91 protein-coding genes, 1 tRNA gene, 2 pseudogenes and 1 riboswitch (1 of these 95 running past the window's edge) are annotated in these 115,343 nt (G+C 69.9%); of the genes and pseudogenes, 12 read left to right on the top strand and 82 right to left on the bottom strand.

What is annotated here, in order from left to right:
• The 3 genes in view from AC1RS9_RS00470 to AC1RS9_RS00460 are tightly spaced (each overlapping or abutting the next) and all read right to left on the bottom strand, a layout consistent with a single transcriptional unit that may run on beyond the window.
• Nucleotides 1-3,103: the 5' portion of an alpha-(1->3)-arabinofuranosyltransferase domain-containing protein gene (locus AC1RS9_RS00470; RefSeq protein WP_492920146.1), read on the bottom strand. 443 nt of this gene lie to the left of the window's left edge; only the first 3,103 of its 3,546 coding nucleotides appear in the window; its start codon is at nt 3,101-3,103; its stop codon lies beyond the left edge, outside the window.
• Complete coding sequence (locus tag AC1RS9_RS00465; RefSeq protein WP_006943303.1) at nt 3,100-3,837, bottom strand: class I SAM-dependent methyltransferase; 738 nt, start codon at nt 3,835-3,837, stop codon at nt 3,100-3,102. Before AC1RS9_RS00465 ends, AC1RS9_RS00470 begins: the two co-directional genes overlap by 4 nt.
• On the bottom strand, nt 3,834-4,676 hold the full coding sequence (locus tag AC1RS9_RS00460) for a class I SAM-dependent methyltransferase (protein ID WP_074039408.1): 843 nt from the start codon (nt 4,674-4,676) through the stop codon (nt 3,834-3,836). Before AC1RS9_RS00460 ends, AC1RS9_RS00465 begins: the two co-directional genes overlap by 4 nt.
• An 86-nt stretch (nt 4,677-4,762) precedes the next feature.
• On the opposite strand from AC1RS9_RS00460, the gene AC1RS9_RS00455 reads away from it, so the two are divergent.
• On the top strand, nt 4,763-5,998 hold the full coding sequence (locus AC1RS9_RS00455; protein WP_062258209.1) for a glycosyltransferase family 4 protein: 1,236 nt from the start codon (nt 4,763-4,765) through the stop codon (nt 5,996-5,998).
• Between the two features lie 114 nt (nt 5,999-6,112).
• Here AC1RS9_RS00455 and AC1RS9_RS00450 read toward each other — a convergent pair whose 3' ends face one another.
• The 5 genes from AC1RS9_RS00450 to AC1RS9_RS00430 form a co-directional block, all read right to left on the bottom strand.
• Entirely contained in the window at nt 6,113-6,262 is a 150-nt protein-coding gene (locus AC1RS9_RS00450; RefSeq protein WP_156444985.1) for a hypothetical protein, read from the bottom strand.
• Between the two features lie 87 nt (nt 6,263-6,349).
• Entirely contained in the window at nt 6,350-8,284 is a 1,935-nt protein-coding gene (locus AC1RS9_RS00445) for a hypothetical protein (protein WP_492920143.1), read from the bottom strand.
• Between the two features lie 4 nt (nt 8,285-8,288).
• Nucleotides 8,289-9,362, bottom strand: coding sequence for a glycosyltransferase (locus AC1RS9_RS00440; RefSeq protein ID WP_074045270.1), 1,074 nt, complete (start codon nt 9,360-9,362; stop codon nt 8,289-8,291).
• Nucleotides 9,359-10,201: a glycosyltransferase family 2 protein gene (locus AC1RS9_RS00435; protein ID WP_492920140.1), complete on the bottom strand. Its 843-nt coding sequence runs from the start codon at nt 10,199-10,201 to the stop codon at nt 9,359-9,361. The genes AC1RS9_RS00440 and AC1RS9_RS00435 overlap by 4 nt, the downstream gene beginning before the upstream one ends.
• Before the next feature lie 2 nt (nt 10,202-10,203).
• Nucleotides 10,204-14,454 (bottom strand): alpha-(1->3)-arabinofuranosyltransferase domain-containing protein, encoded by a 4,251-nt coding sequence (locus AC1RS9_RS00430; protein WP_492920138.1) that lies wholly within the window; start codon nt 14,452-14,454, stop codon nt 10,204-10,206.
• Between the two features lie 114 nt (nt 14,455-14,568).
• Between AC1RS9_RS00430 and AC1RS9_RS00425 the strand changes: the two genes are divergently transcribed.
• Nucleotides 14,569-15,930, top strand: coding sequence for a lipopolysaccharide biosynthesis protein (locus tag AC1RS9_RS00425; protein ID WP_115296172.1), 1,362 nt, complete (start codon nt 14,569-14,571; stop codon nt 15,928-15,930).
• A gap of 128 nt (nt 15,931-16,058) precedes the next feature.
• On the opposite strand, the gene AC1RS9_RS00420 is transcribed toward AC1RS9_RS00425, so the two are convergent.
• The 4 genes from AC1RS9_RS00420 to AC1RS9_RS00405 all read right to left on the bottom strand — a co-directional run bounded on the left by AC1RS9_RS00420 (nt 16,059) and on the right by AC1RS9_RS00405 (nt 21,688).
• A complete protein-coding gene (locus tag AC1RS9_RS00420) occupies nt 16,059-16,931 on the bottom strand; it encodes a class I SAM-dependent methyltransferase (protein ID WP_115296171.1) in 873 nt (290 codons plus the stop codon).
• Nucleotides 16,932-17,065: 134 nt separating this feature from the next.
• Nucleotides 17,066-19,024 (bottom strand): acyltransferase family protein, encoded by a 1,959-nt coding sequence (locus tag AC1RS9_RS00415; protein WP_313490063.1) that lies wholly within the window; start codon nt 19,022-19,024, stop codon nt 17,066-17,068.
• Nucleotides 19,025-19,057: 33 nt separating this feature from the next.
• On the bottom strand, nt 19,058-21,052 hold the full coding sequence (locus tag AC1RS9_RS00410; protein WP_492920135.1) for an acyltransferase family protein: 1,995 nt from the start codon (nt 21,050-21,052) through the stop codon (nt 19,058-19,060).
• A 45-nt stretch (nt 21,053-21,097) separates the two neighbouring features.
• A complete protein-coding gene (locus tag AC1RS9_RS00405) occupies nt 21,098-21,688 on the bottom strand; it encodes a hypothetical protein (RefSeq protein WP_006943805.1) in 591 nt (196 codons plus the stop codon).
• A 94-nt stretch (nt 21,689-21,782) separates the two neighbouring features.
• Between AC1RS9_RS00405 and AC1RS9_RS00400 the strand changes: the two genes are divergently transcribed.
• Together AC1RS9_RS00400 and AC1RS9_RS00395 are read left to right on the top strand one after the other, a co-directional pair.
• Nucleotides 21,783-23,768, top strand: a complete 1,986-nt coding sequence (locus AC1RS9_RS00400; RefSeq protein WP_172462926.1) for an acyltransferase family protein — start codon at nt 21,783-21,785, stop codon at nt 23,766-23,768.
• On the top strand, nt 23,765-24,853 hold the full coding sequence (locus AC1RS9_RS00395; RefSeq protein WP_062258188.1) for a nucleotidyltransferase family protein: 1,089 nt from the start codon (nt 23,765-23,767) through the stop codon (nt 24,851-24,853). The genes AC1RS9_RS00400 and AC1RS9_RS00395 overlap by 4 nt, the downstream gene beginning before the upstream one ends.
• A 123-nt stretch (nt 24,854-24,976) precedes the next feature.
• Here AC1RS9_RS00395 and polA read toward each other — a convergent pair whose 3' ends face one another.
• A complete protein-coding gene (polA, locus tag AC1RS9_RS00390) occupies nt 24,977-27,646 on the bottom strand; it encodes a DNA polymerase I (protein ID WP_492920132.1) in 2,670 nt (889 codons plus the stop codon).
• Between the two features lie 46 nt (nt 27,647-27,692).
• Between polA and AC1RS9_RS00385 the strand changes: the two genes are divergently transcribed.
• Nucleotides 27,693-28,154, top strand: a complete 462-nt coding sequence (locus AC1RS9_RS00385; RefSeq protein ID WP_369815081.1) for a PaaI family thioesterase — start codon at nt 27,693-27,695, stop codon at nt 28,152-28,154.
• Nucleotides 28,155-28,229: 75 nt separating this feature from the next.
• Here the strand turns inward: AC1RS9_RS00385 and AC1RS9_RS00380 are convergent, their stop codons facing one another.
• From AC1RS9_RS00380 to AC1RS9_RS00295, 18 genes and pseudogenes are all read right to left on the bottom strand, one after another.
• A complete protein-coding gene (locus AC1RS9_RS00380) occupies nt 28,230-28,829 on the bottom strand; it encodes an ANTAR domain-containing response regulator (protein WP_259877955.1) in 600 nt (199 codons plus the stop codon).
• 10 nt (nt 28,830-28,839) lie between these two features.
• A complete protein-coding gene (locus AC1RS9_RS00375; RefSeq protein ID WP_259877956.1) occupies nt 28,840-29,652 on the bottom strand; it encodes a shikimate 5-dehydrogenase in 813 nt (270 codons plus the stop codon).
• Nucleotides 29,653-29,722: 70 nt separating this feature from the next.
• Nucleotides 29,723-29,803: transfer RNA gene (locus AC1RS9_RS00370), tRNA-Leu, on the bottom strand.
• Between the two features lie 86 nt (nt 29,804-29,889).
• Nucleotides 29,890-31,365, bottom strand: coding sequence for a pyruvate kinase (gene pyk / locus AC1RS9_RS00365; protein ID WP_062258185.1), 1,476 nt, complete (start codon nt 31,363-31,365; stop codon nt 29,890-29,892).
• A 170-nt stretch (nt 31,366-31,535) separates the two neighbouring features.
• Nucleotides 31,536-32,993: a glutamate synthase subunit beta gene (locus AC1RS9_RS00360; protein ID WP_062258180.1), complete on the bottom strand. Its 1,458-nt coding sequence runs from the start codon at nt 32,991-32,993 to the stop codon at nt 31,536-31,538.
• A 1-nt stretch (nt 32,994) separates the two neighbouring features.
• The gene (gltB, locus tag AC1RS9_RS00355; protein ID WP_136788422.1) at nt 32,995-37,530 is read right to left on the bottom strand and encodes a glutamate synthase large subunit; all 4,536 of its coding nucleotides are present in this window, start codon (nt 37,528-37,530) and stop codon (nt 32,995-32,997) included.
• Between the two features lie 168 nt (nt 37,531-37,698).
• On the bottom strand, nt 37,699-38,598 hold the full coding sequence (lgt, locus tag AC1RS9_RS00350) for a prolipoprotein diacylglyceryl transferase (RefSeq protein ID WP_492920128.1): 900 nt from the start codon (nt 38,596-38,598) through the stop codon (nt 37,699-37,701).
• The gene (locus AC1RS9_RS00345; protein WP_006943804.1) at nt 38,598-39,350 is read right to left on the bottom strand and encodes a DsbA family protein; all 753 of its coding nucleotides are present in this window, start codon (nt 39,348-39,350) and stop codon (nt 38,598-38,600) included. Before AC1RS9_RS00345 ends, lgt begins: the two co-directional genes overlap by 1 nt.
• 48 nt (nt 39,351-39,398) lie before the next feature.
• Nucleotides 39,399-39,902 carry a MauE/DoxX family redox-associated membrane protein gene (locus AC1RS9_RS00340; protein ID WP_231729550.1) on the bottom strand — a complete coding sequence of 168 codons (504 nt, stop codon included), beginning with the start codon at nt 39,900-39,902 and terminating at the stop codon, nt 39,399-39,401.
• Nucleotides 39,899-40,699 (bottom strand): tryptophan synthase subunit alpha, encoded by an 801-nt coding sequence (gene trpA, locus AC1RS9_RS00335; RefSeq protein ID WP_006943817.1) that lies wholly within the window; start codon nt 40,697-40,699, stop codon nt 39,899-39,901. Before trpA ends, AC1RS9_RS00340 begins: the two co-directional genes overlap by 4 nt.
• The gene (gene trpB / locus AC1RS9_RS00330; protein ID WP_062258175.1) at nt 40,696-41,973 is read right to left on the bottom strand and encodes a tryptophan synthase subunit beta; all 1,278 of its coding nucleotides are present in this window, start codon (nt 41,971-41,973) and stop codon (nt 40,696-40,698) included. Before trpB ends, trpA begins: the two co-directional genes overlap by 4 nt.
• The gene (gene trpC / locus AC1RS9_RS00325; protein ID WP_492920124.1) at nt 41,970-42,806 is read right to left on the bottom strand and encodes an indole-3-glycerol phosphate synthase TrpC; all 837 of its coding nucleotides are present in this window, start codon (nt 42,804-42,806) and stop codon (nt 41,970-41,972) included. The genes trpB and trpC overlap by 4 nt, the downstream gene beginning before the upstream one ends.
• Nucleotides 42,807-42,897: 91 nt before the next feature.
• A complete protein-coding gene (locus AC1RS9_RS00320; protein ID WP_136788427.1) occupies nt 42,898-43,140 on the bottom strand; it encodes an HGxxPAAW family protein in 243 nt (80 codons plus the stop codon).
• Nucleotides 43,141-43,142: 2 nt separating this feature from the next.
• Nucleotides 43,143-43,823 (bottom strand): Trp biosynthesis-associated membrane protein, encoded by a 681-nt coding sequence (locus tag AC1RS9_RS00315; protein ID WP_062258168.1) that lies wholly within the window; start codon nt 43,821-43,823, stop codon nt 43,143-43,145.
• Nucleotides 43,820-45,379: an anthranilate synthase component I gene (locus AC1RS9_RS00310; RefSeq protein WP_131941104.1), complete on the bottom strand. Its 1,560-nt coding sequence runs from the start codon at nt 45,377-45,379 to the stop codon at nt 43,820-43,822. The genes AC1RS9_RS00315 and AC1RS9_RS00310 overlap by 4 nt, the downstream gene beginning before the upstream one ends.
• Nucleotides 45,380-45,540: 161 nt before the next feature.
• Nucleotides 45,541-45,903 (bottom strand): annotated as a pseudogene (hisI, locus tag AC1RS9_RS00305) (phosphoribosyl-AMP cyclohydrolase); the annotation flags it as partial.
• A 574-nt stretch (nt 45,904-46,477) separates the two neighbouring features.
• Nucleotides 46,478-48,058 carry an HNH endonuclease signature motif containing protein gene (locus AC1RS9_RS00300; RefSeq protein WP_082740820.1) on the bottom strand — a complete coding sequence of 527 codons (1,581 nt, stop codon included), beginning with the start codon at nt 48,056-48,058 and terminating at the stop codon, nt 46,478-46,480.
• Between the two features lie 320 nt (nt 48,059-48,378).
• On the bottom strand, nt 48,379-49,077 hold the full coding sequence (locus AC1RS9_RS00295) for an SDR family oxidoreductase (RefSeq protein ID WP_006943784.1): 699 nt from the start codon (nt 49,075-49,077) through the stop codon (nt 48,379-48,381).
• Nucleotides 49,078-49,711: 634 nt separating this feature from the next.
• Here AC1RS9_RS00295 and AC1RS9_RS00290 point away from each other — a divergent pair.
• Nucleotides 49,712-49,999 carry a WYL domain-containing protein gene (locus AC1RS9_RS00290; RefSeq protein WP_050786432.1) on the top strand — a complete coding sequence of 96 codons (288 nt, stop codon included), beginning with the start codon at nt 49,712-49,714 and terminating at the stop codon, nt 49,997-49,999.
• Between the two features lie 99 nt (nt 50,000-50,098).
• Here AC1RS9_RS00290 and AC1RS9_RS00285 read toward each other — a convergent pair whose 3' ends face one another.
• Both AC1RS9_RS00285 and AC1RS9_RS00280 read right to left on the bottom strand, forming a co-directional pair.
• A complete protein-coding gene (locus AC1RS9_RS00285; protein ID WP_259877965.1) occupies nt 50,099-51,919 on the bottom strand; it encodes an ABC transporter ATP-binding protein in 1,821 nt (606 codons plus the stop codon).
• Nucleotides 51,916-53,997, bottom strand: a complete 2,082-nt coding sequence (locus tag AC1RS9_RS00280) for an ABC transporter ATP-binding protein (RefSeq protein WP_473957594.1) — start codon at nt 53,995-53,997, stop codon at nt 51,916-51,918. The genes AC1RS9_RS00285 and AC1RS9_RS00280 overlap by 4 nt, the downstream gene beginning before the upstream one ends.
• 47 nt (nt 53,998-54,044) lie before the next feature.
• On the opposite strand from AC1RS9_RS00280, the gene AC1RS9_RS00275 reads away from it, so the two are divergent.
• Nucleotides 54,045-54,689 carry a TIGR03085 family metal-binding protein gene (locus AC1RS9_RS00275; protein WP_492920120.1) on the top strand — a complete coding sequence of 215 codons (645 nt, stop codon included), beginning with the start codon at nt 54,045-54,047 and terminating at the stop codon, nt 54,687-54,689.
• A gap of 21 nt (nt 54,690-54,710) precedes the next feature.
• On the opposite strand, the gene hisF is transcribed toward AC1RS9_RS00275, so the two are convergent.
• On the bottom strand, nt 54,711-55,463 hold the full coding sequence (gene hisF / locus AC1RS9_RS00270) for an imidazole glycerol phosphate synthase subunit HisF (RefSeq protein ID WP_006943747.1): 753 nt from the start codon (nt 55,461-55,463) through the stop codon (nt 54,711-54,713).
• 49 nt (nt 55,464-55,512) lie between these two features.
• Between hisF and AC1RS9_RS00265 the strand changes: the two genes are divergently transcribed.
• Complete coding sequence (locus AC1RS9_RS00265; protein ID WP_083607117.1) at nt 55,513-56,127, top strand: AAA family ATPase; 615 nt, start codon at nt 55,513-55,515, stop codon at nt 56,125-56,127.
• A 7-nt stretch (nt 56,128-56,134) separates the two neighbouring features.
• On the opposite strand, the gene AC1RS9_RS00260 is transcribed toward AC1RS9_RS00265, so the two are convergent.
• The 28 genes from AC1RS9_RS00260 to efp form a co-directional block, all read right to left on the bottom strand.
• Nucleotides 56,135-56,608, bottom strand: a complete 474-nt coding sequence (locus AC1RS9_RS00260) for a PH domain-containing protein (protein WP_006943810.1) — start codon at nt 56,606-56,608, stop codon at nt 56,135-56,137.
• A 21-nt stretch (nt 56,609-56,629) separates the two neighbouring features.
• Nucleotides 56,630-57,475, bottom strand: coding sequence for an ATP phosphoribosyltransferase (gene hisG, locus AC1RS9_RS00255; protein ID WP_006943808.1), 846 nt, complete (start codon nt 57,473-57,475; stop codon nt 56,630-56,632).
• Between the two features lie 14 nt (nt 57,476-57,489).
• Nucleotides 57,490-57,753 carry a phosphoribosyl-ATP diphosphatase gene (locus AC1RS9_RS00250; protein WP_354944696.1) on the bottom strand — a complete coding sequence of 88 codons (264 nt, stop codon included), beginning with the start codon at nt 57,751-57,753 and terminating at the stop codon, nt 57,490-57,492.
• A 59-nt stretch (nt 57,754-57,812) separates the two neighbouring features.
• A complete protein-coding gene (ribH, locus tag AC1RS9_RS00245; RefSeq protein WP_354944698.1) occupies nt 57,813-58,304 on the bottom strand; it encodes a 6,7-dimethyl-8-ribityllumazine synthase in 492 nt (163 codons plus the stop codon).
• Between the two features lie 84 nt (nt 58,305-58,388).
• A complete protein-coding gene (gene ribA, locus AC1RS9_RS00240) occupies nt 58,389-59,624 on the bottom strand; it encodes a GTP cyclohydrolase II (RefSeq protein WP_492920116.1) in 1,236 nt (411 codons plus the stop codon).
• A gap of 60 nt (nt 59,625-59,684) precedes the next feature.
• A complete protein-coding gene (locus AC1RS9_RS00235; protein WP_115296157.1) occupies nt 59,685-60,377 on the bottom strand; it encodes a nicotinamide mononucleotide transporter family protein in 693 nt (230 codons plus the stop codon).
• Nucleotides 60,374-61,030, bottom strand: coding sequence for a riboflavin synthase (locus AC1RS9_RS00230; protein WP_006943813.1), 657 nt, complete (start codon nt 61,028-61,030; stop codon nt 60,374-60,376). The genes AC1RS9_RS00235 and AC1RS9_RS00230 overlap by 4 nt, the downstream gene beginning before the upstream one ends.
• Nucleotides 61,030-62,052 carry a bifunctional diaminohydroxyphosphoribosylaminopyrimidine deaminase/5-amino-6-(5-phosphoribosylamino)uracil reductase RibD gene (gene ribD, locus AC1RS9_RS00225; RefSeq protein ID WP_006943835.1) on the bottom strand — a complete coding sequence of 341 codons (1,023 nt, stop codon included), beginning with the start codon at nt 62,050-62,052 and terminating at the stop codon, nt 61,030-61,032. The genes AC1RS9_RS00230 and ribD overlap by 1 nt, the downstream gene beginning before the upstream one ends.
• A gap of 189 nt (nt 62,053-62,241) precedes the next feature.
• A riboswitch (FMN riboswitch) is annotated at nt 62,242-62,372 on the bottom strand.
• An 81-nt stretch (nt 62,373-62,453) separates the two neighbouring features.
• Nucleotides 62,454-63,128 carry a ribulose-phosphate 3-epimerase gene (rpe, locus tag AC1RS9_RS00220; protein WP_038570995.1) on the bottom strand — a complete coding sequence of 225 codons (675 nt, stop codon included), beginning with the start codon at nt 63,126-63,128 and terminating at the stop codon, nt 62,454-62,456.
• A gap of 5 nt (nt 63,129-63,133) precedes the next feature.
• Nucleotides 63,134-64,603: an RsmB/NOP family class I SAM-dependent RNA methyltransferase gene (locus AC1RS9_RS00215; protein WP_062255944.1), complete on the bottom strand. Its 1,470-nt coding sequence runs from the start codon at nt 64,601-64,603 to the stop codon at nt 63,134-63,136.
• Between the two features lie 181 nt (nt 64,604-64,784).
• Nucleotides 64,785-65,720: a methionyl-tRNA formyltransferase gene (gene fmt / locus AC1RS9_RS00210; protein ID WP_074039446.1), complete on the bottom strand. Its 936-nt coding sequence runs from the start codon at nt 65,718-65,720 to the stop codon at nt 64,785-64,787.
• A 75-nt stretch (nt 65,721-65,795) separates the two neighbouring features.
• A complete protein-coding gene (locus AC1RS9_RS00205) occupies nt 65,796-66,641 on the bottom strand; it encodes an HAD-IA family hydrolase (RefSeq protein ID WP_473957013.1) in 846 nt (281 codons plus the stop codon).
• Nucleotides 66,642-66,676: 35 nt separating this feature from the next.
• Complete coding sequence (locus AC1RS9_RS00200) at nt 66,677-69,109, bottom strand: primosomal protein N' family DNA-binding protein (protein ID WP_115296154.1); 2,433 nt, start codon at nt 69,107-69,109, stop codon at nt 66,677-66,679.
• A 112-nt stretch (nt 69,110-69,221) separates the two neighbouring features.
• Nucleotides 69,222-70,439, bottom strand: coding sequence for a methionine adenosyltransferase (metK, locus tag AC1RS9_RS00195; RefSeq protein WP_038568493.1), 1,218 nt, complete (start codon nt 70,437-70,439; stop codon nt 69,222-69,224).
• A gap of 58 nt (nt 70,440-70,497) precedes the next feature.
• On the bottom strand, nt 70,498-71,811 hold the full coding sequence (locus tag AC1RS9_RS00190) for a bifunctional phosphopantothenoylcysteine decarboxylase/phosphopantothenate synthase (RefSeq protein WP_006943768.1): 1,314 nt from the start codon (nt 71,809-71,811) through the stop codon (nt 70,498-70,500).
• Between the two features lie 13 nt (nt 71,812-71,824).
• A complete protein-coding gene (rpoZ, locus tag AC1RS9_RS00185; protein WP_006943764.1) occupies nt 71,825-72,088 on the bottom strand; it encodes a DNA-directed RNA polymerase subunit omega in 264 nt (87 codons plus the stop codon).
• Nucleotides 72,089-72,164: 76 nt separating this feature from the next.
• The gene (gene gmk, locus AC1RS9_RS00180; protein WP_006943738.1) at nt 72,165-72,731 is read right to left on the bottom strand and encodes a guanylate kinase; all 567 of its coding nucleotides are present in this window, start codon (nt 72,729-72,731) and stop codon (nt 72,165-72,167) included.
• 182 nt (nt 72,732-72,913) lie between these two features.
• Entirely contained in the window at nt 72,914-73,798 is an 885-nt protein-coding gene (pyrF, locus tag AC1RS9_RS00175; RefSeq protein ID WP_492920110.1) for an orotidine-5'-phosphate decarboxylase, read from the bottom strand.
• 226 nt (nt 73,799-74,024) lie between these two features.
• Nucleotides 74,025-74,963 carry a dihydroorotate dehydrogenase gene (locus tag AC1RS9_RS00170; protein WP_115296152.1) on the bottom strand — a complete coding sequence of 313 codons (939 nt, stop codon included), beginning with the start codon at nt 74,961-74,963 and terminating at the stop codon, nt 74,025-74,027.
• Nucleotides 74,960-75,817: an iron-sulfur cluster-binding protein gene (locus AC1RS9_RS00165; RefSeq protein WP_237723732.1), complete on the bottom strand. Its 858-nt coding sequence runs from the start codon at nt 75,815-75,817 to the stop codon at nt 74,960-74,962. The genes AC1RS9_RS00170 and AC1RS9_RS00165 overlap by 4 nt, the downstream gene beginning before the upstream one ends.
• 65 nt (nt 75,818-75,882) lie before the next feature.
• Nucleotides 75,883-79,191, bottom strand: a complete 3,309-nt coding sequence (gene carB / locus AC1RS9_RS00160) for a carbamoyl-phosphate synthase large subunit (RefSeq protein ID WP_115296150.1) — start codon at nt 79,189-79,191, stop codon at nt 75,883-75,885.
• Nucleotides 79,191-80,390 (bottom strand): glutamine-hydrolyzing carbamoyl-phosphate synthase small subunit, encoded by a 1,200-nt coding sequence (carA, locus tag AC1RS9_RS00155; RefSeq protein WP_074039459.1) that lies wholly within the window; start codon nt 80,388-80,390, stop codon nt 79,191-79,193. Before carA ends, carB begins: the two co-directional genes overlap by 1 nt.
• Nucleotides 80,387-81,691, bottom strand: coding sequence for a dihydroorotase (locus AC1RS9_RS00150; RefSeq protein WP_312293463.1), 1,305 nt, complete (start codon nt 81,689-81,691; stop codon nt 80,387-80,389). The genes carA and AC1RS9_RS00150 overlap by 4 nt, the downstream gene beginning before the upstream one ends.
• On the bottom strand, nt 81,688-82,629 hold the full coding sequence (locus AC1RS9_RS00145; protein WP_006943772.1) for an aspartate carbamoyltransferase catalytic subunit: 942 nt from the start codon (nt 82,627-82,629) through the stop codon (nt 81,688-81,690). The genes AC1RS9_RS00150 and AC1RS9_RS00145 overlap by 4 nt, the downstream gene beginning before the upstream one ends.
• Nucleotides 82,626-83,252 carry a bifunctional pyr operon transcriptional regulator/uracil phosphoribosyltransferase PyrR gene (gene pyrR, locus AC1RS9_RS00140; protein ID WP_006943833.1) on the bottom strand — a complete coding sequence of 209 codons (627 nt, stop codon included), beginning with the start codon at nt 83,250-83,252 and terminating at the stop codon, nt 82,626-82,628. Before pyrR ends, AC1RS9_RS00145 begins: the two co-directional genes overlap by 4 nt.
• 173 nt (nt 83,253-83,425) lie before the next feature.
• Nucleotides 83,426-84,082: a P-loop NTPase family protein gene (locus tag AC1RS9_RS00135; RefSeq protein ID WP_006943811.1), complete on the bottom strand. Its 657-nt coding sequence runs from the start codon at nt 84,080-84,082 to the stop codon at nt 83,426-83,428.
• Nucleotides 84,083-84,182: 100 nt separating this feature from the next.
• The gene (nusB, locus tag AC1RS9_RS00130) at nt 84,183-84,599 is read right to left on the bottom strand and encodes a transcription antitermination factor NusB (RefSeq protein WP_006943739.1); all 417 of its coding nucleotides are present in this window, start codon (nt 84,597-84,599) and stop codon (nt 84,183-84,185) included.
• A 3-nt stretch (nt 84,600-84,602) separates the two neighbouring features.
• Nucleotides 84,603-85,163 carry an elongation factor P gene (gene efp / locus AC1RS9_RS00125; RefSeq protein WP_131941121.1) on the bottom strand — a complete coding sequence of 187 codons (561 nt, stop codon included), beginning with the start codon at nt 85,161-85,163 and terminating at the stop codon, nt 84,603-84,605.
• 224 nt (nt 85,164-85,387) lie between these two features.
• Here efp and AC1RS9_RS00120 point away from each other — a divergent pair, with 224 nt between their 5' ends.
• Nucleotides 85,388-86,980 (top strand): glutamate synthase-related protein, encoded by a 1,593-nt coding sequence (locus tag AC1RS9_RS00120; protein WP_474916045.1) that lies wholly within the window; start codon nt 85,388-85,390, stop codon nt 86,978-86,980.
• Between the two features lie 10 nt (nt 86,981-86,990).
• Here AC1RS9_RS00120 and aroB read toward each other — a convergent pair whose 3' ends face one another.
• The 19 genes from aroB to AC1RS9_RS00025 form a co-directional block, all read right to left on the bottom strand.
• Nucleotides 86,991-88,055, bottom strand: a complete 1,065-nt coding sequence (gene aroB, locus AC1RS9_RS00115) for a 3-dehydroquinate synthase (RefSeq protein ID WP_474916047.1) — start codon at nt 88,053-88,055, stop codon at nt 86,991-86,993.
• Entirely contained in the window at nt 88,052-88,741 is a 690-nt protein-coding gene (locus AC1RS9_RS00110) for a shikimate kinase (protein WP_492920104.1), read from the bottom strand. The genes aroB and AC1RS9_RS00110 overlap by 4 nt, the downstream gene beginning before the upstream one ends.
• Complete coding sequence (gene aroC / locus AC1RS9_RS00105) at nt 88,732-89,958, bottom strand: chorismate synthase (RefSeq protein ID WP_239304429.1); 1,227 nt, start codon at nt 89,956-89,958, stop codon at nt 88,732-88,734. The genes AC1RS9_RS00110 and aroC overlap by 10 nt, the downstream gene beginning before the upstream one ends.
• Before the next feature lie 8 nt (nt 89,959-89,966).
• Nucleotides 89,967-90,806, bottom strand: coding sequence for a shikimate dehydrogenase (locus AC1RS9_RS00100; protein ID WP_239304431.1), 840 nt, complete (start codon nt 90,804-90,806; stop codon nt 89,967-89,969).
• A complete protein-coding gene (mltG, locus tag AC1RS9_RS00095) occupies nt 90,806-92,071 on the bottom strand; it encodes an endolytic transglycosylase MltG (protein ID WP_449758763.1) in 1,266 nt (421 codons plus the stop codon). The genes AC1RS9_RS00100 and mltG overlap by 1 nt, the downstream gene beginning before the upstream one ends.
• A complete protein-coding gene (gene ruvX / locus AC1RS9_RS00090; protein ID WP_038568518.1) occupies nt 92,064-92,576 on the bottom strand; it encodes a Holliday junction resolvase RuvX in 513 nt (170 codons plus the stop codon). The genes mltG and ruvX overlap by 8 nt, the downstream gene beginning before the upstream one ends.
• 18 nt (nt 92,577-92,594) lie before the next feature.
• Nucleotides 92,595-95,309, bottom strand: coding sequence for an alanine--tRNA ligase (alaS, locus tag AC1RS9_RS00085; protein ID WP_239304437.1), 2,715 nt, complete (start codon nt 95,307-95,309; stop codon nt 92,595-92,597).
• 201 nt (nt 95,310-95,510) lie between these two features.
• Complete coding sequence (locus AC1RS9_RS00080; protein ID WP_404602774.1) at nt 95,511-97,187, bottom strand: ABC transporter family substrate-binding protein; 1,677 nt, start codon at nt 97,185-97,187, stop codon at nt 95,511-95,513.
• Nucleotides 97,184-99,313, bottom strand: a complete 2,130-nt coding sequence (locus AC1RS9_RS00075) for a dipeptide ABC transporter ATP-binding protein (protein ID WP_404602773.1) — start codon at nt 99,311-99,313, stop codon at nt 97,184-97,186. The genes AC1RS9_RS00080 and AC1RS9_RS00075 overlap by 4 nt, the downstream gene beginning before the upstream one ends.
• Entirely contained in the window at nt 99,310-100,311 is a 1,002-nt protein-coding gene (locus tag AC1RS9_RS00070) for an ABC transporter permease (protein ID WP_083607114.1), read from the bottom strand. Before AC1RS9_RS00070 ends, AC1RS9_RS00075 begins: the two co-directional genes overlap by 4 nt.
• A gap of 3 nt (nt 100,312-100,314) precedes the next feature.
• Entirely contained in the window at nt 100,315-101,298 is a 984-nt protein-coding gene (locus AC1RS9_RS00065; protein WP_074039476.1) for an ABC transporter permease, read from the bottom strand.
• A gap of 160 nt (nt 101,299-101,458) precedes the next feature.
• Complete coding sequence (locus tag AC1RS9_RS00060; protein WP_074045231.1) at nt 101,459-103,537, bottom strand: M3 family metallopeptidase; 2,079 nt, start codon at nt 103,535-103,537, stop codon at nt 101,459-101,461.
• A 24-nt stretch (nt 103,538-103,561) separates the two neighbouring features.
• On the bottom strand, nt 103,562-103,936 hold the full coding sequence (locus AC1RS9_RS00055; RefSeq protein WP_083607112.1) for a DUF948 domain-containing protein: 375 nt from the start codon (nt 103,934-103,936) through the stop codon (nt 103,562-103,564).
• Nucleotides 103,937-104,048: 112 nt separating this feature from the next.
• A complete protein-coding gene (locus AC1RS9_RS00050; RefSeq protein ID WP_006943884.1) occupies nt 104,049-105,122 on the bottom strand; it encodes an ABC transporter ATP-binding protein in 1,074 nt (357 codons plus the stop codon).
• Nucleotides 105,123-105,124: 2 nt separating this feature from the next.
• Complete coding sequence (locus tag AC1RS9_RS00045; protein WP_492920098.1) at nt 105,125-106,432, bottom strand: ABC transporter ATP-binding protein; 1,308 nt, start codon at nt 106,430-106,432, stop codon at nt 105,125-105,127.
• A gap of 11 nt (nt 106,433-106,443) precedes the next feature.
• Nucleotides 106,444-107,460: an ABC transporter permease gene (locus AC1RS9_RS00040; protein ID WP_492920096.1), complete on the bottom strand. Its 1,017-nt coding sequence runs from the start codon at nt 107,458-107,460 to the stop codon at nt 106,444-106,446.
• 127 nt (nt 107,461-107,587) lie between these two features.
• Entirely contained in the window at nt 107,588-109,306 is a 1,719-nt protein-coding gene (locus AC1RS9_RS00035; RefSeq protein ID WP_231729546.1) for an ABC transporter substrate-binding protein, read from the bottom strand.
• Nucleotides 109,307-109,418: 112 nt separating this feature from the next.
• Complete coding sequence (locus AC1RS9_RS00030; RefSeq protein WP_006943869.1) at nt 109,419-110,426, bottom strand: ABC transporter permease; 1,008 nt, start codon at nt 110,424-110,426, stop codon at nt 109,419-109,421.
• Nucleotides 110,427-110,660: 234 nt separating this feature from the next.
• Nucleotides 110,661-112,034: a replication-associated recombination protein A gene (locus AC1RS9_RS00025; protein ID WP_492920093.1), complete on the bottom strand. Its 1,374-nt coding sequence runs from the start codon at nt 112,032-112,034 to the stop codon at nt 110,661-110,663.
• Between the two features lie 90 nt (nt 112,035-112,124).
• Here AC1RS9_RS00025 and AC1RS9_RS00020 point away from each other — a divergent pair, with 90 nt between their 5' ends.
• From AC1RS9_RS00020 to AC1RS9_RS00010, 3 genes and pseudogenes are all read left to right on the top strand, one after another.
• The gene (locus tag AC1RS9_RS00020) at nt 112,125-112,709 is read left to right on the top strand and encodes a hypothetical protein (protein ID WP_006943866.1); all 585 of its coding nucleotides are present in this window, start codon (nt 112,125-112,127) and stop codon (nt 112,707-112,709) included.
• Nucleotides 112,706-113,626 (top strand): annotated as a pseudogene (locus tag AC1RS9_RS00015) (MMPL family transporter); the annotation flags it as partial. The gene AC1RS9_RS00020 and the pseudogene AC1RS9_RS00015, both read left to right, overlap by 4 nt.
• Entirely contained in the window at nt 113,538-114,989 is a 1,452-nt protein-coding gene (locus AC1RS9_RS00010; RefSeq protein WP_492920091.1) for an MMPL family transporter, read from the top strand. The pseudogene AC1RS9_RS00015 and the gene AC1RS9_RS00010, both read left to right, overlap by 89 nt.
• A 56-nt stretch (nt 114,990-115,045) precedes the next feature.
• Here the strand turns inward: AC1RS9_RS00010 and AC1RS9_RS00005 are convergent, their stop codons facing one another.
• Complete coding sequence (locus tag AC1RS9_RS00005; RefSeq protein WP_492920248.1) at nt 115,046-115,276, bottom strand: HAD-IA family hydrolase; 231 nt, start codon at nt 115,274-115,276, stop codon at nt 115,046-115,048.
• Between the last annotated feature and the right edge of the window lie 67 nt (nt 115,277-115,343).

Genomic DNA, 115,343 nt, shown 5'->3' with positions numbered 1-115,343 from the left:
CGAGGCACGCGAGTGCGCAGGCCGCACCGACGACGAGGCTGAGGCGGTGGAGGTGCTGCGGTGCGAAGACAAAGTGTTGTCCGTGGGCGGCGTGCTCGGCGCCCTGACGCCATCCGTCGAGGGTCACGAGGCGCGTGCTACCGGCGGTCATGCCAGATGCGGGGGTGGGCGATGCCGGGTCGAGAGCCCAACCGGCGTTGGCGCCCTGCGTCGAGGCGAGCGTCGGGTTGGCCGGCGTGTCCGTGCTCGAATCCGCACTGAGTCCGAGCTGGTCCCTGGCCGCCGCGGCGGCCGGAACAAGTGTCACACGTTCGACCTCAGGTGAAACCTTCAGGTTGGCCTCGCCGGCAGGCAGGGCCATCAACCTCGTTCTCCCTGCAGTATCGGCCCCTCCACCAGGTGTTCCGGCAGGCTGCCAGGCGCCGGATCCGGACCGCATCATGAGGGGCTCTCGCACCGATCCGGGCGCCACGCCAGCCTTGAACGTCAGCGTGACGATCATGGTCGCAGCACGCGAGACCGTGAATGCTCGCGTCCACGCACCGTCATTCTCCGACGCCAGCGCGTGACCGTCGAACCAGGGGTGCGTGCGCGTCACGACGACGCCGTTTCGGGTGCCATCGACGGTGCCCGGCAGGTGTACGACGCTGACGACGGGGCGGGTGGAGCGCACCTCGACCAGCCCGACGGCTGCATTCTTCGTGCCCGTCCCCGGCGCCGCGCGCGGGGTGACCGCGACCGCGCGCGTCCCGGCCGGCACGTCGATTCTCCAGGTGCTATCGGCGCCCTGCTGCGGCTTCACCGATCGCCCGTCGATGCGCACGTCGACGCTTGCCACCCGCGCGTCGCCCGTGGCCGCAGGGACGAGCGTCATCGTCTGAGCGGGGGCGCCGCCGTCCCACGTCACGCTCAGGGTGCCGGGCTGGTCGGCGCGCGTCAGCCAGCGCGTGGCGTCGGAGCCGTCGAACGCCGCGTCCGCAGACGTGCCCGGGCCGAGGTAGAGCGAGGCGAACGGGTCGGCGGTCGACGATGTCGCCTCGATGCGCGAGGCGCCGGTGACGCGGCGGACGCTGCTTCCTGCGTCACGGCCGGGGAAGTCGAGGTCGTGCGCGCCGACGCGCGTGGGCGCGGGGTCATCGGCGGTGAGGGCAGGCCCGAAGGCCCGTCCGACGACCTGGCCGTTGTTGTACGCGCGGCGTCGCACGTCGTCGGTGATCCACCCGTCGGCACGGCCCGTGACGAACGGGCGCCTCGCGCTGACGCCGACGCCGGCGAGCGTCAGCGTCGACTCCGGACCGCCGAGGACGGAGACCGCAGCGCCCGTAGTCGACGGTGTGGGGGCCAGGTCGAAGACGTCGTAGCGCGTGGCGCCGCTGCCGTGGACGCGATGGGCGCTCACTCCGTCGGCGTGTGTCAGGGCTGCGACGTACGCCTGCGGCGGTGACGTCTGCTGCGACGTGGAACTCCCCCAGCGCACGACGATGCGATGCACCCCCGCCCGTGCCGCCGCCTGCACGGCCTCGCTCGCCCGTCCCCGATCACTCGCCGAACCCGGCGCGAGGGCCGTGTCGACGGCATCGACGAGCCGCTGCGCACCCGGGTGGTAGAGCGGAGCCGAGGCGCGCACGACGATGGGCGACGCGGCGAACGCGGTGAGCGGTTCGTCGGTGGCGTTCCCCCAGTCCGCCTGGGCCGATCGCGTCGACGGCAGGACGAGACTTGATCCGCCGTCGCGGGCTGCCGCGTCGTCCACGTCTCGGGCGGTGGCGACGAGCGAGGCGGGCCACGCGCGCACGCCGTTCGCGTCACCGAGACGCCCGACGAGCAACGGTGCCAACGTGCCGACGAGGACGACGAGGATGCCGGCCCGCGCCACCCACGCGGTGCGTGCGGCGCGAGGGTGATCCGCACGAGTTTTCCTGAGCGCCAGCGCATCCCACGCCGCACCAACGCCGATGGCCAGGGGCAGTCTGGCGAGCGGGTCGAGCTTGTGAACGTTGCGCGCCGCAGCGAGCGGGCCGTCGAGCAGATCGCGCATCGGACCGGAGAACGGGCCACTCGGCGTGCCGGCGTACGGCAGGGCCATGCCCACGATGCCGCCCGCGAGCAGGATGACGCAGGCGACGCGGACGCGGCGCGCGGCGCGGATGACGTCATCCTGCGCGCCCCGCGAGGCACCACCGCGCGTCGTCATGAGCCCTGCGAGCGCGATGCCGGCGAGCGTCGAACCCGCGACGATGCTGAGGGTGCCCTGCGCGACGACCCACCCCGACTGCCAGATGGGGTGACCGTCGGCGTCGACGATGTAGGCGACCCAGTCGGACGCACCGCGCAGGATGGCGGGCAGCGTCGTCACGGCCGTCGTGATGCGCGCGGTCTCGATGAAGTCGAGGAACGGGTAGGCGTATCCGCCGAGGACGACGAGGGGCCCGAGCCACCAGGCGCTGCCGAGCGCGGCACCGATCACGTACGCGCCGACGAGGCGCCACTCGCGCGTCACGACGAGCGCGAACAATCCGGCGCCGAGGACGGCGACGAGCGACGCCGTCGCGTTGACGCCGCCGAGGCACGCGACGAGCACACCGGTGGACGCGAGCAACCTGATGTGGCGGCTGCTGCGCCATCCCCACCACACGGCGAGGACGAGCCACGGCAGCAGCATGCCCGGCCACGTCTCGACGCTGAGTTCCGACAGCAGCGTCAGCACGCGTGCGCTCAGCGCGTACGCGACACCGGTGACGCAGGCCGCCCCCGCGCTCAGCCCGGCGATGCGGCGCGCGACGAGGGCCGCGCCGAGAAAGCCGACGACGAGGATGAACGACCACCACGCGCGCTGCGCCGCCCAGCCGGGCACGCCGAGCGAGTGCAGGACGCCGAAGAACGGGCCCATCGGGAACAGGTAGCCGTAGGCCTGGTTCTGCAGTTCGCCGAAACCCGAGTGCGTCGACCACGCGTCGAGCGAGCGCGCGAGGTAACGCCACGGCGAGACGACGAGGTCGACCTTGGTGTCCGGCTGGATGACGCCCGGCTGCACGAGCCACGGCACGAACGCGAGGACCAATGCGACGCGCAGCGCGAGCAGCCGTGCGCGCGTCGCGTTCATCCGCGGCGCACGAGGACGAGCAGGTTCCACGTGACGATCTCGCGCAGCCCCGGCACCCGCAGGACGGCGCGGGCGGCATCCGGCCAGTAGCGGGGACGGGCGTCGATCAGCTCACCGCCGCGCTGCTCGACCGAGCGCGCCCAGGCGAGCCCCTGCGCGACGCTCACCCGGAAAAGGCTCTCGTCGACGAGGTTCTTCGGCGGGTGGCCGTGCCGACGCTCGTAGCGTCGCGCCGCCCGTTCGCCGCCGAGCCAGTGCCACGGCGACGTCTCGTGCCCACCCCACGGGCTCAACCAGTTCGTGTACGCGAGGAAAAGCACGCCCCCCGGCGCGAGCGCGTCGAGCAACGAATCGGCGACCGCTTCGGGGCGTCTCACGTGCTCCCACAGGTTCGAGCTGAACACGACGTCGAAGGTTCGTGGTGCGAACGGCAGGTGCTCCGCGTCCGCGACGACGCCGCCGTCACGCACCGAGGGGACGCTCGCGTCGGCGTCCAACGGCACATAGTGGGCGCCGGCCGCGAGGAAGGCGTCCGCGAACTCGGACGGGCCCGCGCCGACGTCGAGCACGCGCGCACCGTCGAGGTCGACGTGCTCGGCGAGGATCGCGATCGAGTCGTCGGCGAGAGCCGAGTAGAAGCGGTGCGGGTCGCTCTGCTCGACGAGGAACGCACGGAACAACCGGACGCTACGCCCGAGGCCCCGTCGCGTCGCGGCACCTGGGCGAGACGTCACTCCGGCCTCCGCGCGACGAGGTGCAGCGTCGGGCGCAGCCGGGGCACGAGCGCGCGTGCAGCGAGAGTCAGCGGCAGCGTCGCAGCGGTGAGAGCGAGCGTCGAGCGCTGCGCGAGAACCCCCTGCGGCCGCGGCGCAGGCCTTACGCGGCGGACGGCGCTCGCGGCGTCGTGGACGAGCGAATCGAGCGGCGGGCGACGGATCTCGACGTCGTCAAAGCCTGCCTCACACGCGGCGCGGATGAGGGAATCGGCGGTGAAGAAGCGCACGTGCGTCGGGTCCTCGAGCATCCACCAGCCGTCGCTCGCGAGGCGCAGGCCGGCCCAGTCGCCGGCCGGGGTGAAGAAGTGGGCGCTACCGCCGGGGCGCAGCAGTGTGTGCGTGCGGCGCAGCGTCTCGATCGGGTCGACGACGTGCTCGAGGACGTGGATGCCGTAGACGAGGTCGACGGGCGGCTCCCCCGCCGGCACCTCCTCGATACCGCAGGCGTGCAGGCGACCGTGCGCGACGACGACGGGGTCGACGTCCCGGTCGAGCTGATCCGGGTCGGCGCCCGCGACGCGCGCCCCCGCGTCATGGAAGGCGCGCAGCAATCCCCCGGCGCCGTATCCGATCTCGAAGACCGACGCGGGCGCGCCGTCGGCGACGAGGGCACGGTGGGTCAGGCGCAGGCGGGCCGCGTCGAGGGTCGGGTCACCGCCGTAGGCATGATCGCGGTGGCGCGCGGGCGCGCGATCGAGGTCGCGACGCAGGTGCCCGCAACGGGTGCAGGCGTCGAGGACGGAGCCTCCCAGGGGCAGATCCGTGCACGGACCACCGCACACTTCGCACGCGCTCATGGAAACGGGCCACCTGCCTTCCTCGACCCCGATACTCTAACGGGCGACCCGGAAGCAGGCAGCCGAACGGCGAGGAGAGCCACAGGATGCACGACGAGCGCGACGCCGAGCTTCTGCGCGTCCTCTATCTGTCGTGGCGCGACCGCGAGAACCCCGAGTCGGGCGGCTCGGAGGTGTTCGTCGAACGCACGAGCGAGGTGATGAGCGAGCTTGGCGCCGACGTCACGATCCACACGGCTCGTTTCCCCGGCGCCGCACGCCGCACGATGCATGGGGACGTCACCGTGATTCGCGCCGGCAACCGGTTCACCTGCTACGCCGCGGGGCTGTGGCACCTCGTGCGGCACCAGCGTGACTACGACGTCGTCATCGACGTGCAGAACGGCGTGCCGTTCTGGTCGCCGCTCGTCGCGCGCATCCCCGTCGTCGCCGTCGTCCACCACGTCCACCGCGACCAGTGGGCGAGCATCTTCAGCCCGCGCCTCGCAAGGTTCGGCTGGTTGCTCGAGTCACGCGTCGCGCCGTGGGTGTACCGGCGCTGCCGCTACATCACCGTCTCGAAGGCGAGCCGCAGCGAACTCGCGAGCCTCGGCGTCGACGCCGAGCGCATCGACCTCGTCTACTCCGGCAACGACCACCCGCGCGATCTCGAATCCTACGCCGACGTGCCCCGCAGCGCCGCGCCATCGCTCACCGTCCTCGGCCGGCTCGTGCCGCACAAGCAGGTCGAGATCGCCGTCGACACCCTCGCCGAACTGCGTGAGGAGTTCCCGGGCCTGCACCTCAATGTCGTCGGCTCGGGTTATTGGCAGCCGAACATCGAGCGCCATGCCCGTGAACGCGGCGTCGAGGACGCCGTCCACTTCCACGGGTTCGTCGACGAGGCGACGAAGCACACGCTGCTCGCTTCGTCCTGGGTCGTCATGATGCCTTCCTACAAGGAGGGGTGGGGCCTGACGATCGTCGAGGCCGGCCTGCACGGCACCCCGGCCGTCGCGTTCGCGCAAGCCGGAGGGCCGAGCGAGTCGATCCAGCACGGCTCGACGGGCGCGCTCGCCTCGACGACGGCGGAGATGATCGACGACGTGCGCGTGCTGCTGTCGCGCAACGACGTGCGTGAGGCCTATGGACGCAACGCTGTGACGTACGCGCGCTCGTTCAGCTGGGAATCGGCCGGCCGCAACGTGCACCACACGCTGCTCGACGTCCTCGGCCGCGCCGAGCGCGCACCCCAGCCGCCCGACACGCCCCTGCACGTGCGACGCCTGCGCGAGCTCGTCGCCGAACGCGATGCCCGCCGCGGCGCTGCCGAGCTGAGCTGACGGGCTGGCGCCGCCCGGCGCGGGCTGCCGCTGAGCCGAGTCAGGGCATGCGTGAGCGGGGAACGACCGTCGAGGTCGTTCCCCGCTCTCGTCTGAGATGAGGGAGCCGGAGGCTCAGCCGTCGTAGCTGATCTTCGACTGGTACTGCTGCGGCTGGCTCGAGTTCTGCGACTGGACGAGACCCCAGATCGCGAACAGAGCGAGCAGGAAGCCGACGACGGCTCCGATGATGTTGTACATCGTCTTGTTCGTGGATGCGCCCATGGGGTTGACCGCCTTCACCTTCGCTCGTGGTCAGCCGCCGCGCCACCGGGTGGCACGACGGAGCATCGCCGAGGCGACGCGTTTGGTTCAGCTTAGCCGCTCCGGCGCGCGGGTGCATCGCTTTCGACGCAAAACCCCGCCTCGGCTCGTACCCGCGACGACCACACCGGCGGTGATGATGCTCGTCACGAGGCCGATCGCGCGCCACCACGGCGTCGCCGGGCGAGGCGTCGCACCGGGGACGGACCACGTCGTGAGGTGCGAGACCGGCGGCGCGGCGGCGAGCGGCGTCGCCCCCGCGCGGCGGACGAGATCCGCGACGGCGGCGGCGTCCGGCTGGTCGGTCTGGACGATGACGCGGCTGACGCCGGCCCGAGCCATCGCGTCACGCAATTCGTCGGCCGAGCGGTGAACGAGAGCGCGACCGACGGCGGCGGCGTGCGGGTCCTCCCCCGCGACGACCCGCACGCCAGAGCCCTGACGCACGGCCAGCGCGTCGTCGGCGATGACGCGGCCGGTGAGCAAACGGTTCCAGGGGTCGAGGACGGTGCGCTCGCCGTTCCAGGCGTAGCGACGGTAGGTCGACCAGGGCAGGACGAGCGTCGCACCGTTGGTCCCGGCGTCGAGGTCGCGCGCGACCTGCGTCCACGGCGCGGGATAATCGACGCCGCGCCACTGTCCGCCGCGTGCCCACGCGAGGCCCGGCAGGAGCACGAGCGGGGCGACGATGCCGCCGATGAGGGCGACGGGCGCGAGGATGCTGCCGCGAGCGCGGCGCACCTCGGCGTCGATGAGCAGCCCCCAGCCGAGGGCCGCCGGGACGACCCAGAGGGCGACGAACTTCTGCCCGTCGCGCAGCAGCCCGCCGCCGGGCACGTGCAGGACGATCGCCGTCATGACGTCACGCAGCCCCGGCACGGTGCTCGCGCCCGCGAGGAACAGCCCCGTGACGGCGAGCGCCGTGATCGGCCCGCGACCGAGGCGCCGGGCGGCGATGACGCCGGCGACGCACACGAGGGCGGAGGCGAGCACGATGGGCGCTGAGCTGCGTTCGGCGAACCATGACGGCGCGTGCCAGATGCCGCCACCGCCGAGCAGGGACGTCCACACGGGCCCCGCGCCGTCGCTGCGGGCCGCGAACGCCTCGACGCCGGCCGCGTCGGCGGCGTCGCTCGGCGCGGCCGTGAGGAACGGCCACCACCACGAGGCGTTGAGGCCGACCCAGGCGAGCACCGTCAGCAACGTCGGGCGCCACCCGGCGCGCCATGCCAGCCGTCCCGCGCCGGGTGCGAACGTCACAGCGGCGAGGGCCAAGGCCACGAGGACGGCCCCCGTCGAACCGGACGCCGCCGACATGACGAGCGCGACGGCGACGCTGCGGCGGGCGTGCGTCGCATCGGCGTCGCGGTGAGCGACGCTCTCTCTGGCGCGGTACGTGTCGATCCAGGCGTCGACTTCTCCCGCCGAATCAGCGCGGCGAGCAGTCTCGGCCTCCGCGCGGCCGGCCGCGACGCCGTCCGACGAACGTGTGCGAGCGCGGCGCGCCTCGAGCGCCCCGACGATCGCCCACACGCACGCCGCGTAGCCCCAGAGGTACCCCCAGTGGCCGATCGCGAGACGCTCGGCGACCCACGGGTTCCAGGCGAGCAGGACGCTCGCGCACACGCGCGCGAGCACCGGCGCGCGCCATCGATCGACGCCTGCGCCGAGGGCGAGGAACGCCCCGAGCAGGATGATCTTCTGCGTGATGTCCCCGGGCAGGACGAGGTCGAGCAGTGCGACGATCGCGTCGTTCGGCACCGCGCGCGGCACCTGCCCGGCCGTACCGAGCGTCGTGTCCGACAACGGCAGGTGCGGGACGAACACCATGTCGTAGTGCAGCCAGAACCCGCGCGTCAGCAGCATCGGGCCGAGGATGACGGCGGCGCACACCGCGCTCGCGAGCATCCCGGCGTGACGGCCCGCCCAGCGCGTCGCGCCCCACGCAGCCCCGTGCGTCGCTCGCCGGCCGGACGTCGTCACGGCGTCACTCGAACTCGGCAAAGGCCTCGCCCATCTTCGCGCTCTGACGGCGGATGTCGTGCTCGGCGAGCATCCGCGCGCGGTTCGCCGCCGACGCCGCACGCGCGGCCGAGTCGTCGGTGAGGAAGTGCACGAGACCCTCGGCGAGCGCGTACGCGCCCGACTCCGTCAGCAGGTTGGGTGCGCGCACGGCTTCGTCATTGGTGCCGCACGCGGTCGTGACGACGGGCAACCCGCACGCCTGCGCCTCGAGGTAGGCGAGGCCGAGCTGTTCGGTCCACTTCCACGTCGGGCGCGGCGCCGTCGTGAAGACGCGCGCGGAGCGCAGCAGCTCGGCGACGCCGGGCGCGTCGAGTGATCCGGCGCGCACGACGGCGCCCGGTTCGGCCTGCTCGGCCTCCTCGACGAGCCCCGCGAGCGGCCCGTTACCGGCGACGACGAGTTGCGCGTCGGGCACGCGCCGGCGCACGAGGCGCATCGCGTCGAGGACGGTGTCGATGCCCTTGTTCGTCGAGAGCGGCGAGGTGAACACGACCCGCGGTCGGTCGGCGAGTTCGGCTGCGGGGCAAAACATTTCGACGTCGATGCCCGGCTTGACGACGCGAACACGCGACAGGTCGAATCCGTTGAGTGCGAGGTGGTCGCGCGCCGCGTCGACCATGCAGAGGATGAGGTCGGCGTCGCGGGTGCTCTCGAACGCCTGACGGTACGGCGGCAGCGCGTACAACGGTTGGCGCGGCAGGTTCTCCCACGTGATGACGGCCTGCCGCAGCCCGGGGCGGCGTCGGCGCCGCGCGCTGAGCTGGCCGGTGACGAGCGAGCACAGCTCGAGGCTCGCGACCCAGTCGGGGCGCGTCCGCTCGAGCTGTTCGTCGAGCCCCTGCGCCCACGCGAACGCGCCGGCCTCGATGAAGCGCGTCACGGGGCGACGGTACGTCGTCGGCATCCAGGTGAGGTCGCCGAACGGCTCCTCGCGCGCCATCGCCGTGACGTGTGTGCCCGGCATCCGCGACATCCAGTACAGCTCACGGCGCGGCCGCTGATCGGGCAGCGACAGCCACAGCAGCTCGCGGGTCATCGCGCGTGATCGCGCCGTGCGCTCGCCGCGCCGAGGGCGTAGCCGACGGCCTCCATCGCGCGCATGCCGACCATGCCGACCGCGTGCAGCGGGCGACGCGCGAGGTCGTCGCGGTGCGCCCAGTACGCCGTCAGCACGTCCCGGCCCTGCTGCCCGACGGCACCGTCGTGCTCGGCCGCGAACGCAAGGATGCTGCGCCCGTAGTAATAGCGCTTGGAGAAGACGTCGCGCAGCGTGAGGCGGCCCTCGTCGTGGTCGATGATGATGGGGGCGAGCTCGATCCGCTGACCCGCGCGGCGCATCTTGAGCCGCAGATCCGCGTCCTCCGGCCCCGACATCGCGAGGTGGAACTCGCCGTCGGTGCGCATGAAGTCACGCCGCAGCAGCCGCGGGTTGTGCAGCCACGGCTGGTCGAGGTAGCACTCGCGCTCCAGGGCCCGGCACGCCGTCCAGAAACCGTCGCCGATCGTGCGCTCGGGCAGCGCGACGCCGTCGGCGCCGGTGCGCTGCGCCGTGTCGAGGGCGACCTCGATCGCCCGCGGCGGAAGGATCATGTCGCTGTCGAGCCATACGATCCACGGCGTCTGCGCGGCCTCGATGCCGCGGTTGCGCTGCGCGGAACGTTCCGGCCCGCCCTCGAGGTACACATCGGCCCAGCGGCGCGCGATGTCCTTCGTCGCGTCCGTGCTGGCGTTGTCCACGACGATGAGCGTGACGCCCGGCTCGCTCTGCTCCTTGACCGAGCGCAGCGTCGCTTCGAGGGTGCGCTCGTTGTTGCGCGTGGGCACGATGACGCTGACACCACGCTCGAACATCGCGTCAGGGGTTCGCTCGTCCATCATCATCCTCGTTCTGCGATCGCCCGGTCGGTCGTGGCTGTCTTCGTGGCTGGGTCCGTGGCCGCCTCGGTGTGCGGCCCCGCGCGGTGGCTGCCGCCGCTGCGGCGTGCGGTTCGTGGCGCGTCGTGCTGACGCAACAACCCGATGAGCGCGATGACGAAGCCGGCGCCCGCGATGCGGTGCGGCCACATGTTCGCGGCGATGGCGTCGGCGCTCACCTGCCCGAGGCTCGGGTCGAGCAGGAGGAACGCCCCGACGCCTGCGAGCACGAGCAGCGCCCCCGCGACGACGAGATGACGCGAGCGCACCCGCGTCAGGCGCAGCGCCGCGACCGCGACGAGCGAGGCGACGAGGCCCGCGGCGCCGACGCCGAACGTCGCGGCGACGACGCATGCCACGTCGAGGCGCAGGTACTGAGCGTCGCTGCGCCGTGCGAGTGCGTCGGCGCGGCGCATGCTGCGCGTGTACGTCTCGCTGCGGTGCGGCACGGGCGCGCGCAGGCCGCCGCGTCGGGCGGCGACGATGACGATGGCGGCGATCGCCGCGAGCGTCAGCAGCGTGACGATCAGCGCCACGTTCGCCCAGCGCTGCGGCGCGAACCGCATCTCGACGGTGCCCTGCGCGCCGGCGGGCAGGATCCAGCCGGTGCTGTAGCCGTCGATCGTCGTCGGGGCGGGAAGCGCCTTGCCGTTGAGCGTCGCGCTCCAGCGTGCGTCGTAGCTCTGGCCGATGACGACGGCGCTCGGCGTCGCGCTCGATTCGAGACGGATCGTCTTGTGCGTCGGCGTGTCGTCGGTGACGCGGAACGCGGGCGCCGCGGGCACGCTCGTCGCCTGCTTGCGGTTGTCGCGCAGGTCGAGGGAGTCGAGGACGAACCCTGGGGCCTGCTCGATACGGCGATCGCCGGCGTCGAGCGTCACTGGCGTGCACGAGACCCAGCGCGTGCCTTCCTGCGAGGAGCGGGTGATCGTGTCGTCGTCGAGGCGCATCGGCACGGCGCGCCCGTCGATCGTCGCGACGTCGAGGCAGCGGTTCTTGCCGGGTGAGTCGAACGGGCCGAGGTCGGAGGTCTTCATCGACGCGCCCGTGTCGATGCGGGTGAACTCGGCGGGCGTCGCGAGCTCCGGGCCGTCGGAGGCGTCGATGACGACCCGCACGCGCGAGCCGCGGGTGCCGTCGGGCAGCGCGATGTGCGTGTCGCCGTTCTTGTTCACCGACGAGCTCGCGACCTTCTTGCCGTCGACGAGCACCGACACCTTCGTCGCCCACTGCGTGCGCTTCGCGTCGCCGAGCGTCGGTTTCTGCGTGAGGTCGACGCTGGTGATGTCGCGCGGCGCCGTCGTCAGCTGCCACCAGGCGCCCTTGGGCGAGGCTCCCCCGGGCACCCAGCCCGTGTCGCTCTTGCCGTCGGCCGCGGCCGAGGCACGGTACTGGCGTTTGTCGAACCACACGCCCGACGACGTCGCACGCACCGCGTCGCTGTACCCGGCGACCTCGTCGTAGATCTTCTCCAGGTCGTCGCCGTCGATCCGCACGCGGGCATCCCCGTTGAAGGTGCGGCCCTGCGGCAGGGAGACGACGCGGCGCAGCGCGATCTCGCTGTCGTCGGCGGCCGCGGGCGTGTTCTCGACGCGGCGCAGCAGGACGTCGAGGGGCGCGGACGAGAACGCCGAGCGGCCCGCGTCGTCGAGGCCTGTGTAGAGGCGTGTCAGCGTCGTCGGGGTGCGCGCGGCACGCGTCGCCTTTGGCCCCGGCAGGCCCAGTTCGGAGATGCCGACGAGGTTGAAGCCGTCGCCGCGGATGCTGTCGATGTGGACGCTGACGCGGTCCGCGCTCACGCCGCCCATGTGGAAGGTGGCCTTGCCCGAATCGGGGACGCGCACCGTGACGGAGCGGCCACCCGCCGTCATCGTCGCCTTGTCGATCTTGACGGGGCCGAGGTCGGGTTGGGCGATCGTGACGTCACCGAGCGTCTGGCTCGCGGGCAGGGTGAGGTCGAGGCGCTGACCGACGGCGCGGCGGAAGTCGCCGAAGCGCCAGCTCGTGTCGGGGTTGCCGTCGAACGCGTTCTCGGGCACCGCGTACGGCAGGTCGAAGAACGTGCCGCCGGAGGTGGTCGCGGTGACGAGCGTCCCGGAGCGCAGCAGCACCGTCTGATCGTCGGGCGAATCGCCGAGCGTGCGCGTCGTGCCGAGAGGGTCGCCCGCGGCGAGCAGCGCGCCGTTGCCCGCGGTGAGGCGCTGCGCGATGGCGGAGCGTCGCGCGTTCGTGTCGGTGATGACCAGGCGCCCCTTGGCCTGCAGCGCGCGCGTCAGGGCTGCGGCGTCGAGATCCTGCGCGTACTGCACGCTCGGTGACGTGCGCAGCAGCCCGGCGTTCACCATCTCGGGGAACGACCAGCCGTCACCCGCGACGACGAGGGAGTTCGCCATGCTCTGCGCCCGCACGGCCGTTCGCGGGTCACGCACGGTGTACAGCTGCACGGGGCGCAGGCTCGCCTCGTCGTACCCGGCGGGCGAGGCGACCGGCGACAGGACGTTCTGCCCGGGCTTGCCGAAGTTGCCGGAACCGAACAGGCCGGTGTCGGTGCCGATGAGGGCTTGGACGACGGCCGGGCGCGCTCCCCCGTCGTTCTCCCAGACGGTGTCGTGGCGCACGAGGACGTTGTCGGAGCCGAGGTAGCGCGCGAACGTCGACACCATGCCGCCCGACGCCGTACCGGACTGGACGGTGTCGTCGAGGGCCGCGAGGAAGTTGCCGCCGGGGGCGCTCGCGTTCGGTGTCGTCTCGGGGATGACGGCGTCGCGCTTCAGCAGGGAGTTCGTCAGGTCGTCGGGGCGCTGCACCGTCCAGCGGTACGTCGGGCGCGTCTGGCCCGGCAGGACGAGCGTCGAGGAGTGCGGGGCGCCGTCATCGGCGGCGCGGGCGGCGTCGTCCCAGTACGACGGGATGTCCATGCGCGAGATGTAGAGCCCGTTCGCCAGGGCCGGCAGCATCCAGGCGGCGACGACGATGCTCGCGAGCGCCGCGGCGATCGGCGCGAGACCGGAACGGCGGCGCACGAGACGCGTGAGATGGACGGCGCCGAACGCGAGGGCGACGGCGAACGACAGCGCGAGCAGCGCACCGATCTTGTTGGTCGTGCGGAAGGCGGCGAGCGGCGGGAACGCCAGCACGGCCTGGATGAGCCAACCCGCGGGACTCTCCGCATCGTTCTCACCCGGGAACAGCCCGACCATGACGACGGCCGCGATCGCCGCCGTCAGCGCCGCGGCGCGCCGCACCCCGGTGCGGGCCCAGCGCAGCGACACGAGCGCCAGCGCGGGCCACAGGGCCGTCAGGGCGATGACCCAGGGGCTCGTGATGTAGGCGGCGTTCTGCGGCACCCACGGTCCGGCGTCGCCGTGGCCGTACAGTGGCCACAGCCCGAGCCCGCGCAGCACCTCGGTGAACGAGGAGACCTTGTGGATGCCGTCGAGAGTTTCTGACGTGCCGACGATCTGGCTGCCGGTGGCGACGGCCGACATCGCCGGCACGAGCCAGTACAGCGACACGGCGATGACGAACAGCGCGCACTTCGCGGTGACGGCGGCGACCTCGCGCCAGGTGCGGTGCAGGTGCCAGCGCGCGACGGCGGCGATCGGGATGATGCCGAACAGCTGGAACAGCGGCACGACGGCGACGTTCATGCCGCTCATCGCGAAGAACGCGAGCCCGAACAGCGCCGGCCACGCCCAGGACGACGGCCGCTGCAGGGCGCGCAGGTAGCACAGCAGCAGCCATGGCAGGAACGCCATCGGCAGGGCGATGGCGAGCGTGTTGCCCGCGGCGATCGCGTACGGATTGGCGAGATAGAACACGGCTGCAGCGAGCCCGAGCCAGCGTGTCGAACGCGGCGCGACGGTGCGCGTCAGGCGCGCGGCACCCCAGGCCGCGACGAGCCACAGTGCGAGGTGGAAGACCTTGAACGTCCACTCCGGCGACAGCCCGATGCCGCGCAGCGCGGACAGCACGAGCAGGACGGGCACGAGCCCGACGTTGAAGTTCGCCGACCCCAGGTACGGCGACGCCGTCCACGACGACAGGTACCGGCCGACCATCTCCCACGGCGCGAGGTACACCTCGGGCTTGATGTCGGTGTTGAAGTGGCCGAGATCGTTGAGGAAGACGACGGCCGCGAGCACCACGGCGGCGACGGCACAGGCCACGGCGTAGGCATCGAGGCGTCCGCGGCGCAGGATGGGTCGTCGCACGAGCGTCCTTCCGGGCCTGGGCCGAGGGGGTTCACGGACGGTCGACCGTGAAGCACCTAATATAACCAGCAGGTAGCCCACGTCACACGGGCGTTCGGAAGAAGGGTCGTGCAGGTGAACGCCACATCCGCCGACGCGCGCCCGGCTCCGGCTCCCGACTCGACGCAGGCCACGTCGGAGGCACCGTCAGGGCGCGGCGGCGTCGTGCTGGCCGTCGCGATGGGTCTCGGCAACCTGCTCAGCTACGTCTTCGTCCTCATCCTCACGCGCGCGCTCGGGCCGGCCGGATTCGGCGCGTACTCGGCGCTCATCACCCTCGGCATCGTCCTCGTCATCCCCGCAGGCGCGCTGCAGGTCGTCATCGCGCGACGTTGGGCGCACCCGTCGCTGCGCTCGAGCGGGCTGGGGCTCGCCGCGCGGGTCGGCGTCGCGCTGAGCGTCGTCACGATGCTCGCCTCCCCCGGCGTCGACGCGCTGTTCCACCTCGGCGGCCTCGCGCCGACGATCGCGATGGCGTTCATGCTCCTGCCGATGACGCTGACGGGCGCCTACCAGGGCGTCCTGCTCGGCAGCGGCGCCATCGCCCGCCTCGCCGCGCTCTACGTCGTGACGGCGGCGACCCGCGTCGCCGGCGCGCTCGGGTGCGCGGCGGCGGGCGCGAACGTCACGGAGGTCTTCGTCGTCATGGCGCTCGCCGCGTGGTGCGCCGCCGCGTTCGGTTGGTGGGCGAGCCGTGATGCGCTCGTCGGCGTCGGCGCGGGCAGCGACGGGTTGGCGCGCGAGATGTGGCGCTCCAACTCGACGCTCGCCGCGTTCACGGCGCTGACGAACGTCGACGTCGTCCTCGTGCGTCACTTCCTCGCCCCCGAGACGTCCGGCGCCTACGGCCTCGCCTCGACGTTCGCGCGCGCCATGTGCTGGGGCACGCAGTTCCTCGCGCTGCTCATCGTGCCGCGCCTCGCCGCCTCGAGCGCCTCCGCATCTCCCGCCGATTCGGGTGGCGCTGATTCGGGTGGCGTCGCGTCCGGTGACACTGCAGGCGCGGCGAACGGCGCCCGCGCGTTGTGGCGGGCCGCCGGTTTCGTCCTCGCGCTCGGCGTGGTCGGCTGCGTCGTCGGGTCGCTGCTCGACGCTGACGCCGTGGTCGCCTCCGTCGGTGGCCACGCGTTCGACGGCAACGGCTCCCTCGTCATCGCGTGCCTCGCACTCGGCACCGTCTGGGCGCTCGCGCAGTTGTGGCTGTTCTCGCAGATGGCGGGCGACGACACGCGCCTCGGCATGCTGACGTGGGTCATGGTCGCCGTGGAACTCGTCGCCGGGTGGCTCTGGTGGCACGACAGCGTCTGGCAGATCGTGACGCTCGCCGCGGCCTGCGCGGGCGTCGTCGTCGTGGCCGGCGCGTGGCGCTCGCGCAGCACGCGCGTCACCCACGTCGAGGACGCCGAGGACCTGCTCGTGCTCGATCACACGAGCTGACCCCCGACGTCCTTCGACCTCAAGGTCGGCTCGCACCGCTCGAACCGGACCCATCCGCTCAGGCTGGTCGGCCTAGTCCTACCGCCCCCATCGGGGGGCCGGTTTCGCTCGGCGCGGCCCAACAGGGCTCAGTGCTGGTCAGTGCTCTTCTGGCCGTCGCTCTTCACACCGTCGTCACCGATCTGACGCGAGCGGCCGAGCAGCACCTTCGCGACGGCGGTGATCGGCCCGGGCACGACGCCGACGGCCTTCCACATCGCCGCGTTGAGGCGGTCCTGCACCGTCGTCTGGTAGCGGCGCAGCATCTCGTCCTGACGGCTGAGGCGCTTCGCGGTGCCGGGGCGGCGACGGAAGGTCAGCGCGTGCAGGCCGTTCGCCCAGCGTGGGTCGTCGGCGTGCGCGGCGTCCCACTGCTCGACGATCTCCCAGCCCGGGTGCTGCTTGAGGAACAGCCTGTGCGCCTTCTGCACGACCGGCCACGACGCGTCGTCGATGAGGACGAGCGCCTCGTCGGCGAGCAGCGGCTCGACGGCGGCGAGCGCGAGGTAGTGCGACAGCAGCGTGTGCTCACCGTCGTAGAAGTAGACCCCGACGGGGCGATCGAGCGCGTCGGGGCGCACCATGAGCTTGAAGCAGTCACCTTCGAGCAGCGTGACGTCGGCGTCCCCGGCGTGGGTCTCGAGGTTCGTCATGAGTTCGCGTCGCGCGAGTTCGCCCGCCATGCCGAACTCCATGAAGTTCTCCATCGCGACGAACGTCTTGTCCCCGTTGCCCTGCACGGCGGCGCAGATCGAGCGGCCCTTGAACGTGCCGACCTCGAGGTAGGCCTCGTCGGCGGGCATCGTCGCGGCGGCATGGTTGAGGACGGCGAGCTCGTTGGGCGCGGTGTACCCCGCGACCTCGTCGCACAGGGCCGACCAACGCGGGTCGATCGGGTCCGACGTCGCGGGCTCACCGGCGAACAGGGCCGGCAGGTCGCGGAAGAAGGTCGAGGTGTCCATGGCGTTCCGTCCGTCGTGAGGGTCGAGAGGTGTGCGCGCGTACCGCGCGGTAACTGGTGACCATGGTCACACGTCGGGCGCACTTTCGCATGCGGTGTTCGCCAACTCCCGCGCCGCCCCGCCCGAGGCGAACCTCACCGTGCGGCGCCCGCGCGTTGCACCTGCGGCGCGAGCCACGTCCAGATCATCGCGGCGCCGCGCGGGGTGAAGTGCAGCGTGTCCTCGTAGAGGCTCACCCCGTTGATGACGGAGCGGTACCCGGCGCTGCACGTCTGGGCGTGCAGGTCGGCGAGCGCCGCATCGGGGTGATGCTTCACCCACGCCGCGATGACGCCGTTCGCCCAGTCGACGGCGGCGTCGTTCGAGCCCTGCTCGGCGAAGAAGCGCAACGACGGATCGAGTCGCACCGGGTCGATGCGTCGGCACGGGAGATTGACGACGACCGTGCGCTCGACGCCTGCGGCGCGGGCTCGCTGCGCCCACGAGTCGAGGGCCAGCTCGATCGACTTCGCGCCCTGCGGCGTCTGCGGCGCGGCGAGCACGCCGTCAAGGCGGTGCGTCGTGAGGAAGTGGGCGTCACCGACGATGACGAGGGTGCGCGCGTGCGCGTCGCGCAACTGCTTCTCGACGCCCGCGCGCCAGCTCGCGCAGCGCGTGGACTCGGCGACGTCCTGGCCGTCGTGGCTGATCGGCGCGGGCACGAGGTCGCAGCCGATCATCGTCGCGTCGCTCATCGACAGGTCGGTGTAGACCGACGGCGAAAAACCCTGCGCGAGTGAGGAACCCACGCTGTCGCCCACGATGCCGGCGTCCTGGTGCGCGCCCGTGCGGTACGCGGGCGTCCCCGCGACGAGCGGCGGCACGTCCGTCGGCACGCCGGGTGCGCTCGTGCGGGCCTGGGCGGCGCTCGCCACCGCGAGCACCCCCGACGCGCCGATGGCGAGGGCCCGGCGACGGCTGCGTCGCAGGTGCGGCCACATGCCACGCAACCCGTCCTGCAGGATCGGCGCCTCGAGGTAGCGGAAGCTCACGACGGCGAGCGCGAACGTCACGACGAACTGGAGGAACCCGAGCGCGGGCTGCGGCACGTCGGGGCGCAGCCACAGGTGCACCGGCCAGTGGTAGAGGTAGAGGCCGTAGGAGATCTGTCCGACGAAGGCCAGCGGCCGCCAGCCGAAGACGCGGTTGATGGCGAGGCCGCGCGGGTCGATGCTCGACCAGCCCATGAGCGAGGCGCCAAGCGCGAACAGCAGCACGCCGCCCTTCGCGTAGACCCACTCGGTCTGCGCGTCGAGCAGGAATACTGCGCTGATCGACACGATCGTGCCGAGGACGCCGAGGGTCTGTGTCACCTCGCGCGACGGCAGGCGCGGCCCCCGTCCGTCGGCGCCGACGCCGAAGGCGAACCCGAACGCGACACCGACGAGCAACGCCTGCACGCGGGTGTCGGTGCCGTAGTACAGGCGCGCCTGATCCTCGAACGAGGCGAGCCCGAGGTGCGCCGTCCACCACGCACTGAGGCAGGCGAGCGCCATGACGAGGGTGAAGCGCAGGCGGCGCGAGCGCGTGAGTGCGCAGATCGCGAGGATGAGGAACGGGATGACGACGTAGAACTGCTCCTCGACGGACAGCGTCCAGGCGTGACGCAGCGGCGACGGGTTGCCGATCTGGTCGAAGTAGCTGTCGCTCCGGCCTATCAACCTCCAGTTGAGGTAGAAGCCCAGGGTGGCGAGTGCGTCGCCGCCGAACTGCTTCTGCTGGGCGGGTTGCTCGAAGAAGGCGGTGTGCGTCAGCACTGCGGCGACGAGGACGAACATCGCCGGCAGCACGCGCCGCGCGCGACGCAGGTAGAAGCGGCGCACGTCGATGCGACCGGTGCGCTGACGTTCCTTGATGAGGATGCGCGCGATGAGGAAGCCGGAGAACACGAAGAAGTGGTTGATGCCCACCCAGCCGCCGACGAGGCCCGTCGCGCCGAAGTGATACGCGATGACGAGCAGGACGAACAGGCCGCGGTAGCCGTCCATGGCCGCGTAACGATCGGTGCGGGGACGCTCGACACGGCTCCCGCGCGAGCGTGCGGATGTGCTCATCGTCTGGCCACCATGTTCATCGGGCTGCCTCGTTCATCGGGCGGCCGCCACGATCTGCGGCGCGAGCCAACCCCAGATCATCGGGGTCGCCTCGGGCGAGAAGTGGATGCCGTCGTCGTAGAGCGTGATGCCGTGGCGAGTTGGCTGGTACGACGAACCGCACACCGCGCCCGCGAGGTCGAGGACGGGCACGTGGTGTTCCTTCGCCCACGCCGTGATGATCGCGTTGACCCGTTTCGGGTGCCCAGCCTCGGCGACGAGTTGGGGGAACTTGTCGAAGTCGCCGCGGTACTCGGGCGGCACCTGCAGTTCGTCGATGGTGCGGCACGGCACGGTCGTGACGGCGAACTTCGCCGCGCCCGAGGTGCGCGCGGTGGTGAGGGTCTTCGTCAGCGTGCGGGTGATGAGGTCGCGGTAGGCCTCGTCGTCGAGCCACAGCACCTTGCCGTCGACGTCGTGTCGCAGTGCGAGGTAGAGCGTCGGCATGAGCACGGCCAGCCGGGAGTCGGAAGAACGCACCGTGGGCCCGAACTCCGCCTTCGCTTCGCGACACGGCGTGTCGTTGGGTTGCTGACGCGTCGCCGTCCACTGCACGGGCGCGTCGAGCAGGTCGCAGCCGGGGGCGCCGGCGTTCGTCACGACGAGGTTCGAGAAGTTGTCCTTCGGCATGCGCTGGGCGAGGAAGTACGGCACCGAGTCGCCGTACAGCGTGACGGCGAGTGGTCGGGCGGGCGGCGTGTACGTCGCCTGGCCCTCGACGAGCGTCGGGATGTGCGCGACGTACTGCGGGTACTGCGGCGCAGACACCTCGTGGGCCGCCGTGCTCGCCCCGGCGGGGATGGCCAGCGCCGCGACGAGGACCCCGACGAGACCGACGGCGCCCGCGCCGCCCGCGCGCCGCCCACCGAAGGCCCGCACCCCGCGCTTGATGACGGGCTTCCTGAGCCAGCGGTAGCTCGCGTCGGCGGCGGCGTACGAGAGCACGAGCGTCGCCACCGCGAGCGGGATGACGTGCCCGTGACCGAAGGCGCGCACGAGCCACAGGTAGATGGGCCAGTGGTAGAGGTACAGCCCGTAGGAGATCTTGCCGGTGTGCACCGCGAGACGGTTGGCGTGCAGCCGCACGAGGGGCGTGGGCACGCGTTGGGCGCACCCGATGATCCACGCGAGGCCGGCGAGGCTCGTGAGGAGCATCCCGCCGCGGGTGAACATCCAGTCACTCAGCGGCTCGATGAGCGCGATGCCTGCGAGCGTCGCGACGAGGCCGACCCAGCCGAGGATCTCGAGCCGGCGGTCTCCCGCATCGAGCAGATCGCGACGATCCCGTGCCCGCAGCAGCCCACCACCACGTCCACGATGCCCCGTCCACACGCCCGCCGCGACACCGAGGGCGAGGGCCTGCATGCGCACGTCGGTGCCGTAATAGGCGTGTGCCTGCCCGCCCGGTGAGTCGAGATCGATCGTCGACGCCCACGCCGCCGACGCGAGCGCGAGGACGACGAACCCCGCGGTGCGCGCGCTGCGGCGGTGCGCGTACGTCAGCGCCGCGATGATGAGCAGCGGCACGACGAGGTAGAACTGCTCCTCCACCGACAGGCTCCACGCATGGCGCGTGATGCTCGGGTGGGTGAACTCCTCGAAGTACTGATCGTCGCGCAGCACGAGGCGCCAGTTCATGACGTACGTCAGGGTCGCGAGGATGTCGCCGCGCAGGTACGTGCGCTCCGCGGCTGGCGCGAACGCCCACCCGTCGAGGGTGACGGCGCCGACCATGACCAGCAGCGCCGGCGCGAGGCGACGCACGCGCCGTCGGTAGAACTCACGCACGCTGATCCACCCGAACTCACGCTGCTCGGCGAGCAGCAGGCGCGTGATGAGGAACGCCGAGAGGATGAAGAAGACGTTCATGAGGATCCACGCGCCGGGCAGGAACGTCAGTACACCGACGTGCCACAGCATGAACACGACCATGCCGTAGCCGCGGATGCCGTCGAGCCCGGGGCGGTAGGCGAACAGTTTTGAGGCCATCGTCGTTTCTCCTGGCCTCGTTTCGCGGGGCCGGTACGGGCAGCGTCAGTCGCGCTCTTGGTCCGACAGGCGCTTGCGCCCGCGCGCGGTGCGGCGCTCGTGCACGTCGTCGTCCTCGCCGTCGTCGCCTGCGGCCCGCTCGACCTTCCCGATGCGCACGCCGCGCTCGTGGCGCTCTGCGTCGCGGTCCTCGTCACCGAGGCGTGCACGACGTGCGGGACGCTCCTCGGCGTCACGACGCTCGCGCCGCGCGGGACGCACCGGACGCTCGTCGTCATCGTCGTCGTGCTCGTCATAACGGTCGTAGCGCTCGCGTCCGCGTGCGGCGCGCCCGGAGCCGTGCGTGCCGAACAGGAGGTAGCCGAGCGCGGCGGTGGTGAGCGCGAGCGCGAGGAACAGCAGCGCGCGGTGCAGCGATTGCCCCTCGATGATGTTGCACTGCCCCTTCGCGAGGCCGGAGGTGTTGGGGGACATCGGCGAACCGCAGCCGAACAGGCTGCCGTCCTTGCCCCGGAAGTTCGTCGGGGAGACGAAGAAGTAGACCGCGACGGCCAGGAGCAGCGCGGAGATGATGGCAGCGATCTTCGTGCCGGTCGCGAGACCCGTGGGGCCCGCCTCATCGTTCGTGTTCAGCATGACCGCATGCTAGCGGTGGATTCACCTGCAATGAGGTGTATGTCACAAATACACTCAGGGCTTCGAACGAATGACTCGTGGAAGAGGATCGACCGTGGCTCGCCGCCCCCACACCCCCCTGACATACCGCCCGGCCCTCGACGGCCTGCGGGCGCTCGCGGTGCTCGGTGTCCTCGTGTTCCACCTGTGGCCGAACGCGGCGCGCGGCGGGTGGCTCGGCGTCGACCTGTTCTTCGTCCTGTCCGGCTACCTCATCACGACGCTGCTCGTGCGCGAGTACGTCCAACGCGGCGGCATCGACCTGCGCGGGTTCTGGCTGGCACGCGCCCGACGGCTCATGCCGACGCTCGTCGTCGTCCTTCTCGCGGTGCTTGTCATGGCGACGTTCTGGACGTTGCCGTCGCGTCGTTACGCCGTCTCGCTCGACGTGCTCTCGACCCTCGCGTACGTCGCGAACTGGCACTTCATCTCCGGTGACGAGGCCTACTTCGCCTCGAACGGCACGCCCTCTCCCCTGCGTCACGCATGGTCGCTCGCCATCGAGGAGCAGTACTACCTGCTGTTCCCGCTCCTGCTGCTCGCGCTCACGCGGTTCCTCACGCGCCGCCGCCACCTCGCGTTCTGGTTGCTCGCGCTCGCTGCTGCGTCGGCGCTGTGGATGGCGCACCTGTACGTGCCCGGCGTCGACCCGACGCGCGTCTACTACGGCACCGACACCCGCGCGTTCGAACTGCTCATCGGCGCCGCCGCGGGTGCCTGGATCGGGCCGTCGCAGTGGGGTCATGCGCGCCCCGCGCCGTGGCTGCTGTGGCTCGAACGTCTCGCGTGGCCGGCGCTCTTCGCGCTGGTCATCGCGATGCTGACGTTCGACGAGTCGTCGTCCGGGCTGTTCCGTGGCGGGCTCGTCGCGTTCTGCGTCGTCGCGCTCGTGCCGATCCTCGCGGCAGCCTCGCCGCACCCGAACAGCTTCCAGCACGTGCTGTCGTTCGAGTGGCTGCGCCGGCTCGGGCTCATCAGCTACGCGCTGTACCTGTGGCACTGGCCGCTGCACGTCTACCTTGCGCCCGAGCGTCTCGGCCTCGACGCGGCGTGGGCGGGCGTCGTCCAGGCCGTCGCCGCCCTCGTGCTCGCGACGGCGACCTACCGCTTCGTGGAGCAGCCCGTGCGCCGTGGCGGGGTGCGCGCCCTGTGGCCGCGCTCGCCTGCACCTCGTCGGCTCGCCCCGATCGCGGCCGCCGCGGCGGCACTCGTCGTCGCCGGTGGGGCGTTGGCGCTACCGCACGTCTCGGGTGGCGGTTCCGATCTGGAAGCCGGTTCGGGTGGCGGCGAACTGACGTACGCGATGAAGACATACACGCCCGGTGAGGACGTCAAGGCGATCCTCGTCGGCAACTCGATCCCGCACAGCCTGTTCGCCAACTTCCCGCAGACACGCTTTCCCGACCTGCAGCTGACGGAATCAGCGAGCTTTGGATGCACGACGTTCGCCGGGCAGGAGAGCAGTGGCGGCCAGCCGGTGCCGTCGCTGTCGAAGTGCGACCAGTTCCATGACGACTGGTACTACGGCCTCGCCGGGCGCGACACGATGCTGTATTTCCTGCCGCAGAACCTGCTCAACGACTACGCGGTCGACGGACGGATGCTTCGCGCCGGCAGCGCCGAGCATGACGCGTTCGTGCGCTCCAGCCTCGACGGCGTCGCGCAGAAGGCGAAGCAGCAGAACATCACCCACCCCTACCTCGTCGACCTGTCGTGCCACCGCGTGCCGACGATAGGAACCGACCCGACGGTCGTCGCGACCAACGACACCGCGAAGGTCGAGCATCTCAACGACGTGGCGAAGGGCTGGGCGAGTTCCAACGGAGTCACCCTCATCGACCAGTTCGGCTTCCTCTGCCCCGGCGGGCAGTATCACGGCCGCATCAACGGCGTGAACCTCTACGCCGATGGGCTGCACTTCACCAGCGAGTCCGGCCCGATCTTCTGGAACTGGCTCGCCCCGCAGATCCAGCAGCACGGTGACGGGTCGGGCGCGTCCAGCACCAGCTCGTCGAGTGCGTCGAGCACCAGCGGCCGATGAGCCTGCACGCCGTCGTCCTGGCCGGTGGGTACGGCACCCGGCTGCTGCCGTTCACGCGCCGCACGCCGAAGCACCTGTTGCCGATCGGTGACGAACCCGTCATCGCGCACCAACTTCATCGTCTCGCGGCGGCGGGCGTCGAATCCGTCGTGCTCGCGACCTCGTACCACGCGGACGCCTTTCGTCCGGCGCTGGGTGACGGCGACGCGTACGGCGTCCGGTTGCGCTACAGCCGTGAGGAGCATCCGCTCGGCACCGGTGGCGCGCTGCGTCACGCGTGCGGGTTGCTCGATCTCGCGTCCGACGACGACGTGCTCGTCCTCAACGGCGACCTCATCACCGAGCATGACCTCGGCGCGCAGGTCGCCGCGCACCGGGCGCACCGGGAGTGTGCCGTTCGCGCCGGCGACGCACCCCCGGTGCTCGCCACGATCCACGGACGCGCCGTGCCCCACGCGTCGGCGTACGGGTTGCTACACCTCGACGAGGCCGGGCGCGTCACGGCGTTCGAGGAGAAGCCGCCAGGCGCGCCTGCGGGCGTCGTCAACGCGGGCACGTACGTCGTCTCCCCCGCCCTGGTCGATCTCGTGCCCGTCGACGCGGTCGTCTCCCTCGAACGCGAGGTGTTTCCTGAGGCGAGCGAGCGAGGCGGGGTGTTCGTCCACCGCGACGACGCACCGTTCCACGACATCGGCACGCCCGCCGCCCTGCTGGCGGCGAACCTCGCCTGGGCGCGTGAGCGTGACCTCGACGCCGTCGACCTGCGAGCGGGGGCGGTTGCTGGCACCCCTGACGCGGGTGCTATCCGCGGCAGCCTGCTGCTGGGCGGATCACGCGTCGCCGCCGACGCCATCGTGAACGGCTGCATCATCGGGCCCGGCGCGGTCGTGGGGGCGGGCGCCGTGCTGGACGACTGCGTCATCGGGGACGACGCCGTCGTCACACCGGGTGTGCGCGCCCGCCGTGTGACACTCGACGTCGGTGAGCGACTGGGCCAAGAGCCCCATCAACGGCTCGAAGGGTCCCCGGCCGAAACCGTGGGCCCCCGGGCCCGAAGCGGTGATGAGCACCTCCGAGATGAGTGAAAAAGATCCCCAACCGGAATCTTCCACTCTAGGTCGGCTGCTCGGCCGAGAGGCAGCTGCGAACGTTTTCTTCTCACCGGCCGACCCGACGTGCCGGCTGTCGACCCTCACGGGCGGCGGCCGTCAGTGCTCGGCGTCCTGCCAGCTGCGTCCGGTGCCGACGTTGACGTCGAGCGGCACCGCGAGGTCGGCGGCCGCACCCATCTGCTCGCGCACGATGCGTTCGACTTCGTCGCGTTCGCCCGCGCCGACCTCGACGATGAGTTCGTCGTGCACCTGCAGGAGCACCCGCGAGCGCAGGTTCGCCGCGCGCAACGCCTCGTCGACGCCGAGCATGGCCTTCTTCATGATGTCGGCCGCCGAGCCCTGGATCGGCGCGTTGAGCGCCATCCGCTCGGCCATGTCGCGGCGCTGACGGTTGTCGCTCGTCAGGTCGGGCAGGTAGCGGCGCCGACCCATCATCGTCTCGGTGTAGCCGGTCGCGCGCGCGTCGTCGACGATCTGACGCAGGTAGTCGCGCACCCCACCGAAGCGTTCGAAGTAGCCGTCCATGAGGCGCTGCGCCTCGGCCGTGGAGATGCGCAGCTGCTTGCTCAGGCCGAACGCCGACAGCCCGTACGCGAGGCCGTACGACATCGCCTTGACCTTCGCGCGCATCTCGGAGGTCACCTCGCTCGGCTCGACGCCGAACACGCGTGAGCCGACGAACCGGTGCAGGTCCTCGCCGTCGTTGAAGGCCTGGATGAGGCCCTCGTCGCCGGACAGGTGCGCCATGACTCGCATCTCGATCTGGCTGTAGTCGGCGGACATGAGGCAGTCGTAGCCCTCGCCGACCACGAAGACGCGACGGATGCGTCGACCCGATTCGGTGCGGATCGGGATGTTCTGCAGGTTCGGGTCGGTCGAGCTGAGGCGCCCGGTCGCCGCGATCGTCTGCTGGTAGGTGGTGTGGATGCGGCCGTCGTCACCGATCGACTTGATGAGGCCCTGCACCGTCGAGCGCAGCTTCGAGGCGTCACGGTGACGAAGCAGAGCGTCGAGGAACGGGTGCGGCGCCTTCTCCGACAGGTCGGCGATCGCCTCGGCGTCCGTCGTGTACCCCGTCTTCGTCTTCTTGGTCTTCGGCAGGCCCAGGGTCTCGAACAGCACGACCTGCAACTGCTTCGGCGAGCCGAGGTTGACCTGCTCACCACCGATCGCGTCCCACGCGTCCTGCTGTGCGGCGACGACCTGCGCGTCGTAGTCGGCTTCGAGTTCGTGCAGCGCGTCGAGGTCGACGGCGATGCCTGCCTGCTCCATCGTCGCGAGCACCTCGACGATCGGCAGCTCGAGCTCGGCCATGAGCTCGATGCCACCGACGTCGGCGACCGCCTCGTCGAGCGCGTCGGCCAGGGTCGCGACGGCCGCGGCGCGCGCCATGGCGTCGTCGCCCTGCGTGGCGCCGACGTCACCGAGGTCGAGCATCCCCTGACCGGCTGCCTGCTTGCTGGTCTCGGGCAGTTCGATGTGACAGTAGCGCAGCAGCAGATCCTCGAACCCGTACGAGCGCTGGTCGGGTCGCACGAGGTAGGCCGCGATGGCGGTGTCGTTCGTCAGCCCGGCGAGGGTGAGACCGCGCGCGGCGAGGGCGTGCATCGGGCCCTTCGCGTCATGCAGGGCCTTCGCCTTCGTCACGTCGGCGAGCCACTCGGCAAGCGCCTGCTCGTCCTCGGGTGCGAGGGTCGTCAGGTCGACGTACGCGGCGCGGCCGCTCTCGTCGGCGATCGCCAGGCCGCTCGCGTCACCCGCGCCCTTCGCCCACGTGCCGTCGACGAACAGCCCGGCGCGCCCGGTGATACCGGCGAGCCACGTCTCGACCTCGCCGTCGCCGAGCACGACGCCGTCGACGCTGACGTCGCCCTCCGCCTCGGGCTGCGCCGTGCCGAGCGTCGCGAACAGGCGGTCGCGCAGCACCTTGAACTCGAGACCGTCGAAGACGCGGTGCACCTCGTCACGGTTCCAGTCGTGGCGCGCGAGGTCGTCCGGCGTCACGGGCAGCGGCACGTCGACGAGCAGCTGGTTGAGGCGTCGGTTGCGCAGCACGCCATCGAGGTGGGCGCGCACGTTCTCGCCGGCCTTGCCCTTGATCTGGTCGACGTTGGCGACGAGGCCCTCGAGGTCGCCGTACTGCCCGATCCACTTCGCGGCCGTCTTGGGGCCGACACCGGGCACGCCGGGCAGGTTGTCGCTCTTCTCGCCGACGAGCGCGGCGAGGTCGCTGTAGCGCTCGGGCGGCACGCTGTACTTCTCCTCGACGGCGGCGGGCGTCATGCGCGTCAGCTCCGAGACGCCCTTGACGGGGTACAGCACGGTGACGTTGTCGCGCACGAGCTGCAGCGCATCGCGGTCGCCGGAGCACAGGAGCACCTCGTCGAAACCGGCCTGCGTCGCCTGGGTGGTGAGTGTCGCGAGGATGTCGTCGGCCTCGTACCCGTCGAGCTCGAGGTGCGTGACGCCCATCGCGTCGAGCACCTCCTTGACGAGGCTCACCTGCCCCTTGAACTCGCTCGGCGTCGTCGCGCGGCCCGCCTTGTACTCGGCGTACTCCTCGCTGCGGAACGTCTGACGCGACACGTCGAACGCGACGGCGAGGTGCGTCGGTTCCTCGTCGCGCAGCAGGTTGATGAGCATCGACGTGAAGCCGTACACGGCGTTCGTGTGCTGCCCCGTCGAGGTCGAGAAATTCTCCGCGGGCAGCGCGAAGAAGGCCCGGTAGGCGAGGGAATGTCCGTCCAACAACAACAAGCGCTTCACACGTGGCAGCCTATGTCCCAGCACCGACAACCCGAAAGGCGAGACCATGACGAGCTCCCCCACGCCCGAGAACGCAACCCACGCGCCCGAGATGACGCAGGAGCAGATGCTCGACGAACTCGCGCAGATGAGCCGCGGCACGCTCGACGAGCGCATGGGCATCCGCGTGCTCGAGGCCTCCCCCGAGCGTGTCGTCGCGACGATGCCCGTCGAGGGCAACACGCAGCCGTTCGGGTTGCTGCACGGCGGCGCGAACGTCGTCATCGCCGAGAGCGTCGGCTCCATCGGGGCGAACATGGCCGCCGGGCCGGGACGATTCGCTGTCGGGCTCGACATCAACGCGACGCATCACCGTTCCGCGAGGAGCGGCATCGTGACGGCGACCGCGACGGCGCTGTCGATCGGGCGCACCCTCGCGGCGTACGACGTCGTCATCACCGACGATGAGGGCAACCGCACCTGCACCGCCCGCATCACGTGCATGCTGCGGGATCTGCCGAAGGGCTGAGACGCCTCCTCTGGCGACGAAGGGTTGTGGAGGCTCGCGATACCCATCGCGCGAACCTCCGCAACCCTTCTCGCGTCAGGCGTCGCCGAACTCGGCGATCACGCCGTCGCAGACCTTCTGCATCGACAGGCGACGATCCATCGCGGTCTTCTGGATCCAGCGGAACGCCGCGGGTTCGTCGAGGCCGAGCTTGGTGGTGAGGATGCCCTTCGCCCGGTCGAGTTGTTTGCGCGTCTCGAGCTTGGCGTTGATCGCCGCGAGTTCGTCGCGCAGGGCGCGCATCTCGCGCCATCGGCGGGTCGCGACGGTGAGCGCCGGGCCGAGGTCGTTCCAGGTGAACGGTTTGACGACGTAGGCCATGACGCCCGCGTCGCTCGCGCGTTCGACGAGGTGGCGGTCGCTGAACGCCGTCAGGAGGACGACGGGGGTGAGGCCGTCGGCGCCGATCTCCTCGGCGGCGCTGATGCCATCCTTGCGGGGCATCTTGACGTCGAGCAGCGCGAGGTCGGGTCGGTGCTCGGCGATCGCAGCCACGGCCGCTTCCCCGTCGCTGACGGCGGCGACGACGTCGTAGCCGCCCGCATCGAGCATCTCGACGAGGTCGAGGCGGATGAGAGATTCGTCCTCCGCCACGACGACGCGCAGGCGCTGGTCTTGGTCGCTCGTCTCACTCACGGCGAAAATCCTACGCGTCCTGGCGCGAGAACTCGGACGCGGTACGGATCTGCTCGTCGCTGGGGCGTACGCCGGTGTAGAGGACGAACTGCTCGGCGGCCTGCAGCGCGATGACCTCGGCGCCGGTGATGACGTTCTTGCCCCGCTCCCGCGCGGCGACGACGAGCGGCGTGTCGCTCGGGCTCGCGACGACGTCGAAGATCCACGTCGCGGCGTCGATCTCGTCGGTGGTGAAGCTCAACCGCCCCACGCCCTCACCACCGGCCATGCCGAGGGGCGTGACGTTGACAAGGACGTCGGTGCCTTCCGGCACATCGCGCGAGTGCTCCCAGCCGTATTGCGCGGCGAGCTTCTCCCCCGCCTCGACGTTGCGCGCGACGATCGTTCCGCGCGTGAAGCCGGTGTCGCGGCACGCGGCGACGACCGCCTTGCCCATGCCGCCCGAGCCGCGCACGGCGATGCGCAGGTCGGTCGGCACGCCGTGGGTCTGCAGCAGCGACGCGACGGCGACGTAATCGGTGTTGTAGCCGGTGAGGACGCCGTCGTCGTTGACGATCGTGTTGACGGAGTCGATGGCCTTCGACGATTCGTCGAGCGCGTCGAGCATCGGGATGACCTGCTCCTTGAACGGCATGCTCACTGCCGCGCCCCGGATCGGCAGCCCCCTGATGCCGGCGACGGCCTGCGCGAGATCAACCGGCGAGAACGCCTTGTAGACGAAGTCGAGCCCCAGCTCGTCATAGAGCCGGTTGTGGAAGCGCGTGCCGATGTTGCTCGGGCGCCCCGACATCGAGATGCACAGCTGCGTGTCCTTGGAGAGCATGCGCGCCAGCCTAGCGCCGCCGCCGCGGAACGACGAAGGGCTCGACCTCGACGGTCGAGCCCTGTGCGCGTGCCGACGGGGGGATTCGAACCCCCACGCCTTGCGGCAAAGCATTTTGAGTGCTCCGTGTCTGCCATTCCACCACGTCGGCTGGTGCCCGCTCACCTTACCCGAACGCGCGCTGCCCCCGCGCACCGGGCGCGGGGGCAGCAGCGCCGATCAAGGACTGAGGCAGTATCAGTTCTGCGCGGCGGCGCTACGGGCCTTCTCGTGGTCCTCGTAGGCCGGCGCGACGCGGTTCTTCGCGTCGCCGATCTTGTGCACGCGCAGCGCGTTCGTCGAACCGGGGATGCCGGGAGGCGAACCGGCGGCGATGACGACGAGGTCACCCTCGATGCAGCGACCGTCGCCGAGGAAGATCTCGTCGACCTGCATCGACATCTCGTCCGTGTGCTTGACCTTCGGGCTGCACTCCGTCTGCACGCCCCACACGAGCGCGAGCTGCGAACGCACCGTCTCCGACGGCGTGAACGCGACGATCGGCAGGCGCGGACGCAGACGCGACATGCGCTGCGCCGAGTCGCCCGTCGTCGTGAAGTTGACCAGATGCGTGCACCTGAGCGTCTCCCCCACCTCGACGGCGGCCTTCGTCACGACGCCGCCCTTCGTGTGCGGCTGGATGCCGAGGTCGGGCACGCGCTCGAGGCCGTGCTCCTCCGTCGAGGAGATGATGCGCGCCATCGTCTTGACCGTCTCGATCGGCCACGCACCGACCGACGTCTCCCCCGACAGCATGACGGCGTCCGCGCCGTCGAGCACCGCGTTGGCGCAGTCGGAGGCCTCGGCGCGCGTCGGGCGCGGATTCTCGATCATCGACTCGAGCACCTGCGTCGCGACGATGACGGGCTTCGCCGCGCGGCGCGCGAGCTCGATGGCACGCTTCTGCACGATCGGCACGTCCTCGAGCGGCAGTTCCACGCCGAGGTCACCGCGCGCGACCATGATGCCGTCGAACGCCTCGATGATCTCGATGAGGTTCTCGACCGCCTGCGGCTTCTCGATCTTCGCGATGACGGGGCGACGGATGCCCACCTCGTCCATGATCTCGTGGCAGCGCGTGATGTCGGCGGCGTCGCGCACGAACGACAGCGCGATGAGGTCGGCGCCGGCCTTCAACGCCCAGCGCAGGTCAGCCTCGTCCTTCTCGCTGAGCGCGGGCACGCTCACCGCGACACCGGGCAGGTTGATGCCCTTGTTGTTCGAGACGCGGCCCGGCACGACCACCTCGGTCACGACGTCCGTGGCCGTCACCTCGACCGCGCGCAGCGCGACCTTGCCGTCGTCGACGAGCAGCATGTCGCCGACGTTGACGTCGCCCGGCAGGCCCTTGTACGTCGTGCCGACGCGCTCGGAGTCACCGTCGACGTCCTCGGTCGTGATGGTGAAGCGGTCGCCCTTCGCGAGGTCGACCGGGCCCGCGGAAAAACGAGCGGTGCGGATCTTCGGGCCCTGCAGGTCGGCGAGGACGCCGACGGCGCGACCCGTCGCCGCAGCGGCGGCGCGGACGTGGTCGTACCGGGTCTGGTGCTCCTCGTACGAACCGTGGGAGAGGTTGAAGCGGGCGACGTCGAGGCCGGCCTCGACGAGCTCACGCGTCCGTTCGGCAGAGTCGGTAGCAGGGCCAAGGGTGGCAACAATTTTCGCGCGACGCATGCTGCCAACCCTATCGCCCGCGCGAGCGTTCCCTCAGTCGACCATCTCGCCCGGTGAGACCCCCGTCACCGTACTCGCGGGTAGGCCCGCGACGACGCGGAAACCCCCGCCGCCACGAGGGCGGCAGGGGCTTCCACGACGCGCGATCAGGCGTCAACACATGCGGACGATCACACCGTCAGCGGACGATCCGTCGGCTTGATCGGCGCGGGCAACGTCGAGTCACCCATGAGCCACATGTCGACGCCGCGCGCCGCGCTGCGGCCCTCGGCGATCGCCCACACGATGAGCGACTGGCCGCGCCCACAGTCACCGGCGACGAACACGCCGGGCACGCTCGACATGTAGTTCGCGTCGCGCTGCACGTTGCTGCGCTCGTCGGTGTCGACGCCGAGCTGCTCGAGCAGACCCTCGCCCTGCGGGCCGAGGAAGCCCATCGCGAGCAGCACGAGCTGCGCCGGGATGACTCGCTCCGAGCCTTCGACCTCCTCGAACTTGCCGTCGACGAACTTCACCTCGACGATCTTCAGACCGCTGACGTTGCCGTCGTCGTCCGCGAGGATCTCCTTCGTCGAGGCGGAGTAGACGCGCTCGCCACCCTCCTCGTGCGCCGAGGCGACGCGGAAGATCATCGGGTACGTCGGCCACGGCTGGTTGGCCGGACGCTCCTCGCCGGGCTGCGGCATGATCTCGAGGCTCGTCACCGACTTCGCGCCCTGACGCAGCGCCGTACCGATGCAGTCGGCTCCGGTGTCGCCACCACCGATGACGACGACGTCCTTGCCGGTCGCGAGGATCTGACCCTCGACCTCGCCGCCGAGCGCGACGCGGTTGGCCTGGGGCAGGTACTCCATCGCCTGGTACGTGCCCGTGTGCTCGCGCCCCGGCACCGGCAGGTCGCGACGCACCGTCGCGCCCATCGCGAGGACGACGGCGTCGTAGCGCGAGCGCAGCTGCTCCGCCGTCAGCGTCACGCCGATCTCGGTGTTGCAGCGGAAACGGGTGCCCTCGGCCTTCATCTGCTCGATGCGACGATCGAGGATGCCCTTCTCCATCTTGAACTCGGGGATGCCGTAGCGCATCAGGCCACCGGGGGCGTCGTCGCGCTCGAACACGGCGACGGTGTGCCCGGCGCGCGTCAGCTGCTGCGCGGCGGCGAGGCCCGCGGGCCCCGAACCGACGACGGCGACCGTCTTGCCCGTCAGGCGCGTCGGCACCTGCGGCGTGACGTAACCACGCTCGAAGCCCTCCTCGACGACCGTCTTCTCGACCTGCTTGATCGTGACGGCGGGCTGGCTGATGCCGAGCACGCACGCCGTCTCGCAGGGCGCGGGGCACAGGCGTCCGGTGAACTCGGGGAAGTTGTTCGTGGCGTGGAGGCGCTCGATGGCCTCCTCCCACTCACCCTTCCACGACAGGTCGTTCCACTCGGGGATGAGGTTGCCGAGGGGGCAGCCCGAGTGACAGAACGGGATGCCGCAGTCCATGCATCGGCCGGCCTGACGCTGCAGGGTGCCGAGCTGCTGCTCCTCGTACACCTCCTTCCAGTCGCGGATGCGAACGGGAACGGGGCGACGTTCGGGCAGCTCGCGCTCCCGGGTCTTGAGGAATCCGCGGGGGTCAGCCACGTCAACTCACCTCCATGATCTTGTCCCACACCTGGGCGCTGTCGGGGTCGACGCCCATGCCTTCGGCGTCCTTGCGGATGCTCAGCACGCGCTGGTACTCACGCGGCGTGACGAGCGAGAAACGGACGAGGCTCGCAGGCCAGTCGTTCAGCAACGACTCGGCGACGGATGAACCCGTCTCGGCGGCGTGCTTCGTCAGCAGCTCCTTGACGACGTCCTCGTCCTCGGCGCGCAGACCGGTGACCTCGACGAGCTCGCGGTTGACGAGGTCGGCGTCGAGATCGAGGACGTACGCCTCACCGCCCGACATGCCGGCCGCGAAGTTGCGTCCGGTCGCGCCGAGGATGAGCACGCGACCACCGGTCATGTACTCGCAGCCGTGATCGCCCACGCCCTCGACGACGGCCGTCGCTCCCGAGTTGCGGACGCAGAAGCGTTCGCCGACCTTGCCGCGCAGGAAGATCTCACCGCTGGTCGCGCCATAACCGATGACGTTGCCCGCGATGGCGTTCTCCTCGGCGACGAGGGCCGTCTCGGTGTCGGGACGGATGATGATGCGCCCACCCGACAGGCCCTTGCCGACGTAGTCGTTGCCCTCGCCGACGAGCCGCAGCGTCAGGCCCTTCGGGATGAAGGCGCCGAAGCTCTGCCCGCCCGCACCGCGCAGCGTGATGTCGACGAAGTCGTCGTGGAGCAATTCATCGAGGTAGCGCTTGGTCAACTCGTGGCCGAGCATCGTGCCGACGGTGCGGTTGACGTTCGACACCTTCGTCTCGAACGCGACCGGCGTCTTGTGCTCGATGGCGTCCTTCGCCTTCGCGATGAGTTCGTTGTCGAGCGCAGCGTCGAGGTGGTGATCCTGACCCTGCGTGTTGAACAGCTCACCGCCGAACGGCATCTCCGCTTTCGCGAAGATCGGCGCGAGGTCGAGACCACTGGCCTTCCAGTGCTCGACGGCCTCGTCTGTGTCGAGCGCCTCGACGTGCCCGACGGCCTCCTCGATCGAACGGAAACCGAGCTCGGCGAGGATCTCGCGCACCTCCTCGGCGATGTACTCGAAGAACGTCTCGACGAACTCCGGCTTGCCGCTGAAACGCTCGCGCAGCTCCGGGTTCTGCGTCGCGATGCCGACCGGGCAGGTGTCGAGGTGACACACGCGCATCATGATGCAGCCGCTGACGACGAGGGGCGCGGTTGCGAAACCGAACTCCTCCGCGCCGAGCAGCGCGGCGATGACGACGTCACGGCCCGTCTTGAGCTGGCCGTCGGTCTGCACGACGATGCGGTCGCGCAGGCCGTTGAGCAACAGCGTCTGCTGCGCTTCGGCGAGGCCGAGCTCCCACGGCCCACCGGCGTGCTTGAGCGAGGTCAGCGGTGAGGCTCCCGTGCCGCCGTCGTGGCCGGAGATGAGCACGACGTCCGCGTGGGCCTTCGAGACACCCGCGGCGACGGTGCCGACGCCGACCTCGGAGACGAGCTTGACGTGGATGCGCGCGCTCGGGTTCGCGTTCTTCAGGTCGTGGATGAGCTGCGCGAGATCCTCGATCGAGTAGATGTCGTGGTGCGGCGGCGGCGAGATGAGACCCACGCCGGGCGTCGCGTGACGCGTGCGCGCCACCCACGGGTACACCTTCGGCCCGGGCAGCTGACCGCCCTCGCCGGGCTTCGCGCCCTGCGCCATCTTGATCTGGATGTCGTCGGCCTCCGTCAGGTACAGCGACGTCACGCCGAAGCGACCCGAGGCGACCTGCTTGATCGCCGAACGACGCTTCGGGTCGAGCAGGCGATCGACGTCCTCGCCGCCCTCTCCGGTGTTCGACTTCGCGCCCAGGCGGTTCATCGCGATCGCGAGCGTCTCGTGTGCCTCCTTCGAGATCGAGCCGTACGACATCGCGCCCGTCGAGAAGCGCTTGACGATGGCGCTCGCCGGCTCCACTTCGTCGATCGAGATCGACGGACGGTCGGAGGCGAACTTGAAGAGCCCGCGCAGCGTCATGAGCTCTGCCGACTGGTCGTCGACGGCCTGCGTGTACTGCTTGAAGATGTCGTAACGACGCGCGCGCGTCGAGTGCTGGAGGCGGAACACCGTCGTCGGGTTGAACAGGTGCGGTGCACCCTCGCGGCGCCACTTGTACTCGCCACCGACCTCGAGCTCGCGATGCGCGGGGCCCTGGCCGTCGCTCGGGTAGGCCTTCGCGTGACGCGCCGCGACCTCGGCCGCGATGACGTCGAGACCGATGCCGCCGAGACGCGACGTCGTCGCGGTGAAGTACTCGTCGACGACCTCCTGGCTGAGGCCGAGCGCCTCGAACACCTGCGCGCCGCGGTAGGAGGCGACGGTCGAGATGCCCATCTTCGACATGACCTTGAGCAGGCCCTTGCCGAGCGCCTTGATGAGGTTCTTGACGGCCTGCTCGGGCGTCGTGTCACCGAGCGCACCCTCATGGGCGAGCTGCTCGACGGACTCCATCGCGAGGTACGGGTTGACGAGCGCCGCGCCGTAGCCGACGAGCAGCGCGACGTGGTGGACCTCGCGCACATCGCCGGCCTCGACGACGAGCCCGACCTGCAGACGCGTCTTCTGACGGATGAGGTGGTGGTGCACCGCCGCCGTCAGCAGCAGCGACGGGATCGGCGCGAACTCGGCGTTCGAGTCACGATCGGACAGGACGACGAAGCGGTGACCGTCGGCGATCGCCTGGTCGACCTCGGCGAAGATGCCCTGCAGGCGCGCCTTGAGCGCGCTCGCACCACCGTCGACGCGGTACGTGCCGCGGATGACGTACGCCGCGAAGCCGGCGCGGTCGCCGTCGGCGTTGATGTGGACGATCTTCGCGAGCTCGTCGTTGTCGATGACGGGGAAGCCGAACTCGACCTGCTTGACGTGCTCGGGGCCGTCGGTGAGCAGGTTGCCCTCCGGACCCATCGTCGTGCCGAGGCTCGTGACGAGCTCCTCGCGGATCGCGTCGAGCGGCGGGTTCGTCACCTGCGCGAACAGCTGCGTGAAGTAGTCGAACAGCAGGCGCGGACGCGAGCTGAGGACGGCGACGGGCGTGTCGGTGCCCATCGAACCGAGCGCCTCGGCGCCCGTCGACGCCATCGGCGTCAGCAGGATCTTCAGCTCCTCGTTCGTGTAGCCGAACGTCTGCTGACGGCGCGTGACCGAGCTGAGCGAGTGGGTGATGTGCTCACGATCCGGCAGGTCGCCGACCTTGACGATGCCCGAGTCGAGCCACTCCTGATACGGCTTCGCCGTGGCGAGTTCGCCCTTGATCTCCTCGTCCGGGATGATGCGCCCGGCCTCGGTGTCGATGAGGAACATCTTGCCCGGCTGCAGGCGCCCACGCTCGACGACGTCCTCCGGCGCGAGGCCGAGCACACCCGCCTCGGAGGCGAGGACGACGAGGCCGTCCTTCGTCACCGAGTAACGCCCGGGACGCAGGCCGTTGCGGTCGAGGACGGCGCCGATGAGCGAACCGTCGGTGAACGTCACGCACGCGGGGCCGTCCCACGGCTCCATGAACGCGGCGTGGTACTCGTAGAACGCGCGACGCGCCGGGTCCATCGTCGCGTGGTTCTCCCACGCCTCGGGGATCATCATGAGCACCGAGTGCGGCAGGCTGCGACCCGACAGGTGCAGCAGTTCGAGGGCCTCGTCGAACGTCGCCGAGTCGGACGCGTTCGGGGTGCAGATCGGCAGCAGGCGAGACAGGTCGCCGGGGATGATGTCGCTGCGCAACTGCGACTCGCGTGCGCTCATCCAGTTGCGGTTGCCGCGCACCGTGTTGATCTCACCGTTGTGCGCGATGAAGCGGAACGGGTGCGCGAGCGGCCAGCTCGGGAACGTGTTCGTCGAGAACCGGCTGTGCACGAGGGCCAGCGCCGTCTCGAACCGCTCGTCCGACAGGTCGGGGTAGAACTGCTCGAGCTGCGCCGTCGTCAGCATGCCCTTGTGGACCATGGTGCGCGCCGACAGCGACGCGAAGTAGACGTCGAGCTCGTTCTCGGCGCGCTTGCGCGCACAGAACGCGAGACGGTCGAGTTCGAGGCCCGAGGCGTCGCCGTCCTTCGCCGCGACGAACACCTCGCGGAAGACCGGCATCGTGCCGCGCGCCGACTCACCGACGACGTCGGGGTTGACGGGGACGTCACGCCAGCCGAGGACGACGAGGCCTTCCTCGTCGGCGATGCGGTCGAAGCCCTCGCCGACGTGCCACTGGCCGTCGGCGTCCTGCGGCAGGAACGCGATGCCGACGGCGTAGGAGCCCTTCGCGGGCAGCTCGAAGTCGACGACCTCGCGCAGGAACGCGTCGGGGATCTGCGTGAGGATGCCGGCGCCGTCGCCGACGAGCGGGTCGGCGCCCGTGGCACCGCGGTGGTCGAGGTTGGTCAGGGCCAGCAGCGCCGCGTCGACGATGTCGTGGCCGGCGTGGCCCCGCATCGTCGCGACGAGCGCGACACCACAGGCGTCATGCTCGAACGTGGGGTCGTACAACCCCTGGGCAGCGGGCTGGGCGGAGAAAGCATGAGCAGACATGACTCACCGTCCTGTTCGTCGTCGGGACGCCCGAGCGCAGGGCGCACGAGGCATCGGGTCGGGTCGAAACCACCGCGGGACGGCATTGGCCTGCGGGTTTTATGCATTCTATCGAATGTTCATGCGCGCTCACCACGTGGACGAGCGCGTCTCAGCTGACGATACAGCTCAGGAGGCCTCGTCGGCCGTGGTGTCCGCATCGTGTGCACCGTGGGCATCCGGCTCGAGCTGGTGCGCCGCCCGTGGGTCGGCGGACGCACGCCGGCGCGCGATGAAGATCGCGAGGCCGAGCAGGAAGACGATGCCGCACACCCACACGTTGACGCGCACACCGAGGATGCGGTTCGCGAAGTCGCTGCGCATCAACTCGACGACGATGCGGCCTGGCGGGTACAGCATGACGTACAGCGCGAACGCCTGCCCCTGGCGCAGCCGCCCCGAATCCGACAGGCGCCAGATGACGAGGGCGATGAGCATGCACCAGATCGCCTCGTAGAGGAACGTCGGGTGGAACGTGCTGAGGACGACGGGGGCACCGGTCGAGTCGACGACCGAACGCCCCTTGTTCATGTCCCACTGGTGGATCTCGAGGGCCCACGGCACGTTCGTCGCGCGACCGTACAACTCGTTGTTGAAATAGTTGCCGAACCGGCCGATCGCCTGCGCGAGCGGCAGCGCGGGGGCGACGCAGTCGGCGAGCACCGGGAACGGGACGCCCGCCTTGCGCGCGCCCAACCAGGCGCCGACGGCGCCCAGGACGACGGCGCCCCAGATGCCGAGGCCGCCCTCCCACACCTTGAACGCGTCGAGCGGGTGCCCGCCCTCGCCGAAGTACGGTTGCGGCGTCGTGATGACGTGGTACAGCCGCCCCCCGACGATGCCGAACGGCACGATCCACAGGGCGACGTCGACGGCCGCGTCACGCGAGTAGCCGCGCCCTTCGAGGCGCCGCCCGGTGATCATCGTCGCGATGACGACGCCCGCCAGGATGCAGATCGCATACGCCCGAAGGGGCACCGGGCCCAGCCACAGCACCCCTTCGGTCGGTGAAGGAATCTCCGTCAGCATCAGAACTTGGCCAGCACCTTGTCGATCGTGGTGGGCGTCGAGTTCTCGATGTTCATCATGCCGGCCATGTCGGCGTTGTCGACGTCCTTGCCGTTGATCTTGACGACCGGCGTGGAGTTGACCCCGGCCTTGTTGGTCTCGGACTCGGTCTTCTTGACGTACGCCGAGTACCGGTTGTCGTTGACGCACTTCTCATAGGACGAGCCCTTGACGCCCACCTCCTTCGCGAGCTTGATGAGCGTCTCGTTCGTGTAGCCGACGCCCTCCTTGGGCTGGTTCTCGAACACCTTCGTCGTGAAGTCGGAGAACTTTCCGGCGGTGGCGGTGCAGAACGCGGCGTTCGCGGCTCGGGCAGAGCTGTCGCCGGGCAGGTTCTCATCGAGGAAGGTCTTGACGTGGTACGTCAGCTTGACGTCACCGGCCTTCGCCATGTCCAGGAGCTTGGCTCCCTGGGCCTGCTCGAACTGCTTGCAGTACGGGCACTGGTAGTCGAAGTAGACGTCGACCTTCTTCGCGTCGGCCTTGGCCTTGTCGGCGAACACCGGCATGCCCTGGCCGTTGGCGAGTGCACCCGTCGGGGTGTCACCGGCAGCGACAGGGGTGTCGGTGTCATCGCTCTTGTTGAGCGAGAGGAAGGCGACGGCCGCGATCGCGAGGACGGCCACGAGGCCGACGATCGCGGCGATCAAGCCCTTGCTGGGGCCCTGCTTGGGCGCCACGGATTGCAGCTTGGTGGAAGCATCAGGTCGCATGGGTGAAGCCTTTCACAGATGGCGGGGGCGTTGAGTCACGAAGATCGTTCAGCCCCACAGCGCCCCGTCGGCGCTGAAGCGGCTGCGCGGGCGCCAGGCGAGCAGCCCGGCGAGGATGAGAAAGACGATGTCGCGGCCGATCTCCTGCGGATACTTCGTCTGGCTCGCGGCAACCGCCCCGCCCTCGGAGAAGCACCCACAGTCGATCGAGATGCCGCGCGCCCACGCCGAGGCGATGCCCGCGATGAAGATGACGAGCAGCAGCGCGGAGATGATCGCCGCGAAGCGGGTGAACAGGCCGACGAGCAGGATGACGCCGAGCGCCACCTCCGCCAGCGGCAGGATCGTGCCGATGACGTTCGCGACGTCGTAGGAGAACAGGTCGTATGCGCGCACCGAGCGGCGCGAGGCGTCGAGGTGCGTGAGCTTCGGCAGGCCTGCATAGAGGAAGACGCCGGCGAGCACGAGGCGCAGCACGAGGGCGATCCACGGCCAGCGGTTCGAGCGCTCGGCGGTGGGCTTGGTCGTGCTCGTGTCCATGCTGGTGCTCAACGTCGTACTCCGTCGCTCAGTTCCTTCGTGGCCTCGGCGAGGGCCGCCAGGCCGCGTTCGGGGTCGGTGTCGAGCAGCGTCTTGACGAGCGCGGAACCGACGATGACACCGTCGGCGTATCGGCCGATCTCGCGCGCCTGTTCCGCCGTCGAGACGCCGAGGCCGACGCAGACGGGCAGGTCGGTGGCGGCCTTCGTCCGCTCGACGAGACCCTTCGCGGCGTCGCCGACGCTCGTGCGCGCACCCGTGACGCCCATGACGGACGCCGCGTAGACGAAGCCCGAGCAGTTCGCCGTCGTCGCCGCGACGCGGGCGGGCGTCGAACTGGGCGCGACGAGGAAGATCTTCGCGAGGCCGAGCTCGTCGGCGACGGCGATCCACTCGTCGGCCTCGTCGGGCACGAGGTCGGGGGTGATGAGGCCGGCTCCCCCGGCGGCCTTCAACTCCTCCGCGAAACGGCGGATGCCGTAGCGCAGCACCGGGTTCCAGTACGTCATGACGACGGCCGCGCCACCGGCGTCGGTGACGGCCCGCACGACGCGGAAGACGTCCGCGGTGTGCACACCGCCCGCGAGAGCCTGCGTCGCGGCGCTCTGGATGACGGGGCCGTCCATGAGCGGATCGGTGTACGGCAGGCCGACCTCGACGATGTCGCAACCGTTCTCGACCATGACCTGCGCGGCGCGGATCGAATCCGCGACGCTCGGGAAGCCTGCGGGAAGGTAGCCGACGAGGGCGGCGCGTCCTTCGTCACGGGTGGCGGCGAAGACGGCGTCCAGCGGGATGGGGGTGCTCACAGCTTCGTCTCCTCGTCCTCGCCGCTGACGACGGTCTCGTCTTCATCGATGAGCCCGAACCAGCGGGCGGCGGTGTGCACGTCCTTGTCGCCGCGCCCGGAGAGGCTGACGAGGATCAGCCCGTCCTCGCCCAGCTCGGCGCCGACCTTCATCGCGCCCGCGAGGGCGTGCGCCGACTCGATGGCCGGCAGGATGCCCTCGGTCTGTGACAGCAGCCGGAACGCCTCCATCGCCTCGACGTCGGTGATCGGGTGGTACTCGGCGCGACCGATGTCCTTGAGGTAGCTGTGCTCCGGACCGACGCTCGGGTAGTCGAGGCCCGCGGACACCGAGTGCGTCTCGATCGTCTGGCCCTCCTCGTCCTGGATGACGTAGGTGTACGCACCGTGCAGGACGCCCGGCGTGCCCTGGCCGCTGAAGCGCGACGCATGCTTGCCGCTCGCGATGCCCTCGCCGCCGCCCTCGAGGCCGACGAGGCGAACGCCGTCGTCACCGATGAAGCGGTGAAAGATACCCATCGCGTTCGAGCCGCCGCCGACGCAGGCGCAGACTGCGTCGGGCAGGCGCCCGGCCTCGGCGAGGATCTGCTCGCGGGCCTCCTCACCGATGAGCTTGTGGAAGTCGCGCACCATCTCGGGGAACGGGTAGGGGCCCGTCACCGTGCCGAGCACGTAGTGCGTCGTGTCGACGTTGGCGACCCAGTCGCGGAACGCCTCGTTGACGGCGTCCTTGAGCGTCTGGCTGCCGTGCTCGACGGGCACGACGCTTGCGCCGAGCAGCTGCATGCGTGCGACGTTGAGGGCCTGACGCTCGGTGTCGACCTTGCCCATGTAGACGACGCACTCGAGGCCCATGAGCGCCGCGGCCGTCGCGGTGGCAACGCCGTGCTGGCCGGCACCCGTCTCCGCGATGACGCGCGTCTTGCCCATGCGCTTGGCCAGCAGCGCCTGGCCGAGGACGTTGTTGATCTTGTGCGAGCCGGTGTGGTTGAGATCCTCGCGCTTGAGGAAGACGCGCGCGCCGCCGCAGTGCTCGGCGAAGCGCTTGACCTCGGTGATCGGGCTCGGACGGCCCGTGTATGTGCGGTGCAGTTCGGCGAGTTCGTGGCGAAACTCATCGTCCACCATCGCCTTCTGGCGTTGCTCGTCGAGCTCTTCGAGCGCGGCGACGAGGGCCTCGGGGACGTAGCGTCCGCCGTAGTCGCCGAAGCGCCCGAGGCCGTGCGGCGCGAGACCGTCGTGGCGCGGTTCGCCGAGCGGGGTGGGGTCGGTCATGCGGGCGTCCCTTCGACGGCTGACGCGTTCGTGGCGTCCGCGCACGCGGTGATGATGTCGGCAAGCCCCTGCTGGGGGTCGCCGTTCTTGACGAGTGCCTCGCCGATGAGCAGCGCCTGTGCGCCCTCGCGGGCGTAGCGGGCGGCATCGGCGGGCCCGGAGATGCCCGACTCGGCGACCTTGACGACGTGCGCCGACAGCGTCGCGGCGATCGGGCCGAACACCTCGGGGTGGACGTCGAGCGTCTTGAGGTTGCGGGCGTTGACGCCGAGCAGCTGCGCTTCGACGGCAAGTGCCCGTTCCGCCTCGGCGGCGTCGTGAACCTCGACGAGCGCCGTCATCCCGAGTTCGCGCGTAAGAGCCGCGAAGTCGCGCAGCTGCGCGTCGTCGAGGGCGGCGACGATGAGGAGGACGAGGTCGGCGCCATGGGCGCGGGCCTCGAAGAACTGGTACGGCTCGACCATGAAGTCCTTGCGCAGCACCGGGATGTCGACGGCGGCGCGCACGGCGTCGAGATCGGAGAGCGACCCGCCGAACCGGCGCTGCTCGGTGAGCACCGAGATCGCGGTCGCGCCCCCGTCGGCGTACTGCGCGGCGAGCGCGGCCGGATCGGGGATCTGCGCGAGCGCGCCCTTGCTCGGGCTGGAGCGCTTCACCTCGGAGATGACGGCGATGCGCCGCGCGTCGCGGGCGGCGTGGAACGCGGCGAGCGCGTCGCGTGCGGGCGGTGCGGCGTCGGCGTCACGCGTGACGTCGGCGAGGCTGCGCGCGCGCACGCGCTCGGCGAGGTCGTCTCGCACCCCGGCGATGATCGAGTCGAGAACAGTGGTCACGGTCGAATCCAATCAGCGTGACAGGGCACGGCGCCGCCGGTTCCAGCGTGTGGTCACGGCGCGCGCCGGGCCCGTCAGGCCGCGGCGCGGATCAGGCGGGCTTGCGCTCGGAGTCCATCGAGCCGTGCGCGGCAGCGCTGCGGCGGTTCGCCTTGCCCATGAGCCACCCGACGACGCCGCCGCCGACGACGAGGACCGCGCCGATGATGTCGAGCAGTTCGTTGCCGAAGTACACGCCGAACGCGATGAGGAGCGAACCGACCATGCAGATGCCGACGCCCGTCCAGGCGGCGGGGCTGTGGCCGTGGTCGAGGTACGGGCTGTCTCCGGACATCGTCATTTCTCCTTGGAGCCGTGCTGCGCAGCCGACGTCTCCGTCACGCGCGTTGATGAACTGTTCTGGGTCATTGTGTCAGGCCCGTCCGGCTCGTGCGAGCCGGGGGCGGTCTCGGTGTCCGTCGGGTCGATGCCGCGGTTCATGAGATCCCAGTCGCTCTCGTGCGTGGTCGGCGCCTTGGTCTCCGTCGGCGCGTCGTAGCGGCTCGACAGCCCCGCCCAGCGGCGCACGCCGAGCAGCGCCAGCAGGGACGCGGCGACGCTGAGCAGGCCGGCGAACACCGCGGCCCAGAACCATGGCGTGAACGTGCCGCGCGCGACGGCCTCACCGTTGTGGCCGGTGACGGACGTCATCCGCGTCTTGACCGCCGAGGCCGGGTCGCCCAGCGTCAGCAGCGTGACGACGAGCAGCGCGACCGAGGCGATGAGCGAGACGAGCGCGGCGGGCCAACGCGCGATGCGGCCGGCCGTCGCGGCGGCAAGGACGCCTGCGACGGCGACGAGGGCGATGCCGAAGTAGCCGGGCACCGCCTGGTTGCCCGTGACGTCGACCTTGCTGCTCGCGATGACGCCATCGTTGAGGGAGCCGTTGATCCACGTGCGCCCCGAGACGATCGCGGCGAGGACGGCCGCGATGAGGCTGAGCAGGATGACGCTGCGTTTCGTCGTGAAGGTGCTCATGCGATTCCCGTCATGCCGTCGGCCGTCGCGACGGCGCGTAACGCCGCGGCGGCCTTGTTGATCGTCTCCTGGTATTCGCTCTCCGGCACCGAGTCGGCGACGACGCCGGCGCCCGCCTGGACGTGCGCGACACCGTCCTTGAGCACGGCGGTGCGGATGGCGATGGCGGCGTCGGCGTCGCCCGCGAGGTCGAAGTAGCCGATGACGCCGCCGTAGATGCCCCGACGGGTGCCCTCGCGCGATTCGATGATCTGCATCGCGCGTGGTTTCGGCGCGCCCGAGAGGGTGCCCGCGGGAAACGCCGCCTCGAGCACGTCGTAGGCGGTGACGTCGTCACGGCGTGCGCCGATGACGGTCGACTCGAGGTGGATGACGTGGCTGTAGTTGCGGATGTTCATGAACTCGACCGTCTCGACGGTGCCCGCGCGACAGACGCGCTGCAGGTCGTTGCGCGACAGGTCGACGAGCATGAGGTGCTCGCTGCGTTCCTTGGGGTCGGCCAGCAGGTCGTCGGCGAGCTCCTGATCGTGTTCCGGGGTCTTGCCGCGCGGGCGCGAACCGGCGATCGGGTGCGTGATGACGCGTTCGCCTGTCACCTTGACGAGCGCCTCCGGCGAGCTGCCGACGACGTCGTACGCGCCGCCGTCAGGGTGCGGCAGGCGGAGCAGATACATGTAGGGGCTGGGGTTGCTCGCGCGCAGGGCGCGGTAGACATCGAGCGCGTCGGCGTGCGTGTCGACGCTGAATCGCTGGCTGACGACGATCTGGAAAGCCTCGCCCGCGCGGATGTCCTCCTTGCACGACTCGACCATGTCGTGGAACTGCTCGCGCGTGTGGCTGCTGCGCACGTCCTGGGCGCGCTCGTGCGGGATCGCCACCGTCGAAGCCGCCGGTTCGACGAGGCGGGTCTGCATCGCGTCGAGGCGGGCGACGGCGTCGTCGTACGCGGCGCGCGCGCCGGGTTCGAGGCCGTCGAAGTTGACGGCATTGGCGACGAGCAGGAGCGAGCCGTCCTGATGGTCCATGACGGCGAGATCCGTGGCGAGCAACATCGTGACTTCGGGGATCGCGAGGACGTCGTCGGCGTGGTTGCCGATCTTCTCCCAGCGACGCACCGCGTCGTAGCCGATCGCGCCGACGAAACCGCTCGTCAGCGGCGGCAGGCCGGCGATGCGTTCGGTGTGAAGTGCCTGCAGGGACGCGCGTAGGGCATCGACCGCCAGGCCTGTCGTCGGCAGCCCCGTCGGCACGTCGCCGAGCCAGACGACGTCGCCGTCACGCTCGGTGAGCGTCGCGCGGCTCGCGGCGCCGATGAACGAGTAGCGCGACCACACGCCGCCGTGCTCCGCCGATTCCAGCAGGAACGTGCCCGGCTCGTCGCGCGCCAGCTTGCGGTAGATGCCGATGGGTGTCTCCGCGTCGGCGAGCAGCTTGCGCACGACGGGGATGACGCGACGCCCACCCGCGAGGTGCTCGAACAACTCGACGCTCGGCCACGTCGCGCCCCAGGTGAGGTCGGCGGCGAGGCTCGTCTCCGGCTCGGCTGCGGCAGTCATGCGTTGCTCCTGGGGGTGGGCATGGTGGCGGGTACGTCTGCGGCGACGGTTGGGGTTGACGTTGTCGTGGCTGCGTCCGCAGCGTCGGTTCCGGTGGGCGCCGTGGTAGCTGCGTCAGCGTCGGTTCCGGTGGACGCGATCGCGCCATCACTGCAGACGGCGGCGTCGAGGTCGGTGAAGAAGCAGCTGCGTTCGCCGGTGTGGCATGCGGCGCCGACCTGGTCGACGCGGACGAGCAACGCGTCGCCGTCGCAGTCGAGAGCGACGCTGCGCACGTACTGCGCGTGACCCGACGTGTCGCCCTTGCGCCAGTACTCGCCGCGGCTGCGCGACCAGAACGTCACGCGCCCCTCGCTCAGCGTGCGGCGCAGCGCCTCGTCGTCCATCCAGCCGAGCATGAGCACGTCACCGTTCGTGTCGTCCTGGATGATCGCGGCGACGAGACCCGCGTCGTCGCGCTTGAGGCGCTGCGCGACGTCAGGGCTGAGCGGCGATGAAGGCTCGGGCGAAGACATGGGGGCCATTGTGCCAAGTGGCCCTGACAACCCGTCGCGGTGTCTCGCGCTGGCACCTCGCGGATCACTGCGGGCCCCAACGCCGCCTGACCTCACGCTCCCGCGCATCGCGGATCGCGACGGGGACGCAGCTGCGCCTGACCCCGCACCCGCGCACGGCGGATGACGGCGGGGATCCAGCGCGGCCTTATCCCACGCTGACGTCGCATGAACGGGTGGAGTTCTCCCTCAGCGTGATCTCACCCAGGCATCCGAGCGAGGGTTCGGACGCGGTGTCGCCGACACGACTGGCGAGGTGGAGGCGGGCGTCACCGAGTCGTCAGGCCGCGCGAACAGGTGTGGCGCCGGCGTGCGTGGTGCCGCCGTGTCGATGATGCTGCGCCCGGGAAAGTGAACGCGCCCGGGACATGAAATGGGCCGCGGGTTGTGGCCGGGGAATGACTGCGCCGTCAGACCAGGTTCGAGCAGTAGGTAGCGGGCACAGACCTCGCCAGACCAGGATTGAGCGGCGGCGCACCGAGAGCGCGGAGCACGTGAGATCAGGGTTCGGCAGGCAGCCGGGGCCGCAGGGCCGCGAGGGCCGTCAGGCGGCGCGAACGGCGTCGGCGTGTGTGATGCCGCCGGGTTCGGTGACCCAGCGGGCACCGGAGGGCGACAGCCACGTGCAGACGCCGTCGGGCGTCATCCTCACGCGGAAGCCCCCGTGGGTCTTGGCGCGGTGATGGTGACGACACAGCGCCTGCAGGTTGGTCGCGCTCGTCGGCCCGCCCTGGTCGAACGGCATGACGTGGTCGAGGTCGCACCGCGAGGCGGCCGTTTCGCAGAACGGGAAGCGGCACACGCCGTCGCGCTCCCGCACGAGCTTGGCGATGCCGACACTTGGGCGGTGAGCAGCCGTCGTGGTGGCCAGCGTCGTGATGCGACCACACCCGTGGTGCGACGCGAGCGTCGCCGTGAATCCCACACCAGCCGTAGCGGCGAGGCGGGCGACGACGCCAGCAGAAAGAACACCGACGCCGCGCACGCCACAGGCACCCAGGACCATCGACGACGTTGCGGGCGACGCCGGGGAATGACCCGGCGGCACTCCAATGGCGGGCCGAGGGACCCTCGCGTCAAGCAGGTCGGACACGTCCTCCGCGTCCGGGACGCCCGTGGATCTCGGCGGGTCGAGGAGCCCCGCGACGGCGGATCTCGACGGGTCGGGAGGTCGCGCGATGATCGGCACCTGCAGGTTCAGCGTGGCCGTCACGGTGCAGTTCTCGAGGATGAGGTCGGTGAGCGCGTCAGCCCGCGCTGCGCCGACGAAAAGCCGAGCGCCGGGGGCAGAGTTTTCCTGCAGGCGCCGCGCACGTTCCTCCATCACGGCCTGGATGGCCGTGGCGTCGTAGGTGTCGAGAACGGCTGTCATCGTGCACAGCGACTCGAACTCGAGGTGCGGCTCGAACCACACCCCGCGCGTCGACTCCACCTCGACCTCGTCGGCAGGGCGAGTGAGACCGAGCCGACGCAGGGTCTTGCGGCACGCCTGCCGCGCCGCCTGGTGAGCGCGTCGATGATCTCCGCTGTCGATGAGCATCTGTGCCACGGAGCGCGCAGCGTCCGCCTCGAGGTGCGCGAGCTCCCCCGCCAGCATCGCCGCCACCCGCACGGAGCCGTCTCCGCGTGCCGAGGCCGCCAGCAGGCCGGGATGGCGCGCACGCAGCGTCGAAGCCCCCGCCGCCATCGCCCGGGCGGCGGGCGCCGTCAGCCCGAGTGCGCCGCCGAGCGCTGAGGCCGCGAACTCGCCGGCCTCGACGTCGTAGGCCCGAGAATCGTCGGACGCGCCCTCACCCATCGCCTCGCCGCTGAGGACGTCGTGGCGACGCACACTGTCATGGTGTTCGGAGGCCAGCATGTGCGTGACCGCTTCGGCGCTGCGTGCAACACGTTGTGTGAGCGCCGCAGCGCGTTCAAGGTGGCGACGGTGACTCATCAGGGCGTCCAACCGACCGTCCAGGCTCGCGCCTCCATCGGTGAGCGGAACGAGCGATGCCGGATCGGTGAGAACCTCCTCTGCGACCCGCGTCGTCAGCTCGCCCCAAACGGCCAGGACAGCCTCACCGGGCAGCTCAGAGAGACGCGCGACGATGTTCGCCGCGTCCGTCATCTCTAGCGTTTCCATGACCCAATTATCGCACACATGTTCGAATAGGGGTAGGCTCCGTCACATGAAAGATCCATTGAGCCGGCTCTCACTGACCACGCCCGCGCGGGCGCCGGCGGCGCTTCCAACGCTGATCCTCAAACGCGACTGCCCAACCCGATCGTCACGCACCCATGATCGGCAGCAGCTCGTCGTACACCCAGCCCGCGAGCTGCGTCGGCGTCGTGGTGGCGGGGGTCCGCCCCTGCTCGGGACGGAAATCATCGCGGATTCCGGTGCTCATCCCCAGTAACGCCTGCGCGAGACCACGGGCGAGCCCGGCCCCAGGTAGCGGGACATCACGCCGCATCGCTGATCTGGCGCGCCGCCACCGCATTTCCCACGTGGTCGAAGAGAATGCGCGTGACGTCGCGCCACGAGAGATCCCGCGACCCGTGAACCGCTCGGACATGACGCGCCTGCCACCCCTCGTCAAGGAGGCAGAGTGCCGCCATCTCGGCGACGTCACGCGGCGCCACCCAGCTGAATGCGTGATCAACCCGGAGCACCGTGTCGATTTCGCCCTGGCGGATCGCCGCCAGGTGCCGGGTGAGGTTGGAGAAGAAATAACCGCACCGCAGGTGCGTGACGTCGACGTCGAGCGCGTCGAGCGACAACTCCGTCGCGGCAAGGCCGTCGATCCCTCCCACACAGTGGCGCTTCTCTGCCCCCACGCTGCTGTGGAACACGACGCGCCTGATGCCGTTCGCGCGGACGGCACCCACGATTGCCTCGCTCGCCCGAGCATGCTCAGCGAGCGGATCAGCGGTCATCGGGCTCGGATTCACCCAGTACACGGCATCAATCCCGCGAGTCGCGGCGACGACCTCGTCGCGGTCCAGCGAATCCGCCTCGACGATGTCGACGAGGGGGCGCAGTTCCCGCGCGATCTGCGCGGGATGCCGTGCCAAGAGCACGGGCCGTACCCCGACTCGGACGAGCATACGAATCAGGTGGCGACCCACGTTTCCATTGGGTGTCGTGATGGCGATGCGCATCGATCACCCTTTCCTGAGCGGCGGTGTGCCCGCGCCCTCGTGGAATGACGCTAGGACCAGATGCAGACGGTTCCGGTCCTCATCTCGCACGACAATGAACGCATGTCCCACAAGCCCGTCACGAGTCCTTCGTCGCGTACCCTCGAATCGTTGGGTCTGCTCCAGACGGGCCGATGGTGCTCCGTGGCTGATCTCGCCATGCGTCTTGCCACGGGGCCGCGATCCGTCCGACGCGGTGTCGCTAGCTTGCGCAGCCTCGGTTACAGCGTGCGGTCACGCCCGGTCCCGGCGGCGGCTACCGCCTGGACTCGGGCGTCACGATCCCGCCCCTCGTACTCGACGCCGACGAGGTGTCCACCCTCGTCACGGCCCTGCTCGTGCTCGAGGGGGCAGGTCTCGAAGGAGACACCGCCGGGGCGACGGACGCCACAGTCGTGCGCGCCAAGCTCGAACGCCTGCTGCCGGGGTCGCTGCGTCGACGAGCCGTCGCGACCGCGACGGCGACCAACGTGCTGACGAGTGGGCTCGAGCCTGTCGACGCGCGCCTGCACGGTCTGCTCGTTGACACAGCCGCCCAACGTGGCATCGTGCACTTCGCCATTCCGACGGCGACGGCCGTGTCTGCGATCGACAGGTGCATCCGCTCATCTGCTTCATCCGCGAGGGCCGCTGGTACCTCCTCCGCCATGACCTGCACCGTCGCGACTGGCGCGTTTTCCGCCTCGACCGGATCACCTCCGCCGCGGCAGACCCCGCCGTCACCGGCCGGTCACCGCCAACCTTCCCCGACGAATCACTCGAGAGGTGGCTCACATCGGACTTCGACCGAGGCCCCCTGCCGGCCAACCATCTTCCGGGAGGCAACTCGGCGACGAGCCGAGGCGATGACGAATCAGCGAGCGCCGAGCAGGATGGCGGGTAACTCACGCGATGGCGAGTAGCAACCTGCCTCCGTGTGAGTTACCCGCCATCGGGCGCCCGGCGCTCGGGCCACTCGGCACAGATCGCCATGGCCCAGACGTCAATGCGCGTGCGACGCCACCCAGCCGGCGTGCAGGCGCGCATAGGGCCCGTCGGCGGCGACAAGCGCCGTGTGCGCGCCTCGCTGCACGAGGCGCCCTGCGTCCATGACCCACACCTCGTCGGCACTCTCGGCGCTCGCGAGGCGGTGCGCGATGACGACGCTCGTGCGGCCGGTCATCAACTGATCGAGCGCTCGACCCACGGCGACGTCCGTCGTGGGATCGACGCTGGAGGTCGCCTCGTCGAGCACGAGCACGTCAGGGCCCGCGACGTACGTGCGCGCAAGCGCCACGAGCTGCCGCTCCCCCGCACTCAACCGCCCGCCGCGAGCGCCGACCTGCGTCAGCACTCCGGCGGGCTGCCCCGCTAACCACGCGCCGCAGCCGATGGCGTCGAACGCGGCGGCGACGTCCTCATTCGACAGGTCGGGGCGCGCGAAGCGCACGTTGTCGGCGATCGTGCCGTCGAACAAGAACCCTTCCTGCGGCAGGTACGCGACGGACGCGCGTAGCGACGCGTCGTAGAGGTCGCGCAGATCGACGCCTCCGAGACGCACGACACCGTCGGACGGATCGACGAGTCGTGTCAGCAACTTCGCGAGCGTGCTCTTGCCCGAACCGGTCTCACCGACGACGGCGACACGACGACCTGCGGCCACCGACGCCGTCAGCCCGACGATAGCGGGCTTGTCGCCCGCGCGATACGCGAACGTCACGTCATTGAATTCGACCCCGACGGGCCCTCGCGGCAACGTCACCGGCTCGGTGGGCGGCTCGACCTCGAGTGGCGTGTCGAGCACCTCGATGATGCGACGCCACCCGGCGAGCGCGTTCTGCAGGTCGTTGAGCACCTCCGTCGCCGTCTGCACCGGCTGCGTGAACAGGTTCGTCAGGAACACGAACGCCGTGATCTCACCGACGCTCATCCGCCCGTGCGCCCCCTGCCACGCGCCGACGGCGAGCACGAGGACGAGCGCGAGCCCCGAGATGCCCTGCCCCGACACGAACGCACCGACCGCGCGGATCTGCGCGCTGATGGCCGCACGACGCTGACGTTCGATCGTCTCGTCCATACGCGCCTGCGTGCGCTCCTGCACCCCGAACAACCGCACAGTCGCGGCACCCGCGACCGACTCCGAGATCGCACTGAGCATGTCCGCGACGCGCTCACGCACGACGCCGTACGCGCGCCCGACGACGCGCTGGAAGTGCCGCAGCAGGAACACGAGCGGCACGAACGTCGCCCACACGACGGCCGTCAGCAGCGGCGAGTACCACAGCATCAGGGCCGTCGCGACGAGCAACTGCCCGATCGAGACGATGAGCATCATGCCGCCGCGCTGCACGAACATCGAGATCTGGTCGACGTCACTCGTCACGCGCGAGACCATCGAACCGCGCCGCGACGCGTTGAGCGTCAACGTCGACAGCGCGTGCACGTGCGCGAACGCCTTGACGCGCAACGTCGCGAGACCCGCCTCCGACGCCTTGAACAGCCGCACGTTCATCACGTACGAGCACAGCCCGGCGACGACGACGCCGACCACCGCGAGCGCACACGTCCAGCGCACGACACCGAGGTCGATGCCGCCCGGCGCGAGGATGCCGTCATCGATCGCGCGCTGGATCGTCATGGGGACGATGACGTTGCTCGTCGTCGCGACGAGAGCGAGCAGCAGCGTCCACCCGAGCCCACGCGTCATCTCGGGTGCGAGCTGCAGGCCGCGCCGCAGGGTGCCGCGATCACTGACGACGGGAGTCGCGCCGGCCGCCTGCGCCGTGGCGGCTGTCTCCGTGGCGGTTGTCGAGCGCCGCTTCATCGCGCCTCGTCTTCCTCGCGGACGGCATCGACGACCGACGCTTCGGGTGCCGCGGTCACGGCTCCCAACGCGCCGCGTTCGTCCGCTTCACCCGATTCGTGGAACACCCCCGTCTGCCCTGCGATCCCCTGCCCCGCGGGCGCCTCGTCCGACCCCGCATGAGGCGGAGCCGATGTCGCCCCGTCCGATGCGCCGCGGTCTGAGTCGCCTTGGCCCTCGCCCTCAGACTCGTCCCCGGACGCTGAAGAGTCCTGCGTCTCGTACGCCGTGAGCAACAGCGCATAAGCCGGCTGCGTCGCCATGAGTTCTTCGTGCGTGCCTTGAGCGACGACGCGCCCGGCGTCGAGGAACGCGACCTCGTCGGCGAGCAGGATGCTCGAGCGGCGGTGCGCGATGATGACGCTTGTGCAGCCGTCCGTCGCCTCCGCGAGGGACGTGAGGATCTGCCCTTCGACCGCGGGGTCGATGGCACTCGTCGCATCGTCGAGCACGACGAGCCCGGGGCGTCCCGCGAGCACGCGCGCGAGCGCCACGCGCTGACGCTGACCGCCAGAGAGCCGCGATCCGCGCTCGCCGAGCGAAGTGTCCTCCCCCTCCGGCAGCGCCGCGACGAACCCCTTGGCGTGCGCGACACCGAGCGCCGCATCGATAGCCCCCGCATCCACACCGGCGCGCCCCAGCGCGACGTTCTCACGCGTCGACTCGTTGAACACGAACGCTTCCTGCGTCGCGAGGGCCACCCGCTCCTCGCGTGCCACGGCATGCGCGGCGGGCACGCCGTCATAGAGAACGCTGCCCGAATCGGGCGTCGTCAGCCCCGCGATGACCTGCGCGAGCGTCGTCTTGCCGGCACCCGTCGCCCCGACGACGGCAAGGGATCCGCCCGCGGGCACGCGCAGCGTCACGTCGGTCAACGCTGCGCGCCGCTCCTGAAGGCCCTCGGCCACGTCGGAACCGTCCTCCGACTCGCTCCCAGCATCAGCCCCCACCGCCGGCCGCGCGTCGTGACGGAACGTCACGTGCTCGACCTCGACGCCGATCGGCCCACCGGGTAGCTCCAGCGTGCGCGCGGGCACCACGGTCGAGCCCGCCTCGTCGAGGATCGGCTTGACGCGCTTCCACCCGATCGCGACCTGCGGCAGGCTGAACAGGATCCAGCCGAACGCACGCACCGGCCATGCGAGCAGGTTGAACAGGTACGCCACCTCGACGACGTCGGCCGCCGTGATCGCGCCTGACGCGACCCGCTCGGCGCCGACGAGGACCACGAGCAGCGAACCGATCGTCGGCAGCGCGTTCGTCATCGGGTCGAAGATGCCCTCGGTGCGTCCGAGCCTGACGTTGGCGTCGCGCAGCTCGCCCGCGGCGTCACCGAACCGGGACACCTCCGCATCCGCTCGCCCGAGCGCCTTGACGACGAGTGCGCCGTCGAAGCTCTCGTCCGCGACGGCGCTGACGCGCGCTCGCGCGGCCTGAGACGCTTCCACGCGGGCGCGCATGACGACCTGGAACCAGTAGTTGATGACGATGAGCAGCGGGAACACGACGAGCGCGACGACGCCGAGCCACACGTCGACGAGGAAGATCGAGACGAACCCGAACGCCAGCATGACGGCGACGCCGAGCGCCATCGGCAGCGGCTGGAAGATGTTCCAGATCGCCTCGACGTCCGAGTTCGCGTGCGACAGCAGCTGACCCGACGGGTGCGCGAGGTGCCAGCGCATGGGCAGCAGCTGGTAGGCGCGCGTCACCTGCCGCCGCGTCGAGGCGATGAGGTTGTTGTACGCCACGCCCGCCGCGATGCGGCGCAGGATGACGGCGGCCGCGTTGAGCGCGACGACGCCGCCGAGCTGCCACACGATCTGCCAGACCATCGCACCGTCCAGGTGACGATCGCGCACCGCCGGCGTGACGACGTCCGCGACGAGGTGGCCGATGACGCGGGCGGTGAGGACGGTGAGCATGCCGTATGCCGTCGCGCCGATGACGGCGGGCGCGAACGCTCGCCACTGCTCGCGGGCGCCGGCGGCGGCCACGCGCACAGGTGAGGCGTCAGGGGCCAGGTCGGCTGAGGTCACGTGGGGTTCCTTTGCTCGCGCATTCGCGCAGGTGACAACATTGCGGCATGCGCAAGTATGCCCAAGCCGAACGTCATGCCCTGTGCGACACCGCCCTGCGCCTCGGCCCGGACGCGCCGACGCTGTGCGTCGGCTGGAATGTCAGGGATCTCATGGCACACCTCGCGATGCGTGAGCGCCGCCCGGAGGCCCTCGGTATCCTCGTGCCCCAGGTGCGCGACGCGTCCGAACGCACCCGGGAGCGCTACGCGTTGCGCCCGTTCGAGGATCTCGTCGACATGGTGCGCAAGGGTCCGCACGAGTTCTCGCCGTTCCGCATCCCCGCCGTCGATGCGCACGCGAACCTGCAGGAGTACTTCATCCACCACGAGGACATCCTGCGCGCTCAGCTGCCGGCCGCCGACCAGGACGGCGTCCGCGTGCTGGGCGCCGACCTGCAGAACGCGCTCTACGACGCATTGCCCACGGCCGCACGGATGACGCTGCGCCGCGCGGCGATGCGCGTCGCGGCGCTGTGCCCGGGGCACGCGCCGCTGGCGCTCAACTCGCCGTCGGAGCCGATCGGCGAGTTCATCGTCGCCGGCCAGCCGAGCGAGGTGCTGCTGCACCTGGCCGGGCGGATGAGCTTCGTCGAGTTCGAGGGCGAGCCCGACGACATCAACCGGTTCGTCGCCGAACCGCGCGGCATCTGAGCGTCAGCGCACGACGGAGCGTCAGCGCACCGGGTGCCCCGCCGCCGCAAGGGCACCCTTGACGTCACCGATCGTCAGCTCGCCGTAGTGGAACACCGACGCGGCGAGCACCGCGTCAGCGCCGTGCGCGACGGCCGGCTCGAAGTGCTCGACGGCGCCCGCGCCGCCGCTCGCGATGAGCGGGACGCTGACCTCGCGGCGCACCGCGTCGACGAGGTCTAGGTCGAAGCCGGCCTTCGTGCCGTCGGCGTCCATCGAGTTGAGCAGAATCTCCCCCGCGCCCAGCGCCTCCGCGCGAGCACACCATTCGACGGCGTCGAGGTCGCTCGCGCGACGCCCACCGTGCGTCGTCACGACGTAGTGGCCATCGACGCGGCGCACGTCGGCCGACAGGACGAGCACCTGCGCGCCGAACCGGTCGGCGATCTCCCCGATGACCGCGGGGCGGGCGATGGCGCCCGTGTTGATGCCGACCTTGTCGGCGCCGGCGCGCAGCAACCGGTCGACGTCGTCGACCGTGCGCACGCCTCCCCCTACCGTCAGCGGGATGAAGACCTGCTCCGCGGTGCGCGAGACGACGTCGTACGTCGTCGAACGATCCGAGGAGCTCGCCGTCACGTCGAGGAACGTCAACTCGTCGGCGCCCTGGGCGCCGTACTTCGCGGCGAGCTCGACGGGGTCGCCCGCGTCGCGCAGGTTCTCGAAGTTGACGCCCTTGACGACGCGGCCGGCGTCGACGTCGAGGCACGGGATGACACGCACGGCAACAGTCATGGCACCAGATTAGAGGCCACGGCGGACGCGGCGCCGATAGGTTTGATCCGTGGATGACGCACGCGCCGGCTCGCTCTCGGCCCCCGTGCGTCCCGAGGCCGCCGCCCTCGCGTGCGTGCCGCACGTCGAATACGACGACGCCCTCGCGCACGTCGAGGCGCGGATGACGCGCCCGCGCTGGCTCGTCACGATCGACGGCCGCTCCGGCTCGGGCAAGACGCAGCTCGCCGGCGCTCTGCACGATCGTCACGTGGACGCCCAGATCGTCCACCTCGACGATCTGTACCGCGACTGGGACGGGCTGTCGGCGGGGCTCGTGCGGGCCCGTCACATCGCCGAGCAGTGGTCACGCCACAACGCGAGCACCTACCTGCCGACCCACTGGCCGGGCACGGCGGCGCGAGGACGCGTCACCGTCACACCCGATCGTCCGCTCATCGTAGAAGGCGTCGGCGCGACCTGGGTCGGACGTTCGCTCGCCCACGCCGCCCTGTGGCTGGAGGCCGAGCGCGAGACGCGCAGACGGCGCGCACTGGAGCGCGACGGCGAGACGTTCGTGCCCTACTGGCTCGCGTGGGAGTTGCAGGAGGACGCCTGGTTCGCGGCGCACCCACCGCGCCCCGACGCGCTCGTTCCCGTGCCGGACGACCCCATTCGGGGCTGAACGAGCGTCAGTCGTGCGCGCCCGCCGCGGCCGCGGCACGCTGACGAGCGACCTCGACGAGGGCCGCGAGGCGCGAGGCCTCCGCCTCGGCCGACGGGCCGTCAGCACGCTGGATGGCCATGACGGCGAGCTGCTCGGTGTCGGCGAGGTCGAGCGTCGCCCAGGCCCGCCCGCCGCCGAACTGGACGCCGAGGATCTCGGCCCACTCGATCTCACGCGTGAGGATGAGGTTGCGCACCTTGAGGCCGCGCTCGTTCGGCACTGCCTTGACGAGCCCCCAGCGCGACAGCATCCAGCCGATGGCACACCCGAGGAAGAACAGCGACCACTTGTCCATCGTCGTCCACCCCGTCGCACCGCCACCGGGCACGAGGACGAACGCGACGATGCCGAACACGACGACGGACAGCGCCGCCGCGGTGAACGCCATCGCCCGCCCGCGTCGCGGGACGAAGGGACGGTAGGCGTCGACGTCACTCATGATTGCTCCTCGCGGGCTCGACTACAGGCGGCAGGCTGCGATGTCGGTGACGAGGATGGCGCGCGCGCCGAGCGCGTACAGCTCGTCCATCACGTGGTTGATGACCTTGCGGTTGACCATCGCGCGCACCGCGACCTTGTTCGGGTCGTGCAGCGGCGAGACGGTCGGCGACTCGAGCCCCGGCGTCAGCGCCGCGGCGCGTTCGACGAGGGAAGCTTCGATGTCATAGTCCATCATGACGAAGTTGCGGGCCGTGAGGACACCTTCGAGGCGACGCACGAGCGTCAGTGCGGCGTCACCGACTTCACGCGCGTCGGGGCGGATGAGAACGGCCTCACTCGTGAGGATCGGCTCGCCGAAGACCTCGAGGCCCGCGTTGCGCAGCGTCGTGCCGGTCTCGACGACGTCGGCGATGACGTCGGCGACGCCGAGCGTCACGGCCGTCTCGACGGCGCCGTCGAGACGTACGACCTCGGCCTCGACGCCGTTCTTGGCGAGATCGGCCCGCACGAGGCCGGCGAACGACGTCGCGATGCGGCGCCCCACCAGCTCGCTGACGGACGTCGCGACACCCGGTCGGCCGGCGTAGCGGAACGTCGAACCCCCGAAGCCGAGCTGCAGGTGTTCGACGGCGCTCGAGCCGGAATCGAGCAGCAGGTCACGCCCGGTGATGCCGAGGTCGAGGGTGCCCGAGCCGACGTAGACGGCGATGTCCTTGGGACGCAGGAAGAAGAACTCGACGTCGTTGTCGCGGTCGACGACGACGAGTTCCTTCGACTCGCGACGCCCGCGGTAGCCCGCTTCCTTGAGCATCGACGCGGCGGATTCGGACAGGGCGCCCTTGTTGGGCACGGCAACGCGCAGCATGGAGGACCCTTCGATCACAGGTGGGAGTAGACGTCGTCGAGCGTGATGCCGCGCTCGAGCATGAGCACCTGCAGGTGGTACAGCAACTGGCTGATCTCCTCGGCGGCGGCGGCGTTGCCCTCGTGCTCGGCGGCCATCCACACCTCGGCGGCCTCCTCGACGATCTTCTTGCCGATGAAGTGGACGCCCGCGTCGAGCTGGGCGACGGTGCCCGACCCTTCGGGGCGCGTGGCCGCCTTCTCGCTCAGTTCTTCCCACAGTTGCTCAAAGCTCTTCACGGTGCCCAAGGCTACCGGCTGCGTTCGCGCCGGGCCGACCGCGCCCGGCGTCGCGCCGCTCACAGCGTCGCGGCCGGAAGCTGCAGCGAGCGCAACGTCATCTCCGTGACGACGGCCGCCGTCCCCGCCTCGTGACCCTTGTCCTCGCTCGAACCCTCGAGGCCCGCACGATCGAGCGCCTGGGCGTCGGTGTCGCACGTGAGGACGCCGAAACCGATCGCCTTGCCGGTCGTGACGCCGATCTGCGTCAGCCCGTCCGTCGCGGCGCTGCAGACGTAGTCGAAGTGCGGAGTGCCACCGCGAATGACGACGCCGAGCGCGACGAGGACGTCGAAGTGCGGCGCGAGGCGCGCGCAGGCCGCCGTCAGCTCGAACGTGCCGGGCACGCGCACGAGCGTCACGTCGTCGTCACGCACGCCGGCGTCGGCGAGGCCGCGGCGGGCGCCGTCGATGAGGCCGTTCATGACCTGCTCGTGCCAGCTCGCCGCGACGACGGCGACGCGCAGGCCCGCCGCGTCCGTGCTGAGGGTGGGGGCTCCGTGGCCGCTCATGATGTTCTCCTTCGATCGATCTGCAGTGGTGGTTCGTGCGTGCGGGTGGTGTGCCGGGCAGGTGGTTCCGATGCGACGCGTGGTTCACGCGTCGAACGTGTGCCCCATGCGCTCGCGCTTGGTGCGCAGGTAGGAGGCGTTCTGGGCGGTGCGCCCCGCGATGAGCGGCACCGTCTCGACGACGTCGATCCCGTGCTCGACGAGCTCGCGTACCTTGGCCGGGTTGTTCGTCAGCAGCCGCACCCGTTCGTTGCCGAGGTCGCGCAGAATAGCTGCGGCGGCGCCGTATTCGCGCGCCTCGATCGGCAACCCCAGGTTCGTCTGCGCGTCGACGGTGTCGGCGCCGGCGTCCTGCTGGGCGTACGCGCGGATCTTGTTGAGCAGGCCGACGCCTCGGCCCTCCTGCCCGCGCAGGTAGACGACGACGCCGCCCTCACGCGCGACGAGCCGCTGCGCCTCGGCGAGCTGCGGGCCGCAGTCGCAGCGCAGCGAGCCGAGCGCGTCGCCCGTCAGGCATTCGGAGTGGACGCGCACGAGCGGCGCGTCATCACCGTCGGTCGCCGCGACGAGCGCGAGGTGCTCGGCGCCGTTCTCCCGATCGGCGTAGGCCTCCACGCGGAACGTTCCGACCTGCGTCGGCAGGTCGGCGCTCGCGACGCGTTCGACGCGGTCGTGGCGGCGCCGCCACGCGATGAGCTGCTCGATCGTGATGACGGCGAGGCCCTCGCGCTGCGCCAGCTCGATCGCGCCGGGCAGCCGCATCATCGCGCCGTCGTCGTGGACGAGTTCGACGATCATCGCGACCGGTTCGAGCCCGGCGAGGCGGCACAGGTCGACGGAGGCCTCGGTGTGCCCGTCGCGCTCGAGGACGCCGCCCGGCTTGGCGCGCAGCGGGAAGACGTGCCCGGGGCGCGTCAGCGCGCTCGGCTCGGTGCTCGGGTCGGCGAGCAACCGCAGCGTCAGCGCGCGGTCGGCTGCGGAGATGCCGGTGTGCACGCCGTCCTTCGCGTCGACGGAGATCGTGTAGGCGGTGCCCTTCGGATCCTCGTTGCGCGACACCATTGGGGGCAGCAGGAGGCGGTCGGCGATCGCGTCCGGCATCGGCGCGCAGATGACCCCGGAGCTGTGCCGGATCGCCCACGCCATCCACTCGCGCGTCATCGTCGCGCCGGACATGACGATGTCGGCCTCGTTCTCGCGGTTCTCGTCGTCGGCGACGAGCACCGGCCGTCCGAGCCGCAGTTGCTCGAGCGCGTCCTCGATGCTCGACAGCGCCAGCGGCGTCTCCTCGGGCGTTGCGGCGCTGGGTGCGGCGCTCATCAGGCTCCCTCTCGTCTCGGTTTTCATCGTCTCGGTCTGCTTCGACGGGCTGTGCATCGCTCAGGCCGCTTCCCTCTCGCGTTCGGCGACGCTGTGGGGGCGTGAGATGCGCACCCACTGCACGAATCCGACGACGACGAGGGCTGCGTAGAGCGCGTACAGCACGGCGCTCGGGTAGTACTTGGAATAGATGAGCTCGGGCACGCCGACGGCGTCGACTGCGATCCACATGAGCCAGAAGTCGTTCCAGCCGCGCGCCATCGCGAACGTCGCGAGCAGGGAGCCGACGAAGATCCAGGCGTCGCACCAGAAGTACCACCACGGCGCCGGCCAACCCGCGCCGATCAGCGTGAAGATCCAGTGCACGACGACGACGCCCGCGCCCCAGGCGATCAGGTAGCCGATGCGCTGGCTCGCGCTCGCCCAGTGCGGCGTGACGGCCTCACCGCTCGTGCCGTCGCGGCGGCTCGCGCGCCACACCCACCAGCCGTACAGGCTCGTGATGATGAAGAAGATCTGCCGCCCGGCCTGACCGAGCATCGGCGCGCGATCGTCCATGCCGAACACGAGCCCGGCGAACACGGTGAACAGCAGCATGTTGCCGATGATGCCGACCGGCCACGCCCACACCTTGCGGCGCATGCCACCGATCGCGGACGCCATCCCGAACGCGTTGCCGATGATCTCGCGCCACGTGATCTGCGCACCGCCGATCGTCAGGTGCGCCGAGTAGGCCTGTTCCCAGATGCTCATGCGCGCCCCTCGGAGGCCGCCAGGCGGGCGTCGAGTTCCACGAGACGGATGTCGAGCGCAGCGAGGCGCGGCGCGAGCATCTGCTCGACGTACTTGGCGAGCACGTCGACCTCCACGTTGACGAGACCGCCGACGCGGGCGGCGCCGAACGTCGTCAGCTCGAGCGTCGTCGGGATGAGGCTGACGCTGAACGACGCCTCCTGGCGCGAGGCGACCGTGAGCGACACGCCGTCGAGCGTCACCGAACCCTTCTCCACGACGTAGGGCGCCAGGTCGACGGGCAGGTCGAAACGCACGACGCTCCAGCGCTCCCCCGGTTCGATGGCGGTGATGCGGACGGTCGCATCCACGTGGCCCTGCACGACGTGACCGCCGAACCGTGCCTGCGCGCTCATGGCGCGTTCGAGGTTGACCCGGCTGCCCGGCACGAGCGCGCCCAGGCTCGTGCGATCGAGCGTCTCCTTCATGACGTCGACGCTGAAACGCTGCTCGTCGAACGTGGTCACCGTCAGGCACACGCCGTTGACGGCGATGCTGTCGCCGTGGTGGGCGTCGTCGAGGACTGCGGCGCCCGCGATCGTGAGGATCGCCGCGTCGGCGGTGTGCTCGATGCGCTCGAGCGTGCCGGTCGCTTCGATGATTCCGGTGAACATCAGATCTCCTTCGTGGGACGCAGGCGCAGGCGCAGGTCGGTGGCGGACGGTTCGTTCGAGGGCAGCGTCGTGGCGTCGACGAGGTCGAAGCGGCGGGCCTCCGCGATCGTCGTAATGCCGAGGTCGGCGGCCGCGGGGCGGCCCGCGCCGAGCAGGGCGGGGGCGAGATAGGCGACGATCTCGTCGACGAGCCCGGCACGCAGGAACACCGCGGCCAGCGTCGGTCCACCTTCGAGCCAGACGGCGTGAATGCCGCGCGCGTGCAGCGCGGCGAGGACGTCGGTCGGGCTCTGCCGGGGCAGCACGAGGGTGGAAGCGGCGTCGTCGAGCACGCGGGCAGTGTCGGGGATCGGGGTGTCGCCGACGACGACGCGCAACGGTTGCTGCACCCCCGCGCGTCCCTGGGCGTCGCGGACTGTGAGCTGCGGGTCGTCGGCGAGAACGGTGCCGGTGCCGACGACGATCGCGCCGTGCTCGGCACGCTGCGCGTGGACGTCGACGCGCGCGGCCGGGCCGGTGATCCACTGCGACGTGCCATCCGACGCCGCGCTGAATCCATCGAGGGTCGAGGCGTACTTCCAGCGCACGAACGGGCGCGCGTGGGTGACGGAGAACGTCCAGTCGGCGTTGAGGTCTCGGCTCGCAGCCGCGAGGGTGTCAACTTGTTCGACGGCGACGCCTGCCTCGCGCAGGATCTGCGCTCCCCCGGCGGCCGCGCCGTTCGGGTCGGGTTGGCCGAAGACAACACGGGCGACGCCGGCGCGGATCAGAGCGCGTGCACACGACGGGGTGCGCCCGGTGTGCGCGCAGGGTTCGAGGGTGACGTACGCCGTCGCGCCACGCAGGTCGACGCCCGTCGCGATCGCTTCGTTGATGGCCGCGGCCTCGGCGTGCCACGTGCCCGCGCCGCGGTGGTAGCCCTCTGCGAGGATGACGCCGTCAGCGTCGACGACGACGCACCCGACACGAGGATTGGGGTCGACACGCGGCGACAGCGCAGCCAGCTGCGCGGCGCGCTCCATGGCGCTGTGACGCTCGAGTCTCACGAGATGCCTTCCGGTCCGATCGAACAACCGATCACCGGGGCACGAGAAAGCTGACGCCCGCCGCACGCCACGAAGGCGCCGACGACATCGGCCGAGACGCCACGCGCGATGCCCTCAGGCACGCCGCAACGGCTCGTCGGCCGCCCGCGCAGAGCGCGAACAACCGCGTGCAACCTACCATCCGGACTTTAACCGTCGGTCTCGGAATCTCACCGAGTCAACCGACCCCTGTCGAAGCGGGCCGGGTCGCGGACTTTCACCGCCGGCTAGGAATTTCACCTACCCCGGGTACACGCCCAACATGTTACTCCTTCGCGCTCTTCTGCGCGTCTTCCCTCGCAAGCTCGCCCACCCCGCTCGGTGCGACACACGTCAGTTCAGTGCGCGTGCCCCGCAGCCAGGGCACGCAGCTCGTCGATCGCGGCGGCAGCGGACTCGGCACCGTAGACGGCCGATCCCGCGACGAAGGTGTCGGCACCGGCTTCGGCGCACTGCTCGATCGTCTTGGCCGAGACGCCGCCGTCGACCTGCACCCACACGTCACCGCCGTGCGTGCGGATGCTCTCGCGCACCGCCCGCACCTTCGGCATCTGCTCCGCCATGAACGACTGACCACCGAAGCCGGGCTCGACCGTCATGACGAGCACCATGTCGAGCTCGGGCAGCAGATCTGCGTACGGCTCCCACGGCGTGTTCGGCTTGATCGCCATCGACGCGCGCGCTCCGGCCGCGCGGATGTCGCGTGCGAGCTTTTTCGGGTCGGCCGCGGCCTCGACGTGGAACGTCACGCTCTTGCACCCGGCCTCGGCGTAGGCGGGCGCCCAGCGGTCGGGGTCGTCGATCATGAGGTGCGCATCGAGCGGGATCGGGCTCACCTTCAGCAGCGACTCGACGACCGGCAGCCCGAGCGTCAGGTTGGGCACGAAGTGGTTGTCCATGACGTCCACGTGCGCCCAGTCGGCGTTGTTGATGGCGTCGAGCTCGCGTTCGAGGTTGGCGAAATCGGCGGAGAGGATGCTCGGCGAGATGCGGACGTCACGGGCGTCGGTCATGCGGGTCACTTCTTTCTCAGGAGGGCGAAGAACATGGCGTCGGTACCGTGCAGATGCGGCCACAACTGGACGGACGGCAGGTCGCCGACGCGCTCGATGGGCTCGTCGAACGCGTCGCGGAACAGCGGCCAGGCGTCCTCCTGGACGACGTCGTCGCGCCGTCCGAGCACCTCCGCGACGACGGCGAGGGTCTCTGCGGGGTGCGGCGAGCACGTCGCGTATCCGATGACGCCGCCCGCACGCGTCGCGTCGATCGCGGAGTCGAGCAGTTCGACCTGCAGAGCGGAAAGCTCCGCGACGTCCGATGGTTGACGGCGCCAGCGCGACTCGGGGCGACGGCGCAGCGCGCCGAGGCCGGTGCAGGGCGCGTCGAGCAGCACGCGGTCGTAGGTGCCGGGCTCCTCACGACCGAGGTCGCGCCCGTCGCCGGTGCCGATGTAGATCTCCGCGCCGTCGTCGAGCAGCGCGCGCAGGGTGCGCCGCACGAGGTCCGTGCGGTGCTCGCTCGCCTCGTTGCAGTAGAGGACGTCGCCGCGCAGGTGCGCGACCGCGCCGAGCAGCGCGGCCTTGCCGCCGGGGCCGGCGCACAGGTCGAGCCAATCCTCGCGTGCGTCATCGCCCGATGCCGTGCGCGGCGTCACGTCAGCGTCGGCGAGTGCGAGGGCGAGCAGCTGCGAACCTTCGTCCTGCACCGCAGCCCTCGTCTGCCGGATCGCGGGGATGTTCGCGGGGTCACCGAACGGCAGCACCGCACCGACCGGCGACAGGTCGCTCGCCTCGGCTCCGGATGCGACGAGCTCGTCGACGGTGGCAAGGCCCGGGCGGGCGACGAGGCTGACGCGCGGAGGCGTGTTGTCGGCCTCGAGCAGCGCGTCGAGTGCGTCGTCGAGGCTCGCTTGACCGTCCCCGCCCGCGGCTCTGTGGCCGCGCAGCGACTGGCGCAGCGCCGAGACGACCCAGCGCGGGTGGGAAGTCGCGACGGCGCGCACCTCGTCGGCGTCATCGACACCGCGCGTGAGGTCGGCGATCCACGTCTCACGGTCGCGCTCCCCCGCGCGTCGCAGGACGGCGTTGACGAAACCCGCCGCACCCGAGCCGGCGTGCTCGCGGGCGAGGGCGACGGTCTCCGACGTGGCGGCATGGACGGGCACACGCATCGACAGGATCTGGTGGACGCCGAGGCGCAGCACGGCGAGCACGACCGGGTCGATCTGCGACGGCGCCCGACCCGAGCCCGTCTCGATGACGCGGTCGTAGAACCCCTGTCGACGGATGGTGCCGAGGGCCAGCTCCGTGGCGAACGCCGCGTCGCGGCCACTCAGATCATGGCGCGTGAGGACCTTCGGCATCTCGAGGTTGGCGTAGGCACCGTCGTCGACGGCGCGCAGGACGGCGAGCGCCGCACTGCGGGCGGGATCACCCGTGCGCCGGCGCGCTGACGGCGCCTGCTCACTGCGGTGGCCCGCGCCGCGCAAGCGCGCATCCGAACGCTGACGGCCCCGCGCGTCACGGCGATCGTCGCGTGGAGGTTGTTCTCCACGACCGGCGCTCCGCTGCGCGCCTCGGCCGTCGCGCCCGGGGCCGCCCGTACGCCGTTCGTCACGGCCGCCCTGTCCGCCACTCTGGCGGCTGGAGCCGCTGCCGCCGCGTCGTTCGTCACTCACCGAAGCTCTCCCCTTCGTTCAAACGCAGCCCGCGGGCCCAGTCGGCGGCACGCATGACCTTCTTGCCGTGCGGCTGCACCTCGAGCAGTTCGACGACGCCGCCGAGTGCGCCGGCGAACACCTGCTTCTTCGTGGCGTGCAGCTCGCCGGGTGTCAGCGGCGGGCACCCGTCGGCGTCGGCGAGGCGGCTGCGCAGCAGCTTGACGCGCTCACCACGCAGCATCGCCCACCCCCCGGGCGCCGGAGACGCGCCGCGGATACGGCGGTCGACGGCGAACGCGGGCACCGAGAAGTCGAGACGCACGTCGTCGACCTGGATCTTGGGCGCGAGCGAGACACCGTCGCGAGGTTGCGGAATCGGCGTCACGTCACCGTTCGCGAGGGCGTCGAGCGTCGACACGAGCAGGGACGCACCACCTTCGGCGAGGCGTGTCAGCAGGTCGCCGGAGGTGTCGGTGGGGCCGATCGCCTCCGTCATCGTGCCGAAGACGGGCCCGGTGTCAAGCCCCTCCTCGAGCAGGAACGTCGAGGCGCCCGTCACGTCGTCACCGGCCATGAGGGCGTGCTGCACGGGTGCGGCGCCACGCCAGGCGGGCAGCAGCGAGAAGTGCAGGTTGATCCAGCCGTGCCGCGGAATCGCGAGCACCGACGGCGGGATGAGCCCGCCGTACGCGACGATCGGCGCGGCGTCGGGCTCGAGTTCGCGCAGCCGCGCGACGAAGTCGTCGTCGGACGGTTTCGTCGGCGTCAGCACCTCGAGGCCTGCCTCGAGCGCGAGCTCGTGCACCGGCGACGGCGACGTCTTGCGCCCGCGCCCCTGACGCGCCTCGGGGCGCGTCACGACGGCGACGACCTCGTGGGCCGAATCGAGCAGGGCCCGCAACGACGGCAGAGCCGCCTCCGGGGTTCCGGCGAAAACTACGCGCATCGGCTGGTGGGCCCTTCGTCGGTTCGAGCGGGCGGCTCGCGCAGCTCCGCAGGGGGTGAGTCGTGAGGAATCAGTCTAGTGGTGAGCCGCGCCGGCCCCGGCGGTGCCGTCGGGCGTCTCGGACACGCCGGCACTCGTCTGGCGCGAGCCGGCTGACGGCTCCAACGGCAGCCCGCGCAGGCGCAGATCGTCGCGCAGGGTGTCGGGGTCGGTGAACAGGATCGCGTCGAGGCCGGCTTGCTCGGCCCCCATGACGCTGGCGGCTGAGTCGTCGATGAAGACGGCGTCGCTCAACCCGCCGCGGTGGCGCGTCACCTCTTCGAGGATCTCCCAGATCTCCGGGTCGGGCTTCGTCACGCCCTCCTCGCCGGAGACGATGATCTCCTCGAACAGGTCGAGCACGTCGCCGTGCAGCGAACGGGCGACCTCGAACAGCTCGGCGCTGAAGTTGGTCAGCGCGAACAGTGGCACACCCGCCTCAGCGAGTTCGCGCACGATGGCGACGCTGCCCGCGATCGGCTCGGCGATGGCGAGGTGGAAGTTGTCGATGTAGGCCTGCGCCGCGGCCGTGTGGTGCGGGTGTCGCTCGTCGATCTCGGCGACGATCTCGCGCCACGCGCGCCCGCCGTCAGCGGCGAGGTTGTGTGCGAAGAAGTCGAGTTCGGGGTCGGTGAGCAGCGCTGTCGCCGCGTCCTCGCCGACGGCGTCGAGCAGTGCCGCGCGCGGCTCCCAGCGCACGAGCACGTTGCCGATGTCGAACACGACCATGTCGACCGGGCTCGGCTGCGGCGCGTCACCCAGGTCGGCGAGGCTCGCGAGGTCGCCGGCGTCGGGGCCGTCGAGGTCGTCGAGGTCGATCGCCCGGGCGCGGCGGCCGGCACTCGAGGTGAGGCCGCTCGTGAGGTTAGGTCCAGACATCATGGCGCCACCGTAGCGGGCGGAGCGGCTCGGGCTCGTCATGCCAGGCCGTCCAGGAGTGGGTCGAGGCGCACCGTGACGACGGGTTCGCGCGCGGCTGAGCGTGACGCGGTGAGGGCGCGCAGCAGCGCCGGGACGTCTGCATCGGTCGGGTCGTTCCACCGCGCGAGGAAGCGCACGAGCGACTCGTCGTCGTCCGACGACGTGGCCTGACGCTGGGGCGTCGCCCGGTCGAACACGTGCCGGCGCCGCAGCGGCAGCGGGCCGAGTACGTCGACGCTGACGTCGTGCTCGCGCGCCGCCTTCTCGAGCGCTTCGGCGTACCGAGCGGCCGCGCGTCGCGGGCCCTCGAGCGCTGCCATCCGCGTGGCGGGTGGCAGCATCACCTCGACGCGCTCGGCGAGTTCACGCGCCGCGAACCACCGCGGCGCCCAACGCACGAGCGCCTCGACGGCGGGAAACGGCACGTGCCGGGGCACGCCCGCAAGGTAGACGACGCCGCCCGTCGACGCCGGGCGCACGAGGCCCGCCGCGGCGCACCAATGCGTGAGGGCACGCTGACCGGCGTCGAGCCCGCCCCGGTCGAGCAGGGCCCATGCGTCGAGCAGGATCGCGGCGCTGTACCCGTTCTCGGCGACGGGTTCAGCACCGGGGGTGCAGATGACGAGCGCGGGCTCGTCGGGCACGCTCGCGAGCACGTCCGGCGCCCCGGAGCGCCGCACCGGCACCCCGGGAAACGCACGGCCCAGTTCTTCGGCGGTGCGTCCGGCCCCGATCGTCAGCGACCGGATCTCGTGGCTGCCGCACTCGGGGCAGGTCAGCACGTGCGCGACGTGGCCGCACCACCGGCAGGTCGGGGCGCTGTGCTCGCCGTCGAGCCCGAGCGGCCCGTGGCACACGTCGCAGGTCGACTTCGTGCGGCACCGGGCGCACGCGATCGTCGGGATGTACCCGCGGCGCGGCACCTGGACGAGCACCGGCCCGTCCTGCAACGCGCGGGTCGCGCCCTGCCATGCCTCGGCGGGGATGCGCGCGCGGGCTGCGGCGCCGTGACGCTCGACGCTGCGGTCGTCGCCCGTGACGACGACGCGCGCGCTCGTGCGTTCGACCGGGTCGACGGGGACACTGACGCCGGCCTCGACCTGGGCCTGCACCCGCACCGACGGCACGGCGCCCGCGCTCAACAGGGCGGCCGGGGCGAGGTCGGCGCGAGTCTCGAGCACGGCTCCGACGTGCGGATACGGCGCGTGCGGGTCGACGTGAAGGGTGTCGGCGTCGTCCCACCACACGACGAGGCCGAGGTCGGGCACCGGAGCGAACATCGCCGCGCGCGTTCCGACGACGACATCGGCGAGGCCGCGCAGCGCCTTGAGAAACGCGGTGTAGCGGGCCTGCGGACCCATGTCCGCCGTGAGGGTGACGACCTGATCGTCGCTCAACCGGGCCGAACACGCCGCGGCGACGCGATCGACATCCCGCCCGTCGGGCACGACGACGACGGTGCAACGCCCAGAATCGCGCACCGCTGCCGCGGCGTCCGCGACGGCGGCAGGCCAGGCATCCGGGCCGAACAGCCCGGGCGCGACATCCCAGGAACCACGCGGGTTCTCCCCCGCGGCAAGATGCGTGAGCAGGCTCAATCCCCCGGCGTAGTGACGCCACGCGCTGAGCGGCGCCGGCGCACTGGCCGCCACCGCGCCGCTCGTCGCATGACTCGTCGAGGCCATATCATCGCCCGGTGTAGGCCCGTCGGCCGCAACCGCGCCGCTGGACGTCGCGCTCGTCGAGGCATGCCCGCCGCACGACGCGAGCGCCTCGCCAGGAGCAGCCTCGTTATCAGCGACAGCCGCACCATCATGGGCAGCAGCGCCGCCCGTGACAGCCGAAGCCTCGTCGTCAGGCTCAGCCGGCACAGCCGAAGCGGCGTCAGGACCAGCGTTCCCGGCCTCAGCCACCTCGGGCATCGATCGATCCGCCGCCGACGCCTTCGCCATCCGCTCGTCGAGGGCCTTCTCGGCGCGTGCGTGCCGCGGTGGGATCGCGAGGCGCAGGACATCGGAGACGGTGCCGCCCATGCGAGCGGCGACGGCTTGCGCCACCTGCCAGATGTGCTCGGTGAGCACGGCCTCGGGCGACACGACGGCGAGCAGCGGGCTCAGCGTGCCGGTGAACTCGGGGGTCTCGCGCACGCCGACGACGTACCCGGTGATGCGCTTGCCGTGGAAACGCACCTTGACGGCGACGCCGAAGCGCACGTCATCGGCCAGTTCGGCGGGGATGCGGTACTCGAACTCGCGGTCGAGGTGAGGCACCTCGAGCATCGGCCAGACGACGGCGACCCGTTCGCTCCCACCGTCGCGCGTAGCAGCCTTCGCGCTGCCCGCATCGTCCCCGCGTGCCTTGGCGCGCACGGCGTCGCGCAGCAGCGCGAGTTGTTCGCTGCTCGCGGCGTGCACGTCGTCGCTCGTCATGACCTCATCTCTACACGAGTGCTCCGACAACCCCGGCATCCCGGGAGTTTCGGGGCCTGAACGCAACCGTGCCGCGGCCCGATCGAGCGGGTCACGGCACGGATCACGCCTCTCAGCCGGCCGCGCGCTGCAGCTCTTCGATGCGGTTCGTCTGCTCCCACGTGAAGGGGTTCTCGACGCCGTCGGCGCTCGTGCGACCGAAGTGGCCGTACGCGGCCGTCGGCTGGTAGATGGGGCGCAGCAGGTCGAGCGCGTCGACGATAGCGGCCGGACGCAGGTCGAACGTGTCCGCGATGGCCTTCTGGATGACGTCGAGCGGCTTCGTCTCCGTGCCGAAGCACTCGACGTAGAGGCCGACGGGCTGCGCCTTGCCGATGGCGTACGCGACCTGCACCTCGCAGCGCTTCGCGAGGCCTGCAGCGACGACGTTCTTCGCCACCCAGCGCATCGCGTACGCAGCCGAACGGTCGACCTTCGACGGGTCCTTCCCGGAGAAGGCGCCGCCGCCATGGCGGGCCATGCCGCCGTAGGTGTCGACGATGATCTTGCGGCCGGTGAGGCCCGCGTCGCCCATCGGGCCACCGATGACGAACTTGCCGGTCGGGTTGATGAGCTGACGCATCTCGTTCGTGTCGAGTGTGACGCCGCTCGCCGCGAGCTCCGCGATGATGGGCTCGATGACGTGACGCGTGATGTCGGGCGCGAGCTGGCCGTCCAGGTCGATGCCGGCGTCGTGCTGCGTCGACAGCACGAGCGTGTCGAGCGCGACGGCCTTGTCACCGTCGTAGGAGATCGTCACCTGCGTCTTGCCGTCGGGGCGCAGGTAGTCGAGGTCGCCGTTCTTGCGGACGCTCGTCAGGCGCTCGGAGAGGCGGTGCGCGAGGTGGATCGGCAGCGGCATGAACTCGGGCGTGTCGTCGCACGCGTAGCCGAACATGAGGCCCTGGTCGCCCGCGCCCTGGCTGTCGAGGGGGTCCTCGCCGCCGCCGACGCGGTGCTCGTGAGCGCTGTCCACGCCCTGCGCGATGTCCTCGGACTGAGCGCCGATCGAGACGGAGATGCCGCAGCTGTGGCCGTCGAAACCCTTTTCGGACGAGTCGTAGCCGACGTTCGTGATCACCTTGCGCACGAGCTTCGCGACGTCCGTGTACCCCTCGGTGCGCACCTCGCCGGCGACGTGGACGAGACCCGTCGTCACCATCGTCTCGACGGCCACGCGGGCCTGCGGGTCCTGGCGCAGCATGTCGTCGAGAATCGCGTCACTGATCTGGTCGCAGATCTTGTCGGGGTGGCCCTCGGTGACGGATTCGGACGTGAAGAGACGAGACAACGGAATGACTCCTTAGGGCAGCGGCTGCTGGCTGGGTGCGACGCACCCATCGTTGATGTTACTGAGAGGGGACGAGGTCGGCGACGAGATCGAGCAGCGCCGCCGCGATGTGAGACTTGGGCGCCGGGCCGACCGTGACGACGTCATCACTGCCGCGGCGCAGCAGGTGAGCCGTCGACGAATCCTGAGCGAACGTCACGCCGTCGCCCACCTCGTTGGCGACGAGGACGTCGCAGCCCTTGCGGGCCAGTTTCGCGCGGGCGTGGTGGAGAACATCGCCGTCAGCGTCACCCGTCTCGGCCGCGAAGCCGACGATGACACGGCTCGACACGTTCGTCGACGCGGCTGTCGGCTGGAGCTCTGCATCACGCTGACGCACCGCCTCGGCGAGGATGTCCGGGTTGCGTACGAGGGTGATGACGGGCGCCGAGTCGTCGCCGTGGGTCTTCTTGATCTTCGCGTCCGCGACGTGGTCGGGACGGAAGTCGGCGACCGCGGCCGCCATGACGAGGACGTCGGGCGTCGCCGCGAGCACCGCGTCACGCATCTGAAGGGCGCTCTCGACGCTGACGACGCGGACGCGCTGCGCGAGGTCGGCCGGGGGCTGCATCGTCGTGACGAACGTGACGTCGGCGCCGCGATCGGCGGCCGCCGCCGCAATGGCGAAACCCATCTTGCCGCTGCTGCGGTTGCCGAGGTAACGCACCGGGTCGATGGCCTCGCGTGTGCCGCCGGCGGTGACGAGCACGGTCCGGCCGGCCAGAGCGCCTGACGGGGTGACGGCGTCCTCCTCGCGCCCGGTGGTCTCGGCCAAGCCACCCGCGGTGGCGCCGCCACGTCGCTCTCCGCTCGCCGCAGCCGCGAGGGCCGCGTCACGGATGACGTCGGGGTCGGGCAGGCGCCCGGCGCCGGTGTCGGCGCCCGTCAGCCGCCCGGACGCGGGCTCGACGATCGTCGCGCCACGCGAGCGCAGCGTCGCGACGTTCGCCTGCGTCGCGGGGTGCAGCCACATCTCGGTGTGCATCGCCGGCGCCATGACGACGGGGCAGCGCGCCGTCAGCAGGGTGTTGGTGAGCAGGTCGTTCGCCATGCCGGCCGCGGCCTTGGCGAGGACGTCGGCCGTCGCGGGGGCGACGACGACGAGGTCGGCGTTCTGCCCGAGCCGGACGTGCGGAACCTGCGCGACGTTCTCGAACACGCCTGTCTGCACGGGCTTGCCGGAGAGTGCCTCCCACGTCGGGGCGCCGACGAACTCGAGCGCTGACGCGGTGGGCACGACCGTCACGTCGTGGCCGGCTTCTGTGAAAAGACGAAGGAGCAACGCCGCCTTGTAGGCAGCGATGCCCCCTGTCACACCGAGAACGATGCGCATGTGCGAGATCGACTCAGGCTTCGAGCTTCTCGATGGAGAGCAGGCCCTCGTTCATCTCGCGCAGCGCGATGGAGAGCGGCTTATCCTGCGGCTGGGCGTCGACGAGCGGGCCGACGTTGTCGAGCAGGCCGTCGGCGAGCTGGCTGTAGTAGCCGTTGATCTGACGGGCGCGCTTGCTCGCGTACGTGACGAGGGCGTACTTGCTGTCCGCGATCTCGAGCAGGTCGTCGATGGGCGGATTGGTGATGCCGATGGGCTCGGCCTTCGTGCCGGACATGTGTCCCTCTTCTCCTCGGGGCGCGTGGCCGCCGTCGCTGCGCGTGATGCGCGGCGCGCGGGCAGGCGAACGTGCCTCAGTGTTCAGGTGTTCTCATCAATGATACGAGTTCTTCGGAGGCACGCCGAACATCGTCGTTGACGATGACGTGGTCGAACTCGCTCTGCGCCGCGAGTTCGACCTTCGCGGTCTCGAGGCGGCGCTCACGCTCTTCGGGGGTTTCGGTGGCGCGGCCGACGAGTCGGCGAACGAGTTCGTCCCAGCTCGGCGGCGCGAGGAAGACGAAGAACGCATCGGGGGCGTTCTGCTTGACCTGACGCGCGCCCTGCAGGTCGATCTCGAGCAGCGGGAGGCGGCCGTCGGCGATGGCCTGCTCCACGGGCGCCTTCGGCGTGCCGTACGACGCCCGACCGTGGACGATGGCGTGCTCGAGGAAACCACCGTTCGCGGCCATCTCGGCGAACTCGTCGTCCGTCATGAAGTAGTAGTGGACACCGTCCACCTCACCCGGACGTGGCGGGCGCGTCGTCGCTGACACCGACAGCCACACCTCGGGATAGTGCTCGCGGATGTACGCGGCCACCGTCCCCTTGCCGACAGCCGTCGGCCCGGCCAGAACGACCAGTCGTGCACTCACCGCCATGCCCTTTCGTCAACGCCCGCCCCGATCAGCGGTTCGCTCATCCTTTCACATGGGTGCGCGCACCACACGAGCGTCATCTCAGGTCGCACCGACGCCGCCGATCTGCCAATCGGTGCGGTTCTGCACCGTCTGGGGAGCGCCGGCACAAGTCGGCCCGGGCGCCTCGCGATGCCTGTCTCCGCTCAGCGGAGGCCGGCCACCGACTCACGCGTGCGCTCGACGGCGGCGACGAGCCCGTTGACGGAGGGGCCGGCCTTGAGGACATCGCGTGACGTCGTCGGGATGACGCGTGAGATGGACTCGCCGAACACCGATCGCATCGACTCGACGGTGCCGCCCTGTGCGCCGAAACCGGGCGCGAGGATCGGCGCGTGCGAGGCAGCGAGAGCGCCACCCAGACCGAGGTCGTCGAGGGCCGAACCGATCGTTGCGCCCATGACGAACCCGATGTGGCCCCACTCCCCTCGCGCTGCCGCGTCGGCGTTGTCGCGCGTCGCGGCGGCGACGATGTCGCCCGCCACGGTGCCGCCCGGCGTGACGGCGTGCTGCACGCCCGCACCCTCCGGGTTCGACGTCAGCGCAAGCACGAACACGCCGCGCCCGGTGTCACGCGCGAGATCGAGCGCCGGCCGCAGCGACTCGTATCCGAGGTACGGGCTCACGGTGATGGCATCCGCGGGTTCCGGCGCATCCTTGCCGAGGAACGCCTCGCCGTACGCCGTCATCGTCGTGCCGATGTCGCCGCGCTTCACGTCGAGGATGACGAGCGTTCCCGCCGCGCGCAGCTCAGCGGTCACACGCTCCAGCAGCGCCACCCCCCGCGCGCCGAACACCTCGAAGAAGGCGGACTGCGGTTTCACAGATGCGACCCGCCCACCGAACGCCTCGACGCACGTCAGCGCGAACCGCTCGACACCGGAGTAGGAGTAGTCGAGCTCCCACGACTCGACGAGCGAGCGGTGTGGGTCGATGCCGACGCACGCCGGCCCGAAGCGCGCCTGCGTCGCCGCGAGCCGAGCGCCGAAGCCGGCGCTGTCACGTGCAGCGGGTTCAGCAGATGTGGTCATGGGAACCTCCGTGAAGATGAAACATGAACAGGAAAGGACTTCGGCCCTGGCTGCCTCGCGCACGAGCCCGGCCGCCGTGGGCCGTTCGAGGATGAGGCCCAGCGCGCCTGGATGACATGGTTGCCGGCGTCACGCACGAGCCGAACCGCCGTCGATCGCACAAGCGGAATGCGCGCGCTTCCATGGGTGGCGGTCGCTCTCGTGCACGACCACACGGCGCGTCACGTCACGCATGCGCCGCCCCGACGAGCCCGGCGACGGTGAGATCGCGCTCGGCGAGGAAACCGGCAAGCCCGTCCCGCAGCCTCACCCCGGCCCGCGGATCGCGGAACAGCGCCGAGCCCACCTGGACGGCCGAAGCCCCTGCCGCGAGCGCCTGGACGGCGGCGTCGACGCACGCGATGCCGCCCCCGGCGATGATGGGTGCCGTCGGCAACCGACCGGCCACCATGGCGGCCTTCACCTCGAACACGCCACCGACCGTCAGCGGCAGCAACGCCGGCCCGGCCATCGCAGCACGGGTGCCCGCGCGCGGGCGCAGCGTCGTCACGTCGATGCTGGAGGCGACCGGAGCGTGCCCGAGCACGAGTGCGTCAGCACCCGACTTGAGGCAGGCGCGCGACAACTCGACGAGGTCGGTACCGAGCGTCAGCTTCGCCGCGAGCATGACGTTGCGCGGCAGGTGCTCCCGCACGCGCGCGATCACCTTCGTCACTGCGTACTCGTCACCGGCGAACGCTCGCCCGTTGTTCGCCTCGTTGGCGACCGAGAGATTGACCTCGACGCCGAGCACCCCACGCAGCGCCGTCCGTCGCCGTACGGCCGCGGCCGCGTCGGCGAAGTCGCCGCTCGTCGCACCCGCGATGGAGACGATGACGGGTGTCGGCGCCGTCACCCCCCACGGCAGACGCGTCGCGTTGAGCGAGTTCGCGCCGACGTTGGGCGTGTCGTGCGGGTGCACGATCCCTGACGGCGATTCGACGATGACGCGTTCGCGCGACGCGTCCTGCGCCTCCACCGTCAGCGACGGCGTGACGAGCGCACCGAACGCGCCGAGCCCACCCCAGCGCACGAGTTCGTGCCCGTACCCCGCACACCCAGAAGCCGCGATGAAGGGTGAGTCGAGCTTGTTCAACCCCAGCGTCGTCGCGAGTGCCCCGCTCATGCCGAGACCTCGAGCAACTGCGCCCACGCCATCCGATCGGCGGGCAGGACGGGCCCTTCGGTGCAGCAACGCACGGGCGTCACCTCCCCGTCCGCGTTCGCGACGGGCAGCGCGCACGCCCTGCACAACCCGGTTCCACAGGGCATCGGCACGCCGAACGCGGCCTGCACGGGAACCGAATGCCGTTGCGCCGCAGCGGTGATCGCGGCCAAGGACGTCACGTCGCCACTCGCATACACGAGGGCCGTCTCGTGCTGACGCAGCGTCGCATCCAGCGCCACCTGCATGCGGTACGCGAGGTCCTCCCCCGCGCCCGCGTCGGGCACCACCGTCGTGACGCTGCCGACGAGCCGTCGCGCCTCGATGACGCCGAGGAGCCGACGCTCGTCCTCACCGCCGATGACGACCCGCGGTACCTGGCAGCCCGCGCGGCGCAGCGTCTCGACGAGCCACACGGTCGACGCCGTGCCCGCCCCGACCGCTGCGACGACGACGGGCACCGGGTTCGTCGGAATAGGGAAACCGCGTCCGAGCGGGCCGAGGATGCTCACCTCGTCGTGCAGGCGCCGCGCAGCCAGCCACGCCGAACCGGCGTCCGCATCGGGGTCGACGACGACCTCGACGGTGCCGCCGTACGTGCCGCTCGGCGTCACCGAGCGAAGCGGCAGGGCACGGCGCGTCACGATGGCGGAGGCGTCATCCCCGACGGCGAGCGAGACGAGCTGCCCCGGTCGCGCGAGTTCGGCGATGCCCGCCGCGACGAACGTGTGCGCGACGAACGCGCCGACACGTCGCGTCGAGATGAGTTCACCGGTGACGGCGACGACGTCCTTGGGCTCTCGGGAGCCACTCACGGCACCCTCGTCACCCGAGGTCGTCGCAGCCGTCACCGGCGTCGATCCGGCGATGTCGACCTGCCTCAGCGCGTGCCGTACATGTCGAGGTCGCGTGCGTGCTCCTGCAGCGACTTCACCGCGTACGAGCCGTGCATGCTGGCCTCGATGGCCTGCACGGCGGCCGCGAGCTCCTGCACCGTCGTGAGGATCGGCGCGTTCATCGATGTCCCTGCCGCGCGGATCGCGTAGCCGTCAGCGCGTGCATCCGACCCGGACGGCGTGTTGACGATCATCGCGACCTCGCCGTCGAGGATCTGCGACACGATCGTCTTCTCCCCGTCCGGCCCGGGGCCTTCGGAGTGCTTGCGCACCACGGTAGAGGCGATTCCGTTGCGGCGCAGCACATCCGACGTCCCGGGCGTCGCGAGGATCTCGAAGCCGAGGTCGACGAGACGCTTGATCGGGAACAGCATCGCGCGCTTGTCGCGGTTCGCGCACGAGACGAACACGGTGCCTGACGTCGGCAGCCCCTGCCCTGCGCCGAGCTGCGCCTTGGCGAACGACGTGGCGAAGTCGGCGTCGATGCCCATGACCTCACCCGTGGAGCGCATCTCCGGCCCGAGCAGCGAGTCGACGACCTGCCCCTCGGCGGTGCGGAAGCGCTGGAAGGGCAGCACGGCCTCCTTGACCGCGACGGGCGCGTCCATCGGCAGCTTGGCGCCGTCGCCGCTCGGCGGTAGCAGCCCTTCGGTGCGCAGGTCAGCGATCGAGGCGCCGAGCATGACACGCGCCGCGGCCTTCGCGAGCGGCACGGACGTCGCCTTCGCGACGAACGGGACGGTGCGCGAGGCGCGCGGGTTTGCCTCGAGGACGTAGAGCACGTCTTGCGCGAGCGCGAACTGCACGTTCATCAGGCCGCGTACGCCGATGCCCTGAGCGAGCGCCAGCGTCGAGGCGCGCACGCGCTCGAGCTCTTCGGTGCCGAGGGTCGCGGGCGGCAGGACGCACGCGGAGTCACCGGAGTGGATGCCGGCCTCCTCGACGTGTTCCATGATGCCGCCGAGGTACATGTCCTCGCCGTCGAAGAGCGCGTCGACGTCGATCTCGATCGCCTCGTCGAGGAAGCGGTCCACGAGCACGGGGTGCTCCGGCGACGCCGTCGTCGCGCGCGTGACGTAGCCGCGCAGCGTCTCGTCGTCGTAGACGATCTCCATGCCGCGCCCGCCGAGCACGTAGCTCGGGCGCACGAGCACGGGGTAGCCGATCTCGCGGGCGACCTCGATGGCCTCCTCGGCCGAGAAGGCGATGCCGTGACGCGGCGCGGGCAGCTTCGCGTCGGCGAGCACGCGCCCGAACGCGCCGCGGTCCTCCGCCAGGTCGATGGCCTCCGGCGAGGTGCCGACGATCGGCACCCCCTCGTCCTTGAGCGCCTTCGCGAGCCCGAGCGGCGTCTGACCGCCCAGCTGGACGATGACGCCCGCGATCGGGCCGGCCTCGCTCTCGGCGTGGACGACCTCGAGCACGTCCTCGAGCGTCAGCGGCTCGAAGTACAGGCGCGAGCTCGTGTCGTAGTCCGTCGAGACGGTCTCGGGGTTGCAGTTGACCATGATCGTGTCGTACCCGGCGTCACGCAGCGCGAACGAGGCGTGCACGCACGAGTAGTCGAACTCGATGCCCTGACCGATGCGGTTCGGGCCCGATCCGAGGATGATGACGGCCGGCTTCTCGCGCGACAGCACCTCGCTCTCCTCGTCGTAGGAGGAGTAGTAGTACGGCGTCTGGGCGGCGAACTCGGCGGCGCACGTGTCGACCGTCTTGTAGACCGGGCGCACGCCGAGGGCATGACGCACGCCGCGCACGACGTCCTGCTTCATGCCCGTCAGCTGCGCGATCTGGGCGTCGGAGAAACCGTGCTTCTTCGCCAGGCGCAGCAGGTCGGGCGTCAGCTGGGGCGCCGCCGCGATCTCGGACGCGACGTCGTTGATGAGCTGCATCTGGTCGAGGAACCACGGGTCGATCTTCGTCGCCTCGTGCACCTCCTCGACGCTGAGGCCCGCGCGCAGCGCCTGCTGCACGAGGACGATGCGTCCGTCCGTCGGCTGCTTGGAGCGCTCGAGGATCTCGAGTGCCTCGTCGCGGCTCGTCACCTCGCTCGCCGGATCCCAGTGGAACTGGCCGTCGCTGCGTTCGATCGAGCGCAGCGCCTTCTGCAGCGCCTCGGTGAAGTTGCGGCCCAGCGCCATCGCCTCGCCGACGGACTTCATCGTCGTCGTCAGCGTGCGGTCGGCGGCGGGGAACTTCTCGAACGCGAAGCGCGGCACCTTGACGACGATGTAATCGAGCGTCGGCTCGAAGCTCGCCGGGGTCTCGGCGGTGATGTCGTTCGGCACCTCGTCGAGCGAGTAACCGATGGCCATCTTCGCGGCGATCTTCGCGATCGGGAAGCCGGTCGCCTTCGACGCGAGCGCCGAGGAACGCGACACGCGCGGGTTCATCTCGATGACGATCATGCGCCCGTCGGCCGGGTTGATGGCGAACTGGATGTTGCAGCCACCGGTGTCGACGCCGACCTCGCGGATGACGGCGATGCCGACGTCGCGCATGCGCTGGTACTCGCGGTCGGTGAGCGTCAGAGCGGGAGCCACGGTGATCGAGTCACCGGTGTGCACGCCCATCGGGTCGAAGTTCTCGATCGAGCAGACAACAACGACATTGTCGACGTTGTCCCTCATCACCTCGAGCTCGTACTCCTTCCACCCGAGGATCGACTCCTCGAGCAGCACCTCGGTCACGGGGCTCGCCTGCAGGCCCGCGCCGGCCATGCGGCGCAGATCGGTCTCGTCGTAGGCGAAGCCGGAACCGAGGCCGCCCATCGTGAACGACGGGCGCACGACGACGGGGTAGCCGAGGTCGTCGGCGGCGGCGAGCACCTCGTCCATCGTGTGGCAGATGTGGCTCTTGGCCGATTCGGCGCCACAGCGCTCGACGACGCCCTTGAACTTCTCACGGTCCTCGCCGAGCTCGATCGCCTCGACGTTGGCGCCGATGAGCGGGCAGCCGTACTTCTCGAGGACGCCGTTCTTGTGCAGCGCGATCGCGGTGTTGAGCGCGGTCTGACCACCGAGGGTCGCGAGCACCGCGTCCGGGCGCTCCTTGGCGATGATCGATTCCACGATCTCCGGCGTGATCGGCTCGACGTACGTGACGTCGGCCGTCTCCGGGTCGGTCATGATCGTCGCCGGGTTCGAGTTGACGAGGATGACGCGCAGGCCCTCCTCGCGCAGGACGCGGCAGGCCTGCGTCCCCGAGTAGTCGAACTCGGCGGCCTGACCGATGACGATCGGGCCGGAGCCGATGACGAGGACGCTCTTGATGTCGGTGTTCTTGGGCATCAGGCGTTCACCTTCTGGTTGTCGCTCATCATCTCGACGAAGCGGTCGAACAGGTACGCCGCGTCGTGCGGGCCGGCCGCGGCTTCGGGGTGGTACTGGACGGAGAACGCCGGGATGTCGAGGCAACGCAGGCCTTCGACGACGTCGTCGTTGAGGCACACGTGCGAGACCTCGACGCGCCCGAAGCTCGTGCCGTGTTCGGCGTCGCTGGGCGCCTGCGTCGATCCCTCGATCGGGGCGTCGACGGCGAAGCCGTGGTTCTGCGCGGTGATCTCGACGGTGCCGCTCGCCTTGTCGAGCACCGGCACGTTGATGCCGCGGTGGCCGTACTTCAGCTTGTACGTGCCGAACCCGAGCGCGCGCCCGAGCAGCTGGTTGCCGAAGCAGATGCCGAAGTACGGGATGCCGGCCGCGAGCACGTCGCGCAGCAGCTCGACCTGCGGCGCCGTCGCCGGGTCGCCGGGGCCGTTCGAGAAGAACACGCCGTCGGGGTTGATCGCCGTGATGTCGTCGAGCGCCACCGTCGCCGGCAGCACGTGCACCTCGATGCCACGCTCGCTCATCATCCGCGGCGTGTTCGACTTGATACCGAGGTCGACGGCCGCGACGGTGAACTTCTTCTCACCCTTCGCCTCGACGACGTATGCCTCCTTCGTCGCGACCTCGGATGCGAGCTCGGAGCCCTCCATCTGCGGGGCGTTCTTCACCGCGTCGAGCAGGTCGGCGTCGCTGTTCGCGGCGTCCGCACCCGAGAACACACCGACGCGCATCGCGCCGCGCTCGCGCAGGTGGCGCGTCAGGGCGCGTGTGTCGATGTCGCAGATACCGACGATGCCCTGCTCGGCGAGGTCGTCCTCGAGGGTGCGCACCGAGCGCCAGTTCGACGGGCGGATGGCGGGGTCGCGCACGACGTAGCCGGCCACCCAGATCTTGCCCGACTCGTAGTCCTCGTCGTTCATGCCCGTGTTGCCGACGTGCGGGGCCGTCATGACGACGACCTGCTTGTGGTAGCTCGGGTCCGTCAGCGTCTCCTGGTAGCCGGACATGCCGGTCGAGAACACGGCCTCACCGAACGTCGTGCCGATCGCGCCGTAGCTGCGGCCGCGGAAGATGCGTCCGTCCTCGAGGACGAGGCAGGCCGGTTCGCGCGAGACGAACGCACTGGCGCGCTTCGTCGTGGCGGGGGTGGTGTCGTTCACTGCTGAACCTCTCCGTCGTGGAAGGTGCGACGTCCGCGCAGGTACGTCGAGACCACAGCGCCCTCGAGCGTGCGGCCGTGCCAGGGGTTGTTGCGGGAAAGCGACTTCGAGTCGTCCTTGTTCACCGTGACGGTGACGGACGGGTCGAAGAGCGTGATGTTGGCGGGTGCGCCGGCGACGAGGCCCTGGCCGTGCGAGCCCAGCCGGGCGATCGCGGCGGGCTTCGTCGACATCGCATCGGCGACCTGTTGCCACGTCATGCAGCCCGTGGCGACCATCGTCGTGTGGACGACGGCGAGCGCCTGCTCGAGGCCGAGCATGCCGAACACGGCGTCCGCGAACGCGTGCTCCTTGTCGTGGCGCGCGTGCGGCGCGTGGTCGGTCGCGACGATGTCGATCGTGCCGTCGGCGAGCGCCTCGCGCACGGCCTCGATGTCCTCGCTCGGGCGTAGCGGCGGGTTGACCTTGTAGACCGGGTCGTAGCTCTCGACGAGGTCCGTCGGCAGCATGAGGTGGTGTGGGGTGGCCTCCGCGGTCACGGCGATGCCGAGCGACTTCGCCCAGCGCAGCACCTCGACGGTGCCCGCCGTCGACGCGTGCGCGACGTGGACGCGGCTGCCGGTGTGGCGCGCGAGCATGACGTCACGCGCGACGATGACCTCCTCCGCGACGCCGGGCCAACCGGGCAGACCGAGACGTCCGGAGATCTCACCCTCGTGGCAGCAGGCCTGGCCGTCCGCGAGGTTCGGGTCCTGCGCATGCTGGCTGACGACGCCGTCGAACGCCTTGACGTACTCGAGCGCGCGACGCATGAGGCGGCTGTCGTGCACGCACTTGCCGTCGTCGGAGAAGACCCGGACGGCGGCGCGCGAGCGGGCCATGAGGCCGAGCTCGGCGAGTTCCTCGCCGGCGAGGTTCTTCGTCACGGCGCCGATGGGGTGGACGTCGACGAGCCCGACGCGCTCCCCCAGCTCGGCGATGCGCTCCGCGGCCTCGGCGGTGTCCGTCGCGGGGTTCGTGTTGGCCATCGCGAAGACGGACGTGAAGCCGCCGGCTGCGGCAGCCGCCGAACCCGTCGCGATCGTCTCGGCGTCCTCTCGGCCCGGTTCGCGCAGGTGGGTGTGCAGGTCGACGAGGCCGGGCAGCGCGACGAGTCCGTCGGCGTCGACGCGCGTCGCGCCGGCGGCGTCGAGGTTCGTACCGATCTCGGCGATGGCGCCGTCACGCACGAGGATGTCGGCCGCGCCGGTGCCGACGACGTCGGCGCCGGTGATGAGAACGGGGCCTGCGTGGTCGCTCATGCCTGAGCTCCTTCCGTCGAGTTCGAGGCGAGTAGGTGGTACAGGACGCTCATGCGCACGGCGACGCCGGCGCTCACCTGGTCGAGCACCTTCGAGCGTGCTTCGTCGGCGGCGTCGGGGCTGATCTCGAGGCCTCGGTTCATCGGGCCCGGGTGGCAGATGACGGCATGCTGCGGCAGCAGCGCGAGGCGGTCGCGCGTCAGGCCATACCCGACGGTGTACTCGCGCGGCGTCGGGAAGTAGCCGCCGGACATGCGTTCGCGCTGCACGCGCAGCATCATGACGGCGTCGACGTGCGGCAGCACGGCGTCGAGGTCGTAGCTGACGTCGAAGCCGTCGCGCGCAGCCCAGGCGGCGATGCCGGACGGCATGAGCGTCGGCGGCGCGACGAGCGTGACGTGCGCGCCGAGGGTCTTGAGCAGGATGAGGTTGGAGCGCACGACGCGACTGTGCGTGAGGTCACCGACGATCGCGACGTGCTTGCCCTCGAGCGTGCCGAGCTGCGCCTGCATCGTGTAGGCGTCGAGCAGCGCCTGCGTCGGGTGCTCGTGGGTGCCGTCGCCGGCGTTGACCACCATGCAGTCGACCCACTGGCTCACCTGCAGCGGCGCTCCGCTGCGGTTGTGGCGGATGACGAGGCCGTCGACGCCCATGGCCGCGACCGTCATCACGGTGTCGCGTAGCGACTCGCCCTTGCTGACGCTCGAGCCCTTCGCACTGACGTTGATGACGTCCGCAGACAGCCATTTCCCGGCGATCTCGAAGGAGCTGCGGGTGCGCGTCGAGTCCTCGAAGAACAGGTTGACGACGGTGCGTCCGCGCAGCGCGGGCAGTTTCTTGACCTCGCGGTTCTGCACGTCGTGCATGGCGGCGGCCGTCTCGAGGATCATCTCGGCGTCGTCGTGGGTGAGGTCGGCGGCCGACAGCAGGTGCTTCACGACGCGTCCTTTCGCTGCTGCGGCGCGGCGGGGCCGCTGATGCGCACCTCGTCGCTGCCGTCGGTCTCGGCGACGCGCACGCGCACGTGCTCGCTCGTCGCCGTCGGCAGGTTCTTGCCGACGTGATCAGCGCGGATCGGCAGTTCGCGGTGGCCGCGGTCGACGAGGACGGCGAGGCGGACGGCCTTGGGGCGCCCGAGGTCGCCGAGCGCGTCGAGGGCTGCGCGCACGGTGCGTCCGGAGAAGAGAACGTCGTCGACGAGGACGACGGTGCGCCCGTCGATGCCGGCTGCGGGGATGTCGCTCTGATGCGCCACACGGGCGGGGTTGGCACGCAGGTCGTCGCGGTACATCGTGACGTCGAGCGTGCCGACGGGAATGTCGATGCCCTCGACGTCCTTGAGCGCGTCCGCCAGGCGGCGGGCGAGGTGCGCGCCACGCGTCGGGATGCCAAGCAGGACGAGATCGTCCGCGCCCTTGTTGCGTTCGAGGATCTCGTGAGAGATGCGGCGCAGAGCGCGACCTATCTCGGGGGCCGACAGGACCACGCGGCCGTCGTCGGGAGTGGTTCGTGATGTCGAGACGTCCCCGTCACCGGGTACGCCGAGAGCGTCGCGCGTCATGCGCAGGCCTCCTTCGCCGCCTCACAGGACGGATCGTTAAAGGATGATTCCGCTGCCCACCTTATCGCGCCTCGCTGGCCACGCCTGACCGGCGTCGTCCTGTTGGGACCCCGGCACTCGGCCTAATGACCTGCTCTTGGCAGTCTCCGAGATCGGACACCGTGAATGAACGTTCAGAACTCGACGAAGCGCGCCGCGTCGTCACCGGCCGGGGCGGGCAGGTCATCGATGCCGCCGTGCCGCAGCGCTGCTTCTCGCGACGCGGCCCCGATGTTGTCTAGCTCCAGCGACTGGACGAGCCGGTCGAACGCGCGCGGATGCGTCAGCCGCAGCACGGGCACCCCCTCCGGCGCAGCCTCCCAACGGCGCATGCGCTCGCGTTTGCGCGCGAACGATGAGAAGTGCCACCGCACGATGGAGTTGCGCGAGAACAGCTGTCGCACGCTCTCCGTGTTCCCGTTGCACACGGGCGTGCGAGTGGTGAGGCGATGGACGCAGCGGCGCACGAGGCGGGAGAGGGTGAGGGCACGCGAGTAGTCGAGCGCGATGACGACCTGCGCCCGCTCGAGCATGACGTCCCTCCAGGCGCCGTACGCCGAATCGACGACCCAGCCCTGTGCGCTCGCCATCTGGTGCGCCAGAGCCCGCTGCTCATCCTGCGGACGCTCGATCCAACCGGGCAGCCACCCGACCTCGTCGTCGACGAGGTGGACGGGCAGCCCCAGGGCAGCGCCGAGCCGCGCCGCGGCCGTCGACTTGCCCGATCCCGTGACGCCGTACAACAGCACTCGCTGCGCGTGTTCGACATCGGAGAGGGAGGCGACGGGCATGATCCGAGCATATCGGGGCACTCAGGCCCACGCGAGCGACATGACACGACCCACCCGCGCGAACGGGTGGGTCGTGTCATGTGAGTGGTGGACGGGGCCGTCAGTCGACGATGCTCGACTTCACTTCGGACAGCTTGGTCAGCAGACCACCGATGAACTGCGGCGAGTTGTCGGTCGACAGCTCGGTCGCGAGGTTCTTGGCCTCGGAGACGGCGACGCCGTCGGGCACGTCGTCGACGTAGAGCACCTCGTAGGCCGCGACGCGCAGCAGCGCGCGATCGACGGCGGGCATGCGATCGAGCGTCCAACCGCGTGCGTACGTCTCGAGCGCTTCGTTGATCGTGCGCCAGTGGTCGACGACGCCGCGCACGAGCACCGCGGTGTACTCCGGCAACGGAGCCGGCGTCACGGGCGCGAGGACGCGCTCGTCGAGCAGGTCCTTCGCGTTGATCTCACGCTGCTCGGCTTCGAACAACAGGTCGAGGGCGCGCTTGCGCGCCTTGGTGCGAGCACCCATCGATCAGGAGACGCGGCCGAGGTAGGAGCCGTCGCGCGTGTCGACCTTGACCTTCGTGCCCTGCTCGAGGAACAGCGGCACCTGGATCTCGGCGCCCGTCTCGAGCGTCGCGGGCTTCGTGCCACCGGTGGAGCGGTCGCCCTGCAGGCCCGGCTCGGTGTGCGTGATCTCCAGGACGACGGACGCAGGCAGCTCGACGTAGAGGACGGTGCCGTCGTTCTGCGCGACGATCGCCTCTTGGTTCTCGAGCAGGAAGTTCGCGGCGTCGCCGACGGCGGTGGCCGGGATGTTGATCTGGTCGTACGTCTTCATGTCCATGAACACGTAGTCGTCGCCGTCCTTGTAGAGGTACTGCATGTCGGAGCGGTCGACGTTGGCCGTCTCGACCTTGACGCCGGCGTTGAACGTCTTGTCGACGATCTTGCCGCTCATGACGTTCTTGAGCTTCGTGCGGACGAAGGCCGGGCCCTTGCCGGGCTTGACGTGCTGGAACTCGACGACGGACCACAGCCCGTTGTCGATCTTGAGAACCATGCCGTTCTTGAGGTCGTTCGTGCTCGCCATGGAGATCCGCCTTCGTTCATCGGGCAGCGCCAGGGCTCGTCGGCCCCGTGAACGCGCACCCGGGTGATGCCGCTGCGGACGGTGATCCGCGCGGCCGGTCAACAATCGCCCGCGCAGGCGCACGGGCATCAGCGCCCAGTCTATCGCGTGAGCGCACCTCCCCCGATCGACGTTCCACACCTGCGCATGATGCATTTCACGTCGAGCCTCGCCATACTGGGCGCATGAAGTGGACTCGCCTCGCAGCCGCACTGCCCGCACTCGGCACGGCCGGTGTCGCCGCCTACGACCTCACGCAGAAGAACCACTCGCTGCTTCGCAACTTCCCCGTCCTCGGCCACGCGCGCTACGCGATCGAGCTGATCGGCCCCGAGATGCGGCAGTACATCGTCGCAGGCAACGACGAGGAGCGCCCGTTCAGCCGCGACCAGCGCGCCTGGATCTACCGCTCGGCCAAGGGCGTCAACAACTACGTCGGCTTCGGCACCGACAACGACCTCGAGTGCAACGAGGGCTACCCGATCGTCAAGCACCGCACGTTCGCGCAGTCCCATGCCGCGGAGACCGACGACCACGCCATCCCCTGTGCGAAGGTGCTCGGCGGGGCCCGCGGACGCGCCAAGGCGTTCCGTCCGCGCTCGGTCGTCAACGTCTCCGCGATGAGCTTCGGCTCGCTCTCCGGCGCGGCGATCACCGCGCTCAACAAGGGCGTCGCACTCGCCGGGGCGATGCACAACACCGGCGAGGGCGGGTTGTCCACCTATCACCGAAGCGGCGGCGACCTCATCCTGCAGATCGGCACCGGCTACTTCGGCTGCCGTGACGAAGACGGCCACTTCGACCTCGACAAGCTCGTCACCGTCGTCGAGTCGGCGCCCGTCAGGGCCATCGAGATCAAGCTCTCCCAGGGCGCCAAACCGGGCCTCGGCGGCGTCCTGCCCGGCGCGAAGGTGACGAAGGAGATCGCCGACATCCGCGACGTCCCGCAGGGCGAGACCGTCGTCTCGCCGTCACGGCACACCGCGTTTCACGACATCGACTCGATGCTCGACCTCGTCGAGACGATCGCCGAGGGCACCGGCCTGCCCGTGGGCATCAAGTCGGCCGTCGGCGAGATGGGGTTCTGGCAGCAGCTGACGGCGGCGATGTCGAGCGTCGACGGCCCGCGCCGGGGAGTCGACTTCGTGACGATCGACGGAGGCGAGGGTGGCACGGGTGCGGCGCCCGTCGTGTTCTCCGACTCGGTCGCGCTCCCCTGGGCCGTCGGCTTCTCGCGCGTCTACGCCCTGTTCGCCGAGGCCGGCCTCACCGACGACGTCGTGTTCATCGCCTCCGGCAAGCTCGGCCTGCCGATCACGGCGGCGCAGGCGTTCGCGATGGGCGCCGACATGATCAACGTCGCGCGCGAGGCGATGCTGTCGATCGGCTGCCTGCAGACGCAGAAGTGCCACGAGGACACCTGCCCGACGGGCGTCGCGACGCAGAACGCGTGGCTCGCGCACGGCCTCGACCCCGAGCTCAAAAAGGTGCGCCTCGCGAACTACCTCGTCGCGCTGCGCAAGGACCTGCTGAAGATCAGTGACGCCGTCGGCGTCGCGCACCCCGGTCTGCTGACGCCCGACGACGTCGAACTGCTCGACGGGATGCGCAAGGGCACCGGCCTCGCCGACGTCTTCGGCTACCAGCCCGGCTGGGGGCGCCTCGGCGACGAACTGGCGCGCGAGATCACCGACATCATGGTCGCCGGCGACTTCGAGAACGCCGGCACCGCCGCCGGTGACCGCGAGACGGCGAAGAAGGAGCAGCCGACGCGCTGACCGGGGCGTCTCAGCCAGTCACCGCGTCGAACGCTGCGCGCAGCTGCTCGCGCGTCGGACCTTCGAGGCGGTGGACGTCGCCGATGCCGTGCAGGACGACGAAGCGCAGCGTCGTGCCGCGCGTCTTCTTGTCACGCCCCATGACGGTGAGCATCTCGTCGAAGTCACCGCCCGCGTACGTCGTCGGCAGCCCGAGCGAGGTGATGACAGCGCGCTGCCGCTCCACATCGTTGCGCCCGAGCACGCCTGCCGCGCAGGCCAGTTCGGCGGCGAACACGCAGCCGACGGCGACGGCGGCACCGTGGCGCCAGGTGTAGTTCTCGCGCTGCTCGATGGCGTGCGCGAATGTGTGGCCGTAGTTGAGGATCTCGCGCAGGTTCGATTCCTTGAGGTCGGCCGCCACGACCGAGGCCTTGACGCTGATGGCCCGCTCGACGAGTTCGACGAGCTGCGGGCTCGTCACGTCGAGGCACGCAGCCGGGTCGGCCTCGACGAGTTCGAGGATCCGCTCGTCGCGGATGAAACCGCACTTGACGACCTCCGCCAGCCCGGCCGCGACGTCGCGTTCGGGCAGCGTCCGCACCGTGGCGAGGTCGGCGAACACGGCGAGCGGCTCGTGGAACGCGCCGACGAGGTTCTTGCCCTCGGCGATGTTGATGCCGGTCTTGCCGCCGACCGCCGCGTCGACCATCGCGAGCACCGTCGTCGGCACCTGGATGACCCCCACGCCGCGCAGCCACGACGCGGCAACCCAGCCGGCGAGGTCGGTCACCGCTCCCCCGCCGACGCCGACGACGACGTCGGTGCGCGTGAAGCCGGCTCGCGCCATGACGCCCCACAGGTGCGCGCTCACCTCGATCGTCTTGGCAGCCTCGCCGTCGGGCACGACCTCGCGCACGACGGCGAGGCCGCGGCCACGCAGCGCTTCTTCGACGCGGTCGGCAATCGCCGTCACAGCCGCCTGCTCGACGATCAGTGCCCGCGCCACCCCGGCCGGGACGGCGCCCGCGAGGTCTTGCAGCACCCCCTCGCCGACGTGCACGGCATACGCGGTTCCCACACTGATGATGCTCATGGCGTCTCTCCTTCGTCGCGGCGTGTCCGGCCGCCTCGTGTGGCCCCGAGGATGCGTCGTCGCGCGATCGTCGCCGCCACCGACGACGGCAACGGGCGCTTCCCACCAGTCGAGACGGGTGTCTCGCGCTCGGCCGCGACGAGCGCCTCGATGATCCGCGTGGCCGACGCACCCGTCGTCCCGCGCGAGGTGTCGACGGTGACCGTCGCGACCTCCTCGTACAGCCGCCGGCGCTCGGCGAAGATGCGCCGCCACGTGTCGATGCCACCGTTCGCGAGGATCGGGCGCGTCACGTCGCCGCGGATGCGGTAGCCGGCGTTGCGTTCGTCGACGGTCAGGTAGACGACGGTGTGCTCGCGCAGCGCCGCCCGCGTCGAGTCGTCGAGCACCGCCCCGCCACCGAGCGCGAGGACGCCGTCGAACGTGCCGAGCTGCTCGGCGATGACGTCGCGCTCGACCTCGCGGAACGCGGCCTCGCCGTGCGTCACGAAGTAGTCACTGATCGAGCAGCCGAGGCGTTCGACGATGAGCGCGTCGCTGTCGCGCAGTTCGACGCCCCAGCGCGCCGCGAGGGAGCGCCCGACGGACGACTTGCCGGACGCCATCGGCCCGACGAGCACGGCGCGGGGACGCGGGTGGTGGCGCTCGGCGTCAGCCGCTGGCGTCGGTGACGCGCTCACTCCCACGTCGTGAGCAGATCGGGGATGTTGGCGAGGTAGCTCTCGAGGTTGCGCCGCGTCTCGGCGACCGAGTCTCCACCGAACTTCTCGACGCACGCCTCGGCGAGTACGAGCGCGACCATCGCCTCGGCGACGACGCCAGCCGCCGGAACGGCGCAGACGTCGGAACGCTGGTGGATCGCCGTCGCGGCCTCACCCGTCGCGACGTCGACGGTCGCGAGCGCCCGCGGCACCGTCGAGATGGGCTTCATCGCGGCGCGCACCCGCAGCACGTCACCGGTCGACATGCCGCCCTCGGTGCCACCGGCACGGTTCGACTGGCGACGGATGACGCCGTCGTCACCGCGCACCATCTCGTCGTGAGCGGCCGAACCGCGGCGCGCGGCCGTCGTGAACCCGTCACCGATCTCGACACCCTTGATCGCCTGGATGCCCATCATCGCGGCGGCGAGACGCGCGTCGAGGCGGCGGTCCCAGTGTACGTGCGAGCCGAGGCCCGGGGGCAGACCGTAGGCGCAGACCTCGACGACGCCGCCGAGCGTGTCGCCCGCCTTCTTCGCCGCGTCGATCTCGGCGACCATGCGCGCCGAGCCCTCGGCGTCGAGGGTGCGCACGGGGTCGGCGTCGAGGGCCGCGACGTCGTCGGGGTGCGGCAGCGGTGAGTCGTCGGCGACGGCGGCCGTCCCGACGGCGACGGTGTGCGAGACGAGCCGGATGCCGTAGGCCTGCTCGAGGAAGCGCGCGGCGACCTCACCGAGGGCGACGCGCGCCGCGGTCTCGCGCGCGGAGGCGCGTTCGAGGACGGGGCGGGCGTCGGCGAAGCCGTACTTCTGCATGCCGACGAGGTCGGCGTGGCCGGGGCGCGGGCGCGTCAACGGCTTGTTGCGCGCGATCTCCTTCTCGGCGTTGACGTCGTTCGATGCCTCGTACGCGGACGCCTCAACCGGATCGGGCGACATGACGGTCTCCCACTTCGGCCATTCGCTGTTGCCGATCTGCAGCGCGAGCGGCGAACCGAGCGTCACGCCGTGCCGCAGGCCGCCGACGAACGTCACGACGTCCTGCTCGAACTTCATACGGGCGCCGCGCCCGTAGCCGAGGCGACGGCGCGCGAGAGCGTCGGAGATGTTCTGCGACGTCACCTCGACGCCGGCGGGCAGCCCCTCGATGACGCCCATGAGGGCCGGGCCGTGCGATTCACCTGCGGTCAACCAACGAAGCATGCGGCCGATCATTTCACGGCGGCGCGCCCGGCCTCCATCATGTCCGCGATGGGGGCAGCGTGGCCGGTGAACAGCTCGAACTGCGCCGCGGCCTGGTGCACGAGCATGTCGAGGCCGCTGACGACGGTCGCACCGCGCGCGCTCATCGTGCGGGCGAATGCCGTCGGCCAGTCGGCGTAGACGACGTCGAGGACGAACGGCCCGCCGGCCGCGCCGATGCGCAACGACGGGGCGTCGACGACGCGCGCGGCGAGGGCGTCCGCGCCCCCGGCCGGAGACGTCTGGACGACGAGCAGCGCCATGCCGACCGCCCACGCCGCGTCCTCGTCGTCCTCGCGCACGACGCGGGTGCTCATGCCGAGCGAGCCCGCCAGTGCGAGCGTCTCGGGGCGCGCCTGCGCGCGCACGACGAACGTCACCTCGCGCACGCCGAGACGCGACAGAGCGGCGACCACGGAACGTGCCGTCGCGCCCGAGCCGATGACGACGGCGCCCCGGCCACCCGCGCACCCGGCGGCGCGCAGGGCTTCGACGACGCCGTGGACGTCGGTGTTGTCGGCGAACCAACCACCGTCACGCCGCACGAGCGTGTTGGCCGCGCCGACGTCACCAGCGAGCGCCGACGCCTCGTCAGCCACAGCCAACGCCGCTTCCTTGCACGGCATCGTCAGTGACAGTCCGACGACATCGTCGTCGAGCCTGGCCACGAATGCGCGCACCTCATCGGCGACGACCTCGGCACGTGCGTACGACCAGTCGTCCAGGCCCGCCGCTCGATACCCCGCCTCGTGCAGCGTCGGCGAGAGCGAATGGTCGATCGGCGAGCCGACGACGAGCGCGCGGGGCATCAGCAGCCGCGTCCGGGGTTGGCCTTGCACCAGGCCCGGAACTTCTTCTCGTTCTCGAGCTGCTGGTCGTAGGTGTCCGCGAACAGCGTCTCGCCCGTGTCGAGGTTGACGGCGACGAAGTACTTCCACGTGCCCGGCGTCGGGTTCGCGGCGGCCTTGATCGCGTCGAGACCCGGGCTGTTGTACGGCGTCGGAGGCAGACCCTCGTGCATGTACGAGTTGTACGGGCTCGGGTTGGCGCGGTCGGCGTCGGTCGTCGTCACCGTGCCGCGCTTGTGGATGACGTAGTGGACGCTCGAGTCCATCTGCAGCTTCATCCCGCTCGACAGGCGGTTGTCGATGACGCGGGCCACCTTGCCGTCGTTCGCGGCGTTGGGCGACTCGGCCTGCACGATGCTGGCCTTCGTCAGCACCTTCTGGATCTGGTCGGCCGGGATGTTGAGCGAGTTGATCTGCTCCTTGGTGTTCGTCACCATCGTCTGCAGCTGCTGCTTCGCCGACATCGACTTGTCGAAGTCGTACGTCGAGGGGAACAGCCAGCCCTCGAGCTTGCCGTTCATCGTGCTCGGCAGGCCGAGCTGCGCGGGCTTCACGGCCTCGTACTCACTGACGGGGTGGCCGGTGCCCTTCGACAGCTTCGCGAAGATCTCGCTCTGCCACAGGCCCTCTTGGATGACGATGCCGCCGCCGACGCGGTTCTTCGGGTCCTGCAGCGCGGAGAGCGCCGAATCGGCGCTCTGCTTCTTCCTGAGCTTGTAGACGCCGGGCGTCAGGTTGACGTTCGGTGACGCCGCCATCGCCTCGACGAAGGCCGACGTCGACTTCGTCACCCCGGCCGCGACGAGCGCTGAACCGATCGTGCTGCCCGCGTCACCCTTGTTGATCTTGACCTCGGCGGTCTCGTTCTCCCCCGTGCCCGAGTAGTCGCCCCCTGAGCTGCTGAACGACGGCAGGCTCAGCCCCAGGGTGCGCCACGCGAAGGATCCGGCGGCGACGACGAGGACGAGCGCGAGCGCCAGGGTCACGAGACCGCGGCGCTTGTTCGGGTTGTAGTCGACCTCGCTCGCGCCGACTGGGCGGCGAGCCTGGGCCTCTCGTCGCGCATCAGCGCGGGCGCGATGTTCGCGTCGCGACTGCAGCCGTCGTGCCTGTGGCAGCTCTGCCCGAGTGGGTGCGCTGCGTTCGCCGTCGCGACGGACGCTCTGGCTGGGGTCGACCTCGTCGTTGCCGCTCCCGAAGAGACGCTCGCGGGGAGAATCAGGCATCGTGGGTGTCACCTTCGCTTGTCCGTCGTCGCGCACGGGGCTTGCGGCCCCCCACCTCGAGGCCGGGCGGCCTTCCGGTGCCACGCTCGGTCTCGAGTGCGGCCTGCAGGATGAGCACGGCGGCCTGCTGGTCGACGTGCTGCCTGTGCTTGCGCCCGGCCACCCCACTGGCGTGGAGCGATTGGTGCGCGGACACAGATGTTAGACGCTCATCGACGAGAATGACGCGAAGCGCGGGCCGAAGACGCTTCAGCGTGTTGGCCCAGGCGCGAGCGGCCTGTGTCGACGCGGTGTCCTCGCCCTTCATGTTGAGGGGCAGGCCGACGACGACCTCGAGGGCACGAGCGTCGTCCGCGAGCTCGGCCACGCGCTGCACGTCCTTGTCGCTCGCGCTCGCGCGCGCGAGGGTCTCGACGGGCGTCGCCATGATGCCGCCAGGGTCGCTGACGGCGACGCCGACACGCACGGTGCCGACGTCGACGCCCAACCTGATCCCCTCACGCATGACGAGCCCGCCGCACCCTCAGTTCGTGACCGTGCGGCCGACGGTGTGCTCGACCTCGGCGATCGCGGCGCCGAGCTTCGAGGCGTCCTGGCCACCACCCTGCGCGAGGTCCGGCTTGCCGCCGCCACCGCCACCGAGCACGCCGGCCGCGACCTTGACGAGGTCACCGGCCTTGACGCGCCACTCGCGTGCCGGCGCGTTCGTCGCGATGACGATGACGGGGCGGCCCTTGCTCACGCCGCCGACTGCGACGACGCTCGGGGTCGCGTCGCCGAGCTTGGCGCGCAGGTCCGTCGCCATCGCCCGGGCCGCGTCGGCGTCGATCGCGTCGTCGTGATGACCGATGAAGCGCACCCCGAAGACGTCCTTCGCCTGCTCGACGAGGGAGCCGGCCGCGGCGGCCATCTGCTGCTGCTTGAGGCGCGCGAGCTCGCGCTCGGCGTCCTTGATGCGCGTCAGCATCTCGGAGATCTTGTCCTTGAGCTCACCCGGCTGCGCCTTCGTCATCGACGTGAGGTCGGCGACGAGGGCGCGCTCCTTCGCGAGGTAGCGCATCGCGTCGATCCCGACGAACGCCTCGAGGCGGCGCACGCCCGAACCGACGGACGACTCGCCGGTGAGCGTGAGCGCACCGATCTGCGAGCTGTGCGAGACGTGCGTGCCACCACAGAGCTCTCGCGACCAGGGGCCACCGATCTCGATGACGCGCACCTGCTCGTCGTAGGTCTCGCCGAACAGGGCGATTGCGCCCCACTCCTTTGCCTCGGGCAGCGTCATGTACTGCGCGGCGACGGGTAGGTCACGACGCAGGGCGAGGTTGGAGACCTCCTCGATCTCGCTGCGCGTCTCGGGCGACAGGGCCGAGTTCCACGCGAAGTCGAGACGCAGGTAACCGGGCTTGTTGTACGAGCCGCTCTGCAGCGCCGACGGGCCGAGCACCTCGCGCAGCGCCGCGTGGACGACGTGCGTGCCCGAGTGCGCCTGGCAGGCGGAGATGCGCCATTCGGGGTCGACCTGCGTCTGGACGCCCTCGCCGACGCGGACGGGCCCGTCGAGCACCTCGACCGTGTGCGCGATGAGGCCCTTGACCGGGCGCTGCACATCGACGACCTTGAGGCGACCGGCGGGCGTGACGATGATGCCCTCGTCGGCGATCTGACCACCGGATTCGGCGTAGAACGACGTGCGGTCGAGCACGACCTGGCCGCTCTGACCCGGCTCGAGCTCTTCGACTGCCGAGCCGTTCGCGACGAGGCCGCGCACGCTCGCCTCGGCCTGCAGCGTCTCGTAGGCGAGGAACTCGGTGGCCCCGGCCTCGCGCAGCTGCGTCCAGACGGCGACGTCACCGTGGCCGGCCTTCTTCGCCTTGGCGTCGGCCTTGGCGCGCTGACGCTGCTCGTCCATGAGGCGACGGAAACCGGCCTCGTCGACGCTGACTCCCTGCTCGGCCGCCATCTCGAGGGTGAGGTCGATCGGGAAGCCGTACGTGTCGTGGAGGCTGAACGCCTGGTCGCCGGTGAGGACGGGCTTGTCGCCGCCCGCCTGCTGGTCCGTCGTCTGCTTCGCCCTCGCGACCGCGGTATCGAGGATCGTCGTACCAGCGACGAGGGTGCGGCGGAATGCCTCCTCCTCGGCGTACGCGATCTGCGAGATGCGCGCGAAGTCGGTCTTGAGCTCGGGGTACGACTGCGACATCCGCTCCATCGAGATCGGGACCAGGTGCGGCAGCGCCGGGTCGGCGTAGCCGAGCAGGCGCATCGCGCGCACCGCGCGGCGCAGCATGCGGCGCAGGACGTACCCGCGCCCCTCGTTGCCCGGCGTCACGCCGTCACCGATGAGCATGAGCGAGCTGCGCACGTGGTCGGCGACGACGCGCAGGTGGACGTCGTCAGGGTGGCTGCTCGCGGCCGACTGGCCCGAGTTCGCGCCGTAGCGCTTGCCCGTCATCTCGGCGGCCATGTCGAGGACTGGGTAGACCTCGTCGATCTCGTAGAGGTTGTCGACGCCCTGCAGCACCGACGCCATGCGCTCCAGGCCCATGCCGGTGTCGATGTTACGGCGCGGCAGTTCGCCGGCGACGTCGAAGTCAGCCTTGCTGCGCACGGCGGACAGCTCGTACTGCATGAAGACCAGGTTCCAGATCTCCATGTAGCGGTCCTCGTCGACCGCCGGGCCACCCTCGACGCCGTACTCGGCGCCGCGGTCGAAGAAGATCTCCGAGCACGGCCCACCGGGGCCGGGTACGCCCATGCTCCAGTAGTTGTCGTTCGCGTCGCGGCGCGTGATGCGCGCGGCGTCGACGCCGATAACGTCCTTCCAGATCGCGTAGGCCTCGTCGTCGCTCTCGAACACCGTCGGCCACAGACGGTCGGCGTCGAGACCGTACCCGCCCTGGCTCTGGTGCGTCGTGAGCAGCTCCCACGCGAACTTGATCGCGTCTTCCTTGAAGTAGTCACCGAAGCTGAAGTTGCCGTTCATCTGGAAGAACGTGCCGTGACGGCTCGTCTTGCCGACCTCTTCGATGTCACCCGTGCGCACGCACTTCTGCACGCTGGTCGCGCGCGTGAACGTCGGCGTGGCCTGACCGAGGAAGTACGGCTTGAACGGCACCATGCCGGCGTTGACGAAGAGCAGGTTCGGGTCGTCGTAGATGAGCGGTGCGCTCGGGACGACCGTGTGGCCCTTGCCTTCGAAGAACTGCAGCCAGCGGCGCCTGATCTCGGCGGTTTCCATCAATCGCCCTCATTCGTGAGAAGTCGTACGGGTGTGCGTCGCCCATCATCCCACGAGCGCGCGCCATTTCCCCATCATGGCGGCGCCGTGACCGGCCGGGCGGTGCGGGGCACCGCGGCGCGCGAACGAACGGACGAGGCCCGGCCCCCTGTGCGGGAACCGGGCCTCGCCCGTCATGTCAGGCGCGCATCGGCGCTGACGTCACTTCTGCCAACCGATGGTCTCCGGGAACGGGAAGGAGAACACGGACGCACCGACGTTCGCGAGCCCCTTCTTCGTTGCCATGATGACCGGACCGTTCGTCAGCGGCAGGATGCCGTACTGGTCCATGGCCTGCTTCTCCAGCTTGTTGGCCTCGGCGATCTGCTTGTCCTTGTCGCCGATCTTCGTCAGGTCCTTGAACTTCGGGTCGAGCGACTTGTCCGCGACACCGGACTGGTTCAGGCCAGAGTCCGAGCACCACACCTGGCAGGCGTACGCCACACCGTAGGGGTCGGAGGAGCTGAAGCCCATCGGGAAGAGGTCGAAGTCCTTCTTCGTGATGACGTTCGAGAACTCCGACGAGGCGCGCTGGTCGATCTTCATGTCGACGCCGATGCCCTTGAGCATCGCCTGCATCGCCGTGGCCTGGGCCTTGTTGACCGGGTCGTCACCGAGGTTGACGTAGCTGAGGGTCAGCTTCTTGCCGTCCTTGGAACGGACGCCGTCCGAACCGGCCTTCCAGCCCGCCGCGTCGAGGTCCTTCTTCGCCTGCTCGGCGTCGAACTTCGTCGAGACGTTGTTCTCGTAGCCCTTCTGGAAGCTGAAGAGCAGGAACGAGCCGGGCAGCTCCTCCTTGTAGTCGAGACCGTTGAACTCGATCTCGGCGAGCTTGCTGCGGTCGACGCCTTCCATGATGGCCTTGCGAACGGCCTTGTCCGCGAGCAGCGGGCTCTTGCCGTTGAGGGTGAGCAGGCTGTTCGAGGGGGAGGAACCGCGGCGCAGCTCGGTGTTGGGAACATCCTTCACCTGCTGCAGACGGTCCTTGGTCGTCGCGTTCGTCGAGTCGATCTGCCCGTTCTTGAACGCGTTGATGGACGCCGAGGCCTCCATCGTGATGAACGTGCGCTTGTCGAGCTTGCCCTTGTCGCCCCACCACTTCTCGTTGCGGACGAACGAGATGGTGCCGGCCTTCGAGTCGTACTTCTCGATCTTGTACGGGCCCGCGCCGAGCTCGGCGTGCGGGTTGTTCAGGTAGAACTTGTTGAACTGGTCCGCGGAGCTCACCTTCGGGTTGAGCAGGAAGTCGAACAGACCTTCCCACCACACGCCCGGCTGGTTGAACGTGATGACGGCCTCGTGGTCGTCCTTGCCCTTCGCCACGGACTCGATGGCCGAGAAGCCATCCGTCGAGCTGGGCAGGAACGCCTTGTCCTTGCCGCTGTTGGCCTTCCACGTGTTCTCGAAGGACTTCCAGTCGATCGGCGAGCCGTCGTTGTACTTCGCCTTCGGGTTCATCGTGTAGGTGACGACGAGCTTGTCACCCTTGACCTCGCTCTTGGCGTCCTCGATGTAGGCCTTGTTCCAGATGACCTTGCTGCCGTCAGCCGCGTACGTCTTGAGGACGGGGTTGTACCAGCGCCACACGTCCGAGGTGTAGCGGGTGCCGTCCTGCTGGAACGGGTTGAACTGCGGAGAGACCTCGGTCGTGGCGGTGGTGTACGTGCCACCATCCTTGAGGGCCGACGCCGGCTGCTCGTTGTAGCTCTTCTGCAACGAGGTGTTCGTCGTCTTCTTGCTGTCGTCGCCCTTGTCGTCCGACGAGCCCCCGGAACACCCGGTGAGCAGCAGAGCGCTGGCGAGAACGAAGGCGCCGGACGCCGTCTTCATCGACTTCATGAGTGAACTTCCTTTGTGTCGGCCCCGCCTGCGAAGTGACAGGCGTGGGCATGATCGGCGCCGGTCACAGACATGAGCTCGGGCGTCGTGTCCCGGCACAGCTGCTGCTTCGCGTCGTCGAGGGTCTTATACAACGGGCACCGCGAGACGAAGCGGCACCCGGGCTCTGAGGAGGTCGGGCTGGGCAGGTCGCCCGTGAGCAGGATCCGCTCACGGCTACGTTCGACCACCGGGTCCGGCACGGGGATGGCGGACAGGAGCGCCTTGGTGTAGGGGTGCATCGGGCGCTCGAACACGTCGTCGACGGCACCGACCTCGACGATCTTGCCGAGGTACATGACCGCGACCCGATCCGAGATGTGACGCACGACGGCGAGGTCGTGGGCGACGATGAGGTAGCTGAGGCCGAGACGGGCCTTCAGCTCGGCGAGCAGGTTGATGACGCCGGCCTGGATCGACACGTCGAGCGCGGAGACCGGCTCGTCGAGCACGACCGTCTTCGGGTTCGTGGCGAGCGCACGGGCGATGCCGATGCGTTGACGCTGTCCGCCGGAGAAGGCGGCCGGGAAACGGTCGGAGTGCTGCGGGTTGAGCCCGACGAGCGCCATGAGCTCCTCGACCCGCTCGTCGATCTCGTGCTTGCTCGACCCACCGAGCGCGACGAGCGGTTCGCTGATGATGCCGTGCACCGTCATGCGCGGGTCGAGGGCACCCATCGGGTCCTGGAAGACCATCTGGATGTCGCGACGCAGATCCTTGCGCTGCGACCTCGAGGCGTTCTTGATGCTCTGCCCTGCGATCTCGATGTCGCCCGTCTCGGGCTGACCCATCCGCATGATCTCCATGAGGGTGGTCGTCTTGCCCGAGCCGGACTCCCCGACGAGACCGAGGGTCTCCCCCTCCCGCAGGTCGAGGTCGATGCCGGCGACGGCGTAGACCGAGCCGACGCGACGCTTGAGCACGGCGCCCTTCATGAGCGGAAACGTCTTCGTCACGTCGTCCAGGCGCAGGACGCTCGCGCGCTCGTCGCGGGGGATGCCGGCGGCGGGATCCTCGATGACGGGTCGGGGGAAGATGGGTTCGGAGCCGATGAAGCCCCGCCCGGAGATCTCGTCGGCGCGGATGCAGGCCGCACGATGCGTCGCGGAGCCGACGGGACGCAGGGCTGGTTCGCCGTTGCCGCACTCCGCGGTCGCGATCGGGCAGCGCGGGATGAGCGGGCACGCGTCCGGGAGGTCGACGAGCAACGGCGGCGTGCCCTTGATCGGTGCGAGCGCCTCACGCCCCGTCGCGTCGACGCGGGGCACGGCCCCGAGCAGGCCGATGGTGTACGGCATCCGCGGTGCGGCGAAGACGTCGTCCGCCGTCCCCGTCTCGATGAGGCGGCCGGCGTACATGACGCCGACACGGTCGGCCTGACCGGCGACGACGCCCAGGTCGTGCGTGATCATGAGCACGGCGGCGCCCGTCTCACGCTGGGCCTTCTTGAGCACCTCGAGCACCTGGGCCTGCACCGTCACATCGAGTGCGGTGGTCGGCTCGTCCGCGATGATGAGGTCCGGGTTGTTCGCGATGGCCAGGGCGATGACGACACGCTGACGCATACCGCCGGAGAACTCGTGCGGGAACGACTTCGCACGGGTCTTCGGGTTGGGGATGCCGACGAGGTCGAGCAGCGCGACGGCCTGCTCCCACGCCTTCGCCTTGGTGATGTCCTGATGGATGAGGATCGCTTCGACGATCTGGTCACCGACGGTGAAGATCGGCGTCAGCGCCGACAGGGGATCCTGAAACACCATGCCGATGCGCTTGCCGCGCACCTTCGACATCTCCTTGTCGGTGCGTCCCAGCAGCTCTTCACCGTCGAGGGTGATGCTGCCGTCAACCTTCGCGTAGCTCGGCAGCAGACCCATGATGGCCGTGGACGTGACGGACTTGCCCGAGCCGGACTCGCCGACGATGCCGAGCGTCTCACCGCGTGCGATGTCGAAGCTGACGCCGCGCACCGCGTCGACACGCCCCGCTTCGGAGGGGAAGGACACCGCGAGATCCTTGACCGAGATCAGCGGGCTGCTGCCCGCCTTGTCCAGCATGCCGCCACCGGAGACGGAGATCGGGGTGCTCATGCGTTGCCACCAGCCTTGGAGTTCGGGTCGAGCGCGTCACGCAAGCCGTCACCGATGAGTGCCATCGAGACGGTGAGCATGACGAGGAGCAGAGAGGGGAAGGCGAACAGCCACGGCGCGGAGTAGACCGAATTCGCGCCGTCGGCGAGCATCGAACCGAGCGACACGTCGGGCTGCTTGATGCCGAACCCGAGGAAGGACAGGCCGGTCTCGCTCATGATGGTGGAGACGACGCCGAGGGTGAAGTTCACGATGAGCAGCGACCCGATGTTCGGGATGACGTGGCGAAGCACCACCTTCGTCGTCGGCACTCCCATGAACTCGGCGGCCGCGACGTATTCGCGTTCGCGCACGGATGTCGAGATCGTCCACACGATGCGGGCCGAGAACACCCAGCCGAAGAGGGTCAGCACGAAGATGAGGACGCGCCAGTCGCCCTGGAAGTAGGTGGAGATGAGCGCCAGGATGAGGAAGCTCGGCACCACGAGGAGGAAGTGGATGAGACCGAGGGTCAATTTCTCCAGACGCCCACCCACGTAGGCGGCCCAGGCTCCGACGACCGCCGAGATGATCGTCGTCAGCGCCGACACGCTCACACCGATGATGATGGATCGCTGCAGACCGTGGACGGCCTGGGCGTAGGTGTCATTGCCGGCCTGGTTGGTGCCGAAGAAGTGGCTCCCGCCCGGACCCTGCTGCAGCGTGAGGAAGTCGGGGTCGGTGTAGTTCCACTGCGTGAAGAACCCGCCGACGATCGAGAACACGATGAGACCCAGGAGGATGACGAGACCCAGGACGCCGCCCTTGTTGCGCATGAAACGGCGCATGTAGAGCTTTCGGCGGGTGAGCGGAGCGGCGGCGCCGTCGCGCTTGGGGTCGCCCTCGGTCAGCTCAGGGGTGGGCGAACCGTCCGGTAGGCGCGTCTCGCGGACCGTCTCCGGCGAGATGGCGGCCTGTTCGACGCTTTCGGGCTCGATGGGGTTGAAGTCGTTCGTCATGGCTCAGCTCACCCGCACTCGGGGGTCGAGGGCGACGGTCGCGAGGTCCGCGAGGATCGCGCCGATGGCCGTCATGAGGGCGCCGAACGCCGCGATGGCGACGGTGCCGTGGATGTCGTTCTGCCCGATGGTCTGGGTGAAGTACTGCCCCATGCCCTTCCAGGCGAAGATCGTCTCTGTCATGATCGCGCCGGTGAACATCGCCGGGATGGAGAACGCGAGCTGGGCGGCCGTCGGAATGAGCGACGTGCGCAGTCCGTGGCGGCGGATGGCCTCCTGGCGCGTGAGCCCCTTGGCCCGGGCGGTGCGCACGAAGTCCGCGTCCACGGTGTCGAGCAGGAGCGTGCGCTGAGTCATGTGGTAGCTGGCGTAACCAACGAGGATGAGGGTGATCGACGGCAGCACGAGATGTGCCAGGCGGCTGACGAGCGTCGCCCAGAACCCACTGACGTTCGGATCTTGCGCACCGGCGACGTAGAAGACGGTGTGACCGAGCTTCTGGTTGGCCCAGATGCCGAGGAACACGACGCACAGCGCCGCCACCGGCAGGGGGATGTTGAGCGTGATGATCGACGTGGCTTGGGCCACGCGGTCGCCGAAGCGGTACTGGCGAGCTGCGCTGTAGACGGCCAGCGCGATGCCGAGGACCGCACTGAGAATCGTCGCACCGAGCACGAGCTGGGCGCTGATGGCGGCCCGGTAGGCGACCTCGGAGTTGACGTCGACACCCGTCGGCGACTGACCCCAGTCCCAGTGGAAGAACACGCCCTGGAACCACGTCCACCACTTCGTGAAGACCGATTCGTCGGGGTTCAGGTTGTACTGGTCCAGGGAGCGAACGATCTGGTCGTGGCTGAGCGGGGGTCGCCGCGCCAGATAGTTCGACTCGGGCTTCAGGAAGAAGGAAGCCAGGAAGAACGTCAGGTTGGTGGCCACGAAGATCATGACCACCCACCCCAGCGCTTTTCGGAGGATGTAGCGAAGCACGCGGGCGTGTCTCCTTCACGAGACGGTGATGAACGCTGGTCGGAAGGTCTTTCCTTCAGCGGCGATTGAAGAATATGTGGTGGGCGCCGAAGATGAACGGCTGGGGGACGGCCCGTGACGACATCGTTACTCACGAAACAAGGACGACATCTGGCCGACGTCAGCGCGACCCGGAACTCCTGGCCTCGAGGCCGCGACGGCGGAACATCGGCCCCGGCGACGGCGCCCGGCCGCGGAAGCTCTCGTACGCCCCCATGGGGTCTGCGCTACCGCCCACGCCGAGGATCCGTTCGGCGAACCGACGTCCGTTCTCGCGCGTCGCTCCCCCGTTCTCGACGAACCACTCGCATGCGTCCGCATCGAGCACCTCCGACCACAGGTAGCCGTAGTACCCCGCCGAGTACCCACCGGAGAAGACGTGCTGAAAGTACGGCGCGGCATAGCGGGAGGGCACGGCGTCGATGTCCAGTCCGTACCGGCGCCGTACCGTCTCGGCCATCTGCTCGACGGACGGCACCTCGTCCTGCTCGGTGAGCAGGTGCCAGGAGAAGTCGAGCAATGCGGCGCCCACCAGCTCACTGGTGGCGAAACCCTGGTTACAGGTCGCCGAGGCCTCGAGGCGATCACGCACCGCCTCCGGCAGCGTCTCCCCCGTCTCGACGTGCTGGGCGTAGCGCTCGACGACGCTCGGCCACAGCATCCACATCTCGTTGACCTGGCTGGGGAACTCGACGAAGTCCCGTTCGACGTTGGGCCCCGAGACCGACGGGTGACGCACCTGCGACAGCAGCCCGTGCAGGGCATGGCCGAACTCGTGGAAGAACGTCTCCACCTCGTCGAACGTCATGAGGGTGGGCTCCCCCTGCGACGGCCGCGTCACGTTGAGGTTGTTGCAGACGACCGGGGCCTGGCCGAGGAGGTCGTTCTGCTCGACGAGCGGATGCATCCACGCGCCGCCGCGCTTGCTCGGGCGGGCGTACGGATCGAGCAGGTACAGGCCGACGGCGCCCCCGTCCTCGTCGTGCACCTCGAACACGCGCGTGTCAGCGTTCCAGCCCCGCAGATCGGCTCGCGGGGTGAACGTGAGGCCGTACAGCTGCTCGGCCGCGGCGAACACGCCCCGCTCGAGAACACGTTCGAGCTCGAAGTAGGGACGCAGGGCCTCCAGGTCGACGTCGTGATCTCGCGCTCTGACCTGCTCGGCGTAGTACGCGTGATCCCACGACTCGATCGTGTCCACCCCGTCCTCGCGGGCCGTGGCGGCTAGCACCTCGATCTCGGCGCGGGCGTTCTCGCCGGCGGCACGCGCGATGGGAGCGAGCATGTCGAGCACCGCCTCGGGCGTCCTGGCCGTGCTGTCCGCCGTCGCCCACGCGGCGTGGCTGTCGAAGCCCAGCAGCGCGGCTCGACGGGCACGCAGGCGGGCGATGTCCCGAACCAGCTCCCTCGTGTCGTTCTCGTCGCCGCGACTGCACCGCGCCGTCGACGCCGTCATGATGCGTCGACGCAGGTCACGATCACGCAGACGCGCGAGGTAGGGATGTCCCGTCGGATACGTGAGAGGGATGACGTAGCCGCCGCCGTCCTGCTCGGGCCGTGCCAGGGCGTCGATCTCGGCGTCGTCGAGGCCTGCGAGGCCCGAACGCTCCTCGACGACGACGGCCAGGGCCGCGGTGTCGGCCAGCAGGCGGCGGTCGAACTCGGCGCCGAGTGTGGCGAGCTCGCCGTTGATCGCCTTGACCTGCTCGGCAGCCTCCGGGGTGAGGGCCGCGCCGGCAAGCGTCATCGCCTTGATCCGGCGCTCGACGATATGGCTCTGTTCGGGGCTCATCGTGGCGTCGCCGGCTCGAACCTCGCGCAGCTTCTCGAGCAGCGCAGCATCGACGTCGACGAGGTCCGCCAGGGCGGCGACGCGCGGCGCGAGCTCGTCCTCGAGGGCCTGCAACGGCGGTGTCGTGTCAGAACCGGTCAGGGTGTGAAGCGGCGCCAACACGCGTTCGGTGGCCGCGTGATCGCGTTCCAACGGCTCGACGACGTCGACGAACGTCGCCGGTGTCTGCGGCTGCGTGATGTCCGCGAGGGTGCGCCGCACCTGCTGCTCGAGATGCTCGAAGGCCGGGACGAAGTGCTCGGCGCGGATGCGTTCGAACGGCGGCAACTCGAACGGCAGGTCGCTGCGCGTCAGCAGCGGATTGGTGGAAGCGTCGTCCGTGACGGGGCCGGTCCTGATGTGGGTCATGGGGTGACCCTAGCCGCGCAGCACTCAGAATCGGCGCCGGGTCCCCGGGGTCTTTCCGCTCATTGCCGTCTTGATGGTGTAACCGACGGAGGCGACCTTCAGCATGGGACGCCCGACCGTCGCCACGGTCAGCGACGTCAGGGCGTTGAGATTATTCGTCATCGTCGCGAGGTTGGCCGTGATTGCGTCGAGGCGCTCGACCTGGGTGTTCGCGGCTGCGACGGTCGAGGTCATCTCCGTGATGAGCGGCAACGTCTCGTCGCTCACCTTGCGCACCGCGGCGCTCGCCTCGTCGAGCACGGCGCCAGCCTTGCCGATGACACTGCCGAGGCGCCACACGAGCACGGCGAACGCGACGGCCGCGATGAACCCGGCGATCTGTCCGAGCGTCAGGTCCACGTCATCTCCTTCTTCGAGCGCGCATGTCGCGCTGACACCAGATTACGGGGTGCACACGGCCGTCAGGCCCGCCCCGGTGTGGGGCGGGCCTGACGGCTTCGAGCGGGTGACGTCACACGACGTCGGCGCGCACCTCCGGGAAGTGGCACGCGACGCGGTGGCCGGGCGCGACCTCGACGGGCTCGGGCACGACCTGAGCGCACAGATCCTGTGCCTTCGGGCAGCGCGTGCGGAACACGCAACCCGACGGCGGGTTCTGCGGGCTCGGCAGGTCGCCCTTGAGCAGGATGCGCTCGCGCTTGCCCTTGAGCGTGGGGTCCGGGATCGGCACGGCCGACAGCAGCGCGTGCGTGTACGGGTGCTGCGGGCGCTCGTACAGCGTGTCGCGGTCGGCGTCCTCCATGACCTTGCCGAGGTACATGACGACGACGCGGTCGGAGATGTGACGCACGACGGACAGGTCGTGCGCGACGAAGACGTACGCCATCTTGTCGCTGTCCTGGATCTCCTCGAGCAGGTTGACGACCTGCGCCTGGATCGACACGTCGAGCGCCGAGACCGGCTCGTCGCAGACGATGACCTGCGGCTTGAGGGCGATCGCACGCGCGACACCGATGCGCTGACGCTGACCACCGGAGAACTCGTGTGGGTAGCGGTTGTAGTGCTCGGGGTTGAGCCCTACGCGCGACATGAGCTCCTGCACCGCGTTCTTCACGCCGCCCTCGGGCTTGACGCCCTGGATCTCGAACGGCGCCGAGATGATCTTGCCGACGGTGTGACGCGGGTTGAGCGAGCCGTGCGGGTCCTGGAACACCATCTGCAGTTCACGACGAATGCGCCGCAGGTCGCCGCCCTTGAAGTCGGTGATGTCCTCACCGGCGAACTCGATCCGGCCTCCCGTGGGCTCGAGGAGCTTGAGCATCGTGCGACCGGCGGTCGACTTGCCACAGCCCGACTCGCCGACGAGGCCGACCGTCTCACCGCGGTGGACGACGAGGTCGATGCCGTCGACGGCCTTGACGGGGTTGTCGGGGCGCCGGATGAGGCCCGCCTTCTTCTGCGGGAAGTGCTTCTGCAGCCCGGTGACGCGCAGCACCTCTTCTCCGACGGCGACCTGGGTCGCGCTCGCGAGAGCGTCGTCGGGTCCCGGCGGCACGCTCGTCGCGTGCGTGTCTGCGTTGGTCATGCTCAGTCTCCAACCTTGGTCGCGCCGTGGGCGTCCGCAGCACCGGCAGTCGCGGCGTGGGCCGCGCCGGTCGTGGAAGCCGCGTCGGCGCCGTCGATCGTGCGGGTCTGCGCGGGCTTCATGTGCTCGGCCTTCCGCTCTGCGGTCAGGAAGCAGCGGGCTTCCTGGTCGCCGAAGTGGCGCAGATCGGGCATCTCGGTGTCGCAGCGATCGCCCGGCACGAGGTACTTGAACGCGCAACGCGGCGCGAACGAGCAACCCCTCGGCAGGTTGATGAGCGACGGCGGGTTACCGGGGATGGGGTCGAGCTGCTCGCGACGTGCCTCGTCGAGACGGGGCATCGAGTTGAGCAGACCCACGGTGTACGGGTGTTGCGGCGTCGCGAACGTGTCGTAGACGTCACCCTTCTCGACCGGACGCCCGGCGTACATGACGAGCAGGTCGTCCGCGACGTCGGCGACCACGCCGAGGTCGTGGGTGATGATGATGATCGCGGACTTGAACTCCTGCTGCAGGTCGAGCATGAGGTCGAGGATCTGCGCCTGCACCGTCACGTCGAGTGCCGTGGTCGGCTCGTCGGCGATCAGCAGCTTCGGGTCATTGACGAGCGCCATCGCCGTCATCGCCCGCTGACGCATACCGCCCGAGAACTCGTGGGGGTACTGATCGACTCGCTTCTGCGGCGACGGGATGCCGACGCGGGCGAGCATGTCGATCGTGTGCTCACGCGCCTCCTTCTTCGACGCCTTGGGGTGGTGCACCTTGTAGGCCTCGATGATCTGCGCGCCCACCGTGTAGTACGGGTGAAGCGCCGACAGCGGGTCCTGGAAGATCATTGCCATCTTGCGCCCGCGCAACTCGCGCATGCGGTCTTCCTTGATGGTGAGCAGGTCGTCACCGTCGAAGTCGATCGCACCGGAGATCTGAGCGTTCGTCCCACGGTTGAGGCCCATGATCGTCGTCGACGTCACCGACTTGCCGGAACCCGACTCACCGACGATGCCGAGCGTCTGACCCTCGTACAGGTCGAAGCTCACGCCGTCGACCGACTTGACGATGCCGTCATCGGTCGGCCAGTGCACCTTGAGGTCGCGCACCGACAGCAGCGGTGTGCCACTCTTGTCGACCTGCTTCTTGCCGGGCTTGGCGCCCGAGTCCGTGAACGTCTCGCGGCCCACGCCATGGCCCGCGCCGTGCCCGGGGACCTTTGCGGCCGCGGTGGCGACGACGTCGCCGGCCTTGTCAACGAGAGCTTCGGCCTTCTCGCCGACGACGGAGTCGTCGACCTTCTTCTTGAGCTTGTCGAACATGGTCTCTCTCCTCAGGCCAGCTTCACGCGTGGGTCGACCACGGCGTAGAGGCAGTCGACGATGATGTTGGCCACGATGACGAGCGCCGACAGGACGACGACGATACCGACGTTCGTTGGCAGGTCCGGCGTCTGGGTCGACGTGACCGCTAACTTGCCCAGGCCGTCGTAGTTGAACACCGACTCCGTGATCGGTGCGCCGCCGACGAGCACGGCGAAGTCGATGCCGGCCATCGTCATGATCGGCGTGATGGCCGCCCGCATCGTGTGCTTCCACAGTGTCTTGCCCTTCGACAGGCCCTTGGCCTTGGCGGTGCGCAGGTAGTCCTCGCTCATCGTCTCGAGCACGTAGGCGCGAGTCATGCGGACGTACCCGGCGGCGGTGAACAGCGCCAGCGTGAGGGCTGGCATCAACAAGCCCGACAGCCAGCCACCGATGCCTCCGTCGGCGATCGTGGAGTACTTGGGAACCGGCAGCCAGCCCCAGTCGATCGCAACGAACTGGTACAGGAGCGAGCCGATCGCGAAGGTCGGCAGGGCGTAGAAGATCAGCGATGTCCCCACCAATGTCTTGTCGACGATCCCGCCTCGACTCAACGCGGCGAGGATACCGAACCCGACGCCGAGGATGAGCGTCAGCGCGAAGGCGACGAGCGCAATGGAGAAACTGATCGGGAATGCTGCCTTGATTTCATCCGTCACGTTCGCGGACTGCAGCGGCGAATACCCCAGGCATGGCGCGTCACATGAAAAGGCAAGGTCGGGCGCGCTCTTTCGTAGTTCCTTGTCCTCCGGGAATTCGCGTCCCGTAGCTACGCCCTTGACGAAATTACCCCACTGCACGAGAACGGGCTTGTCGTAGCCGAGGGCCTTGCGGTTCTGCTCGATGAGCGCTGGGGAGCAGTTCTTGCCACAGGTCTGGGCGGCCGGGTCCTTGCCGGCGGAGAAAAAGAGCACGAACGTCGCGAGCGTCACGACGAGCAGCATGACCAGACCCGAGAAGAGTCGGCGAATGACGTAGGCAACCATGAGCTTCCGCCCTTGCGGGCAGTCCTCTCGAACGGGAACGGGGGTGGGTTCGGTGTCGGCCGCGAGGACCGGGCGACCGGCGGGGCATCGGTGGGTGCCCCGCCGGTCGAGGTGCCAAGACGTCCGATTACTTCTTGACGCCGATGACCGCGAGGTCGGGGTACATCGACGTGCCGGCGCCGTTGATGTAGTTCGTCACCTTCGAACCGCGCAGGTAGTAGAACTTCTGCGACTCGAGCGGAATGTAGGCGACCTCTTCGCCGAGCTTGGCGTCGATCTTCTTGTAGATCTCACCTGCGGCGTCGACGGACGTGGCCTTGGAGGCCTCGTCGATCATCTTGTTGACCTCGTCCGACTTGTAGTTGCCGTAGTCGGAACCGTTCGACTTCGCCGTCAGGTTGACACGGCTGTCGAACAGCGGCGGGATGACCGTGCTGGCGGACGGCCAGTCCGAACCCCAGCCGGCCCAGTACACGTCGCCGTCGGAGTTCGGGTCGCGGATGACATCGTAGTAGGTGTCCGTCAGTCCGTTCAGGGTGACGTTGAAGCCGGCCTTCTTCCAGCCGTCCGCAATGGCGCCTGCCTGCTTGTCGGCCAGCGGGGTGCCGCCCTGGTACGTGAACTTGATCGACGGGTTGGGCTGACCGGCCTCCTTGAGAAGCTTCTTGGCCTCCTCGATGTTTCCGCCCGTGCCGTACTTGAACGCCGGGTTCTTGACGTAGGCCGTCGTGAGCGCCGGGTTGATGATGGAGTCGGCCTTGGCGTAGGCCTTGTCACCGCCGCCAGCGGTGATCCAGGCGTCCTGACTCGTCGCGGCGAGCAGAGCCTGACGGACCTTCTGGTTCGTCATCTTCTTGAAGTTCGGCACGAGGTAGTCGACGTACGGCGACTGCACGTTCGCGGACCGGTCCTTCACGGCACCCGTGATCTGGCCGTACAGCTGCGGCTGGAGCGAGCTCGTCGTGATAGCCGTCTGGTCGTCACCGCGGTCGGCGATAAGACGCTGGTTGATCTTGACCGGGTCGATGCCCTCCTGGAAGACGATCTTGTCCGGCAGCGCCTTGCGCACGGTGTCCGTCTTGGCGTCCCACTTGTCGTTGCGGACGAAGGTGCCACCCTGACCCTTCTTCCACGTGCCCTGCAGCTTGTAGGGGCCGTCAGAGAAGGCGGTGAGGTTGCTCTTGTCGCCCTTGTCCTGGTCCTTGCGGAACGGGTCGAACGCGCGCAGGGAGGCGACGGCGAGGTTGAAGTCCGGCCACGCCTTGTTGAACTTGTACGTGATCGTCTTGCCGTCACAGGTGACAGCCTTGTCGAACGCGTCCTTGTTGTGGTTCTTGTACGGGCCGTCGTAGATCGGCAGCCCGTTCTTCTGCGGGATGTCGAGGTACGCAAGGGCGTAGGACGGGCCACCCGTGATGACGTCCGTGGCAAAAGTACGCGAGATGCCGTACTTGAGGTCATCACATGTAATGTCCTTGCCGTCCTGCCACTTGACGCCGTCCTTCAGCGTGAAGCTCCACTGCTTGCCGCCGTCCGACATCTTGCCCGTGTCGGTGGCGAGGTCGGCAACCGGCTTGTCGCCCTTCTTGATGTCGTCCGTGGCCGGCATCGTGACGAGCGAACGCGACCACAGGCGGCCCCAGTTCGAGATGTCACGTCCGATGTAGACACGCTGGGGGTCGAGGTTCTCGGCGCCGCGCTTGTTGAGGTAGTTCAGCGTGCCACCGGAGTCCTTGCCCCCGGAACCGCCGGAGCCACCGTTGTCGCTGGACCCGCCACCGCAGGCAGCGAGGCTGATCGAACCAGCCATCGCCACGGCGAGGATGGAAGCCGACTTCTTGTTCATCGTCATCTCCTTGATGAAGAAGGATCCGCCGAGGCGATCCAACCGACCTGACCGGACGTGGCCAGGAAAACTGAGGGAGCCCGTGGGCTCGTGTGAGAGACGCGCGGTGGCGTCAGTGGCGATCGGCCTTGGGGTCGAGCGCATCGCGCAGGCCGTCGCCCAGAAGGTTGAAGCTCAGGACGAGAACCGAGATCGTGATGACCGGCACGAAGAAGTACGTCGGATCGGCCTGCGAGAAGTCGATGGCGTCCGTGATGATGTTTCCGAGCGTGGGGGTCGGGGCGTGGATGCCGACACCGAGGAAGCTCAGGGCGGCCTCCGCCGAGACGAAGGCGGGGAACGTCAGCGTGGCGTACACGAGGAACGGCGCCCAGAGGTTGGGCAGCAGCTCCGTCACGTACAGACGGCGGTTCGTCGCACCCAGGGAGCGGGCCGCCTCGATGAACTCACGGTTGCGCAGCGTCATGACCTGGCCGCGAATGATGCGAGCGAACGTCGGCCAGCCGAACAGGCCGAGCACGAGGATGATGTAGATGCCCGCGGCGATGTTGCTGTTCTTTACGCCGAAGCTCTGGATGCGCGCGATGATCGTCCCCGACAGCGCCAAGAGCAGCAGTGTCTGCGGCCAGCACAGCACGAGGTCTACAAGCCGGCTGAGCAGGAAGTCGGCCTTGCCCCCGGCGAAGCCCGAGATGAGCCCGACCGTCATGCCGATGAGCATCGCGACCGCCGTCGCACCGAGGCCGACGACCACGGAGAACGTCACGCCGTACATGAGGCGGCTCAGCAGGTCCGTACCCGAGGAGGGCACGACGCCGAGCGGGTGATGCGAACTTGCACCGCTGAAGCTACCGATCGGCGTGCCGTCCTGGGACAGGAGATCGCGATGGTTGGTCGTGGGGTCGAGCACACCCGTGGCCACGAGGATGGGAGCGATGATCGCCACGAGGACGAACAGCGCCGCGATGGTCATCGCAGCAAGGGTGGCCTTGTCGCGCTTGAGTCGAGACACGGCGATCTGACGAAGCGAACGACCTTCGATCGCCTTGGGCTCCTCGGGCGTCTGGGGTTCGGCCCCATCGGGACCCATCCCTTCGAGCGCGGGATCGCCGGTGACCATTGCCAAGGCTTCGTCCTTCCGTCTCTGGGCGCTCGGTGCGCGCTCCGCCTGTCACACGCGGCCCGGCGGTTGGCCGAGCTCGTCATGCACCCCAGATCATGCCCCATCGAAATTGTGATTCCAGCCTCAAAGTACGAGGGTCACCAGATCGTTACCTTTGACCCGCGAATGGCCGCAGGTGTAACACCGCGTTAACGAAACACGCGATTCTGCAACATCACGCAGTGAGCTGCATCACGTTGCACTCTCACCCCCGCGGATGACGGCGCGCAGGCGTCGCCATCGCTCCCCCAGCCGCTCCTCCCACCCCCGCGACGTCGGGTGGTAGTAGTCCGCGTCGGGCAGCAGGTCGTCGGGCAGGAACTGCTGCGGGCCGACGCCGTCCGGTTCATCGTGCGTGTATGTGTATCCGGCCCCGTGCCCCAACTGCGTCGCCCCGGCGTACCCCGAGCCGCGCAGATGCGGCGGCACGGCGCCGCCGCGGCCCGCCCGGACGTCGGCGATGGCGGCGTTGATCGCCGCGTACGCCGCATTCGACTTCGGCGCGATCGCGTTGTGCACGACCGCCTGCGCGAGGATGATCCGCGCCTCCGGCATGCCGATCTGCGCGACGGCGTGCATCGCCGCCACCGCCGTCTGCAGCGCCGTCGGATCCGCCATCCCCACGTCCTCGCTTGCGGCGATGACGATGCGCCGCGCGATGAATCGCGGATCCTCGCCCGCCTCGAGCATGCGTGCCAGATAGTGCAGGGCGGCGTCGACGTCGGAGCCGCGCATCGACTTGATGAGGGCGGAAGCGACGTCGTAGTGCTGGTCACCGGCGCGGTCGTAGCGCACCGCGGCTGCCGCCATCGCCTGCTCGACGTGGGCGAGCGTGATGGTCTTATCCCCCGCGTCCGTCGCCACCCCGGCGCCGGCCTCGAGAGCCGTGAGCGCCCTCCGGGCGTCACCGCCGGCCATGCGGACGAGGTGATCGCGCGCGTCGTCGTCGAGGGTGAATCGCTCGTCGAGACCGCGCTCGTCGACGAGTGCCGCGCCGATGACGTCCGCGATCTGCGCGTCGTCGAGCGAGGTGAGCGTGACGAGCACCGAACGCGACAGCAGCGGGGCGATGACGCTGAACGACGGGTTCTCCGTCGTCGCGGCGACGAGGATGACGGTGCGGTTCTCGACGCCGGGCAGCAGCGCGTCCTGCTGGGCCTTGCTGAAGCGGTGGATCTCGTCGAGGAACAGGACCGTCGAACGGCCGTACATCGCGAGGTGGCGGCCCGCCTCCTCCATCGCCTGACGCACGTCCTTGACGCCCGCCGTGATCGCCGACAACTCGACGAACCGGCGTTCCGCGCTGTTCGCCGCGAGGTGCGCGAGCGTCGTCTTGCCCGTTCCGGGCGGCCCCCACAGGATCGCGCTCATCGGCCCCGCCGCACCCGCCTGGCCCTCGATGAGACGCCGCAGCGGCGATCCGGGCTTGAGCACCTCGCCCTGCCCACGCACCTCCTCGAGGGTGCGCGGGCGCATGCGCACCGCGAGCGGCGCCATCGCCGATGCCCCAGCGCTGCCCGAGGTTCGTTCACCGTCGAGGCGGCTCGAGAACAGGTCATCACTCATGGCTGCAGTCAACCAGCCACCACCGACAAGGCACGACTAGAGTGAGCCGCGCCACCGCGCCACCGCGCCGCCCGCCTCGAAGGACACCCCATGAGCAATTCCTCCCAACCCACCGCGATCCGTCAGACGTTCAACGTCGTCATCGGGTGGTTCGGGGTCGCCATCGGGATCGTCCTCGTCGTCAGCGGCCTCATGGCCCGCTCGCCGCACACGATGGCGTTCGTCGGCTTCGCCCTCGCCGCGGCGTCGTTCTGCGTCATGGTGCGCCCGAGCATCCGCTTCGGCGCGGACGACGTCGTCGTCTCCAACGTCGTGCGTGAGGTGACGCTGCCCTGGCCGGGCATCTCGCACGCCACGTCGAAGGGCAGCCTCGTCCTCCATGACAACGACGGGCACAAGACGACGGTGTGGGCGATCGGCTCGCAGAAGGCGCGCGGCGCGCGCAACGCCGACGACGCGCGTCTCGGCATCCTGCCGACCGCGTCCCTGCGCCCGATGCCGGGCACCCTGACGCAGCCTCCGCGCTCTGCCGGCGCGCTGCGCGAGGCCTTGGACGCCGAGACGGTGGACAACCCGGCCGACGTCCCCTCCGGTCGTCGCGTGCGCTGGCTGCCGCTGCCGTGCGCCCTCATGGCACTCGCGCTCGTCAGCGTCATCGTGGCGGTCATCGGATGAGGTGGGGCGCCACGCGACAGCGCGCCGGGGCCTCTCGGGCCGACGATTCGTCGGCTGCCTCGTCAAATGGTTCGGGCCATTCGCCCGAGCCGACCGACGGCGAGCGTCCGAGCGGGCGAGGCTACGGCGCCTTCGTCGCGCGTCACGCCAAGGCCATCGTCCTGACGTGGCTCGTCGCCGTCGTCCTGGCCTTTGCGACTACGGCCGGCGCCTTCGGTGGCGGCGGACTCTTCGCACACCTGCAGCAGGCCGAGCCGTTCGTGCCGGGTGAGGCACACACCGGCAACGACATGCTGCTGACCGGCGACAAGGCCGGCGGCAGCGTCGCCGTCCGACTCGACGGGGTGGCGAGTTCACAGCAAGCGGCTGTCGGCGCGAAGGTGCAGCAGGTGATCGACGACGTCGTGCACACGTCGGCGGTCGAGTCGGCGTACTCACCCGCGGCGAAACGCGACCCGCGCGTCGCTGCCGCCTACCGTTCCTCGAGCGCACCCGAGTCGATGGTCTTCGTCGCCACGCTCGATGCTGGGCTCGACAAGAGCGTGCAGGAGGACGTGAGCGCGCAGGTCACGAAGGCCGTCGAAGCGGTGACGCCCGCGGGGGTGCGCGTGCGCACCGGCGGGTCCGTGGAAGTGCTCAAGCGCATCACCGATCAGGCGCAGGAAGACCTCAAGACCGGAGAGGGCATCGCCTTCCCGCTGACCCTCATCGTCATGGTCATCGTGTTCGGAGGATTCATCGCGGCGGGCCTCCCCCTCATCGGCGCGATCGCTGCGATCGCCGGCGGGCTGCTCGCGCTGCTCGGGTTCAGCCACGTCACCGACCTCGATGCGACCGTCGTCAACATCGTCACGATTCTTGGTCTCGGCCTCTCGATCGACTACGGCCTGCTCATCGTCGGACGCTTCCGCGAGGAACTGTCGCGCCGCGCTGCAGCGCGAGGCCGACGGCCTCGACGGGGTGCTCACGAGCGCCGACCACGACCTCGCGACCCAGCGCACGATCGCGACGGCCGGGCGCACCGTTCTCTTCAGCGGGCTTACGGTCGCGATCTCCGTCGCAGGGCTCGTCCTGTTCCCCGCATCGGTGACAAAGGCGATCGGCCTCGCCGGCCTGTCCGTCGTCGCCGTCGCCTGCCTCGCGGCGCTGACGCTCGTGCCCGCCTGCGCGCGCCTCGCTGCGGCGCGCCTCGCGAAGAAGAGCGTGCAGCCTGACGCGGACGAGGGACGATTCGCCGACCTCGCCCACGCCGTCCAGCGTCATCTGTGGATCTCGATCTGCGGTGTCGTCGTCGTCCTGCTCGTGCTGGCCGCGCCGCTGCTCGGCATGCGGCAGGTGAGCTCGACGAGCGCGTTGCTGCCGACGTCGGACCCGCAACGCACCCTCATGAACGACCTCGCCCACGACTTCCCTGTGCTCGGCGAACCCGCCGTGAGCATCGTCGGCGAGACCGACGTGGCGACGATGACGAAGTGGGTCTCGAGGGATGTCGCACACCGCGAATACGTCACCGGGGTCAACCCCGTGCGTGACCTCGGCGACGGCAAGGTCGCCGTCGGATTGCGAGTCGACGGGGCCACCCCCTCCAACGGGCGCACGCAGCACGTCGTCCACGACCTGCACGCTCACCGCCCAGGATTTCCGACATGGGTGACGGGCCAGCAGGCCAAGCTCGACGACTACACGCACGCCATCGCTGCGCGAGCCCCCTACGTCGTGCTCGTCGTTGCGTTCGCGACGCTCGTGCTGCTGTTCCTCATGACGGGATCGCTCGTCCTGCCGCTCAAGGCCCTCCTGTTCAACGCCCTCTCCCTCGGCGCGAGCCTCGGAGCGATGACGTGGATCTTCCAGAACGGCCACTTCGAATCGCTGCTCGGCTACACGAGCAACGACGCGATCGAGTCGACCGTCCCCGTCATCCTCATCGCGTTCGGTTTCGGCCTGGCGATGGACTACGAGGTATTCCTGCTCTCTCGCATCGTCGAGGCCCACGAACATGGTGACGACGACGCGCGCGCCGTCGCCGTCGGCATCCAGCGCAGCGGACGCATCGTGACGAGCGCCGCACTTCTCATGGTCATCGTCATGCTCGGGTTCGCCGCGGCGAAGATGGTCATCATCAAGCAGATCGGCGTGGGCCTCGCCCTGTCGATCATTCTCGACGCCACGCTCGTCCGCATGATCCTCGTGCCCGCGACGATGACCGTCATGGGCCGGTGGAACTGGTGGGCCCCCGCCCCGATGAAACGCTGGCACGCCCGCTTCGGCCTCCGCGACTGACTCCCCCGCGAATCGCGTCCCCCTTTGCGAATCCCGTCCCCAACGGCGATTTGCGGTCACATTCGAACACCGGCGCCCTCGAGCATCCGGCGCATGCCGGCCGCGCCGCTGCTGGGGTCATGCAGATGTGCCCGGATGCCGCAGGACGTCGCCGCCGCGACGTTGCGGGCCGAATCGTCGACGAACACGATCTGACCCGCCGGGACGTCCAGCCGGTCGATGATCGACGCGAAGAACGCCTCGGCCGGTTTGCACGCGCCGAGCTCGCAGGAATAGAGGCTCTTCACAGATGAGGGTGTAGTTGAGGTCTGAATCCGCCGGACTCGAGCAGGGATCTGGCGATGTAGTTGGTCA

Source organism: Dermacoccus sp. MPR-E5 (assembly GCF_058809565.1).
Note: the sequence above shows the minus strand (reverse complement) of the source record. Positions and strands in the feature narration are given on the sequence as shown.

Excerpts from the sequence above, each read along its gene's own strand:
- AC1RS9_RS00460 (WP_074039408.1), bottom strand. The coding sequence starts at position 4,676 with ATGAGCGCGTGCGAAGTGTGCGGTGGTCCGTGCACGGATCTGCCCCTG.
- AC1RS9_RS00455 (WP_062258209.1), top strand. The coding sequence starts at position 4,763 with ATGCACGACGAGCGCGACGCCGAGCTTCTGCGCGTCCTCTATCTGTCG.
- AC1RS9_RS00450 (WP_156444985.1), bottom strand. The coding sequence starts at position 6,262 with ATGGGCGCATCCACGAACAAGACGATGTACAACATCATCGGAGCCGTC.
- AC1RS9_RS00440 (WP_074045270.1), bottom strand. The coding sequence starts at position 9,362 with ATGACCCGCGAGCTGCTGTGGCTGTCGCTGCCCGATCAGCGGCCGCGC.
- AC1RS9_RS00435 (WP_492920140.1), bottom strand. The coding sequence starts at position 10,201 with ATGGACGAGCGAACCCCTGACGCGATGTTCGAGCGTGGTGTCAGCGTC.
- AC1RS9_RS00420 (WP_115296171.1), bottom strand. The coding sequence starts at position 16,931 with ATGGACACCTCGACCTTCTTCCGCGACCTGCCGGCCCTGTTCGCCGGT.
- AC1RS9_RS00415 (WP_313490063.1), bottom strand. The coding sequence starts at position 19,024 with ATGAGCACATCCGCACGCTCGCGCGGGAGCCGTGTCGAGCGTCCCCGC.
- AC1RS9_RS00410 (WP_492920135.1), bottom strand. The coding sequence starts at position 21,052 with ATGGCCTCAAAACTGTTCGCCTACCGCCCCGGGCTCGACGGCATCCGC.
- AC1RS9_RS00405 (WP_006943805.1), bottom strand. The coding sequence starts at position 21,688 with ATGCTGAACACGAACGATGAGGCGGGCCCCACGGGTCTCGCGACCGGC.
- AC1RS9_RS00395 (WP_062258188.1), top strand. The coding sequence starts at position 23,765 with ATGAGCCTGCACGCCGTCGTCCTGGCCGGTGGGTACGGCACCCGGCTG.
- AC1RS9_RS00385 (WP_369815081.1), top strand. The coding sequence starts at position 27,693 with ATGACGAGCTCCCCCACGCCCGAGAACGCAACCCACGCGCCCGAGATG.
- AC1RS9_RS00375 (WP_259877956.1), bottom strand. The coding sequence starts at position 29,652 with ATGCTCTCCAAGGACACGCAGCTGTGCATCTCGATGTCGGGGCGCCCG.
- pyk (WP_062258185.1), bottom strand. The coding sequence starts at position 31,365 with ATGCGTCGCGCGAAAATTGTTGCCACCCTTGGCCCTGCTACCGACTCT.
- gltB (WP_136788422.1), bottom strand. The coding sequence starts at position 37,530 with ATGTCTGCTCATGCTTTCTCCGCCCAGCCCGCTGCCCAGGGGTTGTAC.
- lgt (WP_492920128.1), bottom strand. The coding sequence starts at position 38,598 with ATGCTGACGGAGATTCCTTCACCGACCGAAGGGGTGCTGTGGCTGGGC.
- AC1RS9_RS00345 (WP_006943804.1), bottom strand. The coding sequence starts at position 39,350 with ATGCGACCTGATGCTTCCACCAAGCTGCAATCCGTGGCGCCCAAGCAG.
- trpB (WP_062258175.1), bottom strand. The coding sequence starts at position 41,973 with ATGACCGACCCCACCCCGCTCGGCGAACCGCGCCACGACGGTCTCGCG.
- AC1RS9_RS00320 (WP_136788427.1), bottom strand. The coding sequence starts at position 43,140 with ATGTCCGGAGACAGCCCGTACCTCGACCACGGCCACAGCCCCGCCGCC.
- AC1RS9_RS00315 (WP_062258168.1), bottom strand. The coding sequence starts at position 43,823 with ATGAGCACCTTCACGACGAAACGCAGCGTCATCCTGCTCAGCCTCATC.
- AC1RS9_RS00310 (WP_131941104.1), bottom strand. The coding sequence starts at position 45,379 with ATGACTGCCGCAGCCGAGCCGGAGACGAGCCTCGCCGCCGACCTCACC.
- AC1RS9_RS00300 (WP_082740820.1), bottom strand. The coding sequence starts at position 48,058 with ATGGAAACGCTAGAGATGACGGACGCGGCGAACATCGTCGCGCGTCTC.
- AC1RS9_RS00295 (WP_006943784.1), bottom strand. The coding sequence starts at position 49,077 with ATGCGCATCGCCATCACGACACCCAATGGAAACGTGGGTCGCCACCTG.
- AC1RS9_RS00285 (WP_259877965.1), bottom strand. The coding sequence starts at position 51,919 with ATGAAGCGGCGCTCGACAACCGCCACGGAGACAGCCGCCACGGCGCAG.
- AC1RS9_RS00275 (WP_492920120.1), top strand. The coding sequence starts at position 54,045 with ATGCGCAAGTATGCCCAAGCCGAACGTCATGCCCTGTGCGACACCGCC.
- hisF (WP_006943747.1), bottom strand. The coding sequence starts at position 55,463 with ATGACTGTTGCCGTGCGTGTCATCCCGTGCCTCGACGTCGACGCCGGC.
- AC1RS9_RS00260 (WP_006943810.1), bottom strand. The coding sequence starts at position 56,608 with ATGAGTGACGTCGACGCCTACCGTCCCTTCGTCCCGCGACGCGGGCGG.
- hisG (WP_006943808.1), bottom strand. The coding sequence starts at position 57,475 with ATGCTGCGCGTTGCCGTGCCCAACAAGGGCGCCCTGTCCGAATCCGCC.
- ribH (WP_354944698.1), bottom strand. The coding sequence starts at position 58,304 with ATGAGCGGCCACGGAGCCCCCACCCTCAGCACGGACGCGGCGGGCCTG.
- ribA (WP_492920116.1), bottom strand. The coding sequence starts at position 59,624 with ATGAGCGCCGCACCCAGCGCCGCAACGCCCGAGGAGACGCCGCTGGCG.
- AC1RS9_RS00235 (WP_115296157.1), bottom strand. The coding sequence starts at position 60,377 with ATGAGCATCTGGGAACAGGCCTACTCGGCGCACCTGACGATCGGCGGT.
- AC1RS9_RS00230 (WP_006943813.1), bottom strand. The coding sequence starts at position 61,030 with ATGTTCACCGGAATCATCGAAGCGACCGGCACGCTCGAGCGCATCGAG.
- ribD (WP_006943835.1), bottom strand. The coding sequence starts at position 62,052 with ATGGAGCGCGCCGCGCAGCTGGCTGCGCTGTCGCCGCGTGTCGACCCC.
- rpe (WP_038570995.1), bottom strand. The coding sequence starts at position 63,128 with ATGACCGACGCCCGTGACGTCCGCATCTCGCCGAGCATCCTCTCCGCC.
- fmt (WP_074039446.1), bottom strand. The coding sequence starts at position 65,720 with ATGCGCGTAGTTTTCGCCGGAACCCCGGAGGCGGCTCTGCCGTCGTTG.
- AC1RS9_RS00205 (WP_473957013.1), bottom strand. The coding sequence starts at position 66,641 with ATGATGTCTGGACCTAACCTCACGAGCGGCCTCACCTCGAGTGCCGGC.
- AC1RS9_RS00200 (WP_115296154.1), bottom strand. The coding sequence starts at position 69,109 with ATGACGAGCGACGACGTGCACGCCGCGAGCAGCGAACAACTCGCGCTG.
- AC1RS9_RS00190 (WP_006943768.1), bottom strand. The coding sequence starts at position 71,811 with ATGCGCATCGTTCTCGGTGTGACAGGGGGCATCGCTGCCTACAAGGCG.
- rpoZ (WP_006943764.1), bottom strand. The coding sequence starts at position 72,088 with ATGTCCGGCACGAAGGCCGAGCCCATCGGCATCACCAATCCGCCCATC.
- gmk (WP_006943738.1), bottom strand. The coding sequence starts at position 72,731 with ATGGCGGTGAGTGCACGACTGGTCGTTCTGGCCGGGCCGACGGCTGTC.
- pyrF (WP_492920110.1), bottom strand. The coding sequence starts at position 73,798 with ATGACCACATCTGCTGAACCCGCTGCACGTGACAGCGCCGGCTTCGGC.
- AC1RS9_RS00170 (WP_115296152.1), bottom strand. The coding sequence starts at position 74,963 with ATGAGCGGGGCACTCGCGACGACGCTGGGGTTGAACAAGCTCGACTCA.
- carB (WP_115296150.1), bottom strand. The coding sequence starts at position 79,191 with ATGCCCAAGAACACCGACATCAAGAGCGTCCTCGTCATCGGCTCCGGC.
- AC1RS9_RS00150 (WP_312293463.1), bottom strand. The coding sequence starts at position 81,691 with ATGAGCGACCACGCAGGCCCCGTTCTCATCACCGGCGCCGACGTCGTC.
- pyrR (WP_006943833.1), bottom strand. The coding sequence starts at position 83,252 with ATGACGCGCGACGCTCTCGGCGTACCCGGTGACGGGGACGTCTCGACA.
- AC1RS9_RS00135 (WP_006943811.1), bottom strand. The coding sequence starts at position 84,082 with ATGCCCGTCGCCTCCCTCTCCGATGTCGAACACGCGCAGCGAGTGCTG.
- nusB (WP_006943739.1), bottom strand. The coding sequence starts at position 84,599 with ATGGGTGCTCGCACCAAGGCGCGCAAGCGCGCCCTCGACCTGTTGTTC.
- efp (WP_131941121.1), bottom strand. The coding sequence starts at position 85,163 with ATGGCGAGCACGAACGACCTCAAGAACGGCATGGTTCTCAAGATCGAC.
- AC1RS9_RS00120 (WP_474916045.1), top strand. The coding sequence starts at position 85,388 with ATGAAGTGGACTCGCCTCGCAGCCGCACTGCCCGCACTCGGCACGGCC.
- aroB (WP_474916047.1), bottom strand. The coding sequence starts at position 88,055 with ATGAGCATCATCAGTGTGGGAACCGCGTATGCCGTGCACGTCGGCGAG.
- aroC (WP_239304429.1), bottom strand. The coding sequence starts at position 89,958 with ATGCTTCGTTGGTTGACCGCAGGTGAATCGCACGGCCCGGCCCTCATG.
- AC1RS9_RS00100 (WP_239304431.1), bottom strand. The coding sequence starts at position 90,806 with ATGCCCCGCGCGCTCGTCGTCGGCTCGCCGATCGACCATTCGCTCTCG.
- mltG (WP_449758763.1), bottom strand. The coding sequence starts at position 92,071 with ATGCCTGATTCTCCCCGCGAGCGTCTCTTCGGGAGCGGCAACGACGAG.
- ruvX (WP_038568518.1), bottom strand. The coding sequence starts at position 92,576 with ATGCGTGAGGGGATCAGGTTGGGCGTCGACGTCGGCACCGTGCGTGTC.
- alaS (WP_239304437.1), bottom strand. The coding sequence starts at position 95,309 with ATGGAAACCGCCGAGATCAGGCGCCGCTGGCTGCAGTTCTTCGAAGGC.
- AC1RS9_RS00080 (WP_404602774.1), bottom strand. The coding sequence starts at position 97,187 with ATGAAGTCGATGAAGACGGCGTCCGGCGCCTTCGTTCTCGCCAGCGCT.
- AC1RS9_RS00075 (WP_404602773.1), bottom strand. The coding sequence starts at position 99,313 with ATGAGCACCCCGATCTCCGTCTCCGGTGGCGGCATGCTGGACAAGGCG.
- AC1RS9_RS00070 (WP_083607114.1), bottom strand. The coding sequence starts at position 100,311 with ATGACGAACGACTTCAACCCCATCGAGCCCGAAAGCGTCGAACAGGCC.
- AC1RS9_RS00060 (WP_074045231.1), bottom strand. The coding sequence starts at position 103,537 with ATGACCCACATCAGGACCGGCCCCGTCACGGACGACGCTTCCACCAAT.
- AC1RS9_RS00050 (WP_006943884.1), bottom strand. The coding sequence starts at position 105,122 with ATGACCAACGCAGACACGCACGCGACGAGCGTGCCGCCGGGACCCGAC.
- AC1RS9_RS00045 (WP_492920098.1), bottom strand. The coding sequence starts at position 106,432 with ATGTTCGACAAGCTCAAGAAGAAGGTCGACGACTCCGTCGTCGGCGAG.
- AC1RS9_RS00040 (WP_492920096.1), bottom strand. The coding sequence starts at position 107,460 with ATGGTTGCCTACGTCATTCGCCGACTCTTCTCGGGTCTGGTCATGCTG.
- AC1RS9_RS00035 (WP_231729546.1), bottom strand. The coding sequence starts at position 109,306 with ATGAACAAGAAGTCGGCTTCCATCCTCGCCGTGGCGATGGCTGGTTCG.
- AC1RS9_RS00030 (WP_006943869.1), bottom strand. The coding sequence starts at position 110,426 with ATGGTCACCGGCGATCCCGCGCTCGAAGGGATGGGTCCCGATGGGGCC.
- AC1RS9_RS00025 (WP_492920093.1), bottom strand. The coding sequence starts at position 112,034 with ATGAGTGATGACCTGTTCTCGAGCCGCCTCGACGGTGAACGAACCTCG.
- AC1RS9_RS00020 (WP_006943866.1), top strand. The coding sequence starts at position 112,125 with ATGAGCAATTCCTCCCAACCCACCGCGATCCGTCAGACGTTCAACGTC.
- AC1RS9_RS00010 (WP_492920091.1), top strand. The coding sequence starts at position 113,538 with ATGCGACCGTCGTCAACATCGTCACGATTCTTGGTCTCGGCCTCTCGA.